This window comes from Leptospira ryugenii (assembly GCF_003114855.1).
GTDB classification, from domain to species: domain Bacteria; phylum Spirochaetota; class Leptospiria; order Leptospirales; family Leptospiraceae; genus Leptospira_A; species Leptospira_A ryugenii.
This window is the reverse complement of sequence record NZ_BFBB01000004.1, coordinates 1-115,343: the sequence shown is the minus strand read 5'-3', so window position 1 is coordinate 115,343 and position 115,343 is coordinate 1. Positions and strand designations below refer to the sequence as shown.

Sequence of the window (115,343 nt, the reverse complement as noted above, 5' to 3'; positions counted from 1 at the left end):
TCAAAAAGAAAAAGGAACTAGATCAATTTGTTTTGGCAAAGAAACAAGAGCTTGGTCTTTAAATTGACCTGGCAAACCTTTCCAAAAACTCTTCTTGTTCAATAGATTCAATTGCTCTTTCCCCTCTGGACTCACGTATGAGTTTGATGGCATTGTCTACCAACATTCCATGCTTCCAAATCAAATATGCTGCGGCCAAGGTTCCCGACCTACCCAATCCTCCTACACAATGTATCATTACGTTTTTCTTACTTGTTTTGAGTTTATCATCTATCCACTGTAAAACATTGATTGTTTGTTCGACGGTGGGTGCTCTTTGGTCAAGTATAGGCAAATATAAAGTTTGGAATCCTACATTTTCGTATTCTTTCTTTAAATCCGTAACTCCATAACTTTGGTATTCAGGTTCGGTAATCAAAGATATGATAGAACCGATATTTTGCGCTTTCATCTCAAGAATGTCTTCTTTTAGATTTCGTCCTCGGTCTTTTCTTCCTGGTAAGATCGTAAGCCCGATTCTTTTTATATCATTTTGTTCCGTTATTCCCTCGGACTTTATAAAATCAATCCGGAGAGTTTTGGATTTTCGAATGTACTGTTTTACTAAATCGATGAGTGTAGCACCAGAATGGAGTGCCCATTTTTTTTGAACTTCATTACATTCATCAAAGGATAATGTATGCATAGCATAGCGAAGGAGACCTACATGCATTTGGTATGGATCACGATCTAGTTTTACCAAAGAAGGATAGAATGATCTTAATTTTGCTATAGTGCGATAAGCTTTCCGTAATTTTGGATGAGAGATTTTGATGGTACTCTCCATTGGAAGTGGAATACCCAAATCCGCATGTGCAAATAAGTGTTGGCTGAGTTGGATTGCCTCCTGCCATTCTACTTCTGTTTCAATTTTCGTGAAAATGTAAAGGATATCATTTTCTAACTTTAACAGGTCTCGAATGATATGGCCACGGTGTGTATGAAAAAAATCGATCAGCCAAACATTGTTCTGAGAATCTAAAATGATGTTTGCTCCGTTGAGATCACCGTGGATATAGGCTAGATTATGGTTTACCGCATTGTATTCTTTGAGTTGCAGTAAATCATGTTCATAAAACTGGCATGGATTGTTTACTCTTGCTCCCGAGAAGATTTCAATAGTTGCTCCGTTTGTCTCTCCGATAACTAATTTTTCTACCCGTGATCGTACACCTTTAGCATATTTATGTTGAAAGTCATAATATTCTAAAAGGTTTAACTTTTCTGAATTGCCTGCTTCATAGAGTCTACCCAACTGTTGTAAAAAAACAATTTCTAAGGTTTTATCGATCAATACAAAATCATCTGTCTCTGCATACAATTTCTGGAAAGTTCGAATATTTCCATCCAACATGGCAGCATACCGGTATTTGATTGCTCCTCTATCTTCCAGCTCACAAAAATCAACGATAGCTGGTGCATTGTTACCTAAAACTTCTTGGATCCGCTCAAAGGAAGTTCTTTCCTTTGCTATCAAGTCACGATCACCAATTTTTACAACGCAAGGAACCTGGCTATGGCCAAGTACATCGATTGATTTAGATTTCAGAACTACATTCCCAGAAAAACCTCCATCCAATGTTTTGAATTCTGCTTCTTTGCAATCTCGGAAAAGATAGTTCAAGATACTTTGGTCGATCTGTGAGATTGGGTACTTTGGATCAAGTTTTAAGTGACCTGCGTCAATTCGGCTATGAGAAGGGATCTTTTTCCCTAGATCAGGTTGTGAGCCTGTTAAGAATTGGGTGAAGCTACCGATCGAAGGAAAAATCTGGACACCTAAGATTTGTTTCATTTGATCAAGTGCTATAAAATGCATTCCTAGAGAAGAACTGGCAGTCAATGCAGAACAAACTGCGATTTCAAAATTTGGGTATCTCGTTTTTAGGTCGTAGGCTAAAAAACTAACCTTTGCTTCTGTCCATACGCCAGTGATTCCAACTTTAATTTTTTCCTTTGCGTAAGGCTTCAAGATGGATTCAAGATTTGTATCTACAAAGTCATTAAGTCCAGAGGCATTTACAATATGGTGGCGTACCTCTTGTCCTTTGACCCAAGGTTCAAATACAAACTCTGCACCTTTTGTATTTTGAATGCAATGATTTCCAAACTGGCGTAAATGGTCCGCTTGGTCTGCTGCCTCTGAATTGTGCCAATCTCGAATGTGAATGATTTCAAGTTTTTCTTTGGGAGTATGATATGCCCAATCTACCAAAGAATACACAGGTCCATTTTCTACCATCTCACCTAACAAACGATTTGCTTCAGCGTAACCTATGTGAAGAGCATTTGGAAGTGGGTCATATTTGTCCAAAAGAGATGTAAAATCATTCTGAAGACATTGTGTAATGAGAATCGACGGCAATTGTGACATTCTATTTGTATAAACGGATTTATCAAAAAAATCTACTCAATCTTTAAAAATTAGTTGCGGAAAGATTTCTTTTCATTATATTCTTTGCCTCGAGGTTTTTATGAAACAATGGATAGCAGTATCTTTATTTTCTCTCTCTTTGCCTACCTTTGCAGGTCCGATCGGTTCGGATTGTACGTTCAAAGGCAAAAAAATGGCTGGGAAGGTGCAGTTTGTAAATTCATTCCCTGACTTCAAAGTCCAGATTGTAAACTCTTTTCCCGACCTAAAAGTGCAACAAGTCAGCTCTTTCCCCAGCGATTGTGGAAAATGGCAGGTGGTAGACTCCTTTCCTGATTTTAAAGTTCAAATCGTAAACTCCTTTCCTGACTTTAAAATTCAGTATGTAAATAGTTTTCCTGGTGTACCTTAGTCTTTTGCTGATTTTCGCAAGCCCAGTAATAGAGTCGTGATACTGGGCTCAGCTTCTAAGTCTTTCCTTGCAATATCATCAGACATTGCTCCGCTCATCGTAAAGCAGCTATCCTTCATCACTCTATCTTTGATCCACCATTGGTGGACAGCGGCGCTTCTTTTTTGGAACTCTTCTGAGTTTGGATTGTGAATTTCTTCATTCCATCTTTCGGGTATATGCCTTCTTTTTAACTCGTATCCCAATGCAGATACAAAATTATCAACTGCATAGAATAAGAGTTGGTCAATGCGAATGCAACCATGTTGTGAAAGTGGCCGGTATTCTCGAATCGCAATTTCAAGTGCTGGACGATTTAGTTTTTTCCCAACCAGGAAGTCATAGTTAACAATTGCACCTGGACAACTGGAAAAAGGAGTACGCCTTTCCTCAATTTCAAATTCAAGAATGACTTGCTTCGAGAGATCAACTTTGATTAGTAAACTGATATCATGGTAACGATCATAAAGTTTTGATTCTATGATGGCAATATTTGGTTTTTGATCAAATAACCACCAGAATGCGACGGTCATATTTCTTTCCAAACCGAGCGGAATATTTTGGATTTGTTTACGTAGAGACATTCAATTCTCCTGTGGAAATATTCGATTTTGGTTCATTAGCTCAATGGTAATATTAAAAATGGCATTACCTTTACGTAAGGATTCCTTACAGGGAAAGGGATCTTTTTTGCATGCTTCATGCTCTGTAAAAGGTTCTTTGGCTCTAAATTGAAGGCTTTTATCACCGTCAACCCATTGGTATAGAAACTGATCCCCTTCTATCCATCCGTAGGCTACACCGTACGCAAAGTACGCCCAACCAGAACCAATTCCTTTAGCCAATAGATTTCTACCTACTGCTGAAAAATTTGTTTCTTTTCCCACCAAACCAAGCATTGTCGGTAATACATCAATTTGAGATGATACTGTAGAATTGAGTTTTTTATCAATAAATCTTGGTCCATACAAAAGCAGAGGAACATTTCGATCTTCATAATAATTTAGTGTGCGGTGGTGAGTATGGTCTCCCACAAAGATAAAAATAGTATCTTTGAAGAATGGGTATTTCTTTGCTTTCTCTAAAAATGCACCCAATGCCCAATCTGCATAGTGATAGGTATTTAAATAATCATAATCATTTATTTCTTTGGAAAAAATTTCAAATTTTGGGTTTGGCACTTTATAGGGATAATGAGTCGTCATCGTTAAAGCAGATGCGAGAAATGGTGATCCATTTTTATGGGTTTTCTCCATTTCTTTCAATAACAAATCGTAGATGGTCTCATCATCATATCCCCATGCACCCAAAGTATACTTTCCAGTTTCTTGGATTTCCTTTTTCCCTATTCTTCTCTGAAATCCCCAATGAGGTAAAAGAGTTTCGAGATTATCAAATTGTAAATCGTCTCCAGTGATAAAGATAGTCTCATAACCCCATTTGGAAAAGATCCGACCCAAACTTGAAAAATTTCCCATGATCTGTGGAGAGCGTACAGCGGTTAAACCAGGTCTATCAGGAATACCAGTGATCACCGACATCAATCCATTGGAAGTTCGACCACCGTTTGCATAAAAATTTGTAAATAATTGTCCTTCCTTGGCTAATGCATTGAAATTAGGTGTGATTTCCTTTCCTGCAATTTCTCCTTGTCCGATAGGTTTGGTGAATTTCGCTGTCCATGATTCCAAAAAGATAAGGACTATATTTGGAACCTTACCTCTGTTAGTTTCCATCTGTTTTCGCAGAAGTGGAAAGTTTGCATCATTTAAAAATTCAGTATTCTCATATTTCGAGATTTTTTGGATGATTTGAATTGCTTCATTTGGATCCATCCGCAAATGGGTAGGTACTGATCTTCCTTTCAAGTCCATCACTGTTGTGAAGACAGGATTTAATGCAATATGATTGATCAGACCATCATCCGCAACAATTGCTGAGCTTGCACGCAGAGGAGATTCTTGGACACCGCCCCGAACTAGAATCATCGTAATTAGGATAGCAGAGAAAAGTTTTACCAGTTGTGGCCAAAAGTCCAATTTTATCGGATCTGCTGCTAACATTCTCTTTCTGCTTTCCCGTAACAAAAATACCGAAGCAAGTATGATCCCAATGATCAGTGAGATTAACAAAAATGGTTTTCCTAAAAAAACAGAGTGTATTAATTTGGGAAGGTCAGCTAAAAATACGAAGGCTTCGTAGCCTAAGTGTTTGTTGGCATTTTCAAAGTAAATCCAATCCGAGATACAAAGAGTCCATACCAAAGGTAAGATAAAGATCGGAATGTAAGTAAGAATTTTTTTGATGACAAAAACCTTGCTTATGTAAGGGATTTGGCTGATCACAAAGAAACATCCGAGAACGATTCCTGTGGAAGAAAGGTCAAAGCGAATGCCTAAGAGGAAGGTAAAGGCTAGAAGTAAAAAAGAATGATCTTGGATACGGTCCCAATAGATGGAGACAAAGATAATTCTTGCCAAAGAGAGGGAGAGAAGACAGATAAAGAAATAAAAAACATACAATCTGTCAGAGCTTACAAACCATTCTCTGATTCTAGCCATATGTTCCCATAGGATTCTGCTTGTATGGCTGGTCAAGCTCCTTCTAATCGGAGTTGATTTATTTGGACTATCCATTAATCTGCATAACTCATGGCAAAGATTCAAAAAATACTCATTGCAAATCGTGGAGAGATTGCCGTTAGAGTCATTCGAACTGCAAAAAAACTTGGCATCAAAACTGTAGCTGTCTATTCAGATGCTGATAAAGATAGTCTTTATACAAAGTTAGCGGATGAGTCGATTTACATTGGCAAGGCGGAGCCAAAGTTCTCATATTTAAATCAAGAAACAATTCTAAGAGCCATAAAAGAAACAAAGGCGGATGCTGTTCATCCTGGATATGGCTTTCTTTCCGAGAATGCTGACTTTGCAGAAGCATTGCACAAAATCGGAGTCACTTTTATTGGGCCAAGTCCAGAATCCATCAGAGCTATGGGTGATAAGATCGGATCACGTCTGTTAGTTGCCAAGCATTCTGTTCCAGTTGTTCCCGGTTACGAGGGAGAGGACCAAAGCATCGAACGGTTTCAAACAGAAGCAAGACGCATTGGATTCCCCTTAATGGCCAAGGCGAGTGCTGGTGGTGGTGGCAAAGGGATGCGAAGAATCAATTCAGAATCTGAATTAGAAGCAGGTATTGTATCGGCAAAACGTGAAGCACTTTCTTCCTTTGGCGATGATCGTCTGCTTTTAGAGAAATACATTTTAAATCCTAGACACGTAGAATTCCAAATTTTTGGGGATGGAAATGGGAATGTCATTCATTTGCACGAAAGGGATTGTTCCATGCAAAGAAGGCACCAAAAAGTTGTAGAAGAAACTCCTGCACCCAATTTTCCAAAAGACTTAAAAGCAAAAATGGCCAGTGCAGCCATCCAAGCAGCAAAGTCTGTCAATTATCGAGGAGCTGGCACCGTAGAATTTATATTAGGTGAAAAGGGAGAGTTCTATTTTTTAGAAATGAACACTCGCTTACAAGTGGAACATCCTGTCACGGAAATGACAACTGGCTTAGATCTTGTGGAACTTCAAATACGAATAGCTGAAGGTGGATCTCTACCCGAAACCCCCGAACAAAAAGGCCATTCGATTGAAGTCCGAATCTATGCCGAGGATCCAAAACAAGGTTTCCTTCCGTCCATTGGTAAGATCCATGCTCTCCAATTCCCAGAAGGTGAAGGAATCCGCATTGATGCAGGAGTCCAAACGGGATCTGAAATTAGTATCTATTATGATCCTATGATTGCAAAACTTATCTGCTATGCAGAAACTAGAGATCTCGCTATTGAAAAGACATTAGATGCTCTGAAAAGATGCATTGTGTTCGGCCCCACAACCAATCTAACCTTCTTACAAAGTTTAGTTGGTTTGACTGAATTCAGATCTGGTCACTTTTCTACCCATACGATTGCAGAAAAAGACACAATTTTACAGAGAGAAAAATTAGATCCAAAGTTCCAATTAGCTTACGCCGGCATGGTAGCTTCCATAAAATCAACAGTGGATCCTTGGAACCAAGAGGTGATATCATGAAAGTCTCCTTTCAATTCCTTGAAAACATAGTGAATGTATCCACATTTGAGAACTTTGTGCAGATACAATCGAATGGAAAAAATGAAACATTAGCATTACCAAAAATCAAATCTGTAAAAAAACTACCAGCTTTCAGTGGTCAGGTGGTCTTCGCTGATGATTCTGTTCTAACCTATCTATTGGAGAGGGAGAAGGTTTTCATACACTATGATGGTGAAACATGGACTTTTCTTCGAAAGGAAAGGGAGATTTCAGGCGAGGAGTCCCAAAACCCGGAAATCAGGAGCCCTATGCCAGGAAAGATCATCCAACTACAGGCGGAAATGGGCAAATCCTTTCAGAAAGGAGAGGTCCTGCTGGTCCTCGAAGCAATGAAGATGGAGAATGCAATTTTGGCTCCCTATGCCTGCCAGGTGAACCAGGTTCTCGTAGCTCTTGGGGAAATCGTAAAACAGGATGCATCTCTTGTCATTTTGGACAAAATCAGCCAAGAAAAAACATAATGTTCTGAATTTATTTGACAATTCTTAGGATTTTGGGAACCATATCACAGCTTACTGAAGCAATAGGTGGATAATGGTTTCAATTTTTTTGAGAATTGCCGTAGTTTTGTTTCTTTTTTCGAACATCGCATTGTTAGCTCAGGCACGCCCGCCCAGAACGGACCTTCCGTTTGAAATCGATGAGAAACGAAGGATGGCGGAAAAGGACCTAGTTAAGAAAAAAGAGGGGGGATACTTCACTGGTCTCCCTTTGATCAATTCCGATCCAAACGTTGGGATAGGCTACGGTGCAAGGGTACTTTACTTTTACAATGGGGACAGAAAAAACCCGCTTTTTGAATACACACCGTACCGTGTGCGGATATTTGCGCAGTACTTCAATACAACAAAAAATGCTCCATACCATTGGGCTAGCATTGATGCACCTTATATCTTCGATACGAAATGGAGATTACGTGGTGACTTGATCTACTCTAGAAACCCAAACTCTCTCTACTTTGGAATCGGTGAGGATACACTTCGTCCGCTTTCCTATATCGAAAGAAACGATCCTGCCGGTAGAGTCGTACGAAATGCACCATTTGCAGATTATGAAGAAAACTTAGCCTTCCGCCGACCAGGAGATGCAGGAGTTGGCGAAGCTCCTGTTGTTACTAATTCTCGTTACAACCGATATGATTTTGAATCACCTGAAGTAAGTGCGTCGGGCGAATACTCATTCTTAGGCGGAACTTTGCGAACGGTTGCGGGAGTTCGTCTATCAAAACAAACAATTAGAACTTTTGACGGCAAAAGTTATGATTCAAAATTTGGAGCTTATGACCAAATTGGTGGATTTCCTTTGGCACTTTGGGATACAGATAGAACGATTACCACTCCACAAGGCGAAACACGTTTGACACGTGACCAGAAGGATGGCAAAATCCTTGGATTTAATGGCGGTTTCACAAACAACGTGCGAGTTGGTATCGTTTACGATACACGTGACTTTGAGCCAGATCCTAATCGTGGGTTGTTTTTAGAAGCCACTCACGAGCGTTCTACGAGAGCCATTGGCTCCAATTATGAATTTAATAAAAACATGGTCTCAGGACGTATATTTATCAGTCCAGTTGACTATTTTACCAAGAAACCGCCTGAGCTTCTCGAAAAATTTGTATTAGCTGCGAGAGGTGCGATCGTCCAAACCAATGGAGATGCTCCTTTCTATGAATACAGAAACATGTGGGGAACTGAAACCAACCAATCAGGACTCGGTGGTAGAACTACCATCCGTGGTTACAAACAAGATCGATTTGTGGGGCAAACAATGGCCTATGCAAACTTTGAAATCCGATGGAAGTTTTGGTCAGTAGATGTTTGGGGGCAGCATTTTGATTTCCAGTTGGTTCCTTTTTACGATGTTGGACGAGTTTGGGACCGGACAGGAGATGTTAATCTCAAAAATTACAAACACTCTCGCGGGATTGGTTTACGAATTCCATGGAACCAGGCAACGGTAATATACTTTGACTACGCGCGTTCAGCGGAAGACTCACAGCTCTTCGTGAACTTTAGCCATATCTTTTAGGGAACAATCATGAGTTTAATCAAACTTTTCCAATCAGTTAGTATTCTCCTTCCGCTCCTTCTTTTGCTGAATTGTGAAGCAAAGCCAGTAGAGGACAATTTCGGTCTGAGCCCAGAAGATTTTAATGTCTTACTCTTGGGCCTTGCGTCCAATGTACAGTTAAGGGACACTGGAACTGGCACAATCATTGACACAGCTGCGGGTCTAGAATGGCGCAAATGCAGTGTAGGACAGGTCTTTCGCCAAGCCAACAATGACTGTCTCGGAGCGCCTGCAGGCTCGGCACTCAACCCACAAGACCCATTTAAGTATGGGGCTAGGCAGCTTGCCTTTTGTGACTCTCGGACACATGCCTGCAATCGCGTTGCGGCTCCGCAAACACTTGTAGCTACTTCTGAGATTGCAATCCAAGGAACAAGCGAACTCTATGCAGCTTGCGCTTCTCTAGGAAGTGGCTACCGAGTTCCCAATCCTTTTGAATTGCAAAGGCTTACCGCAGGTGGGCGAAACCTTTTACTAGTTAACTTCCCGAGCACAGTGGAAGGTGATTATTGGTCGGGTTGGTCTGAAGTCACTGACTTTGAAGGAACGACTGCCATTGCTGTTTCTTTTGACAGAGAATCCTTTGGTCAAGAGAAGAGAATAGTGAAGACAGATCGAAATTATGTCCGCTGTGTGAAAAATTATCCATAAATCCTGTTTCGTGCCTAGAACCTGATTCTCGGCACGATTTTTCCTTTCTTTTTTTCAAAAAATAATTATCTAATCCAAAGATAAGCCGAAGTACCCATCAGGATTTCGGAGTTTTCCTATGAACGTTTCAGCTGCGAACAATCTGCTCCACACTCAGGCCTATCAGGACCGAAGTGTAAGTTACATAGGCCATGGCCGTCGGGAAAGTGCTCCTGAGACCATGTCACCCTTACATGTAATCTCACATGAACTAGGACATGTGCAAGAATTTAAGCAAGAGGCCCTGCGTTCTGGCAGTGAAATCAGAGACATTCATGTCAAGATTAACTATGAGTTCAGAGATGGTCGAATGGTGGCCGTTAGTGGAGAAACCAGTGCGATTACTCAAAAAAGAGAAACCGAAGAGAGACGAGACCCAAAACTTGAACCTTATTCGGATGGCAAGTCGCTAAAGGATAGATTTGAACAATCCTTAGAAGAATCAAAGAAAAAAGACAAAAAGGATTCCGTCTCTTCTGCCGAGAAAAACGACCAACTTAAAAAAGAAGAGTTGGAAACTAAAATCAAGGATCTAGAACAAAAGTTAGGGTCTCAAAAATCAAAAGAAACCTCCTCTTTTAATAATTCGATCGATCCTACCTCAAAAAGCGAACGTGAGAAAGAAATGGAGTCTGAAAAAAGAAGGCTTGAGGAAGAAGTTCGTATTCTAAAAATGAAAGAAGCCTTAAAAGAATCATTTGATATGTTGACTGACATTAGAAAGCTCATGGTTTCAAACATATTCGGAATGATGCAGGTTGGGAATGAAACAAAAGCTGGTGGTGTATTTAACGCTCTTGTTTAACCTGGCTGATGCCCAGGGAATCAAATATAAACTTTCTTATCTCATTGATGCCTTTACCATTCGTGCTAGAACAAAGAAAATATGGAAAAGGAATACCAATGTGGTTCATAATCTCTTCCGCATCTCTAACGATATGAATTTTTTCACGTTGGTTTAACTTATCCGCTTTTGTTCTAACAACGACTGGCCTAATTTTCTTTTTTTGGCAAGTTTCTATCATCGATACTTCTTCTGCTGGAAATTCTCTCTGCGCATCGATTAATATAAACAAGACTTTTAAATTTTGTACTTGGTTTAAAAATCGATCCAATAATTCCATCATCGATTTATGTTCTCTGTGAGAAGCCTTTGAATACCCGAAGCCAGGTAGATCAACCAAATGGAATCCTTGTTTGGTGGTAAATAAATTGACAAGTTTTGTTTTGCCAGGTGATTTCGAAACTTTTGCTAAACCTTTTTGGTTGGTGATGGCATTGAGTAAAGATGATTTCCCTGAATTTGACCTTCCCACAAATCCGACCAAAGGTTCTTCTGGAATTTGAGAAAAATCATCTGCTGTGCCAATTGACAAAGAATACTTTGTGAACGGAAAGTGAATCTCCTCATGGTATTTCATGAGAACTCCGAGTGAATGTCTTTGAGTGATTTATCAAACATAGACAAAAAAACGATAAGGAGAGTATCCTCTGTTCTTAGGATGGGAATAAACCGACGAATCGGTTCAGGTATTTGTAATTCTCGCATGATTTCTGAAAGTTCTTTTTTCCCCCATCGATACTGTATCCTGTCACCTGCCTGGCAAGTGGAAATCGTATATTCGTTAGATAAGCTTGGAATTTCTCTGGTTTCGCGATTCCATTCAATATAATAACTTCCCTGATTCTGAAGGAGCTTTGGAGTTTGGAAGAGGCGAGAATCTTTTCTTAAGAGATAAAGATCCTTACCTTTCACCTTATAAATGATGAGTTTGGAAGACTCCCATCTAATCTTTGTATTGTTTTCTTGTGAAAGAATTTCATCCCATTGGTTGCGGTACAAAGGTGGAAGGTCCATCATTTTTAAATGTGAATCTATCCATATTTTACGTTTGGCTCGCGAAAGTTTGTTCCAGTTTGTATCAGAAAGTTTTAAATAATCTACTGATGGAGAGTTCCCATCGGCAAGATCTTTATCTGTAAATTCTTCCCATTCATGAAAGTTCCAGTAGGTTCTATATGCATTCATTCCTTCGCTAACAAGATTGGGTAATATTTGGGATCTGATCCGGTTCCTTTTGTAACTCTGGTCCACATTACTTTCATCCTCGAAAATAGGATAGAGATTTGTTAAGGATTGGTAAGCTTCATACAATTCATGGTCTTCTAAAAACACCAATGGCAAAAATCTATTTTTGGATAGAGGACCTAATGTTTCCAATGCACCCTTTCCTCCTCCTCTCGTTAGGTGAAGTAACATTGATTCCAAATAGTCAAAACAATGATGGCCGGTAACGAAGAACCCGGTTTGCGAAAGTCTTTCTAAACTTTTGTAACGAACAATACGCCCTGTTTCTTCGATCCCTTTTTTAAGGCGTGCTGCTAGTTTGGGAATATTTTTTTTTTTACAGTTACGTTTGTAAAATTTGCTTTTAAAAATGATTCAATGGCTTGTTCTTGAGCCTCGTTGTTTCTGATTTGGTGGTTTAGATGGAAAACATGAGGTTCAGGTAACTTATATTCTGTTTGAAGGTATGAAAAAAAGGCGAGGCAAAGTGTAGAATCCTTCCCTCCTGAATAGGAAATAACAATACGCTCTGTCTGGAAAAAGCGGAGGGCAATTGCTTTCCCCAACCTCTGCAGTAGAGTTTCAAAAATCTGATGTAAAGCGAATGTAGGACTCACTGTTTTCGAATCGCTACCATCGTGATATCATCATGTTGCTCTTTCGATTTCGTAAAGGCCTTTAGATTGGTATAAATGGATTCAAGTATCATTTTTGGTTCACTTTCTATAGAGGACAAAAATGAGTTTTGTAAAGCATCTTCGCCAAATTGTTCCTCGGATTCATTGTAAGCTTCCACAACACCATCTGTAAACATCAGAATGGTATCTTTGGGATGTACTGTCAGGATTTGTTCATTTTTGTAAGTATTGATGTCAGCACTGATTCCCAAAATGACACCTTTTGTATCGATTGACTCTATACTCTTGGACTCAGACCGGTAGATGAGAAAGTTACCGTGACCTGCGCCCGAATACACGACTTCATTGGTTTCAAAATTCCATCGGAGTAAAATTAGACTCATAAACCTAGGTGTCACAGCATCTCGATAACTCGAAAATAAGTAGTTATTGATATCGCTAATAATGTCCCAAGGAGAATCCTTTACTCTGACCAAGGAATGAAGGATGGTTCTCACCGTAGCCATAACAAGCCCAGCTGCCACTCCTTTGCCACTCACGTCACCAATACACAAATAAAGCTCATTTCCGTTAGGTGAAAGAATATAGTCATAATAATCACCACCAATTCCGCGTGCAGGCATCATAAATCCAGCAAATTTTAAAAATGAAATATCCGGAGTCTTTCTAGGAAGTAGAGTTGCTTGGATTTCTTTTGCAATTTCTATCTCTTTCTCCAATCTTTCTTTTTTGGAAAGGTTTTCATATAAATTGGCATTCTCCATGGTTATGCGAGCAAGTGATACGAATGCATTGAGTGCTTCTAATTCATCTTGAGGAAATCTTGTATCTGGTTTGGCCAAAACAAATAAAAATTCTGAGCCATTTTCTAGTGAGACTGGAATGACAACAATCTCCTTACCTTTGATTTCCATACTCTCAAAAATTGGGTATTCCTTTGGGTCTAGAGTAAAGCTATCTTTCTTATGGAATAAATGAGTTAGCGTTGCTACATTCACCGTACTCGTTTCGGTCTTAATATTAAAATTATCTAAATCTCGAAAAAGTGTAAAGACCTTAACATGCATTGTTGTCTTGGGTTTTTCGATCAAACAGGCTACGGTGGATTCGACGATTCCACAAAGCGTGAGGAGAATCATACGAATCATCTCATCATGTTTGTCTAGATATAGTTTACTTAAGGTAAGGGCTGCCGTATGCAAACTCTGAAAGTTCTTGGATTGGTTTTGAGATTTTGAATATAATAAAGAATTTCTAAGGGCAACAGCAAACTGACCCGTTACCAATTGTAACACTTCTTGGTCTTCAATATAGTCAGAATAGTCTTCTTCTTCATAATCAACGGCGAGCATGCCCACGGCCGTATTTGCATACAAGATTGGTATTACCAATTGTGATTTGGTGCCTGTGAGATTTGCATAAAATTGATAGAAGGGATGGTTTTGTTCATTAAGAGAATAGAACCGAGATTCTCTTTTTGCCATTGTTTCAATGAGCGCACCAAAACTTAAATCATAGTCTAAATTGATTCTTTTTATAGCCCTTTGTAAACTCTTTTGTTTTGCAGAATAATAGGCTAGCTTAATGTCACCTAATTCTAGATTTGCGATAAAAATGGCTATTTTTTCCCTTTTTAACCTTTCCTGTATCAGTTCACTGAAACGTGAAAGTAAATCCTCAAGACTGATCGATGAATTGAAGAGTGACAAACAATCCAGTAAAAATTCTGTTTTTTCTTCTGAGGTGAGAACCGTTTTTCCCAAGCGAGGGATCTTTCGTTTTTCTAAAATCCACTCCTTCTCACAAGTGTTACAGTAGAAGCGCCCCTGTTTGGTGACTCCGCTTGGAATCTGTGCTTCCTGGCATAACAGGCATAATCTTTCTTCTACTGGAGATATATCCATACTCTGGCTCATTCACTACGAAATTCAGGGTTTCTACAAGTATTTTCCGCAATCGGACAAAAACTGGTACGGTTTGTGCTTAATGTATAGGCAAATCTTGGTAAAATTGAGGGATCAGGAAATTTTTCCCTCTAAATGCACAAAAAATAGATGAAGTGCCCAAATAGTACGCTATATTGGGTAAAGGTGTGCATGTGGTTTTGCCAATAATTTGTACACGACGCAGTATTATAGAGCATAGATATGAGCACAAAGAAAATGAATCCCATCCAGTCCATTCATGATGTAGCAACGGCTATGAACTCGACCCAGGATCCCGATGGCCTATTGGAGCTGATCTTGGACCGTTGCATTCACATTTGTGCGGTGGAATCTGGCTCCTTGATGCTCATAGATGAAAAATTGGGCGTTTTAGATGCCGTCACTTCGAGAGGGCTCAACCAACAAATCCTCAAAGAGACCAAACTCAAAATTGGCCAAGGGATAACAGGAGTCGCGGCTTCGACAGGGAAAGCCAAACTGATCAATGATGTTTCCAAAGATCCAGATTACATCCAAATCAAAGAAGACATCAAATCTGAGTTAGTTGCTCCAATGATTGTGGATGATTCTGTGATCGGGATTATTTCCTTAGATTCTAATAGGCTCAATGCCTTTACTGCGGAAATGTTGGAGATTGTAAGCGTTCTGGCAAACCAAGCAGGCCAAGTGTTTAAAAACTTACAAACAATACGCAATTTGGAGCAAAAGACAAAAATCCAATCTACATTAATTGAAATCTCAAAGGTTGTTACAAATACTCTGGACCTCAATGAGATCTTTGATGCAATCATGTCGACGATAGAAAAATCGTTGCGATTGGAAAAAGGAAGCATCGTTCTCTATAAAAAAGAAGAGGGGCTTTTAAGGATAGTGGCAGCTTGTGGACTAAGCCAAGAAGAATTTGAAAAGGGCACTTACCAACCTGGTGAGGGCATTACTGGAAAGGTCTTTGAATCAGGTGATGCGATCATCGTTGAATCAGTAGCTTCCCATCCAGATTTTTTAAATAGAGTTGGATATTTATCTCATTTTAAACATGATCCGAATAACGTAAGTTTGCTTTGTGCTCCGATTTCAAGTGAACAAAACATCTTGGGCGTTGTAAATGCCTTTGTAGTCCAACACAAACATACAGACTTAAAATCTTATTTGGACTTTCTCCAGGTTGTTGCCTCTATCATTTCCCAAACAATCAAAATACAAAACCTTGTAGAAGAGGCTAAGAAAGAAATCTCGAGAGAAAACATACAATTAAAGAGAGAATTAAAAAATAAATATAAATTTGGTTCTTTGATTGGAAAAGCCTCTATCATGGAGAAGTTATTTGAAAAAATTCAATTGGTAGCTGATTCGAGAGCTTCTGTTTTGATCACGGGAGAATCTGGAACTGGGAAAGAAATGATTGCAAATGCGATCCACTATAACAGCACAAGAGCCGAGAACCCATTTATAAAAATCAATTGTGCCGCTATTCCGGAAAACCTTCTCGAAAGTGAATTATTCGGTCATAAAAAAGGATCTTTCACGGGAGCTGTGAGCGATAAAAAGGGAAAGTTTGAGCTAGCGGACACTGGAACTATCTTCTTAGACGAAATCGGCGAGATGGATTTAAATTTGCAATCCAAGCTACTTCGTGTTTTGCAAGAACGGGAGATAGAAGCGATTGGATCTACGAAAGCGAAAAAAGTAGATGTGCGCATCATCGCGGCAACAAATGCGGAACTTGAACAATTGGTAGCAGAGAAAAAGTTTAGAGCAGATCTTTTTTATCGTTTAAATGTTGTTAAAATCAATACACCGCCACTCAGGGAAAGAACGGAAGACATCCCATTACTCATCAACCACTTTGTTGAAAAGTATGCAAAGGATAATAATAAAAATATAAGAGGTGTTACTCGTGAAGCCAGTCGTATTCTTTTACGCTATCCTTGGCCAGGGAATGTTCGCGAGTTGGAAAACGTAATTGAGCGTGCTGTTGTATTGTCCCAAGATGAACTTTTATCAGAAGATGACTTCTCTGATTTGGTTAGTAGTTTGGAAGTCAATGGGGAACCATTGGTTGAAGTCAGCCAAATGCCGATTAGTGAGGGTGTTAGCCAACAAGATGCCCTAGATTTTACTTCGGGCAAATTGACACCCAACCAATTGGACAATCTAGACGGTCGAGCCATGGAGATCGTTGTGAACGAGGTCGAGTCCAGGTTGATCCAGTATGCAATGAAAAAGTTTCGTTATACCAAAACGCGAGTTGCAAAGTATTTGGGAATCAATCGAAACACATTAGACAAGAAGATCAAAGAGTTGAATATCGAGTACTAATCTTTAGCAAAATGAAATAGATGTTTTGTTTTGCCAGTGGTCACAGATGTCTCAAGTGCCCTGTGTAAGTACTCCTTTGCATTACCTACCGCTTCTGGTAATGAATCACCTTTTGCCAAAAATGTGGTGATTGCTGAGGAATATGTACAACCTGTACCATGTGTGTTTACCAAATCTAAAAATGGTTTTTGGTATGAATAGATAGCCTTACCATCGAAGAGAACATCAATTGCGGATTTGCTATCTTTTAAATGTCCACCTTTTAATAAAATTGGTACCTTGTAGATCTCATACAATTCCTTAGCTGCACTTTCCAAGGCGGAAGAACTAGGGATATCTTTTCCAAGCAATAATTTTGCCTCATCCAAATTGGGGGTAATCAATGAGGCAAGGGGGATACATTTTTCTTTGAGAGCTAGAATGGCATCGTCTTGCAGTAGTTTCGCGCCACTGGTCGCCACCATCACTGGATCAACGACTAGTTTGACAGGCTTTGAGCGCATATATTCTGAAACCAAGGATATAATTTCTTCAGAAAAGAGCATACCGGTTTTACAGGCAAGCACTGGGAAATACTGAAAAACTGCATCTAATTGTTGTTTTATGAAATCTAAAGAAACGGTATGGATTGCAGAAACCCCATCAGGATTTTGTGCAGTAAGGCAAGTGAATACTGTGGTTCCAAAAGCACCCAGTGAGGAGAAGGTTTTTAGGTCAGCTTGGACACCTGCACCACCGCCAGAATCAGAACCAGCAATTGTTAATACAATAGGAAGAGACTCAGTCATATTCATTCAGGAAACCAACCCTGTTTGTTTAAATCAATCTTTTCTGAGGCATCGAAAACCAAACCTTCAGAGAGTAAGATTTTTTTTTGGAGACTTGCTCTTAACAAATCGCCTCGGAAAGGAATCCGTCCGTCTTTTGCAATGACTCGTTGCCAGGGAACATGTTGTTCTTGGTCTTTTTTGAGCGCAGTCAAAGCATATCCTACAGCCCTCGCTGCTCTCGGTTTTCCTAAGAGCAAAGCTATGTGCCCATAATTTGTGACCTTCCCAAATGGGATTTGTTTTACAATTTCATAAACTTGTTGGTAAAAATTGAGTTTTTCCATCTAGAAAAATTCTTTTCGCACTTCGGTCAGATAATATCCTGAATTTAGACATCCTAAATTGTTCTTTCGATGAAATTTATATCAGACTACGCTAAACATTTGTTATTGTCCACCAGCTTGGAAGATAAACTATTGCCAGTTCCGCCCGATCTTTTCTCGGATGAAAATCAAGTCTCTCTGAGGATCACAAGCCCAGGTCGGCCAAGTCATTTACAGTTTTCGAAGAAGAAATCAAAGATTCCTAGGATCGAACATTTAAATCAACTTTCACAGCGTGGTTTGGCTTTGCACCATTTTGCAAACCATGAACTAATGGCCATTGAGCTTTTTTCCTGGGCTTTACTTGCGTTTCCTAATATCTCACATAAAACTAAATTGGGAATTTTACGCACAATCGAAGAAGAACAAACTCACCTAAAACTCTATTTGGATCGGATGAATGATTTTGGAGTCACATTTGGAGACATCCCTCTGAACTATCTGTTTTGGAAACAAACTGATCGCATGCATTCGATTGAAGAGTTTAGTGCCATCATGTCCTTAAGTTTCGAAGGCGCGAATTTAGATTTTTCGCAAATCTATGCTCAAGCGTTCTTACAGCATGGTGATGAGAAGACGGCCAAGATCATGGTGCAGGTCTTTGAAGATGAGATCAAACATGTAAAGAGAGGGGTGCAAATACTAAAAACTTCGGAAAGTTTCCAAACGGACGCCTGGGCTTATTACCAATCTCTTATCTCATTTCCATTCACTCCTAGGCGCGCAAAAGGCTTTGTATACTTCCCAGAGACACGAAAGATGGCGGGGTTGCCACTATCATTTATCGAGGCCCTTGGTGAGTATCAGGATGAGTATACGGGAAAAATAAATTGGAATGGACTTGGGAAAATTAATATCGAAAATAGAGTTCTTCGAAAATCGGACTTGCTTAGTCAGTCCTATGTTTGATATTAAAAATCCAAGAGAAAGGAGAAATAATATGCAACGTTATGTTTGTTTGATCGGGATACTTAGTTTACTATTTTGTTCAGTGGCTTTAGTCGCACAAAAAACAAACAAAAGTAAAACGGTGGAGATGACCTTACATGATTTTATGGAAGATTATACAAAGCCTGCAACAAAATTGTATGACAAAAAAGGAAATGTAGATTATCTCAATAAAATTCTAGAAAAAGTTCCTGATATGGCACCTGAATCAGACAAAGCTGATTGGAAGGAAATCATAGATAGCAAACTTGCACAAGGTAAGCCGGAAGATACTTGTAAATCCTGTCACACCAAGTTCAAAAAAGATTACAAAAAGAATTACCGAAAGAAACTCATTGTTGTTCCAGAAGACTTACTCAGCTTCCGAAAAGAAATGAAGGAACTCTTAAAAAAATAAAGGCAATTTGTCGGCCTGAATCATGAAAAGCAATGCTTGCACTTTTCGTATCAGGCATTTTTTCATTTTCTTTTTCTCTGCCTATTTGATAGGGATCCCCTTGTTTGCGGAAGAAGAAAAGGTTCTGGTCGATAAACAAAATGCGATCAACAACAAAGTAAAGTTTGGTGCATTTGTTGATACTTATTATTCTTATAATAACAACCGACCTAAGGCCAAAGAAAGGAACTACACAACCCAAGCTATCCGCAACCAAGAATTCAATATAAATCTTCTGCATATCGAAGCAAGTGTAGAAGAAGAAAGGTATAGGGGAAGGATAGCTATGCATTGGGGGACATCTGTCATTGCCAATACAGCCGCAGAAGTGCAAAAAGACAATAGCTCCAACCAAGTATCAACTCGAAATATCCAAGAAGCCTTCGTAGGTGTACGACTTTTCAAAAGAACATGGTTAGATGCGGGAGTTTTTTTTGGAAATATTGGGCACGAGTCTTGGATTTCACAAAACAATGTAAATTATACTCGAGCACTTGCACTCGATTACGTTCCGTATTATTCTTCGGGTGTTCGATTGCAACATAGTGTATCTGATAAATTGAGTTTTCAAGTACAGATTCTAAACGGTTGGCAGAATATCACTGATAATAATAAAGATAAGGCCTTTGGCTCACAGATCAAATATAAATTTACACCAACTCTAACTTTAACATTAAATCAATTTGTTGGAAATGAAGCAGCTAACTTCGAAAGAAAACAATATCGATTTTACAACAATACGATTTTAGAATGGAACTTTTTCGACCAATGGTCATTGGCTTTCCAATTTGATATTGGTGCACAAAAAGCAAAAGAGAGTCTTTCCTACGAGCCCTGGCTAAGCCAAATCAATCCAAGCTTGCCTATTTATAGATCAGAAGAGGCAAAAGCATATCGCCAATGGTATCAGGGAACCATTTGGCTCAGCTATCGAATCAATGAAGATTTACGAGTCGCTCTTCGTGCGGAAAGAATGTATGACCCTCTGCAAGTTGTTGCTAGCACAAATACTCGTAATGGATTTATCACAAATGGGTATACAGCTACGTTGGATATCCTGAGTTTCGATCCTGCAATGCTTAGAATTGAATATGTCTACAGAAGGTCGAGAGATGCGATTTTCGATTACCAGTCGAGATCTTCCCAAAAGGAAGATCTCGTGGTATTTGCTTTTTCAATGAAGTTTTAGTCCAATCTAACCGTCCAGGAAGGACTGTTTTGGCTTATTTGAATTATTATCTTTTTTCTTCTTTGTTTTCTGTTTCCCCTTGCGGTTCGTTGTTTCATCTTCCTCTGCATTCGTCTCAAAAAATCTAGTCGTGTTTTGTGATGGAGCATCGGATGGTGTAAACGATACCCCAGCCACTTTTCTTTCACCCACAACGACCAAATAGAGAGAAGGTAAAATAGTTAACACGAGTAACATTGCAGAAAATAAACCACCTACGATAACAGTAGCTAGAGGTCTCTGTATATCAGATCCCACTCCGGTACCCAATGTAGCTGGAATGAGTCCGAGAAGTGCAAGGAGCATGGTCATAAGCATCGGCCTTAACTGAATAACAGCGGCTTTACTAACTGCCTCTTTCGTGGACAGATTGGGTTCTTCGATGAGTAAAAAATTCGTTCTCGAAACAAATAATACCCCGGACATTGTGGCGATACCAAATAAGGAAATAAATCCAACACCACCGGAAACATTGAAGTAGTATCCTCGAAGTAGAAGAGCATAGATACCGCCCAATAAAGACAAGGGAATACATGCTAGAGCAACATAAACATACTTTAAGTTCCTATATAACATATATAAGATACCAAAGATGATGAGAATGGTAATTGGGATCACCAATGCTAGTTTTTTGCCCACACGAGCTAGATTTTCATACTGACCCCCGTACTTTATCTCATACCCTTCCGGAAGTTTGATTGTTTTTGCTACTTTTTTTTGTAATTCAGCAACAAATCCACCCTGGTCACGACCACGAATGTTTGTTCTAACTGTAACAACACGTCTTCCCTCTTGGCGAAAGATCATGGTTGGGCCATCAACTACTTGTATATCAGCTAACTCCGATAAGGGGATTCTCTCTCCTTTCGGTGAAATGATCGGCATATTTTCTATCGCTTGTTTTGAGGCTCTATAATCTTTGGAAAAACGTACTACGATACCAAACCTAGCAGGAGTTTTGGGGGGAGTGTCAGATGGACCCTCGTAGAGAGTGCTAATTCTTTGCATACCTATCGCCGCTTCAATCATCTGCTGGATATCTATTACATTGATCCCATACCTAGCAGCTTTTTCTCGATCAATTTGGATGGTAAGCTGAGGGCTATCCGCTTCCTGTTCAATTCCATATTCACTGGCCCCACGCATATCCTTTACAATCTCGAGTACTTCGGAAGCAATTTCACGCATGATCTTTAAATCGTTTCCAGAGACAAAGACGGCCAAATCCGCAATTGTTCCCATGATCGCCTCGGATAAATTGTCCATGATCGGCTGAGAAAAACTTACACGGGCACCTGGCAAGGTCGCCTCGAGATCATTTTTCATTCGAAGTAAGAGTTCTTGTTTTGTGATTTTCTCTTTCCAATCAGCGTAATCTTTTAATCCGATTAAGACTTCCAAACGGTTAGGCGGCAGTGGGTCGGTTCCATCATCATTTCGACCCAGCTGCGATATGACCACATTCACCTGCTCATTTTTATAAATCGTTTTTCTGATCGTAGGCATAAATTTTCTTGCCTCGGGAAGAGATATCCCAACGGGAAAAAAGATTCTTATATTAAAACCGCCCTCATCCATCTCAGGAAGAAATTCTGTTCCCAAAAGATACATCCCAAGGGCAAGGAGAGAGAATACAATGCTGAAGGTAACCTTCACTACCTTTTTTGAATGCGAAACGATTAAATGAATCAATCCTTCATACTTGTGTTCTAGCCAATGGTAATAGGGGTTGTGCCACTCGATAGGACCAGGATTTGTGGACACAAAGTACTTTCTATATATGATCGACATCAGCACCGGGATGACAGTCATTGCAAAGATCAATGCGCCAAGAATGGCAAAAGAAATCGTAAATGCCATCGGCTTAAACAATCTTCCTTCAATCCTTTCAAATGAGAAAATAGGCAAGTATGCTAATATGATGATCAAGATCGAGAACAAAATTTCTGTGCCAACTTCCGCAGATGCATCTCTCGTGAAGGCAATGATCCCTTTCTGTTTCTCTGCTGGACTTGCATCTCTATAACGGCGCATGATATTTTCTACCATAATGACTGCTCCATCAACAATGATGCCGAAGTCAATAGCACCTAAAGAGAGTAAGCTGGCAGGAATTCCAGTCAAGTTCATGAGTAAGAAAGCAAAAAGCATCGCAAAGGGTATGGTGGCTACAACAACCATCGAAGCTTTGACGCTTCCGATAAAGAAGATCAATACTAAGCTTACAACCATCACACCTTCGATGAGTGTTTTACCTATAGTGCGAAGAGTATAATTTACGAGATCCGTTCTATCATAAGTGTTTTTGAGTTGTACGCCCTCAGGCATATACTTTTCGTTGATTTCATTTACTTTTGCACGGATCTTTTCACCCATCTCGTTGGGATCTCCCCAGCGGCGCATTGCGACCAATCCCTGAACGGAAGAGTCAACATCAATCAATCCATCAATGTCATTTTGGAAGGTATAGCCTAAAACTCCACTTGGGATTGGATGGGAAATTTCCACGGAACCCAAATCTCGGATAAAAACTGGTACACCATTCACAGTTTTTACAACAATGTCTTCTATATGTTTAGGATCGCGGATCGCACCCAAAGAACGAATTGGAAATCCTTGCTCTCCCTGGAGTAAAAGATTTCCCCCTGTGTTCAAATTATTCTCTTGGATTGCTTCGATTACATCACGAATCGTTAATTTATATCTTATTAATTTGTCGGGCGAGGTCACTACATGGTATTGTTTTGGTAAACCACCAAAAGTTACCACGTCTGCGATTCCAGGGATTTGTAACATTTTAGGCATTACAATCCAATCTTGGATTGTCCGGAGTTCCATAGGTGTATGATTTCCTTTGGAATCTAAGACATAACGGTAGATTTCGCCTACAGGAGAGCTCATGGGTCCAAGTGCAGGTTGTACATCTTCAGGAATATCTGCATCCGCAACTCTCTCCATGAGTCGCATTCTTGCGAAATAATCATCCGTGCCATCTTGGAAAACAAATTGAAAAACGACTAGTCCATTGATTGTTCGAGATCGCCTAACGACAACATTTGGTATCGCATTTAATACACGTTCGATAGGTAAGGTAACTCTTTCTTCTACCTCTACGGCAGCTTTACCTGGGAATTTTGCAATCAACCTTACTTGTGTATCTGCAATATCAGAATATGCTTCTTTTCTGATATCAATCCATGCCCAAATTCCAAAAAGAACAGATACTAAAGCTGCTCCTAGTGTATAAATTCTATATTTAAGTGCTTGTTCTATAAAATTACCGATCATTGTTCTTACCTTGTATCGAAGAGATAACCCAGTTGAAGGAGGAGCTGTGGGTTTCTATAATCGCCTTGACCGATACCACCTCCCAATTGTAAGAAAAAATTACCTAAAAGGATATCATAGGTGAGACCTACATATCTTTGGCTGAGATAAACTTTTTGGTTATCTCGGCTTTGGTATTCGAAAAGAAGTGCTAAATTTGGGTCTACTGAATTTACATAGGATCGAATGATCAGATCTTCGTATGTTGGATTTCTATTTTGGTATCCAGGCACATCAAATCCTGTAGGATAGGAAGACTGTCCACCTCTTCCCACTTCGGGAGCATAAGGATTGACTTCAAATCCACCAATGACTGCAGAGATACTATGTGCTATGACAGGAGTTTTCCAAAATGTATATCCAAAATCTAATTGAGCACCATACCAATGTGGATTCCATCGCCCTCCGGATCCTCTTAGAACAAAATCTTTGAAATAATAACCTAACATAAAATTTATGCTAGCAGGAGATCCGATGCCCGCTCCGTAGACAAAGAAATCTGTACTTTTTGGTAGCTTTTTCTCCTGGAGAGTGCTTTGGTCTATTTTATCCTCATTTGAGCTTGGTTTTGCATCCCAGTTCGGTAGAATATCATTCCCATCTTTGTCTTTTGGATATGCTGTTTCCGCAGATAGTGAGAATAAAAAACTACAAATTATGTATAGTTTGAGTAAAGTTTTCATATTAGAATCCAAAACTCAATCCTTTGAGTAAAATCGAACCTTGGATCACGACTGATTCGCCAAGTTTTAATCCCTCAATAATATTCACACGTTCCTTCGTGGAGACTCCAAGGACCACCTCTCTACGGAAAAAAGTCAGCGGCTTTTCTTCCACAAACACATAATTTCTTCCTTCAACCGTTACAATTGCCGTGTAAGGCAAAACTACAGAGTCATCCTTTGTCTCTTCAGGAAATTTAACCGTTCCAAACATCCCTGGTTTGAGTTTATAACCAGTGTTTGTAATTGCGATCCTCATCTTGGCTGTCCTTGTCATGGGGTCTACGTTATCGCCCACAGCCTCTGCCCAACCGACAAAGTCTTCATCTGGAAATGAAGCAAAGTTAACTTTTACTTTTTTTCCTTTTTGCAAGGAAGAGATTTGTGATTCTGGTATGTCTGATATGATCCAAGCTTTATTGATACCTCCCGTGCTCAATTCACTTGGGTTAAGACCTTGTGCTCTTAACTTACCTTCAAATTCTGCTAGTTCTGCAACATCATTGCCAAGATCCGTTTCTGCTTCTACAAGATCCTTTTCAGTTGCAACACGGTGTTTAAACATATCTTGGATACGATTCAAATTTTTTCTAGAACGGTGGGCTTTGTTCTTGGAATGCACAAATCCTACATAAAGGTCGTTTAACTCTGATGATTCGAAGAGAACAATTCTATTTCCATTGCTCACGGATGGTGAAGCTACAGCAAGAATACGTGCCGGTGCCTCGAGGCTTACAAACTCACCACCACCACCTACTATAGCAGTTTTAATGATGCCGAGCCCTGGGCTATTTGCCTTGAACTCAATTCGTTTTCCTTGGTCGTAGGCGATTGCCTTTTCAGGATGGACGACTTTTTCTTTTGCTGGTTTGGAAAGTGCCCAAACTGTCAGTGAAATGAGTATCACCCCGATAGCAACAGAAAGGATGATTAAAGTTTTACGATTTAGAGATTTGATTAATTTTTTCATAGTTTAATCCTTGTTTGTCTTTTCGGAGCTACCATTTGAGGATTTTGTTGGTACATAAATTCTATAACCGACAGCATAGTTTACATTCTCGATAGCTTCCATTCGATCTGTTTGGAGTTTTAACATCTCCACTACACTTGATCGATATGTTTCAAAAAAATCGGCAAACTCCAGTATGGTGATGTATTTTTTTTCGTAACTCATGATCATATCAAGTGCAAGGTTTGCATAGTCCTTCAAATATGTATCAATAAACCTTCGGTACAATGCGTCTTTGATACGTGCGGATTGAAATGCAACCGAGACTTCATTTTCAACTTCAAGGATTCGATTTTTGAGTTCCTGTTTCCTTACGAGGATTGCTTTTTCTGCAGCTAAAATATTACCTTGGTTTCTATCAAAAATAGGTACATTCAACTGAGCTGTCACCCCCCAATAATTTTGGAAGGCTGTTCCACCTCTATTGTATGTGGGCCCGATCGCGAGGTCTGGAATTGCATTTGCATGTTGGAGTTCTAAATTTGCTTCTTCATATCTAAGGGTTTGTAAGGCAATTTTTAGGTCTGGTCTATGGTCTCTTGCGTAGTTTACTAAATCATCCAACTTACTATCATTGGGTTTTATTAAATCTAAATCTCTTTCATCTACCTTTGGTATAAAGGTGATATAGGCAGGTTTATATTTATCTTCGTTTAAAAGAACTTTCAATTCTGATTCTTTTTCATAGGTACGAATCGCGAGATCTTCTCTTTCTTTTTTGAGAAAGAAAAGGAGAGCCCTTAGCCTTAAGAGTTCTGCCTGTAAAATAGCACGACGCTTATAGGCTAACTCTGATGAGGATACTGTTTTTTCGATGGAAGCAATACTTTGGTCATAAAAGTTCAATGCCTTACGCATGAAATGAATTGTATAAAATGTTCTTCTTAACTTTGTAATCAGTGCACGAGACAGATCAAAGAACTCTTGTTCACTGATCTTTGCGTTTAATTCTGCTACCTTTACTCTTTTATCTATCTTTCCTCCGAGTAAAAATACCTGCTGGATTTGGAAGACGGACTGACCAGATCTTGTGGTATCAAAGTATCTTTGGGTAGGTTCTGCATAGATACTCTGGTCTATAAAGATGTTGGGATTTGCATATAATCCTGCCTGAACAACTCCTGCTTTCTTTGCATCCACCTGGAACTTGGCTGCGATCAAAAGGAGGTTGTTTTTCCAAAGCAATGTTTCTGCAGTTTCCATATCCAAGGATTGGTCTACATATCTGTCATTGGGAAATAAGGGAGAGCCCAATTGACCAGTGCCTTGGATGCTCAATTGTCGTTCCAAGGAATCAACCGCCCTTTCTGTAGGACTTTCCTCTTGGGCATAGGCAAGCTGATAGCCCAGAAAGAATATAAATAGTATAAATCGACGTAAATGCACGTAATCACCTAATGTTGTTTAGGTACGACGATAGAATCGTAATACCTTTTCATTCACCTGTCTCACAGGTGTTCATCAAAGCTAAGAATATAGTTTAGGTAAGATCGGGTGGGGGGAGATTTAAAAGTAAAAAGGAAAGTAAACTGATATGAATATGATCTTTTCTGTCATCAAAACTTGCGACATTGTAAATCGTTTCGAATTGTTCTTTTGGGCTGTCCCCCAAAACCAAATCGAGAAAGTCGCAACGGCTCCTAGCGAAGTTTGCAAAGTCTTCTCCGTCGATGGAAAAGGATGCATCAATTTGTGAGTTCGCCGCTTGTGAAGGACTGAAAAGAAATACCGAATCAAAGCCTCCATCCGCTTCAGTCGGAAGGAAAAGCATAAGGCTCAACAAAAAGGCCAAAGCTTTTGCGCTCGATTTTAGGTTCACGAGGTCACTCTCAGAAATAAATGTATAGAATCAATCTATTTTAAAAAAGGGACCGCCTTCGCGTTTGTACGCAAAGACGGTCAAAGGGTTATTGGCAAATGAGAAACAGACTGTACAAAAGTGATGATAAAAACTTCCTGTGTTCTAAATTGAAAGTAATTTAGAACACAGGTTAAATGGAGAGAGGAGTTAAACTGGTGGGGGCAGACTCAAATAGGAGTCTTGCAAGAGATAAGAACGATTCGAAGCAGTTTTGGGATCTAAAGCCGCCGTTTCCATTTCATGTGGAAATGCGAACTTTGCTTCGTTTTTAACTAGGGAATCGGAAATTTCTTTGTCTTTGGACTCTTCTTGGTCAACAGAGCCATATGACAGGCTGACCACTTGGCTAAGGCCTTGCCGATTCCCGATGGATCGTTTATAAGCGCCTGCCTTTAAGCGAACAAGCGTTTGGTCATTGGAAAGAAAGGAGGAACTTAGGCAAAGCGCTAAGAACGTTATCCCGAATCCTTGTATCCAAATCCGAACCATAGTTGTAGAATACCATGGTTTCGATTAAAATCTAGCATTTTTAGAGAGACTTGCTCAAAAATTAAGCAAAAATTGGGCATTCCGTCCTTCGGATCGCCGCCTACAGTACTTTCCCTGGGTTCATAATGCCTTTGGGGTCAAATACCGCCTTTATGCCCCTCATCGCTAGGATTTCTGCCTCAGAGCGGGAGAATTGCAGATAGTCTTTCTTGAGGAGCCCTATGCCATGCTCCGCTGAAATAGAACCCTTGTGCTTTTGAATGAGGGAAAACATTTCAGGGTCCACTGATTTGCATCTCTCGAAGAAGTCAGCATCGGAAAGTTCCTTCGGTTTTACAATATTGAGGTGCAAATTCCCATCCCCAATGTGTCCGAAGAGAGCGACTTCAAAGCCTTGGTACTTTGTTGCTAATAAAGCTTCCATATCAGCTAGGAAGGCTTCCATGTTACGCAAAGGTAAGGAGATGTCATTTTTGTGAACGGTATGGGCAAGGGAAAGGGACTCAGAGATTCCTTCTCGGTATTTCCAAAATGTTTCATTCTGCCTGGAGTTTTGGGCAATGGAACCATCTGTAATCAGTTCTTTTTCAGTAATGGTCTCTAGGATTCCAAAGAGTTTTTCTTCATCTGCCTCATCTTGGACTTCATATTCCATCAGCACATAATATTTGCTAGATTCAGGAAAAGGATCAGAAACAGATAAATGTTCCTTTACTTTTTTGAGGCAATAGTCCGTCAAAAACTCAAATGCAAGTAATGGCAAACTAAAGTTATGTGTTTCTTTGAAGATATCTAGAATGTTTTTGTATTCTGGAACAGCTAAAAAAATGACTCGAATGTCTTTGGGAGGTTTTGTTAATTTTACTACGCACTCAGTTATGATGCCGAGAGTCCCTTCTGAACCTATGAAAAGATGCTTTAAATCGTAGCCAGTATTATTTTTTAAGATTTCGCCATTAAAACGAAATATCTCACCTTTACCCGTAACAACTGTTAAACCAAGAATCCAATCTCTAATTAATCCATACTGAACAACTCGTACACCACCTGCATTGGTAGCTATATTTCCGCCTATATGGCTTGAACCTGTCGCAGCAAAATCTACTGGAAAATAAAATCCTCTCTCTTCTGCCTCTTTGTGTAGATTTTTTGTAATCATACCTGCTTGTACTTGTAAGGTGCCCAAAAATGGATCAAAGTCCAAAACCTTGTTCATCTTTGCAAGGGAAATCACAATCTCACCACTCTTTGCTACTGCACCTCCAGCATACCCAGTTCTTCCACCGGAAGGAACAATAGCAATGCCATTCTCATAGGCGTACTTTACAATCTTTTGAACGTCCTCGGTGTTTTCAGGGAAGAGTAAGATTTGGTATTTGGGGCTGTACACTTTGGTACGGTCTAGTCCGTAAGAATCAAAGGTATTTTGGTCAAGTTTACCATCTTCTCTGAAGAAAACCTTTTCTGAACCTATGAGTTTGGAGAGTTGGTCTGATGTTTCTTTTGCAATCATGTACTTGCCTATATTTCTACTAAATCAATTTGAGAGTTTACAGCCGGGTCATCATCGCCTGGACTCAGTCTTTGGTAAGAGCCGTCCGGCAATAATACACGTGCTTGTGTGTTATCTCTTAACAGTAACTCAAATATTTTATTGATTCTTTTTTTGTGTTTTTCTGCCAAGATTGGGAACATAACTTCGATTCTGCGCTGGAAATTCCTAGGCATACAATCTGCGGAAGCTAAGAAAACTTCAGAATTCCCTGCATTGTGAAAGTGGTATATCCTTGAATGTTCTAGGTAACGGCCTATGATAGAGCGGACTTCGATGTTCTCCGAAATTTTTGGAATCCCAGGTCGCAAACAACAAATTCCCCGGATAATGAGATCTATTTTAACACCGGCTTGCGAGGCCTCATACAACTTCAGAATGATATCTGGATCGACCAAGGAATTCATTTTGAAGATAATCCTCGCCTCCTTCTTTGCTTTTGCATTGTCCAGTTCCCTCTGGATCAATCGAATAAACTCTTCCTTTAAAAACTTAGGAGCCGCATAGATCCTTGTTAGTTTTGGCATTTTTCCTGAGCTTGTGATTGTATTGAATAAAATTGCCACATCTTCCGTGATTTCTTGGTTGGCAGTGAAAAGACTTAGATCCGTATAAAATCTGGCCGTGGTTGAGTTGTAATTTCCAGTGCCCAAATGTACATATCGATTTAACTTGTCGTCTTCTCTGCGTACGATGAGTAACATTTTACAGTGGATTTTCAATCCTACTACTCCATACACAACGTGGACACCAGAGTCTTCTAACTTTTTTGCCCAACGAATATTCCTTTCTTCGTCAAATCTAGCTTTAAGTTCAACGAGTACGGTGACCTGTTTGCCATTTTCGGCAGCCTCACCTAAATATTGTATAATGGGAGAATCACCCGATGTGCGGTATAGAGTCATTTTGATCGCTAATACCTTTGGGTCTTGGCTCGCGATCTTTAACATATCCTCGATTGATTTGAAACTTTCATAAGGATGGTGGAGTAGATGGTCAGCCTTTCTAATTTCTGAAAAGATTGATTCACTCTTTTTTAAAGCAAATCCTGCCTTCGGAGGTGGGAAGTTAAACTTTAGGTGACCAGTTTTACGTAATGATTGAAAGAACATTAAATCATTTAGGTTAAGCAAAGTTGGAATTTCCATCACTTGGAAATCATCGAGTTCGAGAAGATTTCTGAGCATATCCTTAATGTGACCTGCTCCACTATGCACATCCAAACGAATCGCATCACCCCACATACGATTCTTCAATTCATTCTTCATCGTTGTAAGCAAATCACCTATGTTTTGTTCTTCATTGATTGAGATATCAGCATCACGAACGATTTTGAATGTGTGGATTTGTTTTACATTCATACCATAAAAAAGATCGCTCAAATGAAGTTTAATGATTTCTTCTAGAGGAAAGTATCTACGTTCTTCGTTCTCATCTTTCTGCGGGAGTTGTAAGAAGCGAGGCAGTACGCTTGGAACTTGCACGATAGCAAATAGTTCTTTAACTTTATTTTTGTCATCGTCTGAATAAAGAGTGATACCTAAATTAAGAGTTCTATTTAAGATATGCGGGAAAGGATGTGATGGATCAATTGCTAGTGGGGTGAGAATGGATGATACTTCTCGTTTGTAATAATCTTTTACAAAGGATATATCCTCTCCTCGTAAATCAGTAGGATCTTGGACAATTACGATATGATTTTTTTTGAGCTCGGAAAGGATGTCATTTAAGCAAGCGTATTGTTCTTTGACAAGGTCTGCCACTTTTGCATATAGCTCAGTGATGATTTCAGAAGTCCGTTTTCCGTTTAAGCTTTGTTCTTCGATACCAGCTCGTTTTAAATTGAGAAGCCCAGCTACCCTGACCATAAAAAACTCATCTAAATTTGACTCTGTGATGCACAAAAATTTAAGCCTTTCCAGGAGAGGGTTTTTTTGGTCCTGAGCTTCTTCCAAAACGCGGAGATTGAAATCCAACCAGGAGAGTTCCCGATCAAAAAATAGATTTGGGTTGCCGATTTCAATTTTTTCAGGGGCCTTAGCTGTCATAATTCTAGAATTCGGGAAGGAAAAATTCTGTAAATTCCTAATCCTTTATGGAAATGCGACGACAATAGAGGGGGAAGAAAGGTAAGAAGATGCCAGCATACACAATGCCAGGTCTCATGACCGGCCAAAATACAAACGAAATCATCAAAAAATTGGTCGAGTTGGAGCGTCGCCCGGTTAAACGCTGGGAGACAGAAAATGAGTATGCAAAGGCCCAAGTCCAAGTCTGGAATGAAGTCAAAAACCTGACGGCAAACCTCCAGACAAAAACACGTGCTATTACTTCCTTCACCGCTCCTTTCGCGACGAAATCAGTTCTATCTTCCACAGAAGGTGTCATCACGGGAGAGGCATCGCGAGCTGCTAAATCGGCCGAAAGACCCATAGAGATTTTAGAATTGGCTTCAAAACACCAAATCTCAGGAGTTGAAGTTGACTCGGATGTAAGATTACCTGCAGGAAGTTTTTCGATTTTTTCGGGCAAACATTCGGAAACCATACAGTTTGCTGGTGGTTCACTCTCGGATTTAACAACAAGCATACGTAATGCGGCAAGTAGCATCGCAGATGCGACAGTTATCAAGGTCGATAAAGATTCTTCGCTACTTACCGTTTTAGCGGTGAAAACAGGTAAATTGAATGCCTTACAATTTTCAGACCCGAACGGTATCCTTCATCTTGCAGGGCTTGTAGGAGAGAACTCAAAAGAAGGGGAGATAGAAAGACGATCCCTTGTTTTGTCACAGGAAAAGGCACTTCCCTTTGAACCTACAAAATTCAAAGCTTCTTCTCAGGAAGGGAGTGCACCAAAGAAAAGTCCGGAGGGATTTAGTTTTGCCCCAGACTCAGCTTTTAGTTTTGAAACAGAAGCTATTGAAATCAAATCACGTTCCTACATTGAATTTAATCCGGTGGGGGAGACAAACCAGGTTTTAGAATTGGGCTTTGTCTTTGAAAGGGAAGGCAATTTGAGGACAAAGTTGTTCCCGATTGCCTTAAAAGATGGCAAGTACCAACTCCAAATTGGAGAGCTTGCAGAAGGTAAAACCTTAAAACGAATTATCATTGCCAACAGCGGTGCTTCCGATGTTCAAATCTCTCAGATAGAAATGGTCATTCCGCCTAAACCAGGTACAGCGGAGCCAAAAAAGACCTTACAAGAAGCGAAAGATGCGCGCTTTAAAATTGATGGAGTGGAACTAAGCCGTGAATCCAATGAAGGCATAACAGATGTGTTAGAGGGCATTTCATTCAATATGCATAAGGTAACTACTGAACCTGTTACCTTAAAAATCGCAGTTGACCATCAAAAAGGAATGGCATTGGTGAAAGAATGGGTCCAGGCATATAACGACTTAATGAAATTTACGAAAGAAGTAACGAGTGTTGATAAAAACTCGAAACTATCGGATTCCAAACCATCTGATAACAGTAAAGATTTAGATATCTCAAAGGAATTTTGGGACAATAAGGTTAAGTCTGGTATTTTAGCTGGAGAAAATGCTTTGATTCGATTGATTGCAAGCATGAAGACAGTTGCGAACTCTTATTACCCTGCTACCAAATCAGGTGGGTATCGTGTCTTGACGGATATTGGTATTTCGACAGGCGAAGTTGGTTCCAACTGGGAAAAAATCCAAGATGGGGTTCTTGTTATCAATGAAGAGAGACTTACTCAGGCACTCTCAGAAAACCCAGATGGACTTAGAGAGTTATTTGCATCTGATATGAATAATGATGCAAAGATGGAAGATGGAGTAGGGATTCGGCTTCTGGAAACCTTGAGACCGTACACACAGTACTCATCAGGAATCATTAGTAGTAAAATCAAATTGATTGAAGAGAATGTTGCTAGTAACAATAAAAAAATCAAAGAATTTGAATCGCATTTGGTTGGATATGAAGCGAAATTAAAGCAGAGATTCCTATATATGGAACAAGGCGTTGGAAAAAATAAATCCGTAGGAAATTATTTACAAAATAACATGTTTAGAGGGAACGGGCAGGAATAAAATGAATATCTTTATCAATGATCAAAAATTAGAAACTACGCTGAATGGGGAAACTAACATTGCTCAGGTTCTCGATGAAATCCAAACTTGGATTGAAGCAAATGGAAAGTATTTACGCTATTTTACGGTAAATGGTAGGGAACACAACCGAAAAGAATTGGAATCAATGGGTGTAGAAAACGCAGAGAGACTTGATTTTATCGTCGGTGAAGAATTAGATATTCTCGAAGACGGTCTTATAGAACTAGACATTTACGTAGACAAAGTCGGGTCTACATTAGTAGGTCGTGATTCTCTGACGGAAAAAGAGTCCAGAGACTTACAAGAAGGCGTACCTTGGATAGAATCCATGCTGCTTTCTACTAAAAACTTGCTTCATCTCAATTTTGCATCGATTCGACCTATGGGTAAGGGCAAAAACGTAGAAGAGATTTTGGAATCTTTGAAAGAGAAAGTTCAAAATCTAGAATCTGCACATCAAATTGAGCTTTTTTTAGAAGACCTACGTGATTTGAAATTATTCCTAATGGACCTTAGCTCAAGGTTGGCAGTTTTTCGATTGGAAGAAGAGGAATTGATTGGCATCATACAAAAGTTTATTGAAGATAAAGATAAAATCACAAAAGATTTTATGCTGGTGAATGAAAGTTTTCAGTCGGGAAAGGACTTCCTAGCAACGGAAATCATGACAGATGCTATGGGTAGACTGAATGCACTCATCTCAGCTTTGTTATCTCTCCAAGTTAAACATACGGAGATCGAATGGTCTTTGATCAAAGCTGGTGACAAAACTCTTTCGGAAGTCAGCAATGCATTAAACGATGGTTTGAACTCTGTGGCTGCAGCTATGGAAAAAAATGACATCGTTTACGCGGGTGATGTTTTGGAATACGAACTCCCTGATCTTTTGCAAAACTTGGTACCTTTATTGTCGCAAATCCTCACAAGGCTTTCCGGCAATCAGAAGGCTTAGTTTTTCTCAAAGCGGGAGCCTAGCCAAAAGAAAAAGCTGACTCCCCAAAGAACAGTCCCCCAGAGAAGGTTTATGTTCCAGCCAAAGGAGCGGGCATACATAGGGTCGCCCTGGGTAAGCAATCCATAGACGGCTAGTATGCTTCCAAGGGAAGAGAACAATACAAATAGTATATGAGAAAAGCGAAGCATTCGTAGATTTGAATCTCATATTTACACTTTTGACAAGTGGATTTTTTCTTTTTGTCCGAAAGGAATCGGCTGAACTGAGACAAATGGCATTATTTTTAGATCTTGATAATACTCTCATTCCCTCAAAAGAAGCTTATACTGAGGCTATACAATCTTTGAGTAAGGATTGGGAAGAACATCAATATGGGAAAAAAGAACAATTTATAGAACTCTATGACTTGGCAAGGTCAGAAATTAAGGGACGATTAAAGGAGCATTCTTCCAATCGTTTGCGCTTGTTATGCTTCCAAAATCTAATAGAATCTTTGTATGGATATTTCAACGCAAGCAACCTAGAATTATGCCTTTGGTTAGATGAAAGGTATTTTTTTCATTTTCTCAATGCACTTAAAAAGCAAATCCAGGAAAAACAAACATTTTCTTCCTTGTTTCATACAGTAGGAGAAATCTCCAAATCTGTACCGATTGTTCTATTGACAAATGAGACTTTGATGACTCAGTTAAAAAAAATAAAGGCAACATTCCCAAAAGATTTACGTTATACACTGGTTTGTTCAGAGTCGGTCGGTGTAGAAAAGCCTAGTCCCTATTTCTTTACCTACGCAATCACAAAGTCCAAAGCAAAACTCGCAGACTCTGTGATGATAGGCGATAATTTGAAAGACGACATTCTCGGTGCGGAAGCAGTGGGCTTGAGAGCTATACACATCAAATCTATATTGGGAGTGCCTGAAGGCAATTCCCAAAGCAAAGTCCAAAACAAAGAAGGATTGGTCTACGAATGTGAGTCTAGCCTATCTGCCCTTTCTCAGTTATTGGAAAACTTGAAAACAAAAGGATCACTTCTCTAGAGTCACAAAAAGTGTGTTGTTCCAATTGAGCTTACCAAAGCTCAAAAAGAAAATATATTTTGTGATATAATAATATGCTAACTTGATGTAGACTGCCATCTTACTTTTGAAGCCAGCAACTGACAAAATTGGTTTAAGCACGGAAAATTTTGGATTTTTAAACCCACATTGTTCGCCTAATTTTGCCAAAGTGTGCATCTTATAATTGTTTACATGGTCTTTTGCTTCAAGATAGTTTACCCCTTCTTTCATCCCTTTCCATTTAACTTTTAGGTTTGCCTTAAACAATTGAATCGGAAAGTTAGGGGTTTGTAAGAATAAAACTCCACCAGGTTTAAGGAGTGTATAGAGATATTTTAACAAATCATGAGGTTTTGGAATATGTTCTATGACATCCCACAGAGTGATTACGTCAAAAGTCTCCTTGCCAAGGCCTGAATTTTGGACGAGGCCTGCATGGACGGTTTCCATCTTGTTTATTTTGCGTGCATATTGTACGGCAGATTCGGATATTTCATATCCCACTGCTTTCCAACCTGGTTTTGCCTCGAGAACAGATTTTACAAAAAATCCCAGTCCGCAGCCAACATCCAGTAGACTGCCCTCCTTTTTGGTAAGAAATTTCTGAATAAAATCCTGATATACAGGTCTATGTGCATGGTCCCACCATTGGAGATCATATTCTTGGGATTCTTCTCCCCAGTAACCGTCGTAATGTTCTGCTTGTTCGTAGCTGGAATAAACATGTCCACAATTTTGGCATTGCCAGATAGGAACGCCATGTTCTACAAATACTTCTTTTGTTTGAGTGGAGCCACAGAGAATGCAATTTTTCATATAAAACCCTTATGTACGATTCTTTCTTCAATCCTAGGGTCAAATCAAATTTCTGGGGCATACTTACTTGCAGGAATCAGAGTCTAAAAAACATTAGTAGCATAGAGGCTTGGGTGAGAATGGCAAAAAGGCTGCAGTTTACCAAAATGGAAGGAATCGGTAACGATTACCTATATATTGATGCGACCAAAAATGATCTTCGACTGAGTACAGAAGAGATCCAAAAACTCTCTGATCGGAACTTTGGGGTTGGGGGAGACGGTGTTATTTTCATTCGCAAGTCGAATGTTGGTGAATTCCAAATGGATATGTACAATGCCGATGGTAGTTCCTCTGAGATGTGTGGGAATGGGATTCGTTGTGTAGGTAAGTACATCTATGACCATGGCCTCACCAAGAACCAGAAGCCGACCATTGAAACAGGCAAAGGCGTCCTTACTCTCAATTTGGAAACTGATTCGCAAGGCAAGGTGCAAATGGTCTCCGTAGACATGGGAGAGCCTATCCTCAAACCAGAACTCATCCCCCTTCGTTGGGAGGGTGATGGCCCCGTGGTCAGCCAAACTCTAGAAGTTGCGGGCAAACAATATCAATTTACGGCTGTTAGTATGGGAAATCCACACTGCATTATCTATGTCGACAATGCCGAAACCTTTCCTGTTCGAGAGATAGGCCCCCTCATTGAAAACCACCCTCTCTTCCCTAAGCGGGTGAATGTAGAATTCGTTCATCTCATCGGTGAGAACCATCTTTACCAAAGGACATGGGAAAGGGGTACAGGCGAAACTCTAGCCTGCGGAACAGGAGCCTGTGCCGTCATGGTAGCCTCCGTATTAAACCACAAAACGGGAAGAAAGGTGAAGATCGACCTTCGAGGAGGCCAATTAGAGGTGGAATGGAAAGAATCTGGAAGTGTCATAATGACGGGTCCAGCAAAAGAAGTTTTCCAAGGAGAGATTGAACTCTAGAACTTTTTCAGAAAGTCTGCTTTTTGTAAGTCTCCCATGCGCCGTTTGGTTTCCATAGAAACGGCTTTCATACCTTCTTCTAAAGGTAGGTGGATATAGTCTTGGTGTTTGATTACCTCACCAAACACCAAATTCACTTTTTTGTAAACGACTCTCTTTTTGATTTCGCAGACTTCCTTTGGCATACCCATAAATGCACGCACTAGCGGTGGGATGGGGTAGTCGGAAATGGTCTCTTCTTCAGGGATAAGCACGGAAGGAAGGATATCCACTTTGTTTCTGAGGCTAAAGGCAGCGAAGCCGTGGTGGAAATCCGCCAAAGGTGCGCTGAAATCATTTTTCACCATGTAATCATGGCCTTCAGGAAAGATGCCTAGCACATCTCCATTCTTAAACACCTGCTGTACCTTTTTGATACTTGCGATAGAGATATTGCCATCGATGGCCATGGGTATAGTGCCAGTCTTTTCTACTAGGTCTCGGAAGAGTGGGATCCGTGTTGTATATTCCGCCGCGATCCAAGAAATAAAGCGAGGGAAGGCATTCCCGATTACAAAGGGATCCATGTCACTTCTGTGGTTGCAGGTGAGGATGAGCTTACCCGAGGGGACAATATTGTGGTAACCATAGACATTGGTCGTGACCGCTAAATTGAAAAACGGAGTTACGAATTTTTTGATGGTTTCTACGTTTTTCTTTGCTTGGTCTACGATTTGTCCTTCCATCTCATTCCCCTATGATTTTCTTCCACCAAGACTTGGTTTCTTGGCTACCCGTTGGACCAAGGTTTGCTTTTTTGGGAGCTTCCTCCTCACGGCCTTCCGACACATCAAAAGGGGAAGAGGAGTCTTTTTTTCGTTTCACATTAGAATGTTGGGTTGGTAAACTGCGTTTGATTTCTTCCAATTCCCTTTGGGCTGCGGCGCTAGATTTTAAATAAGCTCGGATTTCGTCCCATTGTGGGTCATAGTCGTTGCCGTAAATTGCGTAATTCATAAGATCAATGCGATCAAAATCGGGCATGTTTTTTGGAATCCTTCCCTTCTTTCCGTAAATCTCAGACTACGCCAGCCTTTAATTCAATCTTATTTTTCTTTCTTTAGTTTGTTCTGCAGAGTAATTTTAGAGAGCGGACTTGAGATTGGGCTATCTGGATTCCGATGATCATAATGTGAAAGATAGAATCGAGTCCAAGAGACATAAGATCAAAAATAGAAACCAGAATCCTAGCCAATTCCCTGACAACGTAGTCCCGTTTCCCAGAATCCCGCTTCCCAATCCCTTGAAAATTTCAGGTCTGTATGAAGATTTGTTTTGCTCCCCGGAGGCAGAAGAGGAAGGCTAATCTAGAATGATCCGTAAATTGCTTTTGCTTCTCTTTTGTTTTGCCTTTTTCTCAAATACCCTTTGTTTACGTCTTTGGATCGTTTCTTCCAAGCACCGAAAGACCGAGGAAACTCGCGAAGTGAAAACATACCAAAGAACCAAGTCCTTTGCTAAGGCAAAACAATGGTTAGAATATAAATTAATCCCTGAAGGTTCAAAAATAGAAAAAGAAGACCTAGAAGCTGGGAGTTTATCAGGTGTGGGTCTCATTCGATGTTACGTTCCCTATGGGATAGGGGAAATAGATGCCAACGAACACGAGTTTAACTATAAAATTTACTTAAGAGAAGGGAGTGCTACCTTCACTGTAGAGAGAATTTTTTCTTTCATCAAAGATCCAAACGATATTGTATTAAACTATGGGCCAAAGAATGAGAGAGTGGCAAAGATAACAATCCGATCCTGTTTCAAACCACTCTTTGATGATTTTTTTGATTATATCAAATAACTAACGTCCGACGGGAGTGGCAGTTGCTGTGCCCGTGGAACCGAATGTAGTAGTGCCTGTGGAATAAGGGCTCAGGCCATATGTATCAAGGCTTTGTGTGTTGTTGGAATTCGTATTTTGGGAAGCATTTGTCGATTGAGAAGAGGAGGAGCCAGGGGCACCGCCTTCTTGTTCTAAGAGGTCTGTGATGTCCTTAGGATTTAGCAATTTGTCGGAACATTGCCCTAAGCAAAAAGCTAGAGCCAAAACCAAAATGGACTGATAGAATGCCTTCACAGCCAAAGCCTAGCTTTCTTCGCTTTCTTTGGCAAGCAATTAACCGTAGATATTCTCTTTTGTTAAACGGCCCTTGAGTTCGAATTCCCCGAGAAAGGCAACCTGCTTTCTTTCCCCTTCGGGAAGGCATTGGTACATCGCTTCAGTCAGGAGTAGCTGCTTGTTAAGACCTTTGCAAAGACCTTCCACGCGGGAGGCGGTGTTCACTGTATCTCCGATCACTGTAAACTCCATACGGTTTTGAGCTCCAATATTTCCGATCAAAACAGAACCTCGATGGATACCAATCCCCATTTTTAGAGAGGGAAGACCATCCCTCTCTAGTTCTTTGTTCAAAGATTCTAGATTGGATTGCATTTTCTTTGCGGTTCGGAAGGCAACGAGTTCTGGCTCATGTAAGGGGATGGGTGTACCAAATACAGCGAGTATAGCATCACCGATGAATTTATTGATGAATCCACCTTCCGATTCTATGGCGTCACTCATGGCTTGGAAGTATCGATTCAATAAATTGAGAACTGCTTCTGGGGAACGATTTTCAGACAATTGAGTAAAGTCCCTTAAATCTGAAAATAGAATGGTGGCATCCACAGTTTTTCCACCTAGTTCATGTTTGTTGTTGAGAAGATAGTCGCGAACCCTTGGGTCAACGATTCTACCAAAAGTATCTTTGATCCTTTCCTTTTCTTCTAAACCACGCACCATATCATTAAATGAGTCTGCTAGGATTGCTAACTCGTCTGTACTATTGACAATCACTTTTGTTTCAAACAATTGGTCTTTGATTTTGTAAGTAGCCTCTTCTAAAATTTTCAAAGGCTCTTGGATGCTTCGGGCATGCACCAAAACGATCCAAAAGGAAAAAAACAATAAAACAAAACAGAGTTGGAATAGTCGATCGGATTGCAATACGAACAAAATATCAGACAGTCTCTGGGAAGACCGATTCAGTAAACTGAAGAGCATGAGTGTAATGGGGAAAAAGGAGATGGAAAACCAAATGATTACAGATTTGGAAACCAATGAGAATCGACTTGTTTCCACATACTTACCTAAACCTCCTTCTGGGAAAAAACAAGGGATGAGAAATTTTTTTCCAAGATAGTCAACCGTGAAGAAAGTAAATGCAAAAACAAAAAATCCCCAAAATGCAAACACCAAAAAGGTCCGGTACACTGGGTCCATGTCGGGTACAGGTAAAAGCTGCATAGATCGGAAGACAGACAGTGTGGTGGCAGTCTCCCATCCTATAAGACCCAGCAAACTGATCATAAAAGGAGTGTTGATCAATCGTCTCCTAGCCACCTCTATTTCGCTAGGTGACAGTTCTTTCCCAAGTATATACCGCACCAGCGGATAACTATAGATCGAAATGAGTATACTCACTATCGGAAATGGACCCCAATTGATCATGACCATTAAAAGATCACGTGAAGACATGATAAAATTAAAAAGTGTTAAGTCAGCTTTAGGTAAAAAAGTGGACGAAGTGTAATCTCCAAAGAGTAGAGCGAAAAAATTTGCAGAAATAGGCACAAGAAAGTAAACGAGAATTGCACCTACCAAAATCTGATTTTGTTTCTCTTTTTCTATCATTAGATTGATTTGATTTCCTTTCTTCGGCGAAGGATCCGTCTTTGGATAGCCAAATGTTTTTTATCGCTTAGTGGATACAGTAAGAAAAGAAGTGCACCTAATACAAAAAAGAGTCCCACCAGTGGGCCAAAGATCAGTGAGAGACGAAACCCCAATTCTGGTATTTGTTCATTTGCTTCTGGCAAAAAGCCAATAAAATCCAATAAAAATCCCGAGATGGCGATACCGAAGGCTTGTGAGAATTTAACACCCATCTTCCAAAAGCCAAAATAGATGCCTTCTCTCTTTTCTTTGGATTTCCATTCGTCATAGTCTACAACATCAGTTAGGATAGAATCCATGATCAAAATAGAGCCTGCAAACACACCACCAAAGAATGCAACTATCAAGGGAGGTCTTAATTCTCCATAAGGAAACAGCGGATAGGCGATCATCGTCAATACACCTAAAAGAAAGATTCCCCAAAACGCGGGTATTTTTTTACCAACTTTTTTGGAGATCCAAACCCAAAAGGGAATGGATAGCATCAAGACTAGAAAAAATGGCAAAAGGATATTTAAAACCACATCTGACTCTTTTAGGCCGAGCCTGTATTGATAATAATAAAGAGCAATGGCGGTATTGAATGTCCTACCGATCGTTGCAATGATAAAGGCAATCAAAAGAGGTAGAAATACTTTATTTGACCATACCGATCTCATTGATTGAAAGAAATGAGATTTTTCTGTAGCTTGTATCAGAGATTCATCTCGTCCACGAGTTACCAAAAATGTTATGATAGAACTAAATGCAATCACAAGGGCAATGATCTCACTTGCGATTGCTCTCGAATATTTAACATTCTCAATATTGTTTTCATTTGACAGTGTCTGTAAAACAATTGCGGGAACTAACATACCGACTAACATACCAATGTTGCTAAAAAATAGTCGCCAGCCAAAGATTGAAGTTCTTTCATTCCTTTCAAATGTAAGCTCTCCACCTAATGCAATGTGAGGTACGGAGATGATGGTCATTGCTGTATTTACTAAAAGATAAGAGCAGAGTAAATAAGTAAATTTCCCAAATTGGGAACTAAGTGTTGTAGGTGAAAATAGGATTAAAATGGAAAGGGAAAGTAACAATCCACCAACTAGGATAAATGGCCGTCTACGCCCCCATCGGGAGGAAGTTCTATCAGAAAGATTTCCCATGAGAGGATCGCTGATTGCGTCCCAAATAACTGAGATAGATAATGCTATCCCTGCTAGGCTCGGACTGAGTCCAATTACATCGGTATAGAATTTTAGTAAATAAATTTGAGTGACAAATTGTACGGCTGTGATGCCGGTCTCAGCAAATGCATAGCCAGCTTTAGTTCTAAGAGGTAGGGTGTTTTTGTTCATTTTAAGGTAAGTACATATTGGACTTCCAAATCGATCGGTTCAGTAGAATTTATTGGAGGAGGGAGGCAAGTGCTTCCCAATCTTCCAAAGGCAGTCCGATGATTTTTAAGTCTTTGAGAATCGCTGCGGCCCTTTCGTTTTTTGCATTTTTTACGTAAAGATGAAATAAATGGACTAAGTATTTGCTTTTTTTGGGAGCTCGGTTTCTGATCGACTCTGCCAGTAAAAGTGCTTCAGAAAGTTTCCCGACTTTTTTGTAGACTTTGGATAGAAAATAACCAAACTCAAGGTCATCACGGTATACTTTCAAATAATCTTCGCCATACGATGCGGCAGAGCTAAGATCACCATACACATAAAAGAGTTTTGCCAGTTCCTTTTTGAGCCTTGGGCCTGCGTTTGACTCAGCCTCTACTAAGTTTTGTAAAATTCGGATCGAGTCATATGTTTTGCCTCGGTGGTAAAGTCGTTTTGCCTCTTTGTACAATTGTTTCCCATCCTTAGAAAACAATTCTTGTTTCCGAGTGACACCCATATATTCTAATCGGATCAAGGAAAAGTCATCAATGATGGTACCTACTTCAGATAGACCTTTGAATATTTGAGAAAGGTTGGCCCCTTTTGATTCTACTTCTCGTAAAAATAATTTATCATCTAAATTGATTTCATTTTCTCCATCTGGCATGGCAATCAGGAGGTCGTCTTTTCCATCAGATCCCAAAAGGATGATGTCACCAGGATTGAGTTGGATTTTTGTCGCCTCAATTCTAGGGAGACTTCCCAAAGTTCCAAGTTTGAAGTACTGATTTTTTTGTTCTAAATAGCAAGCTTTGGCATCGCGGTAAAGAACTGGATACGGATGTTCAGCATTTAAGAAGTATAAGGTGCCAGTTTCTTCTTCTAGTAAGCCAATCACTGTAGAAACTAACATGGTGCCATCAAACGCCTCGAAAACTCTTTGCATCTCTTCAAATGAAGTGCTTAGCCATTGGTTTGGCGTAAGTTGTGAGAATGCTTCATTGATTCGAGTCCTTTGGACTAAAGATTGGAATACTGCACCGAAAACTAAGGCGCCACCAGCACCTTGCATTGATTTGCCCATAGCATCTGCATTGGCGACTAGGAGGTATTTTTTATCCTTTAAGAGGATGGAATGAGCAATGTTGATGTCACCACCTATATCATACTGATTGGACTTAAATTCAAATTGCTTTTTCTGTCGCAGGAAAAAATCGACTGTAACCTTCTCGCTTTGGACATCTTGGAATCCTAGGGGGTTTAGCAATTGGTAGGTTAAGTAGTAGTCCCCATCTTGCTGGAATTTTAATTTTCGAAGTTCTTGGAGGGATTGGTCTAATTCGAATGTTCTTAATTTAACTTTCTCTTCTAAACTTTCGTTTAAACCGATTATTTCGGCATACATCTCTCGAAGTTTTTGGATAACATCATTTAACACAAATGCCTGTTGGCCAAACTCATCGCCTGAGTTAGGTGTGATCACGATATCAAAATTTCCTTTTGCAACTTCATTCAAGGAACGATTTGTTTCATTTAATCCTTGTCTTACGGTATCTGCTACTACGTAAGAACAGACAATTAGAGGGATGATAAAGATGGAGGAAACAATCACGATTGGCACGAGTGGCTGCTCAACTCGAACTTCGCCACTTGAAACGGAATAGAGAATATATGATAAAACTGATACTGGTAATGCGGCCAATGAAAAAAACGAAATCAGTATTCTCTTAAAATAATCAAATCGAGGAATCTCATCCGGTTTTATTTCTATGTTTTTGATTTGGGGAAGAGTGAATAATGGCCTGAGAGAGTTTTCACTAATGAAATAATAGGTGACAAAAGATATGGGAGGAATCATCGCCAAGGTAAAAAAACCTGAGCGAATGACGGAAGGTGTGTACTCTACGATATATGTATAAAGACTGATGATCGGAATGACACCCGAAAACCAACGGATGACAATGATGAAGGCTTCGACAAGAGGGTATTTAAAAAGGTACAGTTTGACCGATTTTGCATAGTCCCGATCTCGGTAAGTATAGTCGATATTCGAACCTTTTTCTGGAACTTTGATTTTTTCGATTTTTGCAAAGAGGTTTTTGATGAGAAAATAACGAAGTACAGTTCCGAGTAGTCCAATACCAGTGGCAAAACCAATGCAGAGTCCGACAAAAATCATCCATTTTTCGGTCTCCATTTTTTGCGTAATGATCGCATAGTAGACGGCAAAGGGGACTGGAACCGTATGAGTAAAGGCTTCTAGTTTTAGAGTCAATTCCCAGAATAAGGAGTTACGATTCACAAATGCATCCAAGCCTTAGGTTTCTTATCGGCATTCAGTGATACCGAACTTAGAAGCCAAAAGCAAGAAGATTTCTTGTTTTTGACAAATTCATTTTTTTCGCTAGGGGATTGAAAAAGACCTCATTTCGGTTAAGATTAGGGTGCCATATTCTTTTCGAGGTCTTACGTGAAAAATCCAAAATTTTACTTTGTTTCTCTTTGTATCTTGTTGTTTTGTTCGTCCACGCTAGTCGCTACACCCGTTGACCTTTTTGAGGCAATGTCTTGGGAAAAGGTAGAGGATCTGAATGCAGGAATCAAAAAAGGAGGCAATGTAAATCAAATTGATCCTGATTATGAAATCTCGATACTGATGAAAGCAATCGAAACCACCAAACCAGAATTAGTGAAAGCACTCTTGGACGCAAAAGCGAACGTCAATCTCAAGATTCCTAAAACGCAAAAAACAGCGCTGATGCACTTCATGGAAAAGTACACAATGGTCTTAGAGAATGGTACTGGCGAAAACAGTGAGTATGTAGATGATGAAAATATGCTCTCAATATTCAAAATGTTAATTAAGGCTGGGGCGAGGGCAACGGATAAAGACGCTGATGGTAAATCTGTGTTGAGTTATGCGATCGACTCAACATATGTTCCTCAAAGTACATATATCATGAAACAGATCATTGCATTAAAAGCAGATCCCAACGAGATGTTCAGCAATGATATCAAAAAGTCTATCTGCTATTATGTTGCGGAAGATTCGACAGGGTATAAGTCCAATGCCTTTCGGATCTTTTTAGAGCAAAAATTATGTGATCCAAATAAAGTATACAAGGAAAAAAACCAGAGAACCAATACCTTATTGTACATCGCCGTCTCCAAGAATGATGTAGAGCTCGTAAAACTTCTCTTGGATGCAGGTGCCAATCCAAATATTGGTGCCTCCGATACAATGATGGATTACCTTCCCCTATTTTCAGCGATTTCGAATCGCGAAATTTTTACGACCCTCCTGAAGAAAAAAGCAAATCCAAATTCGGTAGAGAATGATATTCATATTATGGAACATGCTGCGAGAAATCTTCCCGATGATGAAGAAGGCGAAGCCCTCATTGATTTGTTGTTACAAATGGGGAGTGATATTAACCATCCTAAGTTGTTTGATGCCTACACAAATGATAACAAGGCAGTCTATGCAAGTCAAGTAGTGGGTAAAGAGAGGTTGGAAACGTATTTAGTTCGGAAAGGTGCTTTGGACAAAGAGAGATTGAAACTGAAAAAAGGGAAGAAGTAAAGGTGAGATTGGACTCCCACCTTTACGAGCGAGCTTAGTCTTCTTGCCAACCTATAGAATAGATGGAGCTGACCGTTATGGAAAAAAGAGTTTGGAACGCAACCCACACCCACCAAACATAATTGGCTGTTAGGTTAGTCAAATTGGTAAGCAAAAGAACCGGACCTACGTAGGCTGTAATTGCAAAAAGGAATCCAAACAAAATTCCCCCGACTAAACCTTCTGGGAGTTGTTGTTTGGAAAACACAAAGAGCAAAGCAAGAAAGAAACATTGGATCAAATCTCCAGCAATAGGACCGATCCAATATACTTCATGCATAGGTACGAAAACCGCTTTAAAATTTGGGTCAAAGTAAAACTTCGAAAAGAATAACATCCTCAGAGGAATTGCTACTACTTCCCAAAAGGCAAAGGCAAGTAGGAACCGAACTAAGATTCGGTTCCAAGTCTCGGTTTTTTGTACCTCTTTCATTTTACTTTCCTACGATGAACACGTAATTGGTGGTTGCCGATCCACCGATGTTCAACATCAATCCGTTTTTCGCTCCCTTTACTTGGTAGTCACCTGCAGTACCCGTGACTTGTTTGTAAAGGTCTAACATCATCCGAACGCCAGAGGCACCAACTGGGTGTCCAACTCCAATCAAACCTCCCGAAGGGTTTATTGGTTTTTTCCCTTTCAGGTCAATCGTACCTTCTTGGATAGCGATGTGTTCTTTTCCTGGTTCGGAAATTCCGAATGCTGAGATCGCAGCATATTCTGAGGAAGTGAAACAATCATGTGTTTCGAAGACATCAATGTCTTTCACATCCATGTCTGCTCTTTTGTATGCATCTTTCACAGTTTGGCGAGTCCAAGGGAGGATGTACTTTTCACCTACAGACTCATTCTTTTTTGCTTCAAAGGTAATAGGAGCAACTCTATGACCCCAACCTTTGATTCTTGGAATATCATCTATGTCTTTTCCATGCTTTTTAGCGTATTCTTTGGCATAACTCTTAGAGGCTAGTAAAGTAACCGCAGCACCATCTGTTACTTGTGAACAATCCGTAATGCATAAACGACCTCCTACTGCCATATTATTGGCGCCTCCGCGCGCAAGTGCATGTTCTTTGTTCATAAACCAAGAACGTGTTTGGGATTTTGGATTCAATTTGGCATTGGCATAATTGATTCTTGAAATTTCTGCCAGAGCGTCCATAAATACTTCCTCTTTTAGGTTGTATCTTTCCAGGATAACATCTGCTAGCTTTCCAAAAAGCTTTGGAAAGGGAAACTGAACACCTTTTGCTTCTTTTTCGTAATAAGCGGCTGTTCCTAAAAAGTCGCCACCAACGGAAGAGGAAACGGTTTTCATTACTTCGATACCTAAAACGATAGCTAAATCATAATCTTCAGCACGGATGTGAGTGACGGCGGCATCTAGAGCAACAGAACCAGATGCGCAAGCAGCTTCATACCTCGCTCCTGGGACTCCATAAAACGCAGGATCTACTTCTGTTAAAAATGCACCTAGGTGACCTTGGTTGGTATACTGTTCTGCATCAAAGTTTCCTACGAATACTGCCACTCGGTTTTCTTTGTTGAGAAGTTTGATCTCTTCATAGTCGATACCAGTTTTGTCCAATGCATCTTGCATGACCTCTCTCATCATCGAAAGGAAGGATTTTCCTTCTTTTGACCAGTTTCTCTGAAAGTCTGTTTGTTCTCCACCGAGAACGAATACTTTTTCACTCATAGAATTCTCCTACCTTAACCTTTGAAAAGAGACCTTGCGTCTAGTTTGTCACCTAACTCATAAAATCTTTTGTTAGGCTTTGCATCTGAAAGAAGTTTTGGAACAGGCAATTTTGCCGCTTCGATCAACTTAATTGTATCTTTTGGACCACCTAAAAAGTCTACAAATGCAGATGCTGGGACCCAATTAAATCCAAACCCCATTGCACCATCTGTATTCTCTTTTGTTTCTACTACTTCTCCAACTAAACTTAAGGAGTAGCTGATGTAGCGACTAATGAAGTAACGAGCAAGATCTGCCTCAAAACCAGTTGCTGTTTTGACAACTTCCATTGCACCTTTGTAGTTTGATTCTTTGATCATCGCTCTCGCTTGTTTGATAAATGCAATATCAAATTTTGGATAGGGGTCATAAGAACCAGTTTTGATGTTGTAAACGAATTTCTCTTTTTTGCCATCAGCAGTTTTGGTGACCTTTGTCAATCCACCACCGGATTTCATTCCTAGTTTGCCTTCATCAATTAACTTTTGCATATAAGAAGGGAGTTTGAATGTTGAATGGGCAGCATCTTTTGTATTATCATAGATATTGTCCACAATCGCTTTGTGCACATCCAAGCCGACGAAGTCTGCCGTTGCTAATGGTGCCATTGCTCTACCTGTGTAACCTGACATGATTTCATCTAAGAGGGCAATGCCTCCTTTGTCGGAATAGGTTTCTGCAAATTGTGCACACTCATTCATCAATTGGAATCCTATACGATTACCAGCGAATGCAGGAGTGTCATTTGTGTAGACGACAGCTCGTCCTAAAACCTTATCTAGATACTCACCTAGTTCTTTCGTGATTTTTTTATCATTTCCCGCATGTGTGACAAGTTCACAGAGAATCATTTTATATGGTGGGTTAAAGAAGTGGGTTCCATAGTAATACTTCTGGCCATCCTCATCAAAAGCTTTCGCCAATCGAGCAATGGAAAGACCTGATGAAACTGTGGAAACGATAGTCCCCGGACGTCTAGCTTTTGCTATACGGGCATTGATAGGTTCCTTGACCTCGTAACTTTCTGCAACTAATTCAAAAACCCAATCGGATTCCGAGACTGCCTTTTCTAAGTCGGCATCATAGGAACCGGGGATCATTCGGGAACGAATTGTATCTGTTTTGACCGAACCTACGGCAGCTTCGATACCTTGTTTGGCCTTTTCGACGTCTCTTGCGAGCATATGAACTTTGGCACTTCCAAATGCGGCGATAACACCAGCACTCCCAGCGCCCATTGCGCCATTTGCACCCAAAATCGTGACTGTTTTGATTTCTCTCATGAAATGATTTCCGAATCTAATTTTTACTTACCTTTCTAGAAAGGCAAGGTGACAGGAAAATCGTTTTTTTTGACAGTTTTGTTACAAAAGTGCCTCTCCCCACCCTGATTGGGTGGGGAGCTGGACCCGCCACCCAATGCGGCCTATCTACCACAGCTTCCCCTCATTGGCTAGCCTCTATCCTCAGTTCATCTTTTTTTTTGCATTTTGTTCGCGGTTTTACAGTTTGATAAAACCTTCTCTAAGACTTTTGCAATTTGTGGTGGTAGTAAACAAGCTGTAAATCGGGGCAAACTAGTAGTGTCTCGTCTTCCCGAATCCTGAACAAATTGTTAGGTAAGTAGCCCTGCTATAATTCCGATAGAACTTTGCTTAAAAAATCAAAGAATAGGATCGGGGCATACCTTTCTTAATAAACAGCTAACACAATATTTCCCAGAAAAAATGGAGTTAAAATAGCTTTCGATTTCACGAATGATTTTTGGGTCATCGCTGATAATTCCCGCTTCAAAATTTCTCTTATGTTCGCTTTTGGCTCCCATACCAGCACCTGTTAGGTTGGCAGAGCCGATATATGCAATTTTTCTATCAAGGATAATTGTTTTCAGATGCACCCTAGGACAAAGGGCTCTTTTGAATGATTTGCTCTTTAATAGGAGAGGGAAACGATCAAACTCAGCACGGAAGCGTTGGCCTGGTTCTTTAGCGTGTAATAGTTTAACTTCCACTCCACGTTCCAATGCCTCAGACAGAATAGAGAGAAAAGGAACAAATGAGGAGCCTTTCTTAATATGCAAATTTTTTATATCCGCTGTCGCAATCCATATGGAAGTTTGGGAAAGAGGAATACGTTTTGTTAAGAAATCCTCATAAAAATCACTTCCTAGAGATAAGCGCATATTATTTATGATCGGACGAGAAGTTCCCTTTCATCTTTTTTTTTGAATCGATTTTGAATCGGAAACGATGAATTCTGGAATATAGAAATAGTTCATATACAGAGGTGAACGTTTATGAATCTCACAATGCTTTTATTTGATGATGTAACGATCCTTGACTTCATCGGACCGTATCAAGTATTTTCAAAAATCAAGAACTGGAAACTTTCTTTTGTTTCTTGGAACCAGGAGAGCATTGTCTGCGAAGGAGGCTTACAGATTTCTGGACTTAGATCCATCAAGGAAATCAAAGAATCCGATTTACTGTTTGTACCGGGAGGCACCGGTATCAATGCAATTCTAACAAATCCTGACTATTTAAAAGAAATCAAACGTGTCGGAGAGAATTCAAAGTATATAACATCCGTTTGTACAGGCTCTCTTGTCTTGGGTGCAGCTGGTTTATTGACTGGGTATAAGGCAAGTTCCCATTGGCGGTCCTTGCATTTTTTGGAACGATTTGGTGCTATCCCATGTGAAGATCGAGTCGTGATTGATCGCAATCGGATCACGGGAGGCGGTATAACGGCAGGAATTGATTTTGGTTTGAAGTTAGTGCAATGGACCTTGGGAGATGAACGAGCAAAAGAACTAGAATTATGGCTAGAATATAATCCAGAACCTCCCTTTGGAACTGGGCACCCGCGCCTTGCTGAGACCAAACTCTTAGAAAAAACATTGGAAGATACGCAAGCAGCCATCAATCTCCGAGAGGAGATCATCCAAAAGATAGTGCCTTGGAAAAAGGAGTGAATGTTCTTTCTTTCTTTGTGCTGCAAAACTAATTGCAACTTGAGTTGGGTTCATATGCGCCGTAGGCTCTGTTTCCAGAAGGGCGGCTAGCTCCTGTAAAGTCGACTGTAACAAGATTTGTTGGTGAACCTGTTGAGATGGTAGCCGGAGTCGAGGAAGAAAGACAGTACTTACCATTTGCACTATCAAAGAATTGAGGATTTACAGGATTTGGGAGAGCCGTACCAATTGGTGAGGCGATTTGGTTTGTACAACCTGCATTGGAAAAAGTTCCTCCCATAGCAGCGCACCATTCCGTCTTCGCATTGTTAGCGCTATCTTGGTCAAAGTAAAAAGAGCTAGGACAATCAAATAGAGCATTCGAAGCAAAACTCTGTGGGCCAAAACCAGCCGCATCTTCGTATACACAATGTCGATTGGTGGCACCACTTTCTGTGATAATAAGGTTATAGCCCACGTCCACTGAATTGGATCCTGAAAACTGAATTCCATAGGTATTGGATCCATTCCCTCGACCGATGATGGTATTGTGGTAAAATTGGGTAGAACCGCCCGAAATTTTAATCGCTGCACTCGGTCCCGTTTGCTCTCTTCCTGCTATTACGACATTAGAGAGAAAACGATTTCCTAAATTGATGTCAACGGTTGCATTGCCCGATGAATTTGAATTTCCGCCCTCAAACCGATTGCGTTGGATCAGAATGTTAGATGATGGTGCGCCCCATAGAGCAAACACAAGGTTACCGCTACCACCAACGATGGTATTTCCTATGATCCCTGCGCCTCCCGTCGCACCTATCCGAAGTCCAACAGAGATGCCAAATCCTGATTGTGAGGAGCCTGTATTCACTTTGTTATTTTGAAAATTGATAAAGGAACTGATTCCCGTATTTACCTTCAGTCCAAAGTTGCTACCATTTGCTGTCGCCGAAGTATCGCCTCCAGAGATGGTATTTGATAAAATATCAACATCTGTTGTATTATTGCCTGTGATGTATATACCTCTAGTCTCACAAGTACCGACAGTACATGTGCCAGGATTTAATTCGTTCCCTGTAATGGAAAATTTACTATTTAGACCTGGGACATTTAGGTGGACTGCAGAGACTAGACAGGCATTTCCCGTGCAAGTTGTACCTCTTACCGTATTATTGGAAAAGGTCATATCAGGTGAAGTGTTGGAAGCTGTTGGAAAAAAGCCATTGATCGACGCATTTGCTCCAGTACCATTGCCTAGTGTAATGTTATTTTTATGAATTGAGCTTGCGCCTCCTGTTGAGCCCGTACCAATCGCATTCGCAATGCATGATACTCCAGCGCATGTTCCCATCGTAATTGTGTTCGATTCTATTTTTGAAAAAGCTATCCCTGTAGAATTGATGTAGATTCCATTCCATGAAGTTCCTGAATAGGTACCGGTTTGTATAATTTGATTTGATAAAAACTCTCCGCTATTCACAGAATCAGAAAAAGCACCGTAAGGAAAACCTGGATTTTGGATTTCTATACGATTGGATCGAAAGACGATTCCTGTCCCAGTGATAGAAGTATAAAAAATTGCAGATGAAAAACCACTACCTGTTGTTGGAGGTTTGATATGAAATCCATTGATTTCCGTTGCCTCCTTTTCAAGATTTCCGGAGATTGTGAAGGTAGAAATGGGAGTGGATATACCTCCCCCCGTTGAGCTCCGGGAGTCAGCGAGGATTGTTGGATCATATTGATTTGAAAGAGGATCAGCATTTCGTGTTAAAAAATCATTCGAATAACTCCCAAATAATGAAATGCGATTGGCAACTGTTATACTTGTTGATATGGAATAGTTTCCTTTCGAAACAAGGACAATGCACGTACTCCCCGAATTGGAACAATCGCCGGAGCCTGTTAAACGAGAAATTCCTGTTTGGATCGATGCCAATGGCTCACTTTCTGTTAATCCTGAATTTGAGTCATTTCCATTGTTTGCGACGAATCGAAAGCCATCAGCAAAACTATAACGTACGAGAAATGGATTTTCCGTCGCATTTCCATTGTCTGCTCTGCAAAAGATTCCAAGTTCTTTTTCAATGCCTCCAGTCCACTTGGAAACAGGTGTTAACACAATTTTGGTAGAAGTTTCCGATAACCGTTCATATTGTATTCTATACGCATCATTAGATAGTTGAGAGCTAAAGGAACATCTGCCCGGGCTGATGTATTGATCAAAACCAAACTCTAGTCGACTATCTCGTTTCAACATTTTCCCCGCGGGAAAGAGGGGAAAGACGTTTACAGTCGCGCTTCGAGTATAGGACAAACAGGAGTTGGCACTTACCCCAATATTGAGAGCTAGGAGCAAAAATTTGGTTTGTTGGTTATTTGTAGAATTTGGGTCGCAGAAGTTCCCAAGATCTGGTTTTGCACATTGAACGATCAAGGGGAAAGCGCAAACCAGGAATAGGGTATTTAGAATTTTTCGCATAAGAACTCTGGAACAAATTGGAATATTCTTTACATGAGAAAATTAAAATCTTTTGAATCGGGATATTATGGTCCTGTTTGCTTAAAAAAAATCAATGAGATTTTTTGAGTAAATAGAAAAAGGATATTAGGATAGTCTAATCGTAAAGGTCCCATTTCCGATCTTAGGAATCCTTTACGATGAACCTGTATCCACTTTTTCGTTCAATCATTAAACTTCTATTTCTTATAGTAATATTTTCCCTCCCTTCACAACTCCAGCTGAAAGCATCAACGTCTGCTTTCCAAACAAAACAATGGCTAGTTGAGCTTCAGGGTGGTTCCTTAGTAAGTAAAGTTTCTGATGATGCCTCACCTGAAAGATTTACAAATCTTTTTTTCTTATATGATGTGGTCCCACTGCTCAATTCACCGAATATCGAACGAAAAAATTTAGGTCTAAGCAAATCCATTGATTACCAGGAATCACAAATTCAGAATTTCAATGCAAGATTAGGCGTAGAGTACGCCATTTTACCTTGGTTAGGTTTAGGGGGGAGTCTCACTAGATCCAATACTGTTGTGACAAATGTTTTACCGGGAGATTATCTGATCCTTGCATCCTTCGGTATTCCCATTCCAAATCCCAGAGATGACTCTCCGGAACTCAGTAACTATGCGACATTCATTTCTAGAACTTTAAATGCTAGCATTACGTCGAAGGAGCTAGAGCTGAGTTTACACCTTCCTTTAGGCAATTTTGATTTCTATACTCGAGGAGGGCTTGGCCAAATCTGGGAAGGTGGAAGAGGACGGAAGGAATCTGTATCAATCGGAACAAGATATGTATATGAGCAAATTTTGGTTTCTCTAGAAGTTTATCGGTCTTCTCTTTTTTCGGATTTGGGTAGAACAGATTTTTTAAAAGAAGAGGGCATTCGCATTGGATTGGGGTTTCGGATTTTGCCCCATTGAACCGAGAGTTTCGAACAAAGCCCATAAGAACTCTAGCATGTTTTTTGATATGGACGAAAAATAGAGCGAAGCCAAATCTTTTTAACCTAAATCTATTAATTTGCTGCTTGAAATCCTATAACAGCAGGCGAGGAAATAAATTGCACAAAACCTATGAAATTGTTTGTGGATAATTTGAAAATTACGTAGTTATCCTAAACAAAATTCCTTGATTTCTCTTTCATTCAGGATTTTTTTCATATATGCGAAGTTTAATCATAAATCATTTTCACATCTTCATATTACCTTTCCTTTTCTCTTTTGCAATGAACTGCACATTAGATTTGGATAATCCTGGGGATCCTAATTCCCGCTCATTTTGGTCTACTGTCTTGTTGAACTGCGCCTCGGGACGATGCGAAGTTCCATTCGCTACCTTGTCTTGGCAAGAAGTACATCGAAAGCCTACTGGAAACTTTAAGAATGGTGGTCTATTTTTAACTGACCAAATTGGATTTATCATTGGCCAAAGTGGTTTAGTAATGCGAACTGCAGACGGCGGTGCAAATTGGAGGAGGCTTGTTGCAGGAGATCGTGACCATAATATAAATACGATCGAGAGCCATCCGTTTACCCGGAATTTATTTATTGGTGGAGGAAACGAAACCTATACCTCAAGTTACTTTCAATTCTCCGAGGACTCTGGCAGAACTTGGAAGCAAATCCCATTGGATACTACAGTAGGTGCCATAACTGCTTTACAGTTTTTAAAAAATTCAGGTCAGGGATTTTTGGCATTTGCAGTCGCAGATCCAGCAAGATCCTTCTTTTATGCTTCTGATGAGCAAGGAAAAAATTGGCAAAGATATTCGGAGGTTAATTTTTTAGTTTCAGGTTTTAAAGGATTTGAAAATGGACAGTTTTATGCTTGGGGTACAAATAATACGCAAACTCAATCCTATTTTGTATATAGTAATGATTTTGGGAAGACTTGGACAAGTAGACCATTTAACACTGGTATGGATGCCTCAAGGTTAATTGTATCTTTTGTGTCAACGGAAATCGGTTTTATCTCCGGAATTGTCTCCTCCTCACCTGTCGTTCGCAAAACTACCGATGGCGGACAAACCTATGCAACAGTAAATCTTCCCAGTGACATAGACTCAGCTTCTCAGCCGATCATAGATTTTTTAGACGATCAAACTGGATTTATGATTTCATCTGGAATAGCTCCAAACTACTATCCCTTTATAGATAAAACCACCGACGGTGGAAATAGTTGGCGCAGGACATATTCACCTAATATACCCTCTGTAAATGTATCTAACGCGGGTTTTATCAAGAAGAATAGAAATGATCTAGTGTGTTATATAGATTCTAGTTTTGGTCCAAATTTAATCCAATCTTCCGATGGAGGGGAGTCCTGGTCAGCAAGAGGAGAGGGTGAAAATTCTCAATTTGGGCGAGTTACTATGGTATCAGACACTGTCGGTTATACAAGCGGTGGATTTACGAATGCACCTAGAATCGTATTGAAAACAACTGATGGTGGAAATTCGTGGCAGACTGTTTTTCGATCAGTAACAGGTCTATTTCGCTCAATATATGCAAATCCGAATGGTCTTGTCTGGTCGGTCGGCAATCAACGAATGGCTGTCTATTCAACAAATGGAGGTTTAGATTGGAATGTTCCAGCAAGCTTTGGTTCAATAGCGGCAAGTAGCGAGTTTCGGGGAGTCGCGGCAAACCAATCAGGAGTCGTACTATTAGCTGTTCGAGTCGGCTCTACTGGAAATATATCTAGATCAACGGATTCTGGAGTTACTTGGAATATCGCTTTCCCAATCAATGCAAACATGACGGATGTAAAATTCATAGATGAAACAACTGCGATCGCTGTGTCTGGTTTAACCTCTGCGACGAATTTTTCAGCGCACGGCGTATACTTATCTACTGATTCCGGTGCCAATTGGACACAAGTCCCATCTATGGCTGGAGTCAATTTGTATGACATCCATGTACTAAATGCGAATACTATTTTTGTTGGATCAGGTGCTTCAAACTCCACATCACCAGTCGATTCAGCTTACATCTCAACTGATAGAGGACAATCTTGGAGAAAGATTTTTGAGAAAAATGCAAAATCTACTTTTAATACATCGGTTTTATTTCTGGACGAAAGGAACGGTATAGTTTCAGGAACTTCCGGGACTTGGCGTACATCGGATCAAGGTCAAAATTGGATCCGCGAGCTTCCCATGTCGGATAACTCATTCATAGGATTAACAAGCAACCCATCTAAAAATAAGATCATTGGAGTTGGTGGTTCAGGGACCATACAAATGAGGAATTGGCCATGATTCCGAATAGAGTTCAACAATTATAACAATGTCTTTAAACGATTGTTGAAATCTTTTTTATTCGATCCGAGGGAGGCAAAGAACTCATGATCGAAAGTTTCAACCTCGCGAACGGCCTGTTTTGCAATTTTTTCACCATCAATGCTTAAGAGGATAGATTTTGCTCTCGTATCAGTACTATGTTCACTTCGTTGGATATATCCTTTTTTTTCTAATGTTCGCAATACGGAAGAAGTTGTCATAGGATCTATTTTTGTATGTTCAGAAATCAGGACTTGAGTGACCTCTTCATTTTGAGAATTTAGCCAAAGTAAACTTGCGAGCAAAACAAACTGCGAATGTGTTAAACCAAGTGGCTCTAATCGATGCCTGATTTCTCTTTGCCAGATACTAATTACTTGCCAGAGTAAAAAGCCAGTACTGTCCTCTGCCTTTTTTACTCGGAAAGTACGATCGGCACTAGCTTGATTTGATTTTCTTTGCTTCAATGATCTGTGCCTCGATGTCTTCAGGTAAATGGGAAACAATATCTTTCATAACGATATGGTTCCAAAACGAACTTAAAATGCCTGAAATACTCATGGTTATTGTTATCTTGAGTCCTTCCTTCGTTTGTTCATAAAAATGCTCCCCATACATCTTTGCAAAGGGAAAACGAGTTAAATCTTTAAAATATTCTGATGGTTTTACATCCACCAATAGAATTTTTACCTTTGGCCCATTTGTAGGCTGAATGGTAAAAAAATTTCCTGCTTTAAATTCGCCGTCGATTTTGGCAAACTTCAAAGTTTTATCCCATTCAGTCCATTTGTTTATATTACTCACAACTTTCCAAATCTCTTCTGCGCCAATTTCCTTTGTGATGTAAGAATATGATTTTGATATCATTTGCTTCCTCTTGATTATAGTATGTACACATATTATCATTATACATACTATAATCAAGTAAAAATTTTCCTAAAGCTCGAGATGTTTTCTTTTTTTAAGCCGAACAACGATCAGGAGAGTCGGTAAAAGAATATTCAAATCCCTCGATTTTAAGGCTGTTTTGTTTCCAGGTTGCCTTTATTCTTTTTGTTTGTTTGGGAAAACTTTTTGGGACTTTCTGGAAATCTAGCTCTATCACTTGGTCTGAAATCCATACATAAGTCCCTGCGAATTTTGGCCTTTCTAGGGCACCATCATTTTCTCTAAATTGAACCATGGAAAATGTAAAGCGCCCATTTGCCTCAAACACGATGGAAGAAACTGGTCCGTAGGCTCCTGGACTCGGACCATACCAATGGATCTTTGTAAAGATTTCTTGTTTGGGCAAACCGGCAATGGTATTGAATCTATATGTCGAACGGAGTAAGGAAAGATCTTTATCCTTTAGCATTAAGCTACGATATGATGGTTTAGCTTCCACAGCCGTTTGCAATAGCGTATAAATTGTATCTTCATTGCTAAGCTCTTCACATTCATTTAATCGTATGGAATATAGGCAGGCCAAATTATAGTTAGCATAGGGATCTTTGGGATTTATTTTTAAACTCTCCAAAAACCATTTTTCTGCTTCAGCCCAATCTTTTTTATAAAAGGCCTCAATTGCTTTCTGGTTTTGAGGTGTAAGCGTTTCTGAATAGAGGAAGGGGAAACCCAACGAAAAAAAGGCGGAAGTCCATATTAGGAATAGTAAGTTTTTAAAAGTATTACTCATCATTTGGATACAATGAATAAATTTTGAAAGCAGTGGAAATCAAATTTTTCAATTGAATATTAAACGGCGATAGAGAGAATTTTTCTGAATGAAAATGTTTAGATTCTATATCTGTAGCCTACTTTTAATTTACCTTTGGGTGCCACAAGGATTGTTTGCCATGGATGTGAAGCCAAATTTTAAATGGTATGAAAAGGTTTTACTCTATCCCATTTTGATTCCTTTTTTTGCGGTGAAGGACTTTGTTTCAAAAATTGAAAATGATTCTTTCCGTACAAGGCTGCACCAAGTTGTGATAGGGAAGGGCAATGAGGAGAAAATAAAGTCCATATTGAAGTCGGGGGCAAATCCCAATGCAAAGGATCGGGATGGTAGAACTGCCTTACACCTGGCTGCACTGAACCATCGTTTTGAATACATCCCACTCTTGGTATCTTTAGGTGTGGACCCAAGGCAAAAAGATGATGAGAAAGCTACGGTTTTACATTATATGTCTGAGGTAAAGGATTCAGAAATCCTAAACTCAGTTTTGACTTCAGCCATTAATCTAAATGATAAAACAGATTTAACCGAACAAACGGTTCTGCATCTATTTGTCAAAAATGGAGATCCAAAGATGGTGAAAATTCTTTTGGCAAAAGGAGCAAAACAATCGATAGATGTAAAAGATTATTTGGGCAATACTGCTCTCCATTATTCAATGTCAAGCATGCACCCTCAAAAACTTGAAGTCACCAAATTACTGATTGCTGCAGGTGCAAATACCCTTTCCCAGAATCGAAAAAGCCAAACTGCTTACGATTTGGGATTAGAGTTACAAAAAGATCCCTTGATTGACCAAAATATTCTCAAACAACAATTAAGACTCTTTTAGCTTATGAAATCGTTTCGATTTATTTATTTGCTCCATGGTATTGTTGTGATCTTAGTTTCTTTATTTGCGGTATTTTTGATCGGCAAGTTGCAATGGGAATCTTCAGAAAAAGACTTTTCACCCAAAGCCATGCAACTTGATTCCAAATCTTTGGAAAAGATATCCTTATCAATTGAATATGCGATTCGCGTTCAAAATTATAAATCTCTCGAAAGAGTTTTGCGGCAATATGAAAATTCAATTGGAGTTATTGTTGTTTCACTTTCCAATTCTAATAGTTTCGAGAGCCACCAGGATTTCAAGACTGCAAAATATGCCAAAAGGTTATGGGAGGCTTCTATCCAGTTGGACGCAGCCATCTACGATTATTCTATCTATCAAATGGAAAGAAAAGCATGGAAGAGGGAATATCTTTCCTGGTTAAAGTATATGTTTGATACCTTAAAAAGAAAAAATCACCATAGGTTTTATCTAACATACTATTTTCTCTTGAGTTTGATCACCTTAGCAGGTCTTGATTTTCTGATTTTTAAATTCAAGCTTGTCAAGTGAGCTAGTCCTGTCATCCCTAGCCTATGTCTTCTGCTCTCAAGGATATCTATTCAAAGGAGATGATTACCTTTATCACTGAATCATTGAAAGAAACATATCCGAAATTAGATGCCAAATCTATGGTCTCTTTCATCACAAAAAATGGATGGCAAGGCCTAGAACTAAAGGATAGAATCCATAGGATTTGTTTAGCATTCATAGAATTTCTTCCAAAGGCATTTGAGAAAAGAAATCTGCTCCTTATCCAGTACATAGAAAAACTCCGCCAAAAAGGAGTCCCAGACTTTAACTTTCCACATATCTATTTACCAGAGATTGTATCAGAGACAGGAGTATCCGAATTTGAATCTAGTATGAAAATTTTAGAAGAGATCACGGTATTCACATCTGCTGAGTTTGCGATCCGCCGTTTCTACCAAGAAGATTTTTTAGGAACTGTTCAGCAAATGAAAGAATGGGCGAAGCATAAAAATCCATACGTGCGAAGGCTTGCAAGTGAAGGTTCTAGACCCTTTCTTCCCTGGGGAATCGGGATCCAAAAGATCAAAGCAAATCCAGAAATCCATCTACCCATTCTAGAAAGAAATTGGAACGACTCAGATGAAACTGTTAGGCGAAGTGTTGCCAATCACTTAAATGATATATCCAAACTTCAGCCTGACCTCACCAAAGACTTTTGTCTGTCTCGCTTAGGAATCTCAGAGGAAGGAGATAAAATATTGAGGCATGCACTGAGGACCCTACTCAAGAGAGGTGATAGAGAAGTGCTTTCCAGGTTTTTATTTAACACTTCCTGGAAACCTAAAGACCTTTATTTTCAGTTTAAACAAAAATCAATCCATATCGGTGAATCCATTTCTTTTCTCATTCGCTTTCAAAATACTTCCAAACAAAAAGAAAAAATCAGGATCGAATACAAAATCAAATTCCTTTTAGCAAATGGTAAGTATGGCGAGAAGGTATTCCAAATCGGGGAAACGACTCTGGACCCAAATAATTCGCTTGAGAAAACCAAGAGCCATTCCTTTCGTCCCATCACCACCCGAGTTTATTACCCAGGAAAACATAGCATTCACATCATTCTGAATGGAAATCAAGTAGCCACTGGAGAGTTTTATTTGAAAGCAAAAGCCAAAAAAAAGGGAAATTCATGATAAAAAATGCAATAGTAACGGGTGCTAGCGGAGGTCTTGGTTCTGCAATTGTGAAACTTCTTTTAGGCCAAGGTTACCAAGTGTACGGTTGTGGTCGCTCTCAGATACAAGGCTTTTCACATCCTTCCTTTCATTTCCAAATTTTGGACTTAACTGACCAAAAAAAGGTAATGGATTGGGTAAACTTTTTGAAAAGTCTGGGTGGCATTGATGTTTTGGTCCACAATGCGGGTACTGCACATTTTTCACCATTGGAAGAAATCCCTGATGTTCAACTAAAAGAGATGATCGCTGTAAACTTTCAGGCTCCCATTGCCATTACACAGCAGTTAACACGTTCTTTGAAAGAAAAGAAAGGCCATATAATTTTTGTATCCTCGATTGCAGCAGTGCAAGTATCACCTTGGGGTTCCATATATGCAGCTACAAAGGCAGGGCTATTGCACTTTGCACGAGAAATTTTTGCTGAACTTAGAAAGTATGATGTAAAGGTGAGTAGCATCCTTCCGGAAATGATCGATACAAAGTTTTACGAAACAAAGAACTTTGGTATCGAGGACTCTGATCCTATCTCATATTTGAGCACAGAAGACGTCTGTAAGGCGATTGGATTTTTGCTTTCTCAAAGTGAAGCCTCTGTGGTTTCAGAGATCACCTTGCAATCGCAGCACCTTAAAATCAAAAGAAAAAAAAGATCATTCTGAGTTCGGTATCACATCGTCCACAGAGATCATTGGTATGGAATCAGGGTCTACTGCGGGGGAATCCTTCATAGGATTTTCGGTGACTTTTCCAGATTTAGCGTCGTCTTTAGCCCGTTTGATGGCTCTGATCTTAGAATCAGTTTCATAAAGTCGCTCAATGACGCGTTTCAAAAGCAAAAAAAGAAATTCCGGAGCTTCCTGGCTCATTTTAACAAAGGAGTTGCGGTTGATCACACCAATCTTTGCCGAATCCGAAACAGTGACAATAGATGCTGCGCGTGGGCTGTTGTTGATAATCGCCATTTCTCCAAAAAACTCACCCGGCAAAATACTCCGTAGTTTGGTATGTTTCCCTTCTATATGTTTATAGATATCCAACTGTCCTTCAAATAAAAAGAACATTGCTCCATTTGAGGGGACTCCTTCTTTAAATAGAACTTCACCCCGTTTCAGGGTGACCATGGAAAGTTTTGCGAGTGATTCTTTAAGTCCCATCTAGTAAATCTTTTAACTTTTGTTCGGCTTCTAAAAGCCTTTCTACATATGTTTGCAATAATGCATACACAAACATGGGATTGGTGGTCGCTATTTTAATGAGGTTTTGTTTGTCTAGAATACCCAATTGGGCGCGGTCTGACTCGATAAAGACTGTCATGGACCTCGGGTGAGCGGAAATCAATGCGATTTCACCGAAAAACTCTCCGGTGCTCAGTTTTCTCACTTCATGGAAATTTCCTTGGTCGGGAGCTCCCATACCTACGGACAAGACACCGTTCAAAATGAAGTACATCTTTTCATTGGAGGCATCACCTTCTCGAACGATGATCTCCCCTTTTTTGTACAGTTTGGTCGGAACCGTATTTACAAAATCGAAAATGTTGATCGTGTTTTCTTTTTTTACAGCCATCGAATCTAACAAGGATAAAGCACAAACAGAAAGAGAACCAAAAGGATAAACTAACCGCTTGTTTCTAGTATACTCTGAGAATCCACCTTACGATTGAAACCTTTTTCTCAGAGAAACCAAGCTTTTCCTGGGGGCTGTGTGTCTTTTTTTGCTCGTAACCTTATGGGGATAGCTCGATCTCCTCATTTAGGGAAAGTACTCATTCGCATTCTGGCCTGCGATTTAATCCTCTTCCTCTGGTAACAGAGGCGTTAAAAAATATGAAATAAATTCTAGTTTGCCTCGCATCGAAGACTTCTCATAGATAGCCGCCGTTTGGTTCTCAATGGTCCTTAGGCTCTTTTGTCTGACCCCAGCAATCTGTTGGTGGGAGAATCCGCGTAGGAGTAGTACTGCGATTTCCTTTTCAGCATCAGTAAGTTTCCATTTCTCTAATTGGACTTTTACCTCTTGCCAAAAACTATTCTCAGGATTATGGAGGATGCGATTTGTACGCTTGAGATCTTCGATCAAATTTTGAGCTTGTTCATTCTCTTGTGCTTCGGTTTTCAACTCACGATAGAGAATGGAGATGGCAAGGAAAGATGAAACCGCTATAAAGGATTCAAATGTAGCAATCAGAATGCGGTATCTGTCAAAAATATCGGGTGGGTTGGTCAGTGTGTAAATCTCTTCGATGATCCAAAGAACCAAAGTGATAAAGTAAAGCCATATGAAGAGAATGCGAAGAGTTCTAGTGTCCATTTTCCCTCCTCCAACTTATAATTTTCTCACATAAGTTCAAGGAGAATATAGTAGTTTCCCACAATTGTGGTTCACCTCTATGGAAGCTTGCCAATTTTCCTGCGATGATGGTGGCATGAGCGCACAGAAATACAGCATTTTCTTCCTTCTCTTCTTTCTGGCGAATTGCCAGTCAGCCTACGTGTATAAGAACGAAAGAACACAGAATCTCTACTACCAGGTAGCGATCAATAACCAATCGATGGTACGAGAACTCCTCCAACAAGGCTATGATGTGAATCGGCCTGAAGACACATTTGAGAGGCTTACTCCCTTGATGATCGCGGCAAAAGAGGGATACGCTGATATGGCCTACCTTTTGATTTCCTATAACGCAAATGTGAACGCAAAGACGAGAAATGGCCACACAGCACTCATGATGGCGTCTTATAATCGCTATCCGAAAGTTGTGAAAGTTTTACTAGAAGCTGGTGCTGATCCGAATATTAGCTCGGATGAAGGCCATACTGCTCTCACCGAGGTCACCCACGCCGAGAGCCATGAAATCATTGAGCTATTGAAAGCAAAGGGGGCAAGGTGATGAAACTTAAATTACTATTTCTATTTTTTGTATGGCTGGCGTTTGAGAATTGTTCAAATACAGGATCGAGGTCGGAATCAAGATGCAATAACCAATGTTTAGCGGACCAGGCACTCTGTGTTTTACTTACGAATCAATCCAATCAAAGCACAAAAGTCAGTCCTTCCTACTCACCCGTATGTGCCTTCTTTTATATGACCTGCACCAATTCTTGTAAAAAGAGCTATGTATCGAGTGGCTCTCGCGGAGGAAGATCGTCGGGTGGTAGTTCTGGCGGCGGTGGCCGTAGGGGTTCTTCCGGTGGGGGAGGTGGGGGTCGAGGTTCCTCTGGTGGTGGCGGTGGTGGATCTTCTGGAGGCGGCGGTGGACATGGTGGAGGTGGCCATTAAGCTAAGATGGTTTTGGTTTCGGAATTGACTTCCTACCGAGTCTCATTAGTTTCCTTTCAACTGAGAGAATTATGGAAGTCAAAAACTTTATCTCGTATGACCTAGATTATCCGTTTTTGTGGGGAGTGGATCTTACACTACCTCTGGTCTTAAGGATGGCGCTCAACATAGAAGGTGTTGATATCTCAAAAGAGGACCGCGAAACCTTACGAAGCCTTTCTCAAGAAAGGCTTTTGTATTTCAGTAACCATCCGAGTACAATCGAGCCACCTGTTGCGTATTATGTGGCCAATGCAATGGGATCGAGATTTTTTTATATGGCTTCTCGAAACGTATTCAATTGGGGCTTTGGGCTAGTGGGAGCCATTATCAAAAAAGTAGGTGCCTTTTCTGTTTTGTCCGGTGGTGCTGATAAAGAATCGGTAAAAACAGCAAGAAGTGTATTGGCAAAGCCGGCAGGAAAACTTGTAATTTACCCCGAGGGGATGTGTTCGGGTGAAAACGATACATTACTTCCCTTCATGTCTGGTATTGCACAGATCGGATTTTGGGGTTTGGAAGATGCACTCAAAAAGGATCCCAAGGCTGATATAAAAATCCTTCCTGCCTTTGTGAAATATATTTACTCAGGTACACAAAATGAATTGAGAAAAGAGATTCACACCTCTCTTTCTCGTATCGAACGCACACTTAGCATTGAACCGGGAAATAAAAATCTTCTAAGAAGATTTTTAACCATTGGGCGTGTGCTCATGGAAGATGCCGAAAGAGAGTACGGATTGTCCAAAAATGTAGATAAAGACTATAGCTTTCGAGTCGGTGCCATTCGCCATGCCGCTTTGAACCGAGCAGCAAAGGCTTTGGGAATGCCTGTATCTGAAGAAAAAGATGCCATTGCAAAAATCCGCGAGGTATTCACTGTATTGGATGCTCTGCATTCCGGATTTGGAAAGGCACCTAAACAAGTGAGCAAAGCCGAATTGGTCTTTATCCAAAAGGATGTAGACCGCGCTTATCTTTTCCTTGTAATTAAACCAGAAAATTTGCTCATGTATCCAAGCGCGGAACGGATGATCGAGTGGTTGTATCGATTTGAAAACCTGATCTACGGTATGACGAGCCCGAGGCTTAGAAGAGCTAGAGTCTTATTTGCAAAACCATTTGGCTTAAAAGAATATTATGAATCATATAAGAACCAAAAAAAACAAACGGTGGATGAGATTACGCAGCGATTGAGGAAAGATTTGGAATCACTATTGGAACAAGGCATCCCTCTCAGCCCAGCATTGGTAGAGCCGTTTGACGTGGGAGAGGAAGTTTCCCTCGACCCTTTTTCTTCTTAAGCACTTTGTTTGAAGATTATCTTTGCTCCAATTTGAAGGTTTTTGTATAGATTTAAGAATGTTTCATTGGGAGTGATGCCTTCTTTGTCCAAAGAAAACTCTGGTCGAAGGCGCTTTAAGAAATACATTCCCATCTCACCTTTGTTCTTTGCAGTGACCTGTCCACGGTATTCACATTCAAAAAAACGTTTTACTTTTTCGTAGGTAACTTCTGAAAGATTGATCTCGCCTGCCAATGAGGAACTTTCCATTCTGCTGGCAATGTTTACGGTATCACCCCAAACATCATAAGCAAATTTTGTTTTGCCCACAACGCCTGCTACGATCGGACCGGTATGGATGCCAATACGGATTTCCCAAAAATCCTTACCTTGTAATTGTTTTCCCATTTTGACAAAGTTCATAAATGATCGAACTTCCAGGGCAAAGAGACAAGCGTCTACAGGATGTGTGAAATTGCCTTGTGGGATTCCACCTGCAGCCATATAAGAATCGCCAATGGTCTTTAATTTTTCAAAAGTATGCCGAATCGCAATCTCATCAAATTGAGAGAAAATCGTATCTAGTTGTTGGATCAATTCTTCGGGTGTCAGCTTCTCTGCGGACTGAGTAAAATTTTTGAAGTCTGTAAAGACGATCGTAGCGGAATCATATTCCATCGGAACCACAACACCTGTTTCCAAAAGTTCACTCGCAAGCTCTGTTGGTAAAATATTCCGTAACATCAGCTCTGATTTTTTTTGTTCTTGTTCCAAGTCATGGATGAGATTGGCATTATGAATCGCACCAGAGATTTGTTCCGCAAAGGAACACAAATCTTTGAACTCTTCCCTTGTCCAATCTAGTTCTCGTGTAAGTCTCGTTATACATAGAATGCCAATGCAATGATTTTGAATTACAAGTGGGATTTGAGCAAAAGACTCGAGGTGAAATGTTTCGATGATTGTGCGGTCATACTCTCCAAGTTTACTCAGATCTTTTTGCGGATTTTTGATGAAGATTGGCTTCTTTTTGAGGAAGGTACGGTGTAAAGTTCCATAGGATTTATTTAGATTAACTTCAAAGTTTTTGAAGAAATTGTTGACCAATAAACCTTTGTTAAATACCTCTTTTGAGGGCAATAGCGGTTTGAGGTAGTGATTTTTTTTATCATAAATCAAAAGAAATGCTAACTCGACTCTATGTGAATTTTTTAAAAATTGCAAAACTTCGATTAGGATATCATCTAAATTTGAGAAGGAATTGATTTTCCGTATAAATCGATTTAAGGAATCTAACTTTTCCCTATTTTGTTCGATCAATGATTTTTCGTATTCAATTCTCCGATTCTTTTCTTGTAATTCATCCATCAAAAATGCGGTATCGATCGAACCTGCAATATAGTCTCCTATGATCTTTAGCTGGTTGATTTCTTGGTCGCTTAATTTTAGGTTCCCAGAATAGTCTAACAAATCTAATGTACCAATAAACTTCTGACGAATGAATAAGGGTATGATTAAAAGAGATCTTAAGTTGACAGAGATTTTATTTTCTAACTCTACTCCCGTAGTTTTGTATTTATCTAAGTCAGGAATAAAGAAAGGTCTTTTCCGTTTCCATGAATAAGTATGCGCATAAGTAGTTGTATATTCGTTTCGAATTGGAATTGTGCGTGATCGAATTTCCTCTTTCGCTATGTCGGACAAATTGTTCGGAAAATTGCTTGCATAAAAATGGAGCTCTTCTTCTTTTTCTGAAAGAATGTAGAGAACATAATGTGGTATTTTGTATTTTTCTAAAAAGTAAGTCTCTAGAACTTTCAGCATAGCCAAGGTATCTTTTTGAGAATTCACTTCTCGTAGAAGAGAGTCCAAATCTGTGATTTGAGAATAAGACTTATAGAGTTTATCCGAGAAATCTTGTGCTTTTTTTGCCTCCTCTTTTAGTAAATGTTCTTTTTGGTCTATTGAGTTTTTGATTGCAAAAAGATGTTCTTCTAATGTCTTCTTCTCTCTTTCTAATGATTTCGAGCGCCAAACAAAATAGCCCAAGACTATTAAAACGAGTAGGATAAGGGAAACCGTGCAGATTAAAAAAAGTAGCTCGTTCATCTATTTGGAAAGGATCCTTGCTCCTCGTTTTTGCTGCGTATAGAATTTGTCGAATTGTTCATTTGGCAAAGATGTACTAGGATCTACTAATTCATCTTTTAATGATATCAATTCGTATACGCGAATGGTTTCTCCTTCATATGTAATGATCTCCGACAGCTCTTCAAAACGAAAAAATGATTTTGCTTTCTCCATAGTTGCTTCTGAAACATGGATTCTTGGTATTGATGCAGCCCTACGGATTGCTTGTGTTTGGGTAACAGTTTTTCCCCAAACATCATAACTAAATTTCGATTTTCCAATCACACCTGCGACGACTGGCCCAGTATGAATGGCAATCATAACACCAGAGGGTTGGAAAGAAATTTCAGTATTGTTTTTGATCAATTCTTCAACGGCCTCTCTGATGGATAATGCCGCCAAACATACATCAATCGGGTGAGTGAAATTGCCAACAGGAAGTCCTCCTGCTGCCACAAACATATCCCCTGTCATTTTTAACTTTTCTAAATTGTATTTGTAGATCACTTCGTCGAAGCGGGAAAAGTAAAGATCCAATCCTTCGATCAATTCTTCTGGAGTCAGGACCCCTGTCATTTGGGAGAAACCAGGAAACCCTGTAATCAACATACTTACATTTTCATATTCAACTGGATTGACTTTTCCTTTTTCGTGCAATTCGTTCGCTACATTTTTGGGAAGAATATTGAGTAGTAGGGATTCCGAACGTTTTCTTTCTTCTTCGATTTTATTTAATAAAAACGAATTATTGATGGCACTGGCAATGTGTTCTGAAACCCCGATGATGGAATCAATTTCTTCTTTGTTGAGGACTTTGTTTTCATCCATGATACCAAAAATAGCCATGGCAACGACAGCATCATTGTTGATCAATGGTGAGATAAGGAGCGACTTTGTTTTTGATCTTTCTATCACTTCTTTGTCGATAGCAAATGGTATAGACTTCGGAACATGTCTCATATAAAAGTATTTCTTGCGAAGGTAACATTGGTAAACAAAGCCACCTTCTTTTTCCAACGGGAAGGTGAGTTGTTTAAAAAACTCAACCGTAGAATCGTCGATCAAAGTGAAACCTGAGTGATTTAAATAACGAAACTGCGAATCGTTTTGATCCAAATAAAATAATACACAATTTTCGATTTCATAATTTTGTTTTATGAAGCCAAAAATTTCCGCAAGGATTCCTTCTAAGTGTGTGAGCGAGTTGATCCTCTTTGCAAATTCATTTAATTTTTGGATTTCGGCTTTCGCGCGATCTGACTTTCGTTTTGCTAAATTTGCACTTTGTAATAGGATGGAGTTTAAGACTGCGCCTGCGATCTGGTCGCAAAATCCTACGATACGCTTTTGTAAATCGGATTGGAGTTTGTTTTCCTTTTGGAAAGAAGTGAAATACACCATGCCAATCACTTGGTTTTGGACAACAAGGGGCACAATAAAGAAAGGATTGTTTGGGAACACTCTATACACATCTCTTTCCAAGCGCGAGGTTGGTTTACCTCTTTTTGTACTGACCAAATAAGCCCTCTGCTTTTGGAAGATGCGGTAAACGATTCCACTTTCTTTGTTTAAGACAAGCCGAAGTTCTTTTGCAAACTTGATTTGCTCCTCGCTAACATCCCTTGGTTCTTTGATCTTGTATGAGTACAATTCCTTTTTTGTTTCGTCAACTAACTGTAGCAATACGCCAGCTATTTTAAAATTCTTTTCAATATAATCAAACATCTCTTCGATGACGTGGGAAAGGTCAGATTTTGTATTTATCGTTTTTGTAAAATCATTGAGTATGGAGATTTCATTTTTTGCATCTTCCATTTGTATTTTTGTGATTTCGGCAAAATTTCGCTCTCGGTTTAAATTCTCAATTAGGATGGAATTCCCAACGGAAGTCGCAATGGCTTCTGCAATGCTCTTGGTAATTTCTAAATTTTCATTGGAGAAAATGTCCTTCTCCTCATGTTTGAAGATTGCTAATAGAGCAATCACTCTACCTTGGGAGAGTAGTGGAAGAAGGATCCCTGGTTTTTTTCCAACGATGGACAAAATCCTTTCATTAGAATCAAAAAATTGAGCTTCCTTCACTCGTTTGAAGACAAATGGCCTCTTCCTCTGGTAGACAGAAAACAATATACCTGCCCTATCATCTAAAGGAAGAGGAACAGATTGTATCTTCTCTAACATTGACTCGTTGGAATCTGAATCTAATACCGCTTTCTGCAAAACAAAACGCTTTTGAATCGGATCTACCAAAAAAAGGAGTAATGTACTCGAATCTATTTCAGCACGTAAGTAGTGATGGGCTTTTTCCAAGATTGCTTCCAATCGTATAGTCGAGTTGATAGTCCTTGCAAATTCATTTAGTTGTTCAATTTTGGAGCGAGAGGATTCTAGTTCTTTGGTTCTTTCTACAATCAAATCCTCCAATCCTCCTTTCAAAGAGTTCAATTGTTGGTTGGAAATCTCCAGATTGCTTTTGAGTCCTTCAATATCTCGATAGGCTCTGGTAAAATCATAGGACAGAATGTAACCTTGGAATAAAATGAACCCTAAAAAGCCAAAAGGGATAAGATTCATAGTATTGATAATGTTATTTTGATAGAAAGTATCATTTAACACAGTTGTGAAAATGAATAAAAATCCGATTAATGATAAAACGGACTTTGTCTTACTATATGGAAATGCCTGGAAAATCGCAATCATAGTCCGAAGGCAAATAGTTATCAAAAGGACCTGATAATAGAGTGCTAGGCTTGAAAAGGAAGCTACATCGCCAACCAATGAAGCAATAAATGGTGTTAGAGTAAAAATGAAAAAATAAGTGCTACGTTTGCCCATACTCATGGGAAAGACCAAATGGTAAAAATAAGCGAAGACTCCAGTAGCAATATAGGCTGTTGAAAATTCCAAACGGATGAGAAGGTCCATGGAGATATTGGGAAGGATGGCCGTAAGAAAACGCTCCCCAGTTGTCAAAAGCCGTAAGACTAGAAAGAAGCTGAAGAGAGAGATGAGTAAACTTGGTTTGTCTTCTCGTCGCATCAAGTAAAGTCCCAAATGATACAGTGCCCAAAGAAAAATACTTCCTGCAACGAACGAAATGATCTGGTACTTTTTATTGAGTTTCGCGGAGATTTGGCTTTGCTCTCCAATCTCAGAGCTTTCCCAGAAGCCTCCTTTGGAATAATGGAAATTGGATATCTCGACGATAAACTCGGCCTGTTCGCCTAATTTTGGCAAGTCCCCCGTATATGGTTTGTAAGATGGTTCGGCCTGGGCTGGTTCAGGAGAAAAACGACCTTCCTCATGTAAGAGTTTACCATCCAACCAAAATCGATAAGAAGAAGACAAGTCCAAGTTGTGCACCGCAAGTTGTGGGAGTTTTGGCGGCAGAAGCACTTTTAACTTGTATGTAGCATAGCCAAATCCTGGAAGAGGTTTGCCTTGGTACATTTGCCCCTTCCAGGCTCCGGGAACCGGAAGAAACACTTTGGGTAAGGATTGTTGCAGGTCCTCACTAAATTGAACTCCATCTTTTGTTTCTTGCCAATAAAATTGCCAATCTCCATCTAGAAGTACATTTCCATCTCTTTCAAAGTCCCAATCACGCAAATCCAAAACTCCATTTTTTGCGGTGGGCATGTCTCTTCTTGTATCCATGATTCCACAACTGATAGCTGTTACAATGAGTAGGAAATATGGAAGAAACGTTTTGGATTTCATGGATGCATCAAAAAAATACAATTCATTCAAAATTGAAAAGTCGAAAAAAGACTAGGTCAAAAAATTGGTGTATGTTCCTTCCCGCCTCCTTTCAAAGTAAAGATCCGAACTTTCCCTGGAAGCTCATCCAGGAGAATCCCTTTGGGACATTGGTCAATTTTGATGGCAATTCCTTGCTTGGGACACATATTCCCTTCCTGATATCTCCCGATCGTCGTTATTTATACGCCCACCTAGCAAAAGCAAACCCACAATGGCAGACACTTTCTGAGAGAGAAGGAATGGCCATTTTTTTAGGACCGCACCATTACATTTCTCCCACATGGTATGAAACTCCGCAAACCGTACCCACTTGGAACTACATGGCAGTTCATGTGTACGGTCACCTTACGCTTGTTTCTGATCTCAAGGAGGTACTCCAAAGTTTGTTAGATTTAGTAGATGAGTTTGAGGGAAAGAACTCTTCGTATCATCTCTCAAATCTAGAAGATTCAACCCTTCAGAAATTGACTATGGGCATTGTTGCCATCCGAATGGAAATTACTAAAGTTGATGCAAAAGCAAAACTTAGCCAAAACCACCCCGAAGAAAGGAAAAGACGTGTAATCGAAGCTTTGCAATCGATCGGAACCGAGAATGCCGTACACATTGCAAAAGCTATGGAATCTGCCTTACTTGGTTTGATTTGAAAGATTTTTGGATTTTTGTTTATGAAAGATCAATAGATAAAGACCGCCAATAATCAAAAAAGTACCAAAAAATTTCTGGACCGAGACTGCCTCTCCTAGGAATAAAATTCCAATAAACAATAAAACTACCGGTTCGATCAGTAGAATCGCATTGAGTTTGCTAATCGGAAGATGGTTATGTGCTTCAAAGAAAAATGCTCTTCCCAAAAAAAATCCAAAAAGGGAAAAGAGACCCAAAGATAGAGCCACTGGGATGGGAATCTCATGCCAGGAATTTTGCGATATGATATAACAAGCAAAAATCAAAGTCAATATTCCCAAACGCAGATAGGCAAAACAAATCCCATCTATTTTTGGGATGTATCTTTTGATCAAATAGCTTTGCGATGCAAAGAAAAATGCCGAAATTAACATAATGACAGCAGAGGAAAATTGAATCTGCCCTTGTAGCGAGGAAATGACAACGATACCAATAATCGCGAGTAAGATACCAAATACCTCGAAAGATCTTAACCTATCACCTAATAGAAGTACTCCGAGGAGAACATTGTACAAAACGGTCATCTTTATGAGTAGAGCGGAAGGCCCTAAGTCGGATATCCTAAGTCCATAATAATATAGTAAAATACCAATAGAATTCAGGGAAGTTCCGATCAACAAAATCAATCCATCTGACTGTATAGTGCGCAGTAAGCGAGCACGATTGACTTTTTTTGCAAGGAAAAAAGGACTTACAAAATGAAAAGAAATCGAAACCCCATAGAAAGCAGCGATCTCAGGAGCCAAATGGTACAAACGAAAGACTTGTTTGAAACCTATGACTTCAATCGAGAAGAATAAACCAGTAAGGAATATATACAAATAACCTTTTTTATGGTCACCAGTCAATGTCTGAGATTCCTTTTGTTCTTAAGTATTCATTTGTTTTACTAAAGTGTCGATTCCCAAAAAATCCTCTATGCGCCGAGAGAGGAGAGGGGTGGGGGGACTTCAGAATCAAATGTTGTTTTGTATCAATGAGTGCTTCTTTTTTTTGTGCAAAGCTTCCCCAAAGAATAAAGACAAGATTTTGCCTTTCACTTGAGAGCTTTTGGATAACAGCATCTGTAAAAATTTCCCATCCTTTGTTTTGGTGGGAACCTGCCTGGTTCTCCACAACAGTTAAACTAGCATTCAAAAGCAGAACACCTTGTCTTGCCCATCTACTTAGATCACCAGATTTTGGTATGGGTTTTCCCAGATCGCTCTCAATTTCTTTGAATATATTTTGGAGAGATGGAGGGAAAATAATTCCATCGTTTACGGAAAAACACAGACCATGTGCCTGTCCTTTCCCATGATAAGGGTCTTGGCCAAGAATTACAACTTTGACAGCTTTGACAGGGCAAAGATCAAATGCAGCAAATATTTGTTTGGCGGGAGGAAAAATAACTTTGGCTCTATACTCTGATCGGATAAATTCTCGGAGTTCCATAAAATAAGATTTTGTAAACTCTTCTTGTAAAAATTCCTTCCAAGAGGATTCGATTTGAACTTCTTTTTCACTCATCTTTTACTACAGATTGGAAAAATAAGACTCTAAGGTCAATGCCACCATGAGTCACATGGATGGTTTTTAAGTTCCAATCCTTCCATTCCCGCATTAGTTTGGACCACTGCTCTTCGCTCGCACATAATATAAAACCAAGAATTTCTATCTTTGCGTTAAGATGCAAATTTTGGCATTCTTTTTGTAGCAACTTTACTTGTTTGCCTATCATTTCATAGATCTGGCTATTCGGTGCTCCTACTCCTTGCTTTCGGAGACCATACGGAGGATTTAGTGGAAGTAAAATTCTAATTTCAGTTTGCTCCAAATCTTTACGAAGTAGAGGGACAAGGCTCTCGAAAGAAAGTTTGAAAAAATCTTTTGTCTCTATGTGCCAGGGTATTGAGGTGGCCCAATGCTTTTCCCAATTTTTCTTTTCTTTTTTTAAATAGGTCAAAATCGCTGGGTCAGTGTCATACCATATCTGCGTACTCAAAGTAGATGAGAGATGATTTCTTTTTTTTAGGATGAAATCTTTTGTTTTGGCAGGATATATGCTCATCTCGGGAAATAAAAATTTTTTAGGTAATTCTGAACGAATTGTCTGTCTTTCCCTTAAGAAAAATTCAGTACCAAATGTCCCAGTACCTATAAATGGTACTAACAAGGAACTCGGTAATTGGGTTTTAGTTGGAAAGGTATGGTCTAAAAATTCAAAAAAAGAACAGGCAAAATCTTCTGATATAGGTGCAGAGCTAGAAAAACTTTCCTTCAGTCCTCTTAGGTAAGAAGGATCACCAAACAATGATAAACCAACAGTAGCCTCTTTTTCAAAGTAATAGATAGACAGTTTAGACTTTATATCAGAATAAAATTTTTGGTTTCTTTTGGGAAAAAGGGATTCTATCATCGGACTCACTAAACCAGGAATCCTTTCATTTGCCGTCTCCCATTGAAAATCCGGGTCATCGGAAAAGTCTAATTTAGCGAGAATTAGTCGAATATCGCGAATCCAAAAACAAGTCTCATACAAAAATGTAATGTAATGAGCGCTAGTCTGTTCTAGTTTTACTTTTTCTTTAAAAATACGAATGTTAGGTTTTATTTGGTTTGGAAGAAAAAATTGTGACAGTTTTTCTGTGAGAAGTTGTGAGCCAAATGTATGTAATCCTGGTGGAAAGTATATTTCCCAACTAAGACTCGTACCGGACTCTGGTTTTTTGATCTTATACTTCCAAATCATGTTTTCCTTGTCTTCTCTGTTCCAGAAAAAAGATTGATCTAAAGAGGAATCTCATTGCCAGCAGAGTTTTTTTTAATCCTAGCCGCTCTATTCTGGGGAGGCACCTTTGTCGCTATAAAACTTGCGCTGGTATCCGTGCCGCCTTTTTTGTTTATTTCCATTCGATTTTGGTTTGCTGGTATGGCAATCCTTCTCTTGTACCGAAAGGTTCTCTTTCGAAAAGACATTTGGAAAAGATCAAACATTCTGCCTGCTTTGATGACGGGAACTTCCGCCTTGCTTGGTTATGCCTTTCAAACCATAGGACTCTTGGACACAACAGCTACCCAATCAGGTTTTATTACCGGAGCTTATGTGATCTTTGTGCCCATCTTACAGATGGTTTGGGAACGGCAATTCCCATCGCTTAGAATTTGGTCTGCCGTTTTCATCGTCTTTCTTGGCTTGTTTTTGATTTCTCAAAACCACCAAGAGAATTCTCTTAGTTTGGTAAATTACACTTTGTCTAGAGGTGATCTTTACACTTTAATCGCTGCATTTTTCTTTGCTGTCTATATCATCTTGATCGATATCTATAGCCCTAAGGTGCCTGGACCCATCCTTGTGTCTATGGAGATCTTTCTAATTGCGATATTGTCGAGTTTTGCATTGCCATTTGAGCAAAACATCGGAAAGTCTTGGGAGAAAACAAATTTGGATCTCTATTTTTGGGTAGGAGTTGTGTATACTTCTCTTTTTGCAACTATCTTTACTTTGCAGATCCAAGTGAAGTTCCAGAAAGCCGTGTCACCTACCAAGGCAAGTATTCTCTTTGCCTTAGAACCAGTCTTTTCGTTTATGTACGCTTATCTGCTATTAGGTGAAACTTTGGGCATCTATGGAATTTTAGGAAGTGTGATGATCTTTTTAGGTATTATCATCACAGCATTTAAATAACCTGATTTTCCTTAAGCGATTCATATAAGATACCTATCGTAACTTTTAAGATTGAAATGACAGGTATCGCAAGCAGCATTCCAAAGATCCCAAAAAAGTTACCACCAACTGCGATACCGATTAAGATTGCTAAGGGGTGTAAGGATACTGCATTTGCGATCACAACTGGTTGCACGATAGCATTGTCAACAAGTTGGGCAAAACCCACAACGCCAACTATGGATCCTAAACCTGGGCTGGCCTCTGGAAAGAGGATGGCGAACAAGAGTGGAGGGATCATTCCAAGGAGCGGTCCTATATAGGGTATGGAGTTCGCTATACCTAAGAAAAATCCAAAGAGAAAGAAGTGGTCAAAGCCTATAAGATAAAATCCCGTGGAGGCAACGACAGCCATGATTCCACACTGGATGGCCAAACTTTTTAGGTAGCTTGTGATTTGTTGGTTGGTTTTATAAAAAACCATTAGAAACATTTCAAAGAAACGGTTGGGGATTAAACTTATGATAGATTTATAAATGAGATTTGCATCTAAGAGCAGAAAAAAACTAATTATAGGAATGATGATGATCCAACTGATAAAGGTGGGTATCATGACAACCAATTCCTGTAAAAATATTTCTAGTTTTGCAGTCGCAAGTTTTGCAATGTCCTCAGGTTTTATGATCTTTTTCCAAAGCTCTGGATTTTTTGAAAGGATGGGTAATTTATCAAAGTCAATCAATTGGAAGTTTGGGTCATCCATCTTCTGAGACCATTCGGCGATGATGGGTTGCGATGCTTCAAAGAGATCTGGTAGATAATATCCAACAAACCAATACGCAAATCCAATTAACACCGAGAAGATGCTAAGAATGGTCATCCAACGCGGAATGCCTCTTGATTCTAAATGGTCTACGATGGGATGAAACAGATAAAAGTGAATCCCTGATATCAAGATCGGTATCGCTAGGAATTTGATTCCGATGATTCCTATAAGGATAGTGATGATCACTAAAGCAAAGAAGGCAAAGCGTAAGATGAGCTCAGAGATTTGTGAGGTTTTCATTTAGCCATCTTCTCTTTTTTATTTTTGAAGTAGGCAGCTTCCAATGTATCATTTGTCTTTCGCAATCGATCTGCAATGATACTTGCGAAACTCAAAAGAAGCTCGTTCCCAACTCTTGGTTTTGTCTCTAAAAGTGTCTTCAACTCTGGTTGGAAAAAACCCAATAAAATGCTATCTGTGCTCGCAACCGCTGTGGCAGACCTTGGGATGTCCTGGAAGAGAGCAAGTTCTCCAAAGAAAGCACCCTTTTCTAATTCTGCTAATTTTAAGGTGATGCCTTCTCTTTGTGAGAAGATCTCTACCTTTCCACTCACAATGAGATAAACTCCAGTACCGGCTTGGCTTTGGAAAAAAATAGTTTCGCCCGCATAGTACTTTCGTTTGTGGATGAGCCTTGCCACTTCGCGTAAGGTCCTTCTTGACATGCCTTGAAAGATGGCAGTCTCTCGCAAAAAAGCAGAGATTTCTGTGATGGGATTGTCATCCCGTTTTAAAATTGATTTCCAAAGTGGCAGTTGCATAAGGCCTCTTCTATATAAATCGGATAGACGGGTGCGAGAATTAATAAAACTTGAGCTTGTGAATCCAGCTTTCTTCGTCACTGGCACCGGAACGGATGTAGGGAAGACCTTTTTTTCCTCTTTATTTATGGCAAAGTATGGCATCTCCCATGACTACCGCTATTGGAAACCAATCCAGACAGGTAGCTCGGGCTCCCGCGACAGAGATTTGGTCCAAACTGCAAGTTTATTGCCAGAGGAAAGGTTTCTCCCCTCTCTATACGAATTCGAACACCCTTCGAGCCCGCACTTTGCCTCTGCGAAAGAAGGAAGAAAGATTGAGATAGCTTCCCTCACTCAGAAAATCCTGGTGCAGGTGAAAGAGGCGGTACTACTGGAAGGTGCGGGAGGGATCTTTGTGCCGATCACAGAGGAAGTTTTATTTTGGGATCTCATCCGAAGGATCAATGTTCCCGTTGTCCTCGTCAATTCTTCCCAATTGGGCACAATCAACCATACCCTATTGAGCTTGGAAGCGCTTTTGCAAAGATTTATACCAGTGGTTGGTTTTTATACAGTTGGTACTAAAAATGAGCTTTTAGAAGACAACATTAGGATCATACAAAAGTTTGGTGGTGTTCCTAATCTTGGATTTACAGAGTATCCTAAAGAGTATTTAATGGGAAAGCATTTTGTTGAATACGCAAACACACATTTTGATCCAAACTATGAATTAATCCATTCCTTGTTATCAATGGGAGACGTCTCTGAAACCTTCTGAATCAGCGACTTGGATACCCCTAACATTACAGGGTTCAGAGGAGGATTTATTTTATGTTAAGCGGGCAAAAGATGAATTTTTATATGACAAGGAAGATACAGCATTTATAGACGCAATCTCCTCCTGGTGGACATCGATACATGGTCATTGCCATCCTCAGATCCAGGCTGCCATAGAAAAGCAAATACAGCACCTTGATCATGTTATGTTGGCGGGTTTTTTGCATGATCCCGTAGAAAAACTCTCTGAGAGTCTACTTTCTCTAACAAACCATTCTTTTCAAAAAGTTTTTTATTCTGACAACGGTTCCAATGCCGTAGAGATTGCTTTAAAACTTGCGATCCAATACTTTAAGAATGCAGATCAAAATTCTCAAAAGAATGGATTTTTTATTTTTTCTAGTGCCTACCATGGAGATAGCATTGGAGCAATGAATGTCTCTGGACTCAACTATTTCAATCGGATTTTTTCTTCTCTACGATTTCCGACAAAAGAGTTCCAGGCACCCAATTGTATAAACTGCCCATTGCAAAAAACGCCTAATTCTTGCAATGTGGAATGCTTGGACCCTTTTGCTGAATTTCTCCCAACAAACTCTGAATCATTCGCCGCTGTCATCATTGAACCTTTGGTTTTTGGTGCGAACGGAATGATTTTTTATGAGCCAAAGTTTTTAGAACGCTTACAAACACTTTGCAAAACCCACGATATCCTTTTGATTTATGATGAAGTATTTACGGGAATGGGCAGATTGGGGAATGGTTTTGCTTACCAAGAGACCCAAACTTGTCCAGATCTTTTGGTCACCGCCAAAGGGCTGACAGGTGGTGCACTTCCCTTGGCAGCAACATTGGTTAGCCATTCCATCTACCAAAGGTTTCTCAATAAAGACCCGTATTTAAGTTTCTTTCATGCACATACAATGACGGGAAATCCAATATCATGTAGCGCCAGTTTGGCGAGTGTTGGGCTTTGGAAAGACGGTGGAAAGAAGAGGGTGAAACAATTGGAGTCCAATCTGAAGGAGATCAAGTCCGAATTGGTGAGTCTCTTCCCAGACCTAGTCCTCCATGCTCGTGTGAAAGGGAGTTTGTTTGCTTTTGATCTCCCTATGGAAATAGGCGAGGATGAATACCTAAATCCTGTTGGGAAACGATTCAAAGAGAAGGCCTTCCAAAAACAAGTACTCCTTAGGCCCTTAGGCAATACGATTTATGTATGTCCACCTTATACAACCAGTAAGCAGTCTCTTCTCCAAATCCAGGAGGCTTTGGCATTTGCCTTAAAATCTCTTTGATTTCTTCATTTACAATTCTTTCCGTTTCGGAAGCCTAGCTATCATGATCGCTTCCGAGACCACTTCTACTAGCTCAACAGTTCCTTCTTGCATCAATCCTGCTGAGGCTTTGGCTTTGCTGACTGACAAAAGCCCCATTTTAGGCTTAGTGAATCGTGCAAGTGAAGAACGGTTTCGTTACTTTGGGAATGCAGTTCGCATCCATATCCTAGACAATATCAAAAATGGCTACTGCCCCGAGGATTGCGGTTATTGTGCCCAAAGAAAAGGCGGGGATTCTGGTATTCAGGAGTATTCTTTAAAATCCGAAGAGGAAATTTGGGAAGATGCCAAAAAGGCAAAGGAAAATGGAGCCTATCGTTTTTGTATGGTAACTTCTGGCAGGGGGCCCACAGATAAGGCTGTAGATCGTTTGGCTTCTACCATCCAAAAAATAAACTCAGAGTTGGGGCTAAAGGTCTGCCTTTCTGCAGGGATTCTGGACGAAAAAAAAGCAAGGGTCTTGAAAGATGCCGGCCTTGATCGTTACAACCACAACCTAAATACATCAGAAGCCAATTACAATGAGATCTGTTCTACACATACATTTCGCGACCGACTAACAACTTTAGAAGCGGCATCGAGTGCAAATATTGGACTCTGTTCTGGTTTGATCGTGGGAATGGGGGAGACTGCCTCAGACATAGTCTCTGTTGCCTTTGAATTGAAACGACTCGGAGTCATTTCAATTCCTGTTAATTTCTTTATCCCTATCAAAGGCCATGCGGTAACAGCTTCGCCTCTGACACCAGAGTACTGCCTTCGCATACTGTCTGTTTTTCGTTTGGTGAACCCAGACTCTGAGATTCGGATTGGAGCTGGAAGAGAAGGCCACCTTGGAAATCTCCAGGCCATGGCCTTATATGTTGCCAATTCCCTATTTGCGGAAGGATATCTAAATGTAAAGGGGAGTGAAGCATGGCAAACGCTACAACTCATCAAAGACTGTGGTATGGTTCCAGAGTTTTCAGAAGGCATACCAGAAGGATGGGATGTTTCTTCTGGTAGTTTCTTATATGAGGAAAAAAACTTTCCAGAGCTGTACAAATTCAAAAAGTAGTTTGCTTTTTTCATACGATCGGTAGATTTCTCCTACTTCCTTGTAGCGAGAACTCATGCAAAAGCCATCTCTTCCCTTTTCCAAACAAGTTGCCTACGCTGTAGGCCAATTGGGTTGGTCGACTTTGATCAACATCATCGGACTCCACCAGGTATATTTTTATCTGCCACCAGCTCCAAAAGCGGGAGAAGATTGTTTCCCTGATCTCATAGCGAAAGTCGCCTTTTTTGGGCTCTCTACAATTGGTGTTGTGGCGGCAGTAGGACGATTATGGGATGGGATCACGGATCCTTTGGTCGCCAATAGTTCCGATCGATTCTCTTCTCGATTTGGCCGAAGAATCCCGTTCCTAGCCTTGGGTGGAGTGCCTGCGGCAGTCTTCTGCTGGTTGATCTTTGTCCCTCCACACCATTATGTGTCTTCGGGTAACTTGATCTGGATGACATGCTTCATGCTCCTATTTTACCTCTTCCTCACTGTATATGTAACTCCTTACTTTGCCTTAATTCCTGAGTTAGGACACAACCCAAATGAAAGGCTCAACCTCTCAACATACATTTCCGTAACCTATGCTCTTGGTATCATCGTTGCCTCCACTGAGCCTATCATAGGAAATATTCTGAAAGCAAACTTCGTCTTTGACCAAGACCCCGCCTTACAGATGCTCATTGCACGTCAATATGCTCTCGGGATACTTTGTGCATTTGCTGCGATTTGTATGTATTTCCCTGTCTTTGCTATCTCTGAGAAGACATACTGCGAATCGGAACCATCTAGCGTACCGTTTCGTGAAGCAATCGTCCTTACCTTTAAAAATAAAAACTTTCGTTACTTTGCACTTTCCGATCTTTGTTATTTCCTTGCTCTCACTGTACTCACAACAGGCATTTCCTATTACGTGACTGTATTGTTGCAATTGGAGAGGGACTTTGTTACCCAACTACTCACCATTATGCTTTTGGTTTCCTTTGCCTTTTACCCTGTTGTCAATTTAGTGGCAAAGCGCATTGGTAAAAAGAAGACTGTATTGATTGGATTTTATATTTTCTTAGGATTGTTTCTTTCCATCTATTTCATAGGTAAAAACACTTTGCCCATTTCCCCATATATCCAAGGTTATATGATTGTTGGGATAGCGGCAGTTCCTATTGCAATTTTGGGTATTCTTCCTAATGCTATTCTTGCAGACATTGCAGAATTAGATGCCCTAAAAACAGGCTCGAAACGTGAAGGTTTGTTTTACGCAGGTAGAACCTTTATGCAAAAGCTAGGACAAACACTAGCAGTATTGATTTTCTCCTCTTTGATTCTCATAGGTTTGGACCAAGAAGGCAAAAAAAATGTGTCACCTAACGTAACTGGAATCTTAGCTCCCTCGGTTGCAGAAAATGTTGAGAAACAAAATAAAACTGAATCCGATTCAGGCAAGAACCAAGGTTCAAGCCAAGAAAATGAGCAGAAAAAAACGTCTAGTATGATACCATGTAAGGTAGAACAAGAAGAAAGTGGTGGTGAACTTGGGGTTCGTTTGACGGGACCACTGGCTTCTCTTTTCTGTCTCTTGGCCATTTTCCTCTTTGGCAAATACAAAGAGGAAGAGACCTTAGAAGAGATTGCCAAGATAAGGGCTCAGTAAAACCTGGTAAGGGGAGATACCAATGCGATACCGCATAGAGACAACCAAGCTAAAAAATGGCTACATTGAGGCCAAACTCATCGAGACTACGACAAACAATCCGATCGAGTTTCGAATTTGTGACACGGAAGAGTATGCCCAATCTCAGATTAAAGATTGGCAAAAACGCTTCCGCATGAATGAGCCGGATGATAAAGAATAGCAGACCAGTTTTTTCTAAAACATCTCTATTTTTATTCATCCTTTCTCTTCTCTTTAGTTCTTGCCGAACTCTTAGAGTCAAAGACTACTTCCATCCTGACTTCACCTGCTTACGAGAGGCAGGTTGGGCCAACCAAAAAGACTTCAAAAAATACAAAGAGCTTTGGACCTTAAAGCGCATAGCATTCCAAGCTGACAACCAACAGACCAAACAAAGCCGTGTCGTGATCGTGGGAAATAGTCTAGTGTTTGGTTTTTCACCTGATCTCATGAAACAAGAGTTACCTGGTGTAAATATCGTCAACCGAGGAATAGGCGGCGATATGACAGAAACACTATTAGAAAGAATCGAAGAAGATGTACTTTCTCTTTCGCCCGAAGTCGTCATCATTGAAATTGGTGGCAATGACCTCATTTATGGGAAGTGCCTATCCTATTCGCAGGACAACACTTTGGCTATCCTAGACAGGATTGAACGCAAAAACCCAAAAACGAAAGTAATCCTAATCGCCGTTCCACCAACGCTAGTGCCTGAACTAAACCGCATTGTTCCAGTGTTCAATCTGTTCCTTTCAGAAACAGCAAGGAACCGTAAAAATGTCACCTACATAGAAGTATGGAATGAGATGCGTCAAAAAGATGCACCAGTTATCGATGCAGACTTTGTCCGTCCGAATGGAGACCCGATACACTTCAATGAAAGAGGATACCAAGTTTGGGGGAAAAAGCTTAGGCCTCTCTTGTAAATTCTATGCCCTTTTCTTTGCTTATTTCATCTTCTGAGCTCCCTAAACCTAGATTTTTGGAAATCGCTTCTGCTATCTCTCCTGCCACGCATGTACATTTTGATTTTCAAAACGTACATGGACAAAGTGCAATCCGTTGGGAATGGAATGGCTCAAGCAACAGAAGTGAATTGCTTAAGTTACGGGAAGTAGCCGCAAAACAAAAATTAGATTATCTCGAAGTGGACAATCTGATTAGTCCCAATGAAAGTTCAGTCTTTTGTTTTGATATGGACTCAACCGTGATCCAAGAAGAAGTCATAGATGAGTTGGCAAGACGCCATGGTGTCTTTGAAGAAGTGGCAAGAGTTACCAAAGAGGCGATGGAAGGTGGGATCTCATTTGATGAAGCATTGCGCAAACGCGTAAAACTATTGCAAGGATTGTCGAGGCAAAGTTTCCAGGAAGTTTATGAAAGTTTGCATTTAAACCCTGGTATGGACGTTTTGTTCGAAGAATTGCCAAAACATAAGTCAAAGATTATCATTCTGAGTGGTGGATTTCAGCCCATTTTGACTTTGTTTGCTAAAAAATATCCGATTTCCTTTTTCAAAGCAAATGAATTGCAAGAAGAGAATGGACACTTTACCGGTGAAATTTTGGGTGAGATCATCAACAAAGAGAAAAAAGCTTTTTATCTCAAGGAGTATGTGGAGTCACACAAAATACCTACCACACAAACAGTAGGAGTTGGTGATGGTGCCAATGATGGTCTGATGTTGCGGGAGACCGCAATAGGGATAGGGTTTCACGCAAAACAAGGATTAAAGGATCAGATAAAGAATTGGATACAATTTTCGGATATGCGAGCTTTATTATTTTTGTTTAGCTCTTTGTGAGAGTTCCTCCAAGATGCGCAATGCTTCCATCGGAGGTATCAGATTGATATCAATTTTTTTCAATTCGGTGATGATCTCTTTCATGTTTGATTGAGATCCTTCGTCCAGATTTGAGATCTCATTCAAATTTGGAAACAAGCTTGGTTCTTCTCGTTTGATTCTAATCTCTTTTTTCTTTGATTCCAAACCAGTTAATAATTCCTTGGCTCTGTTTGTAACTGATTCTGGAAGACCAGCCAGTTTCGCAACATAGATACCAAAGGATTGTTTGGATTTCCCTTTTTTCACTTTTTTTAAAAAAAGAATCTTATCTTCTTTTTCGTAAGTATCTAAAAACAAATTAAAGATCCCATTCTCTTTGGAAAGTTCTGTCAATTCATGGTAATGAGTTGCAAAAATCACTTTGGGTTTCGGAAATTTTTCGCATAAAAATTCTAAGATCGACCAAGCAATGGATAAACCATCATAGGTTGAAGTTCCTCTTCCTACTTCATCAAATAGTATCAAACTATTTTCAGTAAATTGATTTAGTATATAAGCCGTTTCTTTCATTTCTACAAAGAAAGTAGACTCACCGGATGTTAGGTTGTCCCCAGATCCAATTCGAGTGAAGATCCTATCTACAAGGGACAATGAGGCCGACTTTGCAGGCAAAAAGGAACCCATTTGGAACAATATTTGAATCAATGCCACCTGTCGCATGAAGGTAGACTTACCAGCCATATTTGGTCCCGTTAAGACTGCAATGGCTTCACCTTTGGGGTCTAAATCTAGAGAATTGGGTACAAAACGTTCGCCAATAGGCAAAAAAGCTTCCACGACTGGATGTTTACCTTCATTTAAAAGAAGACGACCATCCTCTCGTATTTCTGGTTGTACCCATCCATTTTCCTCTTTACATATGGTTAGAGAGATATGGTAATCTAGACTAGCTACTTCTTCTGCCATTCCAAGAAACTCATTTGACAATTGTAAGGTGTTTTTGACCAATTCTTCGAATTCAGTTTTTTCAATTCCCTCAATGATTTGGTCTGCTTCTAAAATCATTCTTTCTTTGTCTTCTAGTTCAGGAGTCGTAAATCGTTCACCAGTCACCAAAGTTTGTTTCTTTAAGAAATGGGCTGGTGCTTCTTTTGCTTGGACCCGAGAGATTTCAATGAAGTAACCTAAAATTTTATTGTAGCGAATTTTGAGACTAGATAGCCCAGACTTTTGTTTTTCTCTCTCTTCTAGCTCTATGATCCAGTCCTTTCCCTTTTCCTTCGCTTCGTGAGCCTTATCATACTCACTTGAATACCCAAGCTTTAAAAAAGGAGAGTTGCCCAAAAAAACTGGCAATTCGCCTTCATAGAGTCTTTCTTTTAAACGCAAACGATAGGCTTCTATTTGATTGGATAATGAGGAAAATCCATATCCTACACCATCTAATAGTTGTTTTATGGATAAGTAGGACTCAATACTTTTTTCTATACCTCGGAAGTCGCGTGGGCTTGCTTTGCCTCCTCGGAAGCGTGTGAGAACTCTTTCTATATCTATAAATTCTTCTAAGGCTTCTGCGATTTTTATACGTTCTTTTTTGAATTGCGAAAGAAGCAGAATCCTTTCCCAGTGATGTCGGAGTTTTTCAGGGTTTCGGGAGGGATAGAGGATTCTTTGTCTGAGGAATCTTTTTCCTGTGGCTGTACGACAATGGTTTAAGAGAGAAAACAAAGTATGTTGTTTGTTGTTTGGGTTTTCCAAAAGCTCTAAATGTTCGATTGTTTTCTCATCTAAACCTAAAAAATCTGTCTCATCTATGAGTTTGGGAGCTTTGAACTTGAACTCTTGTTTTCGGTAATTGTACTTTAGATAGGCATCTAAGACATGTACGACGACTTCAAGTCCCCCCACTTTTTTATCTGGTAAAAACTCCGGCCGAAGCGGCGTTAAAGATATTTTTTTCTTTAACTCTTCCTCTGGAATGAAAGAGAGGGTATTTTCTTCATAGATGACCTCTCTTGGCGAAAACCTTTGGATTGTATCTTTGATTTTTTCTGTTTCTTCTTTTGCTATATAAAAATAGAGAAGATCAGCGGTGCTGACATCAGCAAAGGCGAGAAAGATATGATTCTTTTCCAAATGAAGGAAAGATAAATAGTTATTTTGATAACTACCTAAAAGATTATCTTCAATCACGGTACCTGGGCTTATGATCCGTACAACTTCACGGCTCATAATTTTGGCTTTCGGATCTTCTGATTTTGTTTGTTCGCAAACGACTACCTTTTTGCCTGCCTGTATCAACCGAGCAATGTAACCTTCTGCAGCGTGGTACGGTATGCCTGCCATTGGGATTTGGTTTTGGCGTTTGGTGAGCGTAATGTCTAAAATGAGTGCAGCTTCTTTTGCATCTTCCATAAACATTTCATAAAAATCGCCCATTCTAAAAAATAAAATAGAATCAGGGAAGGAATCTTTGATCTCGGTGAATTGCCGCATAACCGGTGTATTGAGAGCTTCATATGTTTCGGACATTGTTTACCAGCTCTTTGATTTTAGATGCATCCTTTTTACCGTCTGTTTCGACACCGCTGGCAACATCAATGCCATATGGTTTTAAAAACCGAATCGCATCCTCTACGTTTTGAGGATTTATCCCACCTGCCAAAAGATATGGTCTTTTTACTTCTTTTGCATACTCCCAAGGAAAGGTGTGCCCTGAGCCGCCGCCCAAATCCTTTTTATAACTATCTAGAATCACAAAAGGCAATTCTGGACAAAGGAGAGATTCATCTCCCACTTTGCTCTGTAAACGAAATGCAGGTAGTAGTGTTTTGCTTTGTAGATGAGTATTCCAAACAGGAGTTATATCAATAGGATCTCCAGCGATCAGCTGGACTAAGTCAGGAGCATAAGTTTTTACAAGATTTTCGATTTCCAAGACTTCATTTTCGAAAAATAAAAATACAATTTTAGGTGATCCTGTTCTTTCTCTTTCGCGAAGGATGGCTTCCGCTTCGGTTCTTTGGATTCTTCGTGGGGATTTGGGAGAAAAATTTAAGCCAACAAAATCAACCGATAGCTCTCTACATAAGGAGAACGTTTCGACATCCTTGATTCCGCAGATTTTAATTTTGGTTCCCATAGACTTTGGAACCAAAATGCATCAGCTCAGATCAGAGGCAATCGATCCTTTATAGCCAAAGTGGATAAATTTCAAAATACTATCTTCGTACAAAAGCATGTCTGATTTCGCAATATTTTGGCGGATCATCTGAACAAAAATATTTAGAAAGAAGGATAGTATATTTCGTGCAACAAATTCGTTGATCTCGCCTTTAAAATTGGGATGTCCTACTTTAAACTGACGGTATTGCTCCACATTCAAATTTGTAAGTCGACTGAGTAATTTTTCGGGAAATTCTTCTAGGGAAGACCCTTGTGATTTTAACAAGAGTAATGTGAAGTCATCTCTATTGTTGTCCACATAGTCCAAGGCAACGTTGAATCGTTCCTTCCAGGTTTCGTAAGAATCATTTAATCTTTTTTCAAAGTAATTGGGTTGAGAGATGTATTGGAATGCCTTTTCCATTCCGCCTAAAATAGGATTTAAGATTTCAACGAGCAAATGTTCTTTATTCTCAAAGTAATTGTAGATATTGCTCGTGGAAACTTTTGCCTTTTTGGCAATCGTTCTCATGGAGGCTTTTTCAAATCCCATCTGAATGAATTCTTCACGGGCGGCGGCCAAGATTTCTTTTCGGGTGTGTTCTTTTGGAGTTTGCATAACTGAACGTCGTTTCCTAAATGAACTCTTTCCGAATTGTTCACTTTTGTAAAGCCATTTTTACATTTTGCCATCTTTCTGGAATAATCTTGTTAAAATTGGGTACAAACGAAACGAACCTATGGCAAGAGTCGGCAAATCCGTGTTCTCAAAAAGAGAACCAAGCTCTCTTTCGCTTTGGATGTGGTAAATGGACTGTGCGTGTGGGAAATTCGGGAATTGAGTAAAGCCAGTCCCTTCGAAGAAGACCACTTCTTCCCATACACCAAAGGACTTGATTTCCTCGAGGATGGCTGCTTGGTCTTTGTCTGGGAGGCTTGCAAGGAGAATGCGGCTTCTTTGGGTATACTCGTCTCTGAATTGTGAGAGGGTACAACGAACGGCAGGTGGGTTGTGGGCTGGGTCAAATACGAGAGTAGGATCTTTACGTATGAGCTCCATACGGCCTTTGGGCTTTGGAATGGAGGGAAAACTTTGGGTACTGTTTAGTCCGAGAGAGGAAAGGACTGACTTTGCAAAGTGGAAGTTTTGCTCTAGATAATCTGGTCTTCTTTTCCCCTCTACCCAATGTATGGGAATGCCCAAGTCCTTAGCGAGAGGATCGAGTAGCGACCGTTTCTCTTCAGAATCCAAGACTGAGAAGATTCTTTTGGTGTTAGGACCACAAATGTTGATTTTTTCTTTTGCAATCTTTTCAATTGTATCTCCTAAAATCTCACAATGGTCTAGTCCAATTTGTGTGATTAGAACATAATCAGCTTGTACGAGTTTGGTGGCGTCTAACCTTCCACCAAGACCTGCCTCCCAAACTTCATATTTGCATTGTTTTTCTGCAAAGTAATACAAACATACGAGAGTTAAGAATTCAAAATAGGTGAAGGGAAGTTCCCCTTGCGGGTATAATTCTAAAATAGATTCAGTGATTTTATCAGCTGCAAAGTCCGAAATCATCTGACCACTGCAAGAGATTCGCTCTAGAGGAGTGAGCAAATGAGGGGAGGTATATAGACCTACTTCTCCTATTTGTAAAGAAAATAAGAGTTCACTGAGATAATGGGAAGTGCTGCCCTTCCCATTGGTTCCCACTACACTAAATCGAATCGGCTTGTAGGAAGGATGTTTTGATATCTTTTCTTTATGTTTTTCTAATTCTCTCCTAAATCCTTCCAAAAGATAGTCAGAGAACACATTGAACTTTCGAGTCTTTTCTGGGTTGTGTAAAGTTTGTAAGATATGAAAAAACAGGCTCATCTCAGTTTCAACTGTTTGAGTAAAATTTTATCTATGTGTTTGATCCACTTTTGTTTTGGAACTATAGAGCTGAATAATTCAAATTGTTTGATGCCTTGGTAGAGTAACATTTTGTAACCTGGAATGATCTCTGCATTTTTCTTTTTTGCCAAATGCACAAGTTCGGTCTCAAGAGGGTTATATACAATGTCAAAGAGAGCCATATCATGATGGAAAAAATCTTTCGGAAGGAGTGGATCTCCGTCTATACCCTTCATCCCTACTGGAGTTGTGTGGATCACAAGGGAAAATTCTTTGGGGTTTGCCAATAGTTCTTCTCTTTGGATCAAACGAATGGTTTCCGGGTGCCCGATGCTCTGTATCATTTCTTCAGAGGCTTTTGTATTTCTTGCATAGATGTAGATTTTTTTTGCAATGGCTTTGTCATTTTTTCTCTGATTCCGTAGATAATTATGAAGCGCATATAAAATACCTTTTGCAGATCCACCACTTCCGAGGATCAAAATAGAAGAATCATCAGAAGGGTCTAAAAGATGTTTGTCGGTCTCCAGAATCGAACGAAGTGCACCTTCACCATCGGTATTGTGTGCTAAAATTTGATCTTCACGAAATAGAAGGGTATTGGAAGATTTCATTGTTTGCGATGTTTCGCAACTTTGAGTGGACACTTGGAAGGCCCACTCTTTGTAAGGGATGGTCACTGAAATGCCTGAAACGGAAAGGGTTCTCAAAGCAGAAAGGCCTATCTGAGCCCAATCCGGTCTTTCCCAAACCAAATACACAGCATCAAAACCAGAAAGGCGAAACAATTCGTTATGGATCCAGGGAGAGAGGGTATGGCCTAAGGGATATCCGATAATTCCGAATATTTTTGTGTTTTTCGAATGCATTTATCTTCCTTTTTGAATGGTTTTTTTTTATCTAATGGACTTCCTACTGAACTTCCGAAAATGGGTATAGACAGGAAAGAGAATTATGTTATTTACACCGCTTGCTGCTCCTTCTGAGCCATGGACCATACTCGTTGACATTTTATTCTTTTTTCTCGCCTCTGCTGCTTGTGCCTATTACTTTTATTACTACAAACGAAGGGACCTACTGGGAAAATTTTGGGGCTCTACCCTTGTTGCTGGCATTGGGGCGCTCATTGTATTTGCCACCTTACAAACTTATATACGAGATATCATTATGTGGCTCATGAGCCCAAAGATTGGCTCCACTCAGCTCTCAAATGTGAATTTGGTTGCCATCTTCCTTGGCGGTTTCATCGCCCTCTACATTATGAACCGGATCAATCATAACAAAGAAAGACGAGATTGAAGGGTCTTTCCCTTTTTCATACAGTTTTAAATATTTTAAAAAATTATAATAAAAGCCTAAGGTTGCAAGGACAAAACCCTCTTTGCCATCCAAGATACCCAATCGTATCCAATACATATAGAATGCTTTGAAGAATCCTTTCCCAAAAGCCCAAAGGATTCCACTGCGTTTTCCTTTTCGAAATTCTTCTTCTGCAAACAGACTGGAATATCGATCAATGAATCGCAAATGATCTGAAATATTTTTGTATGAATAGTGGTGTAAAGGGTGGCTTAATTTTTGGGGAGTTCTTTCCAATTGAACCCTTTCATGCACGAGACCACCACCAAACTTGCCTTTGTCCTTTTGAAACAATCGCAATTGATAATTGGGATAAAATCCACTATAACGAATCCAGGTACCCATATAGTTGGTAAGTCTGGGAATTAAAAATCCAGCACTATCCTCTAGTTTGTGGGAAGAAGAAAAAAGCTGAATGATCTCTTCTCGTAAACCGTCTGATACAACTTCATCCGCATCCAGAGCAAGGACCCACTCGTATTTTGTATGAGCCAAAGCATAATTTTTCTGGTTGGCATAGGTATCAAATTTACGATGCAAAATCTTAGCGGGAAATGAGGATGCAATATGTAAGGTCTTATCCGTTGAGCCAGAATCGACTATAACAATGTCTTCAATAAAGGAGAGTGCTTTTAGAGTCCGTTCTAAATTATCTTCTTCATTGAGAGTTATGATCGTCGCGGAGAGAGGAAGGAGCATCTAATTTATAATTTTTTTTCCCTTACGGAAGTAAAGCTTTTTGAGAGTGGGATTTCCAGTCGAGCAATGGTAGAATCTTCACCTATGATAATACGAAAGTAATTGGGGTCTATACCCTCACCCTTTAACATAATTAAGATGAGCGCAAGTCCAAGTCCCGCACCTTCTGTATTGTCTGCATTGTCTAAATAGAATTGAGCAATGTCATCATAGGACATTCCTTTTTCCAATCTTTCTCGTATTGCCTTCTCTTCTTGTTTGGCAATGGGAGTATTGTTGATAACTTCTATTGTGATGCCATGTTCATTAAACTTAAAGTTGATTAAACAATAGTATCCCTTACGTCTAGCCTTTGCCCCAAACTCAGAAGACATGACTTCAGAAAACATTTGTCTATACTCGTTTACTCCTTTGGAATACTCTTCTGGGTTTTGGAAGGAATAACCACGTTCTTCGAAAAAAACTCTTTTTTGGTTCGCCTTGCAGGCATTAATGGCAAGTTCTTTGATGATGGTATACAGGGTAGGCACTAGGGTAGGGTATGTCAGCCGATCTAAAATCAACTCCACTGCTTGTTTAATGTGGTCTTCTACCGATTTGGAAATGCGATGGGTTTTTAAGGAAAGAATCTTCCCGTTTTCCACATGGAGCTTAATGTGGTCAGAAATCTCGCTTGTTTCCTTTCCCATACCATAAATCATTTAAATTCTGGTCTCATTGTCAAGGTACAATGACCTATTCATTATGAAAAACAGAGCTTTCTTCCTTTTGTTATTCTCCCTTTATATATCGGTTGGAGGTAGTACGGTTCTTCTCTCTCAATCATTGAAAATGAAATCAGTAAGAGTCTGGAGTTCCGAAACAAAAAGTTTTGGTTCAATAAGCGACATAGAAGTGCAAGAAGGGAGAATCAAAGTGATTTCGCAGGCCAAACAAAGCCAAGGAGAGAGCATTCGTTATCTCCTGCCTGGGTTTTGCGATGCCTCTGTTTCCCTCGCGAACAATGCACGTGGTGGAGAATCAAACCGAGAAACAATCGCCGTCCAATTGACCTCTCACTTAAGTTCAGGTTTTAGCCATATTCTCTCCGTAGGGGACCCCAATCTCAAACGGCTCCAAGAGGAGATCCAGAAAGGTAGAATGTTTGGTCCCTACCTCATCCAAAGCCAAAGGCCTCTTCTCTTGGGATCGCATATCCCAAATGAAAAAAAAGAAACCAAATTGTACAGAGAGTTTTCCGAAAGAGAGGAATCCAAATGGAGCCAATGGATTGAACCGGACAGGGCAAATTTTTTTCCCATTTTCCTAAAAAGGCATCGTGAGGATTCCTTTCCCAAACGCGATCTCTACCGGATCCGAGTCTGGGCGGAACGGAAGGGACTTGTTCCCATTGTATACTCCTTTGTTGATCCCTTGGCCTGGCAGGATGCTTTGGACAGTGGCTACCCAGTTGTCTTCCATGCAATGACAAGAGAGACAGACCTCCCAGAACTCCAAACTAGGAATTACCTTTGGGCTCCTTTGTTTGCCTTGAGCCGAGCCCAATCATGGAAAGAAAATCCAAAGGCCATCCGCCAAACTCTCCAATCCTTTTCTGAGCTCCAAACGCAGAGCCATCAAAAATTGGTAGAGCCATTTCTTTTGGGTCTCAGCTCGGATGATACGTCCAGCGAAAGCGAAGCCGATCCTTTTATGGGTTTGGGAGTGCCCTTCCAAGGCTTTCCTGAGGAGAGGCTTCTCTTTGCCAGTGGCACGGGGAACTATGCACTCTTTCCGGGAACAGCTGCCCTTTGGGAAGCAGACATCTGGCTCCGCTGGAAAGAGGAAAGGAGAAGAGAGGATGAGCTAGATCCGCCAGAGGAAAGTTCCCATTTCTTTGACCGCATATTCTTTTGGTCTTCTCCCAAGAGGATCCGAAAAACCCATCGAGATCCTAACAGCCGTCAGGAGGAGAGAATCCAACTCCTCGAAACTCTTAGCAAAAGGACCTGTCGTTTTTTAAAAGCAGACCATGGCGGAGAAATTAAGGTAGGAGGTCCTGCCCATTTTTCTGTGCATACAGAGAATCCTTTGAAGAGCCGAATGGGAATATTTAAAATTGAATCCATGGTATTGGCTGGAAAGCTGGTTTATACACCCAAAACAAAATCCTCAAAAAAGTAGGTAAGACGAATGAAAGCGAATCAAAAACCGGCGAATGAATTTGACCGACTTTTAGAAGAGAGTTTTAAAAAACGAAAGTCGATCGAACCCGGCTCCCTCCATGAGGCAAAGGTAAGCTCTGTCAAAAGTGATTATATTTTTATAAAAACGATCCACTCCAATGTTTTAGGAAATGTGTCAGCAGAAGAATGGAAAGAGGAGACACCTCCTAAACCGGGGGATACACTTTCCGTATACTTTTTAGAAGAAGATTCTGGGGATTATTATTTTACCACTTGTTTGGTTGGAGAGGCCTTAACAGAAAAAAACCTCCAAATTGCCGAAAGATCAGAAATACCAGTTCTTGGGCAGGTAGCACAAGAGGTGAACGGCGGTTATGAGGTAAAGTTAGGTTCTTACTTAGCCTTTGTTCCATTTTCGCAGATTGACATTGAATGGAAAGGAAAAGATCTCTCTGGTAAACGATTCAAATTTATCATCACTGAAATCAACCAAAAGTCTTCCAAGGTCATTCTATCTCAAAAAAAGATCAGTGACAAAGACAGAGATGCCAAAAAACGGATATTAGTTGGAGAGCTCAAAGTAGGGAGCTTTGTTACGGTCAAAGTCAAATCAATACATAAATTTGGATTGATTGTGGACATGGATGGTTTTGATGCATTGGTACCTTCAAGTGAAGCAAGCTTTCGCAAAAATGTTGATTTAGAAAAAGAATTCAAAGTGGGAGAAAGTCTACGGGCTAAGGTGCTGTCTTTACAATGGGAAGAGGGTAAATTCTCATTGAGTGTGAAAGACTTCTTACAAGATCCTTGGTCACAAAAAGTGCCTTTTCGGGAAACAGATATTGTTTCTGGTACGGTAGAATCGATTAAACCATTCGGTATGTTTGTAAAATTAAACGAAGACTTTGTGGGACTAGTTCCCAATAAAGAAACAGGGGTTCCTCAGCGAACTCCCGTTAATACGGTGTTTAGTCCTGGACAAAAAGTGGAGGTCTTCGTGCTTGAAATCAATCCAGAAAAGAAGCAAATTGCTCTATCCATTTCTAAAGCCAAGGAAACACAAGATAGAATGGAGTACCAACAGTATCTTAAAGAGGAACCAAGTTCTAGTTCCGTTTCAAGCTTCGGACTTTTGTTGAAACAATCCTTGGAAAAAAAGAACCAAAAATCTGGGAAGTGATTTGGAAGTCGCACTTTTCGAACCAGAAATCCCTCCCAATACTGGAAATATCGCGAGGCTTTGTGTCAATGCTGGCGTTCCCATGTCCATTATTGGTGAACCTGCTTTCGACCTTTCCGAAAAAGCGGTGAGACGGGCCGGTCTCGACTATTGGGACCAATTGCAACTCTCTCGGTATTCTGGTTTTTCCGAGTTCTTCGAAAGCAAAAAGAACCAAGAGAAGCGCATCTTTCTCATTTCCAAATTTGGAACCAAGACATATTGGGATGTAAACTTCCAAAAGGGGGATGTTTTGGTATTTGGAAAGGAGACGAGTGGACTGCCCGTTGCGGTCCGCGAGGCTCACCCAGCGGAACAAGTTCTTTCCATTCCAATGGCGGCTGGCTCTCGGTCGATCAACCTCTCCAACTCAGTTGCCATAGTGCTTTATGAAGCGCTGCGCCAAACGTTTCGGTCTTCTTAAAGCATCCATATAAAACAATTTACAAGTCTTTCATTCTCGTTGGAATGGGAATAATATGCCATTCCCTCTTTCCCAGAATGAGTTAGAAAAGGAAATCAAATCTCTTTTTTCTTGTGGCCTCGCTGGGAACGCCAAAGATTTTCTCTCTTGGGTTCAAATGGAAGTCCAAAGAAAGTTCAAAGAACTCCCAGACACCAAGTTAGAAGCCATCCAAAGCTATCTTGACCATTTAGAAAAGGCCGGGGAAATCCAAACAAACCCTCTCGACCCACGTGAATACCTTTTAGCCGAGAAATCAACGCTCACCAAAAAGGTTGGGAATTCAGAAACCTTTGTTCTTTTGGGTGCCTTGCACTTTAACCCTATGCAATATGTGCGAGCACGTTTGGATTACTTTCTCAAAATGAACAAAATTGACGAAGATATGCGTATGGATCTCTGTATTGCTACCGTAGAAGCAGTAGAAAACGCAGCTAAGTATGGTGATGGAATGAATGTTGAAGTCATATTCCAAATTGACAAAAACAAAGTATTCTCCCTAGAAATGATCAATACAGTAAAAGACTTCAATCTGGAGGATGATATCCAAAGAGGAAAGTTTTCATCAACTGCTACTTTGATGCGTGGAATGATGGTGATGCAAAAGCTCTTTGACACTGTTGATTTAGATATCATTGACAATCGGAAACAAGCTCACTTACGAGCAACTCGCAAACTCTAAGCTATATGGCAAAGTTCAAAATGGTTTCGCCTTTCCAAGCGGCAGGAGACCAAGTCCAGGCGATTGAACAGATTGCCTCCGCCTACCAATCAGGAAAAAACAAAGTTACACTCGTAGGAGTCACCGGATCAGGAAAGACTTTCACTATGGGACAAGTCATAGAAAGAGTTGGCAAACCAACTTTGATTCTTTCACACAACAAGACATTGGCAGCACAGCTCTTCAGAGAATTTAAAGAGTTTTTCCCTGAAAACGCTGTTGAATACTTTGTTTCTTATTACGATTACTACCAACCAGAAGCGTACGTTCCGTCCTCGGATACCTTTATCGAGAAAGACATGTCTATGAATGAGGAGATTGACAAACTTCGTTTACGTGCAACGTCCAGCCTTCTAGAGAGGGATGATGTCATCATCGTAAGTTCAGTATCCTGCATTTATGGTTTAGGATCACCAGAAGATTACATGAATTCTGTGGTGATGCTCAAAGTAGGCGAAAAAATAGACAGAGACCAAATTGTTCGTAAGTTTCTCCAGATACAATACAATCGAAACGATATAGACTTCAGTAGAGGGAATTTTCGGGTGAGAGGGGATTCCATTGAGATCATGCCATCTTACCAAGAAGAGGGGATTCGGATTGAACTATTTGGTGATGATGTAGAAAGTCTCGCAAAAATCGATCCTATTACGGGAAAGGTAAAGCTAAAATTAGATAGAGCTGTCATTTATCCCGCCAAACACTTTATTACCTCTGGGCCAAAAGTCAAAGATGCCATCGTTAAAATCAAAGAAGAGATGGCAGCACAAAAAGCCAAATTTTTAGAGATGGGAAAACACCTGGAAGCCGAGAGGATAGAATCAAGAACCAATTATGATATGGAAATGTTGGCAGAACTTGGTTATTGTTCAGGCATAGAAAACTATTCACGCCATTTAACAGGGAGAAACGAAGGAGATCGGCCAGCTTGTTTAATCGATTATTTTCGTGAACAAGATTTTTTACTCATTGTTGACGAGTCTCATGTTACGCTTCCACAAGTAGGTGGTATGTATGCAGGAGATAGATCTAGAAAACAAACTCTTGTTGATTTTGGATTTCGACTTCCCAGTGCTCTCGACAATCGACCTTTAAATTTTACAGAATTTGAAAGTATGACGCCACGTACTCTATACGTATCTGCAACACCCGATGATACGGAAATCCAAAAGAGTGAAATGGTAGTCGAACAAATCATTCGTCCGACAGGTTTATTGGATCCCGAAGTTGAAGTACGCCCAACCACCAACCAAATTGAAGACCTCTTACAAGAAATCCATTTGAGGATTGAAAAAAAAGAAAGAGTTTTGATCACCACTCTTACAAAAAAGATGTCGGAGGATCTGACCGATTATTACAAAGAAGTGGGTCTAAAAATCGCGTATTTGCATTCTGAAATAGATACCATTGAAAGGGTCGAAATTATCCGAGATCTGAGAAAGGGAGTTTATGACTGTTTGGTGGGGATCAATCTTTTAAGAGAAGGTTTGGATATACCTGAAGTTTCTCTTGTTGCTATTTTGGATGCAGATAAGGAAGGATTCCTTCGAAATTTCAAGTCCTTAATCCAAACCATTGGACGAGCTGCAAGAAACGTTCATGGTAAGGCCATTCTATATGCGGATCGAATGACCGATTCTATGAAACGAGCCATCTTCGAAACCGAGCGTAGGCGCCAGATCCAAGAAGAACACAACAATAAATTTGGCATTACACCAACGACGGTATTAAAAGAGATTCATGATATTCTTCCTCGAGAGATGGCCGAGGAAAATGAACAAGAAGAAGCCTTGGTTCTCATTGAAAAAGAATTCACTTTAAAAAAATATAAAACCAAAGACCGACTACGAGAAGCCTTAAAAAAGGAAATGTTACGATTTGCTTCGAACATGGATTTTGAAAAGGCAGCTTTATTTAGAGACAAGATGTTATCTCTCGGTCCAGAAAGTATTGAAAATAAAAAGTAAAGTGTTTGCCATTCGGATTTTCTATTTTATTCTAAATTGAAATCTTTGAGGAGTTAGCATTGGATCAAAATGATTCTTGGGAAAGTCCCACCAAATTGGCACGAATTGAAGATGCCCTACCTAAACAAATTTTCCTTTTACCTATCAAGGTAAGACCTGTTTTCCCTGGTATCATTACACCTTTAATTGTCCCTCCGGGTAGATTTATATCCTCTATCGAGGAAACAAGTAAAGGTGCTGGCTTTATAGGTCTCATTTTATTAAAAAAAGATGATTCTGATGAGCCCTCAGAAACTAACATCTATCAGGTTGGGATAGTTGCTAGGATATTGAAAAAGGTTAACCTACCGGATGGCGGAATCAATATCTTAGTCAATACTATCCAAAGATTTAAAATTGAATCAATAACGCAGACTGAACCATGGTTGATTGCGGACGTTTCGTATCCTGAAGAAGAATTAGGAACTTCCAAAAATAATATAAAGGCTTTGATGAGAACTCTTGTGATCCTCACTAAAGAACTCTCTCAAAACAACCCATTGTTTACAGAAGATATGAAACTCACCATGTTGAATGTAAATGAACCGGGTAAAATGTCTGATTTTGTTTGCTCTATATTAAATCTTGAAAAAGAAGACTACCAAAGTGTTATTGAAGCTCTCACTTTAAATGATCGCCTTGAAAAGGTCCTCTTGTTTCTCAAAAAAGAAATCGATCTAGTTTTGTTGCAGAAAAAAATCCAAGACCAGATCAACGATAAAATCGATAACCAACAAAGACAATTTTTTCTTAGAGAACAGTTAAAAGCTATCCAACAAGAATTAGGCTTAGGCGAAGAGAAGCAAGAAGCCAAGTATGACAAGTTATTAGATCGATTGAAGGCTATTCCTGTCTCTTCCGAAGTTTTAAAAGAAGTAGAGCGAGAGGTAGAGAAGATTAAAAATACGGATCCCATGAGTAGCGATTACAATGTGATCCGCAATTATTTGGATCTTATCGAGGCACTTCCCTGGGAAGCACCGAAGCCAAAAGAAATCAACCTCCTCCATGCAAAAAAAATCTTAAACCGCGATCATTATAAATTAGAGGATGTAAAGGAAAGGATTTTAGAATACTTAGCTGTGAGAAAACTCAATCCCAAGTCCAGAGGATCTATCTTATGTTTGGTGGGGCCACCAGGTGTTGGCAAAACATCCATAGCGAAATCTGTTGCTGAGGCACTTGGGAAAAAGTATTATCGATTTTCTGTGGGTGGAATGCGGGACGAGGCAGAGATCAAAGGCCATAGACGAACCTATATTGGTGCTATGCCAGGCAAATTGATAAACGCATTAAAAATCACAAAAGAGAGGGATCCTGTCATTCTATTGGACGAGATTGACAAAATGTCGCAAGGGTTCCAAGGGGACCCACAAGCTGCTCTACTTGAAGTTCTTGATCCAGAACAGAATGCAAGTTTTAGGGATCACTATTTGGACCTACCGTTCGATTTGTCCGATGTTTTCTTTTTGGCAACTGCCAATACCTATGAACCGATACCAAGAGTTTTATTAGATCGAATGGAAGTCATCCAGCTATCAGGTTACATCGCGGAAGAGAAAGTACAAATTTTTGAAAAGTATCTCTGGAAAAAAACCTTTGAAAAAAATGGTCTGAATCCAAATCAATTTTCCATGAAGAAAGAAACCATCTTACATTTGATCAATTCCTACTCAAGGGAATCTGGTTTACGTGGTTTAGAAAAGCAATTTGATAAACTTGTAAGAAAAATAGCCCTCAAACAGGTATTAAAAGAGAAGTACGCAAAGGAAATCAAAGAAAAAGATATATTAGAACTTTTGGGCGCACCAATTTTTACAGACGACCGTATGGTGACTCCAAAAGTTCCGGGCACAGCACTAGGATTGGCTTGGACAAGTGCTGGTGGGTCTACCCTTTTGATAGAAGCTGTATTTGTCACTGGTAAAGGTGGGATATTGTTGACTGGGCAGATGGGCAAGATGATGGAAGAATCAGCAAATATTGCTCTCTCTTTTATTAAAAATTATTTAGCAGATGATAAAATTTTTGAAAATAAATCTATCCACTTACACGTGCCAGATGGTGCCACTCCAAAGGATGGCCCAAGTGCAGGTATAACAATGGCAACAGCTCTACTTTCTTTAGCGAGAGGACAAGTTGTTCGGCCTGGATTTGGTATGACCGGAGAGTTGACGCTCACGGGAGAAGTTTTGCCGATAGGTGGGCTCCGCGAAAAAATCGTCGCTGCAAAACGAGTCGGTGTAAAGCAAATCATCTATCCCAAAGACAATGAGAAAGCTTTTTTAGAGATTCCTGATTATGTGAAAAAAGGTGTAAAATTTTTTCCAGTCTCACACTTCTCTGAAGTTGCTGCCTTGGTATTACCAAAAGAGAAAAAAGGAAAAGGTAAAAAACGATGATCAGAAATGACCATACTGCTTTCTTAGTATTGAAAGCCATTGCAGACCATCTTCGAGATTTTCTCATTATTCTCTGGAACAAAAGACAAACAATCCTACTCTTCTCTATCTTCTTCTTTATCTTTCTTCTGCTCTTTTTTACTGGAGGAGCCTATGTTGTGTGGTCTGGTGAGAGAGCAAGGGTGGAAAAGTCACTGGAAAAGTATAGATCGGAAGTCTCAAATTTTTATGATAGCTTTCAACCTAAATCGATCAAAATTTTAGATAGAAGTGGAACAGTTATCGGTGAATTCTATCGTCGCAATTTCCGCCCAATTCGTACGGATAATTTGAGTAAAAACAACATCATCATTTGGTCTCTCCTTTCCTCTGAAGATAGAGAGTTTTTTAATCATTCAGGTGTAAACTATTCCGCTATCATTAGAGCAGTCCTCACCAATTTGGTCCAATTTAGGCTATCGCAAGGTGGATCCACAATCACCCAGCAGCTATCAAAGCTTACATTAAATTTAGGTCGGCGCAATTTATTCAACAAGATCACGGAACTTTACTGCACCTTCTACATCGAAAGCCAATTTTCTAAAGAAGAAATTTTGGCAATGTATTTGAATCAAATATTTCTTGGAGAAGGCAATACTGGCGTAGAGGAAGCGGCAAGGTATTATTTTAGAAAACCAGCTTCTGAACTTACAGCAGAGGAAGCCGCTATGTTAGTGGGTATCATACCTGCTCCTTCCGTCTATAATCCAATTCGGAATTTAGGTATCGCATTGAATCGCCAAAAACGTGTTCTGTATGATATGGCAAGAAATCCAGAGCTCCATCCAGCACCGAAAGAAATTCCAAAAAAATTCAATGACCAGATCGAAGTTAACATAAAAAAATTCCGCAGCATTTATAAGGTGAAGGAATTTAAAGATGATGATGGAAATCCTCGTTATACGAGTGAAATAGGTAAATATGGTGCTGACAAAGATTTCCGAATCAACCTTGCGCCTGACTTTAATACCGAAATACGGCGTTTTGTTTTAGACACCTTTTCTGAAGAGGATTTAGAGGAGAGAGGTCTAGTAGTATATTCTACTCTAGATCTAGAAAAACAGAGAATGGCAGAAGATGCCTTACGAATTGGGATTGATGGCGTACGTTCTGAACTAAGTAAGGAAGAGAGAGAGTATTCCTCCAAAGGTAAATCAGATCTTTCGGAGCTAACTAAAACTATTCTTCCTCAGATGACCGGATCCTTTATCTCTTTAGATCCTGAAACGGGTGATATTGAGGCTCTAGTAGGAGGTTATAAGATTTCAAATAGCTTTCGTTTCAATAGAGCAGAGGAAGCTAGGCGCCAGCCCGGAAGTACGATCAAGGCATTGGTCTATGCCTTGGCTTTTGAGAAACGAATTGTAAATCCTTCCTCCAAAATCAAAGATGAAAAGTTGGATATATCTGGATATTCTCCCAAGAATTGGTACAAAGGATATCGCGGAGATATGACCGTACGAACTGCACTTGCGCAATCTGTAAATACAGTCTCAGTTAAACTATTGGATCAAATAGGTATCAACTATTTCCTATCAAAATTATCTTCTATCCTATTTTTGCCAGAAGATGAAGTGAAGTCAAGGTTCCAAAAGAACCTTTCGCTTGCTTTAGGATCGGGAGAGCTGTCGCCTATGGAGCTTGCTACGATTTATGCTACCTTATTGAATGGGGGAAGGAGAGTTGTTCCGCGAAAGATTATCAAAATTACGGATCTAGACGGAAATGAATTTTACCAATCGCCGACCAATGAAGCCACCGAACAGATATTAGATCCGGTTGCCTGCGCTATGGCAGTCAACACCCTAGAATCTGTTTTAACCGAGGAAGGGACAATGAATGTAAAAAAGATATCAGGCGAACCAAATCTTTTTGCCGGCAAAACAGGAACTGTCCAAAGTCCAAAAGTAAAGAAGAGTCGTTGGGCTGGCTTAAAAGGTGTGCGGGATGTTTGGTTTGCTGGTTTTGCCCCACGGAACGTAACAGTCGTTTGGGTAGGGCATGATGAAGGTGCTCCTTTTCCTGGATCTGGATCAGGTGTGGCTGGCGGTATTTGGATCAAATTCATTCAAAATGTGAAAACTCGCTTTGGTTTTGGAAATCGATTGATTACTCCCTTTGTGGGAGATTTCGTAAAAGTGGATGTGTGTGCCGATGATGGTACACTCTTAGAAAACACCCCAACGTATATTTGTAAGATGCCTCTTTATCAACAATATTACTATATAGGAGATTTACCTCCTAAGCGAGATGGATTTTCTAAAGTAGAAACCATCCAGCCTCCTACAGCAAACGAAGGTCAATCCGAGAATACGGAATACAATGAATCAGGGGAACGTGTCAGTCCTGTGACACCTGATGCTGTGGAGTTGGAACCACCCATTATAGATAATCCGAAAGCATTGGGAACTGAATAAATTTGTCTGAGATGAGATAGTTTTCTTGTAAAGACCAAAGAAAGATCCAAGGCGCTTCATTTTCGATGATGCCAATGATTTGTTTTGCCATCTTGAGATCTTTTTTTTCATCCAATAGTTTTGTAAGCGCCGCATTTTTGTAGTGTGCTCGGTTTCCAGAATTCCCCAATTTTTGATCATGAAACAAAGGGTCCAAAAAATTCCAAATCGAGGGATAGTCAGAATACCATGTGAGGAGTGTGAGATCTCCTTTGCCCTCCCCATTTTCTTTGTAGAGGGGAGCTTTTTCCATTCCCTTAATTTGTACATTCAATCCTAGTGATTTGAGTGCCTCTACGATTGCCCGACCTTTTGTTTGGTTTTCATCATCCGCTCTCATTCTAAATTCTATTTTCTGGTCCAAAATATTTGGGTAACACTTTGAACTCTTTAAATATGCATTTGCTTTCTCGGTATCAAAGAAATAGACCGAGGTTCTTTTTTCTTTGAATACTTCTTCATAAAAAGGCAAAGGGATAGATGACACAATGGGATCAGCTTTATTATATAATAATTTTTCTATGATAAATTCTCTAGGTATGGCATAGTTGAGTGCCTTTCTAAAGGCTAGATCAAAACAAGGATTGTTATGATTGATGGCAACATATTGTATGGATCGGCCTCGCTTTGAGAGGCTATGTTTTTCATCTGCAATCTCAAGATTTAGCATAAAGTCAGACAGCTTAAACGCATCTAACATTTGTTTTTTGTAAAGAAATAAGGACGTAGTCGATTGAGGTAGTATTTGTAGTCTCACACTTTCTGGTAGTGAATTGTTTTCTTCCTTACGTTTGAGATCTAAATATTCATTTTTTTTCCACTCAGTCACTTCATAGTCACCAAAAGAAGAGAAAAGAGAAGAGCCGAGCGCATTTTCTTTAAGAATGGCTGCAAAAGGGAGAGCTAATTTTTCTTTTACCTCCCACTCCTTGGCTTGGGAGTCGATGTACAAGGAAACCTCTCTTTCGCCTTTTACGATTACGGAATGCAAAAACTTATAGTCTGCAACGCGAGGAGAATTAGAAGAAAGTAGCCTTTCCAAACTGTATTGAACATCTTTCGCTCGCAAACCATGTTTTTCTTGCAAACGTAAATGCCAAACTTGCTCGCCTTTCGTAACGTAAACTCTCTCTTCCTCTACTAAATCCTTGTTTACCTTGGCTCCCTGGAACTTGTACAGATGGGAATAAAGAAACCGTGAAATCTTTTGGCTAGAAAGATCGGTTGCCAAAAGGGGATCGAGGCTTGGAGGGTCCGTAGGGAGTGCAATCATCAGCTGCTTAGGATTGGGCTCTTTTTGGCAAAAAGTGAGGGACAAGAGAAGCAAAACTAAGGAAATAGTACCCATCCGTGAAGATTTATAAAAAACTCTGGCCATACTTAGTCCGATACAAATACAGACTTACCATCGGAGTTTTTCTCTCTATTTTTGTCTCTATCTTTAATGGTGTTTCGCTCACTTCTCTCATTCCTATTTTTGATTCCTTGGGCTCGAGTGAGAATTATAAATTCCAATTGGCCTTAACCAAAGCAGACCAAGAATTTCTAAAAAAACAAGAATCGGAAGTAGTTCCCTATACTTTGGAATGGGGAAAGTTTTATTTCGCCAGAACCAAATCCTATATCAACCAAGAGCTCGCCAAACGAACACCTGATGAGCTGGTCTATCTTTTTTGTTTGATCATCATACCTATCTATCTTTTGAAGATGATCTGTTTGGCGGGCACTATCTATTTCGTAAATTCTGCAGGCTTGCTTTCCGTTAGAGACCTTCGGATGGCTTTGTATCTTAAGCTCCAAGACCTTCCTTTAAATGACTTTCTCAGAGAAAAGACAGGAATCTTAATGAGTAGGATCATCAACGATGTGGATACAGTAGGAAAGGTTGTTTCCAATGATTTGAAAGATGCGATCAATGATTTTTTTTCCATCCTCATCCATCTAGCGATTCTTTTGATCCTAAGTTGGGAATTGTTTTTTTTGATTTTCATCGTCATTCCCTTTATATTAGGTCCAGTGAATACACTTGCGGAGAGAATTCGCAAATCGACAAAGAGCCAACAAGATCGGTTGTCCGCATTGAATGGTGATTTACAAGAAGTGATCAGTGGCATTCGGGTCATACGGGCTTTCTCTATGGAAGCACACGAGTCACAAAGATTCTTTGATGTTAATCATGACCTTTCTGAAAAAACTTTTAAGAATCATTTCTATCACCAGGTAGGACCCGCGATGGTAGAACTCTCTGGATCGATTGTGACGATGATTTTTTTAGGTATTGGAGCCTATCTCTTGGAAGACCCAGGTTTTTCTCGCGGAAAGTTTTTGGTTTTCTTTATCACACTCATTTTTCTAATGCGTCCTCTCAAACAAATGGGTATTCTCAATAATTTGGTGCAGGCATCTGCTTCTGCGGGAGAGCGTGTCTTTGAGATACTGAACCGTGAAAGTGATATCAAAGAAGCACCTAATAGTGTCTCACTTGGCCCACTTGGCAAAGAAATCCTCTACCAAAATGTATCGTATGTATACCCAGGGACAGAAAAGTATGCTTTACGCTCACTCAATCTTAGGATCCCGAAAGGTGGTACCATCGCCATTGTGGGTTCGTCTGGTGCCGGAAAATCAACTCTCATTGATCTATTGCCACGACTTATAGACCCGACGGAAGGAGCGATTCTTTGGGATGGAGTTGATGCACGCCAATTAAAAATTGGAAATCTCAGGAGAAGAATTGGCGTAGTTAGTCAAAATATATTTCTTTTTAATGGAACGATTCGAGAGAACATTTCGTACGGAAAACCTGAGGCAAGTGAAGAAGAAATTCGTAAGGCAGCAGACGATGCTTTTGCCACAGAGTTTATAGAATCATTTGAAGAAGGGTTTGATACAATTGTGGGCGAAAGGGGAGTGATGCTCAGTGGTGGCCAAAGACAAAGGATTTCCATCGCAAGAACTCTTTTGGCAGATCCTGAGGTTTTAGTCTTGGATGAAGCAACGAGTGCACTCGATACCGAATCGGAAAGATTGATCCAACAAGCATTTGTTAGGCTCTATCACAACAAAACTGTCATCATCATCGCACATAGACTTTCTACAGTCAAAATTGCTGATACTATCTATTATATAGAGGATGGAGAAATCAAAGAATCGGGTAGCCACCAAGATTTATTGGCGATTCCCGATTCAAAATACAAACGATTGTATGATTTACAATTCCAAGTAACGAATTCTACCTAAGCGTATCGAGAGGCTCCGCACTCTGGGCAAAATTTTGCATTGGGTAGTTTTGTGTAGGCACCACATTGTTGGCATTGCCATCCTTCGATGATCTTTACAGGAACGGTTTCTAAAGTGCTGTTTACCATTTGCTCTTTACTAGTTTCCAATGACTCAAGCTCACCTAACAAAGGTAATGAATTTGACTTAAACTCTTCCTCTGTTATTTTACCGGAGGAAAAATCACTCCTTAGGTCTTTTAAACTATCGAGTAGATTTTCGCGCTTTTGGAGATAGGGTTGGAGGTATTCGGATTCATCTTTTCTGAAAGGAGAACCTTCACCTTGCCCTCGCAAATAGAATACCAAAAACGGTAGGATCAGAATCATTCCAAAAAGCAAAAAATAAAAATAGAGAAGAAAATCCATATGCTCAAGGATTTTCGACTTTTTCATTTCATGCAATCTATTTCTCTATACTCAGAGGAAACCAAATGCCCGTTACGAATCCTTTCATTGAATCAAAATTAAAAACAGCCGATGAAATTGCCCTTCTTCTGCCCCGCGAAGTGACCATCGGAGCCTCAGGCTTTACTCCGGCTGGATACCCCAAAGTGATTCCGAAAGCATTTGCAAAACGGATAGAATCAGAGTCGAGTAAGACCTTTTCCATCAATCTATATGCTGGTGCCTCGACAGGTGAAGAGTTGGACGGAGTGCTCGCAAAAACAGGAGCTTTACGATTAAGAATCCCTTATCAATCCAACTCATATCTAAGAAATCTCATCAACACGGGTAAGACGGATTTCATCGACATGCACCTTTCCCATGTCGTAAAGTACATTGAGCACGGTTTGTTGCCTGAAATTGATGTGGCCATTGTTGAGGCAATTGATGTGAGCTCGGATGGAAAGATCTATTTAACAACCTCTTCCGGAATGAGTGCTACGTACCTTAAGGCTGCAAAAGAAATCTATATAGAACTAACAGATATCCATCCAATTGAACTCAAAGGGTATCATGATATTTATTTGCCTGACCACCATAGCAAAGGATTGGCGATACCTATCCATAACGTTGAGGATAGGGTAGGACTTCCGTACATCCAAGTGCCCTTAGAAAAAATCAAAGGGATTGTCCGCACTTCGGTTCCAGATGCTGCTGTAGAATTCAAAGCGCCGGACTCCGATTGTTTGCAAATAGCTGAACATGTTCTTTCATTTTTGCAACATGAAATCAAAAAAGGAAGGATTCCTAAAGAATACCTACCTTTCCAAAATGGAGTTGGAAACATTGCCAATGCTGTTCTTGGAAGTATGGCTAAGGATTCCTCCTTCCATGAAATCCAAATGTATACAGAAGTTTTGCAAGACTCCGTATTTGATTTGATTGATGCAGGTAAACTCACAGTTGCTTCCACATCTGCCTTAACCTTCTCTCAAAAAGGACTCAAACGATTCCATGAGAATATTGGTGAGTGGAAATCAAAATTTATTATACGACCTCAAGAGATCAGTAACCACCCAGAGGTAATTAGGCGCTTGGGTCTCATCGCGATGAATACGGCACTGGAAGTCGATATCTATGGCAATGTGAATTCTACTCATGTGATGGGCACATCGATGATGAATGGGATTGGAGGGTCTGGAGACTTTACTAGAAATTCCCATCTTTCCATATTTATGACTCCTTCACTTGCCAAGAAGGGAGATATTTCTGCCATCGTTCCCTTTGTATCCCATGTAGACCACAATGAACATTCCACTATGATCATTGTAACAGAACAAGGATTAGCTGACCTTAGAGCTTGCCCTCCCAAAAAGAGAGCCGAACTCATCATCCAAAAATGTGCGCACCCAAGTTACAGACCTTTATTGATGGAATATTTCGAAGATGCAGTCCAGAATTCCCCTGGCAAACATAGCCCCCATATTCTCTCAAAAGCCTTTAGCTTCCATGAACGGTTTATTGCTACCGGAAGTATGAAACCCCGGGCTTAAAAACACTTGACTAGAGAAATACCCCAGTGGGTATTTGCTTATGGTCACTTTAGAAGAAAAAACAAAACTCATCCACCGCCTCAATCGGATCCAAGGCCAGGTCGAGGCGATCAAACGTTCTATTCTGGAGGAGGAGAAAGACTGCGAAAAGGCCATCCTTCTTTTAAAAGCTGCAAACCAAGCAATGAAAAAGTTTGGTGAAGCCTATATCCAGGAGTATATGGCTTCTTGTTTCCAAGAAAAGAAAAACCAGGCCTCCATTGAATCCGATATCAAAAAAGCCATCAAAGCTGCCTTCTCACTCTAAGCCCTTAGCAATCAGAAAAATTTAGTTTACAAATATACCCCAAGGGGTATATTTGTTTTTGTTGTATATACTATAGGGGGTATGGTAATGTATTTGGCATCAACAAAAACATGGTATTTGGAGCGAGTGTTGTATCTCATCGCAGGGATTATGAGTCTTTTGGGAGTGAGCCTTGGTTTCTTTTTGAGCCCATGGGGCTTTCTTTTGAACGTACTCGTCGGGCTTAACTTAATCATATTTGCAAGTACAGGATTTTGTATCATGTCGGTCCTCTTGGCTCGATTGGGAATCCAAGCAAAATGTAGCAAGGAATGAGTATGAATCGGATCCTCTTTTTTAGTTTTTTCCTCTCCGCAGGAGTTTCACTTTCCGCTGAGGGGATATCATTTGCGGAAATTTGGAAAATGGTAGAAACACATTCCTACCAAAGAAAAGCAAAAACATTGGAAGCAAAGGCAGGCGAGCTGGCAAAAGAAAGAAGTGATCGACACTGGTTGCCCAGGATTTACACGGATGTGCGAACCTATCATACCAATGACCCAGCCTTAAACTTGTTGGGGAAACTTGGACAAAGACAGGCAAATGATGCAGATTTTTCAACCTCTTCCTCTCGTTTGCGACCCGGTAACTATCTAGATTCTTCTAACCAGCCTTATACGAATCTAAATTCAGATACCGCAAATATTTTTGCAAAGGATACTCTTAATTATCCTGGGTACAATACGTATTCAAGGGGGAGTCTGGGATTGGAATTTTCTCTCTATGAGGGGGGATCTTCAGAAGCCTATTCTAAACTCCAAGAAAAAAGATCGATAGGTTTACGTTGGGAAGTAGAGGCAATTAAGGATAGGGAGTTCGCCAACACAGCCCGCTATTACAGGGGGATACAATCCATCCAAGAGTTTTTGGCTCGCATAGATCAGATCAAAAAAACGGAAGCTCGTTTCCAATCTAGTTACCAATTGGCTAATCGAGGAAATCCTGTTGGATATTCAGGTTACTTAGCATTAAAATCATTAAAGAACCGTCTTCTGACAATGGAAAAGGAAAGCGCTGCACTTCTCTTGGAGTTTAAAGATAGCCTTTCTGTTTTGTCAGGATTATCAGCTCAAGAAATAAGTCCTATTCCTTCAGATCTATTTCCCTTTCTGGAGTCTGAGTTTCCTTACCTTCCTAACGAAGCTCAAACCAATGTTTCAAAAGCGATGGGGGCCTACACCGAGGGCGAAATCTTAAAATCAGATTTAGAGATGGCAAAGTTTCTTCCCAAAGTTGGTTTGTATTCTGAAGCGAATGCGTATAGCGGCGCAAGGAGTACCCAAACTGCATACAATGCTGGCGTATATGTTCAAATGAATTTATATAGCCCAAAGGAACTTGGTTCGGTGGAGGAGGCAAAATTAAATGCCGAAGCCGCAAAACAAAAATTTGCTGATCTCAAAGAGAAGGAGTTACATCTTCTAAAAATATTAAGAGCAAGGGAATCGAGTTTACGTGAATCATATGCTTTGGTAAAGGAATCCCTAAAAAACCAAGAAGAGCAAGTTTCCTACATGCAAAGGTTATTCCAATCAGGGGCAATCACTGCGATTCAGTTCGCTGAAGTGTTAAATCGGTCCGCAGATTTGGCAAAGGCACTATTAGATATCGAACTTAACTATTTATCAGTTCGAACAGAATTTCATCTGTTCCAAGAAGGAAAGTCCAATGAATCACTCACCAGAAATTAATCCAGGCTTTGCTGGGAAACTAGCCGATCTCTTTCTTTTCCATAAACTAACACCTTTGATTATTGTAGGTAGTTTGTTTTTAGGATTATTCTCTGTTTATTTAACACCAAAAGAAGAAGAGCCTCAAATCAGTGTGCCAATGATTGATATCCAGGTGGCTGCACCAGGATTTTCTCCGGAGGAGACAGAGAGGAAAGTAATTGAAGTGATCGAGAGAGCAGTGTGGGGATTGGAAGGAGTGGAATATGTTTACTCAACAAGTAAGTGGCATGGGGGACTCATCACAGTACGTTTTAAAGTAGGAGAACCCATTGAACCATCACTTGTGAAAATCCATCATAAACTAATGGAAACAAAGTCTGAGTTACCGAAGAACGTACAGGCGACAAATGTGCGATCTTTTTCCATTGATGATGTACCATTTTTGACATTAACATTTAGTTCAGACTCTTTAGATGATTATACTTTGCGGACACAGGTTGCGCCACTCGCAAGAGAACTATCTTCAACACCTGATTTAGCAAAGGTAGAAATGTTAGGTGGTAGAAAGAAAGTTGTCCGGGTGATTGTGAATCCAAAACAGATGAGCGCATTGGGAGTCACGCTACCCGAAATCGCTCAATCTTTGCAAACAAATGACTCTCTTTTGCCTGCGGGAAAGAACTGGTCTAAAGACACTGTCTATGATGTGGAAGTCGGGGGACAATTGAGGACTGTATCAGATGTTACAAAATTGCCAGTGGTCCAAAGGGGGGGAAGGGTCATCCGGATTTTGGATCTGGCTCAAGTGATTGAGGGTCCAGAAGAAAGGATGAGACAATCCTATTTGTTTGACAAAGAATTAGGAGGGAAGGCTCGCAACGCAGTGTCGATCGTCTTTGCAAAACGCAAAGGAACGAATGTCGTCCGTTTGGCGGATGATCTCTTGGAACGAGGCAATACATTTTTAAAACAATTACCACCTGGCATCAAAATGTCAGTAGTTAGAAATTATGGAAGTACTGCCGCAGATAAATCACATGAACTCATCGAACATTTGCTTATAGCTACTATCTCCGTAACCGTACTCATTGCACTTTGGATGGGTTGGCGTTCTGCCTTGGTTGTCGCGATCGCGATTCCAGTTACTTTGGCTCTGACTCTAGCCATTTATTACTTTATGGGCTACACTTTGAACAGGGTGACACTATTTGCCTTAATCTTTTCCATTGGGATCTTGGTTGATGATGCAATTGTCGTAGTCGAAAATATCGAAAGACACTTAAAAGAAAGCCCACATGTCGGAATCGTAAAAGCTACTCTTATGGGAGTATCGGAGGTTGGGAATCCCACAATACTTGCTACTTTTACAGTGATCGCCGCCATTTTACCTATGGCCTTTGTCCGTGGGCTTATGGGGCCCTATATGAAGCCAATACCAGTTGGTGCTAGTTTGGCGATGATCCTTTCCTTATTTGTTGCATTTATCATAACGCCATGGGCATCCGTAAAATTGCTCAAACATGAACATCCAAAAGAAGACACAGATACAAAGTCGTTGTCTCGACTAGACCAAACCTACATTCGCTTCATTACATGGCTATTAGGTGCAAAGAAAAATGCACTCTCATTTGGTCTTCTCATTCTAGTGTTACTTTTGTTTGGAATGGCCTTTGTCGCATTTAAAGCAGTGAAGGTAAAGATGCTTCCCTTTGATAACAAAGAGGAGTTTCAAGTTTTATTGGATTATCCCACAATGACGAGCAGAGAAAAAAGTTTGGATTTATCCCAAAGATTGATAGCCGACTTATTAAAGGAAGACGACATCATAAAGATACAACTCTTTGTTGGAGACCCTGCTCCTTTTTCCTTTTCGGGAATGGTCAAACATACCTTTTTACGGAAAGAAGAGTATCAGAATGATTTACAAATTGTTTTGAAACACAAAGCAGATCGAAAACGGTCAAGCCATGAAGTGATCGAATCTCTCCGTCCATTGCTTCACTCATTTAGTAAGGAACACAAGGTAGTGACAAAAGTTTTAGAAATTCCACCCGGGCCTCCAGTTCTTGCAACGATGGTTGCAGAAATCTATGGTCCAAGCGCAAAGGAAAGAGAAAAGGTCACTCGAGAGATCTTTGAGATCTTCCAAAAAGAACCGAGTGTTGTAGATCTAGATAGTTCACTTCGGAATGGCAGAAAAAAGATCATCTATCCTATCGATTCTGATAAGGCTGGTCTCTTTGGCATTCGGAGCCAGAGTGTATCGGTAACAGGACGGTATCTCTTCTCTGAATCTCCTCTAGTCAGTTTGAGCACAGCAGTGGAACCAGAAGAGGAAACGATAAATCTCTCGGTTTTGGATTCATTTCGTTCTTCCGAAACACCTTTCCAATACCAGAATTTACAGTCCATGGAAACTGGTGTAGTGTCAGCTAGTTCCGTGATGGGTAAAGAAAGAACCGAAGAAGACCGCGCTTTATTTCGAAAGAATTTAAAACCGGTGTCCTATGTTTTCAGTGAATTGTCTGGTTCTGAGGAGGCTCCTGTCTATGGCATGTTAAAACTTTCTCCTAAGATACAATATGAAACTCAAACAGCAGAAGTACCTTGGAATACACAATCTTCGATTGTTAAATGGGATGGCGAGTGGTTCATCACCTATGAAGTTTTCCGCGATCTAGGAGGAGCTTTTGCCGTTGTGATGGTATTTATTTATATTTTGGTCTTAGCTTGGTTCCGCAGTTATACGGTTCCGCTTGTAATCATGGCACCTATCCCCATCTCCCTTATCGGCATTTTGCCTGGGCATTGGATCTCTGGTGCTTACTTTACTGCTACTAGTATGATTGGTTTTATCGCAGGAGCTGGCATCATAGTTCGAAACTCTATCATTCTGGTGGATTTCATTGAAGCAGAAATTCAGAAAGGTCTACCCTTACATGAAGCCGTTATCCAAGCAGGACTCGTGCGATTTCGTCCGATGCTACTAACTGCCTCTGCGGTGGTGGTCGGTTCCTCCATTATGTTATTTGATCCCATCTTTCAGGGTTTAGCAGTCTCTTTGATCTTTGGTGAGCTTGCTGCTACCGTACTCAGTCGATTTGCAGTACCTGTGCTCTACTATTGGTTTGTAGGAAAGTCGAGAAAGAAGGAGCTTTACAGAGAGAATACAATCGCTGTCTAGGCATAAAAAAACCCGAACAAAGTGTTCGGGTTTTTTCGCAGAGAAAAAGAAATCTTATCGGTATCCTTCCGATTTGATTTGACCGTGGTCTAGGTAGAGTCCAGTAGATGATACGGAAGATGCTCTGAAGTGACCAGTGAACTGTGTGTAAGTTACATTGGAGTTGAATGGCCAGATGCCTTCACTTTGCGTGAGGGTAGTTTGGCATTTGTTCAAACCACCAGCTCTATTGTAGCCACAAGAAGAGTGGTAGGCAACAGCATAGTCGTCTTCACCTGGAAGGATGGCAGAAGCTCCAATGAGACCTTTGTAACCAGGGACGTGGAAGATACTAATGGATGCTGTGTTGTTGTGGTTGTAAGCACCTCTAGCAGTCCCTACGATCAAAGACTTGTCCATAGCGTTTCCACCAAATCCGAAGCTGATTCCATTAAGAGCAGAAGCAAGCTCAGAACCACCAGAAGCAGCCGCAAGTGCCGTCACGCGAGTGAGGTTAAATCCACGAGAGGATGCAGTGCCACCTAAATTAGCTAACCAGAACTCGATTGCGTAACAACCAGCGGAGTGGCAGACGATTTTGCAGGAGTTGGCTCCTTTGCAATAGGTAGTAAGACCAGTTGTGATGTTGGTTTGGGCGCGAGCAGAACCGTAGGTTCTTGGGTCTGTGGTTCCATCGTATCCGATGAAGATTCTAGAGCCAGATACAGTGTTGACTGAGGATCCCCAGTAGTTGTTCACGTCTGTTGTTCCGATTCCGTTGTGGTTGGAACCAGATTTTCCGTGGATGAATATGGTGTGAGTTTGCGCACTCAAGCTTGCCGAAACAAACAGTGCCGCAAGGGTAATAAGGATAGTTCGCATTTTCTTCTCCCGCTTTAGGTATATGCCTAAAGAAGACAAAAATGGCACAAATATGGCAAGAAATAAATTTTCTGAGGCAAAGATATTTTTTTAGTATAAGTACTAGAATTTACTTTAGGGAAATGGGAGGAGTTCCCTTTGGGATTTCCCTAAATTCCACCGAATTTTCTTGTTAGAGGCCCAAAGGAAGGCCTGGTCACCTTACCTTGAGATGGGGGTGGTCTTTTTATGTCTGTTAAGTGGTCTTATCGAACGCTATGTCTTTCATACGTACTTTCCTTCTTTGCGATCTGCATTTCCGTCCAGTCCCTCCTTTCCCAGGCCACCATCCCCACACTTTCCCTTCCAGATTACGAGAGTTTGCAGATGGCCGATGTCTATGGGCAAGCTTACTTTTCCCAGTCGTTAGCTTCTTGGTCTGCCCAAGTGGAGCACTACAAGGGCATCTTGCGAGCCAATTGGGAAGCAGCGGCCGACAATGCAATCTTTACCTATGTGGACTCGATCACCATCTCGGATAGCTTTAACGATGTAGATGCTTACAAAGACTATGTGGCACGAGAGCTCAGCTCACAGAAGTTAGAGGCTATGGGAACTTGGGAGGACCAGGCCAATTTAGATTTTTTAGAAAATTACAATGAGTTTGTTAGCCGCCTGCAAACAGGGAGACTCAATGAAAGTTACCTAAGCCGACTCATTTCTCAAAGTGAACTGAACTCACAAAATGCCCTCGCCCAAGACCAGAACGTACTCCTCAATTCCATCAACAATGCCAGGTCCCAGTGGGAGCAAATGATGTCAGAACAATACTACCAAGGCCAGTATGAGTTTATGACAGCCAAAAATGAGATAGAAGGGAAGTACCAAGACGTCTTATCCCAATTGGATGCGCAAGAGGCGATCTTCAATGACAATCTCCAGGAGATCAATAAATACAAAAAGGTTGTGGAAGGTGCCATCTCTTCCATGCTCACAGACTTTGAAGGCCAACTGGCAGAGGCCTGCACTCGGAGCCAAGACTGTGCCTACCGAACAGCCAACAACGGTGGTTTGAACAATGCGGGTGAAAAATTACAAGAATTCATAAACAAAATCCGAGCTAAGTTGAATGCGCCTGTGACTACGACAGAGTTTTATCTCACAGACCTTTCCGATGCTTTGAATACTTTTCTAAAAGGGGAATCCTCTCTTGCGGATTCAAACTTTATTAGACATAGAAATTTAACATACACTTACCAAAACACCTTGGATGCTTCCTCAAAGACGACTTCAGCCTATACATTTGATATTGGTAGTATGATTGCTGAGGTAAATTCTGGCAGCTTTGAGTTTTGGAGGGATAAACTCGGTCATGTCCGTTGGTATTCAGACAATAATTATGGAACACCGCAAGGTGGTTTTTCTACAGAACTGATAAGCTATATCTTTGGCAGAAACGAAACTGGAATCCGAGAATTTCTGAACCGAACACTTCGTCCGCAAGGCAGAGAGGTTGAGGGGAATGTATATTATAATGTGTATGCTAGGGATCTTGGAATGGCAAACAAAATCGATCCCTTTACTTGGACGGGGATACGTCACAATGACATAGACTGCGAC

Annotated in this window: 103 protein-coding genes (1 of these 103 running past the window's edge); 51 read left to right on the top strand and 52 right to left on the bottom strand. The window is 40.1% G+C overall.

Features of this window, described 5'->3' with window-relative positions:
• A protein-coding gene (locus tag DI060_RS08910) for a lysophospholipid acyltransferase family protein (RefSeq protein WP_209452023.1) crosses the window boundary here: on the top strand, positions 1 to 62 show its end. 661 nt of this gene lie to the left of the window's left edge; only the last 62 of its 723 coding nucleotides appear in the window; its start codon lies beyond the left edge, outside the window; its stop codon occupies positions 60 to 62.
• Here the strand turns inward: DI060_RS08910 and DI060_RS08905 are convergent.
• Positions 59 to 2,413, bottom strand: coding sequence for an isochorismatase family protein (locus tag DI060_RS08905; protein WP_108975965.1), 2,355 nt, complete (start codon positions 2,411 to 2,413; stop codon positions 59 to 61). The two genes, DI060_RS08910 and DI060_RS08905, sit on opposite strands and share 4 nt — an antisense overlap.
• A 100-nt stretch (positions 2,414 to 2,513) precedes the next feature.
• Here DI060_RS08905 and DI060_RS08900 point away from each other — a divergent pair, with 100 nt between their 5' ends.
• On the top strand, positions 2,514 to 2,825 hold the full coding sequence (locus DI060_RS08900) for a 7(1) septoil knot domain-containing protein (protein ID WP_108975963.1): 312 nt from the start codon (positions 2,514 to 2,516) through the stop codon (positions 2,823 to 2,825).
• On the opposite strand, the gene DI060_RS08895 is transcribed toward DI060_RS08900, so the two are convergent.
• Both DI060_RS08895 and DI060_RS08890 read right to left on the bottom strand, forming a co-directional pair.
• A complete protein-coding gene (locus DI060_RS08895) occupies positions 2,822 to 3,448 on the bottom strand; it encodes a DUF2889 domain-containing protein (RefSeq protein ID WP_108975961.1) in 627 nt (208 codons plus the stop codon). The two genes, DI060_RS08900 and DI060_RS08895, sit on opposite strands and share 4 nt — an antisense overlap.
• Entirely contained in the window at positions 3,449 to 5,425 is a 1,977-nt protein-coding gene (locus DI060_RS08890; RefSeq protein ID WP_167836952.1) for an LTA synthase family protein, read from the bottom strand.
• A gap of 90 nt (positions 5,426 to 5,515) precedes the next feature.
• On the opposite strand from DI060_RS08890, the gene DI060_RS08885 reads away from it, so the two are divergent.
• From DI060_RS08885 to DI060_RS08865, 5 genes are all read left to right on the top strand, one after another.
• The gene (locus DI060_RS08885) at positions 5,516 to 6,958 is read left to right on the top strand and encodes an acetyl-CoA carboxylase biotin carboxylase subunit (protein ID WP_108975956.1); all 1,443 of its coding nucleotides are present in this window, start codon (positions 5,516 to 5,518) and stop codon (positions 6,956 to 6,958) included.
• Entirely contained in the window at positions 6,955 to 7,461 is a 507-nt protein-coding gene (locus DI060_RS08880; RefSeq protein WP_108975954.1) for an acyl-CoA carboxylase biotin carboxyl carrier protein subunit, read from the top strand. The genes DI060_RS08885 and DI060_RS08880 overlap by 4 nt, the downstream gene beginning before the upstream one ends.
• Before the next feature lie 73 nt (positions 7,462 to 7,534).
• On the top strand, positions 7,535 to 9,031 hold the full coding sequence (gene omp85 / locus DI060_RS08875; protein WP_108975952.1) for an Omp85 family outer membrane protein: 1,497 nt from the start codon (positions 7,535 to 7,537) through the stop codon (positions 9,029 to 9,031).
• A gap of 9 nt (positions 9,032 to 9,040) precedes the next feature.
• On the top strand, positions 9,041 to 9,724 hold the full coding sequence (gene lsa25, locus DI060_RS08870; RefSeq protein ID WP_108975950.1) for a surface adhesin Lsa25: 684 nt from the start codon (positions 9,041 to 9,043) through the stop codon (positions 9,722 to 9,724).
• A gap of 118 nt (positions 9,725 to 9,842) precedes the next feature.
• A complete protein-coding gene (locus tag DI060_RS08865; RefSeq protein WP_108975948.1) occupies positions 9,843 to 10,568 on the top strand; it encodes a hypothetical protein in 726 nt (241 codons plus the stop codon).
• Here DI060_RS08865 and yihA read toward each other — a convergent pair.
• From yihA to DI060_RS08845, 4 genes are read right to left on the bottom strand one after another with little or no spacing between them, the layout of a single operon-like run.
• Entirely contained in the window at positions 10,552 to 11,184 is a 633-nt protein-coding gene (yihA, locus tag DI060_RS08860; protein WP_108975946.1) for a ribosome biogenesis GTP-binding protein YihA/YsxC, read from the bottom strand. The genes DI060_RS08865 and yihA overlap by 17 nt on opposite strands.
• On the bottom strand, positions 11,181 to 12,125 hold the full coding sequence (tilS, locus tag DI060_RS19265; protein ID WP_282097146.1) for a tRNA lysidine(34) synthetase TilS: 945 nt from the start codon (positions 12,123 to 12,125) through the stop codon (positions 11,181 to 11,183). Before tilS ends, yihA begins: the two co-directional genes overlap by 4 nt.
• Positions 12,126 to 12,145: 20 nt before the next feature.
• A complete protein-coding gene (locus DI060_RS19260; protein WP_108975942.1) occupies positions 12,146 to 12,448 on the bottom strand; it encodes a PP-loop family protein in 303 nt (100 codons plus the stop codon).
• The gene (locus DI060_RS08845) at positions 12,445 to 14,373 is read right to left on the bottom strand and encodes a GAF domain-containing SpoIIE family protein phosphatase (RefSeq protein WP_108975940.1); all 1,929 of its coding nucleotides are present in this window, start codon (positions 14,371 to 14,373) and stop codon (positions 12,445 to 12,447) included. Before DI060_RS08845 ends, DI060_RS19260 begins: the two co-directional genes overlap by 4 nt.
• Before the next feature lie 297 nt (positions 14,374 to 14,670).
• Between DI060_RS08845 and DI060_RS08840 the strand changes: the two genes are divergently transcribed.
• On the top strand, positions 14,671 to 16,734 hold the full coding sequence (locus DI060_RS08840) for a sigma-54-dependent Fis family transcriptional regulator (RefSeq protein WP_167836969.1): 2,064 nt from the start codon (positions 14,671 to 14,673) through the stop codon (positions 16,732 to 16,734).
• On the opposite strand, the gene thiD is transcribed toward DI060_RS08840, so the two are convergent.
• Positions 16,731 to 17,522, bottom strand: coding sequence for a bifunctional hydroxymethylpyrimidine kinase/phosphomethylpyrimidine kinase (thiD, locus tag DI060_RS08835; protein WP_108976332.1), 792 nt, complete (start codon positions 17,520 to 17,522; stop codon positions 16,731 to 16,733). The two genes, DI060_RS08840 and thiD, sit on opposite strands and share 4 nt — an antisense overlap.
• 2 nt (positions 17,523 to 17,524) lie before the next feature.
• Entirely contained in the window at positions 17,525 to 17,848 is a 324-nt protein-coding gene (locus tag DI060_RS08830; RefSeq protein WP_108975936.1) for an MGMT family protein, read from the bottom strand.
• A gap of 69 nt (positions 17,849 to 17,917) precedes the next feature.
• On the opposite strand from DI060_RS08830, the gene DI060_RS08825 reads away from it, so the two are divergent.
• From DI060_RS08825 to DI060_RS08815, 3 genes are read left to right on the top strand one after another with little or no spacing between them, the layout of a single operon-like run.
• Positions 17,918 to 18,796 (top strand): DUF455 family protein, encoded by an 879-nt coding sequence (locus DI060_RS08825; RefSeq protein ID WP_108975934.1) that lies wholly within the window; start codon positions 17,918 to 17,920, stop codon positions 18,794 to 18,796.
• 31 nt (positions 18,797 to 18,827) lie between these two features.
• Positions 18,828 to 19,232, top strand: coding sequence for a hypothetical protein (locus DI060_RS08820; RefSeq protein ID WP_108976331.1), 405 nt, complete (start codon positions 18,828 to 18,830; stop codon positions 19,230 to 19,232).
• 22 nt (positions 19,233 to 19,254) lie between these two features.
• On the top strand, positions 19,255 to 20,460 hold the full coding sequence (locus DI060_RS08815) for a porin (RefSeq protein ID WP_108975932.1): 1,206 nt from the start codon (positions 19,255 to 19,257) through the stop codon (positions 20,458 to 20,460).
• 6 nt (positions 20,461 to 20,466) lie between these two features.
• Here the strand turns inward: DI060_RS08815 and DI060_RS08810 are convergent, their stop codons facing one another.
• The 8 genes from DI060_RS08810 to ppk1 form a co-directional block, all read right to left on the bottom strand.
• Complete coding sequence (locus DI060_RS08810; RefSeq protein ID WP_108975930.1) at positions 20,467 to 23,787, bottom strand: efflux RND transporter permease subunit; 3,321 nt, start codon at positions 23,785 to 23,787, stop codon at positions 20,467 to 20,469.
• A 5-nt stretch (positions 23,788 to 23,792) separates the two neighbouring features.
• On the bottom strand, positions 23,793 to 24,509 hold the full coding sequence (locus DI060_RS08805; RefSeq protein ID WP_108975928.1) for a hypothetical protein: 717 nt from the start codon (positions 24,507 to 24,509) through the stop codon (positions 23,793 to 23,795).
• Position 24,510: 1 nt separating this feature from the next.
• Positions 24,511 to 25,518 carry an efflux RND transporter periplasmic adaptor subunit gene (locus DI060_RS08800; RefSeq protein ID WP_108975926.1) on the bottom strand — a complete coding sequence of 336 codons (1,008 nt, stop codon included), beginning with the start codon at positions 25,516 to 25,518 and terminating at the stop codon, positions 24,511 to 24,513.
• A 3-nt stretch (positions 25,519 to 25,521) separates the two neighbouring features.
• On the bottom strand, positions 25,522 to 26,943 hold the full coding sequence (locus DI060_RS08795; protein WP_108975924.1) for a TolC family protein: 1,422 nt from the start codon (positions 26,941 to 26,943) through the stop codon (positions 25,522 to 25,524).
• 94 nt (positions 26,944 to 27,037) lie between these two features.
• Positions 27,038 to 27,376 (bottom strand): hypothetical protein, encoded by a 339-nt coding sequence (locus DI060_RS08790; RefSeq protein ID WP_108975922.1) that lies wholly within the window; start codon positions 27,374 to 27,376, stop codon positions 27,038 to 27,040.
• A 189-nt stretch (positions 27,377 to 27,565) separates the two neighbouring features.
• Positions 27,566 to 27,907: a hypothetical protein gene (locus DI060_RS08785; RefSeq protein ID WP_108975920.1), complete on the bottom strand. Its 342-nt coding sequence runs from the start codon at positions 27,905 to 27,907 to the stop codon at positions 27,566 to 27,568.
• 100 nt (positions 27,908 to 28,007) lie between these two features.
• Complete coding sequence (locus DI060_RS08780; RefSeq protein WP_108975918.1) at positions 28,008 to 29,420, bottom strand: FAD-binding oxidoreductase; 1,413 nt, start codon at positions 29,418 to 29,420, stop codon at positions 28,008 to 28,010.
• A gap of 8 nt (positions 29,421 to 29,428) precedes the next feature.
• Complete coding sequence (ppk1, locus tag DI060_RS08775; protein ID WP_108975916.1) at positions 29,429 to 31,507, bottom strand: polyphosphate kinase 1; 2,079 nt, start codon at positions 31,505 to 31,507, stop codon at positions 29,429 to 29,431.
• Positions 31,508 to 31,596: 89 nt separating this feature from the next.
• Between ppk1 and fliD the strand changes: the two genes are divergently transcribed.
• The 3 genes from fliD to DI060_RS08755 all read left to right on the top strand — a co-directional run bounded on the left by fliD (position 31,597) and on the right by DI060_RS08755 (position 35,534).
• Positions 31,597 to 33,519 (top strand): flagellar filament capping protein FliD, encoded by a 1,923-nt coding sequence (fliD, locus tag DI060_RS08770; protein WP_108975914.1) that lies wholly within the window; start codon positions 31,597 to 31,599, stop codon positions 33,517 to 33,519.
• Between the two features lies 1 nt (position 33,520).
• Entirely contained in the window at positions 33,521 to 34,492 is a 972-nt protein-coding gene (locus DI060_RS08765; RefSeq protein ID WP_108975911.1) for a hypothetical protein, read from the top strand.
• A gap of 199 nt (positions 34,493 to 34,691) precedes the next feature.
• Positions 34,692 to 35,534 (top strand): HAD family hydrolase, encoded by an 843-nt coding sequence (locus tag DI060_RS08755; RefSeq protein ID WP_108975907.1) that lies wholly within the window; start codon positions 34,692 to 34,694, stop codon positions 35,532 to 35,534.
• Here DI060_RS08755 and DI060_RS08750 read toward each other — a convergent pair.
• The gene (locus DI060_RS08750) at positions 35,523 to 36,371 is read right to left on the bottom strand and encodes a methyltransferase domain-containing protein (RefSeq protein ID WP_108975905.1); all 849 of its coding nucleotides are present in this window, start codon (positions 36,369 to 36,371) and stop codon (positions 35,523 to 35,525) included. The two genes, DI060_RS08755 and DI060_RS08750, sit on opposite strands and share 12 nt — an antisense overlap.
• A gap of 119 nt (positions 36,372 to 36,490) precedes the next feature.
• Here DI060_RS08750 and dapF point away from each other — a divergent pair, with 119 nt between their 5' ends.
• Positions 36,491 to 37,339, top strand: a complete 849-nt coding sequence (gene dapF / locus DI060_RS08745; protein WP_108975903.1) for a diaminopimelate epimerase — start codon at positions 36,491 to 36,493, stop codon at positions 37,337 to 37,339.
• Here the strand turns inward: dapF and DI060_RS08740 are convergent.
• A complete protein-coding gene (locus DI060_RS08740; protein WP_108975901.1) occupies positions 37,336 to 38,064 on the bottom strand; it encodes a lysophospholipid acyltransferase family protein in 729 nt (242 codons plus the stop codon). The two genes, dapF and DI060_RS08740, sit on opposite strands and share 4 nt — an antisense overlap.
• A gap of 1 nt (position 38,065) precedes the next feature.
• Positions 38,066 to 38,362, bottom strand: coding sequence for a hypothetical protein (locus DI060_RS08735; RefSeq protein ID WP_108975899.1), 297 nt, complete (start codon positions 38,360 to 38,362; stop codon positions 38,066 to 38,068).
• A gap of 328 nt (positions 38,363 to 38,690) precedes the next feature.
• Between DI060_RS08735 and DI060_RS08725 the strand changes: the two genes are divergently transcribed.
• Positions 38,691 to 39,173, top strand: coding sequence for a DUF4468 domain-containing protein (locus DI060_RS08725; RefSeq protein WP_108975895.1), 483 nt, complete (start codon positions 38,691 to 38,693; stop codon positions 39,171 to 39,173).
• Here DI060_RS08725 and DI060_RS08720 read toward each other — a convergent pair whose 3' ends face one another.
• From DI060_RS08720 to DI060_RS08705, 4 genes are read right to left on the bottom strand one after another with little or no spacing between them, the layout of a single operon-like run.
• Entirely contained in the window at positions 39,174 to 39,449 is a 276-nt protein-coding gene (locus DI060_RS08720; protein WP_135355024.1) for a hypothetical protein, read from the bottom strand.
• A 39-nt stretch (positions 39,450 to 39,488) separates the two neighbouring features.
• On the bottom strand, positions 39,489 to 41,045 hold the full coding sequence (locus tag DI060_RS08715) for an adenylate/guanylate cyclase domain-containing protein (protein ID WP_108975891.1): 1,557 nt from the start codon (positions 41,043 to 41,045) through the stop codon (positions 39,489 to 39,491).
• On the bottom strand, positions 41,045 to 42,430 hold the full coding sequence (locus DI060_RS08710) for an MFS transporter (protein WP_108975889.1): 1,386 nt from the start codon (positions 42,428 to 42,430) through the stop codon (positions 41,045 to 41,047). Before DI060_RS08710 ends, DI060_RS08715 begins: the two co-directional genes overlap by 1 nt.
• A gap of 49 nt (positions 42,431 to 42,479) precedes the next feature.
• Positions 42,480 to 44,750 carry a SpoIIE family protein phosphatase gene (locus DI060_RS08705; RefSeq protein WP_108976330.1) on the bottom strand — a complete coding sequence of 757 codons (2,271 nt, stop codon included), beginning with the start codon at positions 44,748 to 44,750 and terminating at the stop codon, positions 42,480 to 42,482.
• Positions 44,751 to 44,918: 168 nt separating this feature from the next.
• On the opposite strand from DI060_RS08705, the gene DI060_RS08700 reads away from it, so the two are divergent.
• Positions 44,919 to 46,031, top strand: a complete 1,113-nt coding sequence (locus DI060_RS08700; protein ID WP_108975887.1) for an ankyrin repeat domain-containing protein — start codon at positions 44,919 to 44,921, stop codon at positions 46,029 to 46,031.
• Positions 46,032 to 46,065: 34 nt separating this feature from the next.
• Here the strand turns inward: DI060_RS08700 and DI060_RS08695 are convergent, their stop codons facing one another.
• The 4 genes from DI060_RS08695 to DI060_RS08680 all read right to left on the bottom strand — a co-directional run bounded on the left by DI060_RS08695 (position 46,066) and on the right by DI060_RS08680 (position 49,994).
• Complete coding sequence (locus tag DI060_RS08695) at positions 46,066 to 46,503, bottom strand: hypothetical protein (RefSeq protein WP_108975884.1); 438 nt, start codon at positions 46,501 to 46,503, stop codon at positions 46,066 to 46,068.
• A 1-nt stretch (position 46,504) separates the two neighbouring features.
• Positions 46,505 to 47,770, bottom strand: coding sequence for an acetyl-CoA acetyltransferase (locus DI060_RS08690; protein WP_108975882.1), 1,266 nt, complete (start codon positions 47,768 to 47,770; stop codon positions 46,505 to 46,507).
• Positions 47,771 to 47,784: 14 nt separating this feature from the next.
• A complete protein-coding gene (locus tag DI060_RS08685) occupies positions 47,785 to 49,095 on the bottom strand; it encodes a 3-hydroxyacyl-CoA dehydrogenase family protein (RefSeq protein WP_108975880.1) in 1,311 nt (436 codons plus the stop codon).
• Positions 49,096 to 49,475: 380 nt separating this feature from the next.
• On the bottom strand, positions 49,476 to 49,994 hold the full coding sequence (locus DI060_RS08680) for a phospholipase D family protein (protein ID WP_108975878.1): 519 nt from the start codon (positions 49,992 to 49,994) through the stop codon (positions 49,476 to 49,478).
• A gap of 114 nt (positions 49,995 to 50,108) precedes the next feature.
• On the opposite strand from DI060_RS08680, the gene DI060_RS08675 reads away from it, so the two are divergent.
• Positions 50,109 to 50,786: a DJ-1/PfpI family protein gene (locus DI060_RS08675; protein WP_108975876.1), complete on the top strand. Its 678-nt coding sequence runs from the start codon at positions 50,109 to 50,111 to the stop codon at positions 50,784 to 50,786.
• Positions 50,787 to 50,814: 28 nt separating this feature from the next.
• Here DI060_RS08675 and DI060_RS08670 read toward each other — a convergent pair whose 3' ends face one another.
• Positions 50,815 to 53,025, bottom strand: a complete 2,211-nt coding sequence (locus DI060_RS08670) for a hypothetical protein (protein WP_135355023.1) — start codon at positions 53,023 to 53,025, stop codon at positions 50,815 to 50,817.
• 401 nt (positions 53,026 to 53,426) lie between these two features.
• Between DI060_RS08670 and DI060_RS08665 the strand changes: the two genes are divergently transcribed.
• Positions 53,427 to 54,200 carry a hypothetical protein gene (locus DI060_RS08665; protein WP_108975872.1) on the top strand — a complete coding sequence of 258 codons (774 nt, stop codon included), beginning with the start codon at positions 53,427 to 53,429 and terminating at the stop codon, positions 54,198 to 54,200.
• A 416-nt stretch (positions 54,201 to 54,616) separates the two neighbouring features.
• Positions 54,617 to 56,539 (top strand): WD40/YVTN/BNR-like repeat-containing protein, encoded by a 1,923-nt coding sequence (locus DI060_RS08660; RefSeq protein WP_167836950.1) that lies wholly within the window; start codon positions 54,617 to 54,619, stop codon positions 56,537 to 56,539.
• A 20-nt stretch (positions 56,540 to 56,559) separates the two neighbouring features.
• Here the strand turns inward: DI060_RS08660 and DI060_RS08655 are convergent, their stop codons facing one another.
• From DI060_RS08655 to DI060_RS08645, 3 genes are all read right to left on the bottom strand, one after another.
• A complete protein-coding gene (locus DI060_RS08655) occupies positions 56,560 to 57,027 on the bottom strand; it encodes a MarR family winged helix-turn-helix transcriptional regulator (protein ID WP_244594332.1) in 468 nt (155 codons plus the stop codon).
• Positions 56,999 to 57,427, bottom strand: coding sequence for an SRPBCC family protein (locus DI060_RS08650; RefSeq protein WP_108975868.1), 429 nt, complete (start codon positions 57,425 to 57,427; stop codon positions 56,999 to 57,001). Before DI060_RS08650 ends, DI060_RS08655 begins: the two co-directional genes overlap by 29 nt.
• A 94-nt stretch (positions 57,428 to 57,521) precedes the next feature.
• Positions 57,522 to 58,181, bottom strand: a complete 660-nt coding sequence (locus DI060_RS08645; protein WP_244594331.1) for a tetratricopeptide repeat protein — start codon at positions 58,179 to 58,181, stop codon at positions 57,522 to 57,524.
• A gap of 145 nt (positions 58,182 to 58,326) precedes the next feature.
• On the opposite strand from DI060_RS08645, the gene DI060_RS08640 reads away from it, so the two are divergent.
• Genes DI060_RS08640 through DI060_RS08625 form a run of 4 tightly spaced genes read left to right on the top strand, consistent with a single transcriptional unit; the run spans position 58,327 to position 61,522 of the window.
• Entirely contained in the window at positions 58,327 to 59,112 is a 786-nt protein-coding gene (locus DI060_RS08640; protein ID WP_108975866.1) for an ankyrin repeat domain-containing protein, read from the top strand.
• Positions 59,113 to 59,115: 3 nt separating this feature from the next.
• A complete protein-coding gene (locus DI060_RS08635; RefSeq protein WP_108975864.1) occupies positions 59,116 to 59,664 on the top strand; it encodes a hypothetical protein in 549 nt (182 codons plus the stop codon).
• A gap of 59 nt (positions 59,665 to 59,723) precedes the next feature.
• Positions 59,724 to 60,818, top strand: coding sequence for a DNA alkylation repair protein (locus DI060_RS08630; protein ID WP_244594330.1), 1,095 nt, complete (start codon positions 59,724 to 59,726; stop codon positions 60,816 to 60,818).
• Positions 60,815 to 61,522 (top strand): SDR family oxidoreductase, encoded by a 708-nt coding sequence (locus tag DI060_RS08625; RefSeq protein WP_108975860.1) that lies wholly within the window; start codon positions 60,815 to 60,817, stop codon positions 61,520 to 61,522. Before DI060_RS08630 ends, DI060_RS08625 begins: the two co-directional genes overlap by 4 nt.
• On the opposite strand, the gene DI060_RS08620 is transcribed toward DI060_RS08625, so the two are convergent.
• From DI060_RS08620 to DI060_RS08610, 3 genes are all read right to left on the bottom strand, one after another.
• Positions 61,514 to 62,017: a Crp/Fnr family transcriptional regulator gene (locus tag DI060_RS08620; protein ID WP_108975858.1), complete on the bottom strand. Its 504-nt coding sequence runs from the start codon at positions 62,015 to 62,017 to the stop codon at positions 61,514 to 61,516. The genes DI060_RS08625 and DI060_RS08620 overlap by 9 nt on opposite strands.
• The gene (locus DI060_RS08615) at positions 62,007 to 62,429 is read right to left on the bottom strand and encodes a Crp/Fnr family transcriptional regulator (RefSeq protein WP_108975856.1); all 423 of its coding nucleotides are present in this window, start codon (positions 62,427 to 62,429) and stop codon (positions 62,007 to 62,009) included. Before DI060_RS08615 ends, DI060_RS08620 begins: the two co-directional genes overlap by 11 nt.
• A gap of 222 nt (positions 62,430 to 62,651) precedes the next feature.
• Entirely contained in the window at positions 62,652 to 63,173 is a 522-nt protein-coding gene (locus DI060_RS08610; RefSeq protein WP_108975854.1) for a helix-turn-helix transcriptional regulator, read from the bottom strand.
• Between the two features lie 79 nt (positions 63,174 to 63,252).
• Between DI060_RS08610 and DI060_RS08605 the strand changes: the two genes are divergently transcribed.
• The 3 genes from DI060_RS08605 (at position 63,253) to DI060_RS08595 (ending at position 65,485) form a co-directional block, all read left to right on the top strand.
• Complete coding sequence (locus tag DI060_RS08605) at positions 63,253 to 63,753, top strand: ankyrin repeat domain-containing protein (RefSeq protein ID WP_244594329.1); 501 nt, start codon at positions 63,253 to 63,255, stop codon at positions 63,751 to 63,753.
• Entirely contained in the window at positions 63,753 to 64,142 is a 390-nt protein-coding gene (locus DI060_RS08600; protein WP_108975852.1) for a hypothetical protein, read from the top strand. The genes DI060_RS08605 and DI060_RS08600 overlap by 1 nt, the downstream gene beginning before the upstream one ends.
• Positions 64,143 to 64,213: 71 nt before the next feature.
• Positions 64,214 to 65,485 (top strand): lysophospholipid acyltransferase family protein, encoded by a 1,272-nt coding sequence (locus DI060_RS08595; protein WP_108975850.1) that lies wholly within the window; start codon positions 64,214 to 64,216, stop codon positions 65,483 to 65,485.
• Here DI060_RS08595 and DI060_RS08590 read toward each other — a convergent pair.
• Both DI060_RS08590 and DI060_RS08585 read right to left on the bottom strand, forming a co-directional pair.
• Positions 65,482 to 67,575 (bottom strand): adenylate/guanylate cyclase domain-containing protein, encoded by a 2,094-nt coding sequence (locus tag DI060_RS08590; protein ID WP_108975848.1) that lies wholly within the window; start codon positions 67,573 to 67,575, stop codon positions 65,482 to 65,484. The genes DI060_RS08595 and DI060_RS08590 overlap by 4 nt on opposite strands.
• Positions 67,576 to 71,316, bottom strand: coding sequence for an adenylate/guanylate cyclase domain-containing protein (locus DI060_RS08585; protein ID WP_108975846.1), 3,741 nt, complete (start codon positions 71,314 to 71,316; stop codon positions 67,576 to 67,578). It abuts the gene before it with no gap.
• Positions 71,317 to 71,387: 71 nt separating this feature from the next.
• On the opposite strand from DI060_RS08585, the gene DI060_RS08580 reads away from it, so the two are divergent.
• The gene (locus tag DI060_RS08580) at positions 71,388 to 72,005 is read left to right on the top strand and encodes an FMN-binding negative transcriptional regulator (RefSeq protein WP_167836948.1); all 618 of its coding nucleotides are present in this window, start codon (positions 71,388 to 71,390) and stop codon (positions 72,003 to 72,005) included.
• Here DI060_RS08580 and DI060_RS08575 read toward each other — a convergent pair.
• From DI060_RS08575 to DI060_RS08565, 3 genes are read right to left on the bottom strand one after another with little or no spacing between them, the layout of a single operon-like run.
• Positions 71,988 to 72,893, bottom strand: coding sequence for a DMT family transporter (locus DI060_RS08575; RefSeq protein ID WP_108975842.1), 906 nt, complete (start codon positions 72,891 to 72,893; stop codon positions 71,988 to 71,990). The two genes, DI060_RS08580 and DI060_RS08575, sit on opposite strands and share 18 nt — an antisense overlap.
• Positions 72,883 to 73,554 (bottom strand): uracil-DNA glycosylase, encoded by a 672-nt coding sequence (gene ung / locus DI060_RS08570; RefSeq protein ID WP_108975840.1) that lies wholly within the window; start codon positions 73,552 to 73,554, stop codon positions 72,883 to 72,885. The genes DI060_RS08575 and ung overlap by 11 nt, the downstream gene beginning before the upstream one ends.
• Complete coding sequence (locus DI060_RS08565; protein ID WP_108975838.1) at positions 73,547 to 74,776, bottom strand: hypothetical protein; 1,230 nt, start codon at positions 74,774 to 74,776, stop codon at positions 73,547 to 73,549. The genes ung and DI060_RS08565 overlap by 8 nt, the downstream gene beginning before the upstream one ends.
• Positions 74,777 to 74,830: 54 nt before the next feature.
• On the opposite strand from DI060_RS08565, the gene DI060_RS08560 reads away from it, so the two are divergent.
• Entirely contained in the window at positions 74,831 to 75,712 is an 882-nt protein-coding gene (locus DI060_RS08560) for a DMT family transporter (RefSeq protein ID WP_244594328.1), read from the top strand.
• Here the strand turns inward: DI060_RS08560 and DI060_RS08555 are convergent.
• Both DI060_RS08555 and DI060_RS08550 read right to left on the bottom strand, forming a co-directional pair.
• On the bottom strand, positions 75,705 to 76,757 hold the full coding sequence (locus DI060_RS08555) for an AI-2E family transporter (RefSeq protein WP_108975834.1): 1,053 nt from the start codon (positions 76,755 to 76,757) through the stop codon (positions 75,705 to 75,707). The two genes, DI060_RS08560 and DI060_RS08555, sit on opposite strands and share 8 nt — an antisense overlap.
• Positions 76,754 to 77,278: a cyclic nucleotide-binding domain-containing protein gene (locus DI060_RS08550; protein WP_108975832.1), complete on the bottom strand. Its 525-nt coding sequence runs from the start codon at positions 77,276 to 77,278 to the stop codon at positions 76,754 to 76,756. Before DI060_RS08550 ends, DI060_RS08555 begins: the two co-directional genes overlap by 4 nt.
• Before the next feature lie 31 nt (positions 77,279 to 77,309).
• On the opposite strand from DI060_RS08550, the gene bioD reads away from it, so the two are divergent.
• Genes bioD through serB form a run of 7 tightly spaced genes read left to right on the top strand, consistent with a single transcriptional unit; the run spans position 77,310 to position 83,895 of the window.
• The gene (bioD, locus tag DI060_RS08545; RefSeq protein ID WP_244594327.1) at positions 77,310 to 78,038 is read left to right on the top strand and encodes a dethiobiotin synthase; all 729 of its coding nucleotides are present in this window, start codon (positions 77,310 to 77,312) and stop codon (positions 78,036 to 78,038) included.
• Positions 77,998 to 79,335 carry an adenosylmethionine--8-amino-7-oxononanoate transaminase gene (bioA, locus tag DI060_RS08540; RefSeq protein WP_369689618.1) on the top strand — a complete coding sequence of 446 codons (1,338 nt, stop codon included), beginning with the start codon at positions 77,998 to 78,000 and terminating at the stop codon, positions 79,333 to 79,335. Before bioD ends, bioA begins: the two co-directional genes overlap by 41 nt.
• A gap of 43 nt (positions 79,336 to 79,378) precedes the next feature.
• Positions 79,379 to 80,434, top strand: a complete 1,056-nt coding sequence (gene bioB, locus DI060_RS08535; RefSeq protein WP_108975827.1) for a biotin synthase BioB — start codon at positions 79,379 to 79,381, stop codon at positions 80,432 to 80,434.
• Positions 80,435 to 80,489: 55 nt separating this feature from the next.
• Positions 80,490 to 82,070, top strand: coding sequence for an MFS transporter (locus DI060_RS08530; RefSeq protein ID WP_108975825.1), 1,581 nt, complete (start codon positions 80,490 to 80,492; stop codon positions 82,068 to 82,070).
• 22 nt (positions 82,071 to 82,092) lie between these two features.
• Positions 82,093 to 82,272 (top strand): hypothetical protein, encoded by a 180-nt coding sequence (locus tag DI060_RS08525; RefSeq protein WP_108975823.1) that lies wholly within the window; start codon positions 82,093 to 82,095, stop codon positions 82,270 to 82,272.
• Positions 82,259 to 83,017, top strand: a complete 759-nt coding sequence (locus tag DI060_RS08520) for an SGNH/GDSL hydrolase family protein (RefSeq protein WP_108975821.1) — start codon at positions 82,259 to 82,261, stop codon at positions 83,015 to 83,017. The genes DI060_RS08525 and DI060_RS08520 overlap by 14 nt, the downstream gene beginning before the upstream one ends.
• Positions 83,018 to 83,022: 5 nt before the next feature.
• Entirely contained in the window at positions 83,023 to 83,895 is an 873-nt protein-coding gene (gene serB / locus DI060_RS08515; RefSeq protein WP_108975819.1) for a phosphoserine phosphatase SerB, read from the top strand.
• Here serB and mutS read toward each other — a convergent pair.
• From mutS to DI060_RS08490, 5 genes are read right to left on the bottom strand one after another with little or no spacing between them, the layout of a single operon-like run.
• On the bottom strand, positions 83,872 to 86,409 hold the full coding sequence (gene mutS, locus DI060_RS08510; RefSeq protein WP_108975817.1) for a DNA mismatch repair protein MutS: 2,538 nt from the start codon (positions 86,407 to 86,409) through the stop codon (positions 83,872 to 83,874). The two genes, serB and mutS, sit on opposite strands and share 24 nt — an antisense overlap.
• Positions 86,393 to 87,019 carry a phosphoribosylanthranilate isomerase gene (locus DI060_RS08505; protein WP_108975815.1) on the bottom strand — a complete coding sequence of 209 codons (627 nt, stop codon included), beginning with the start codon at positions 87,017 to 87,019 and terminating at the stop codon, positions 86,393 to 86,395. Before DI060_RS08505 ends, mutS begins: the two co-directional genes overlap by 17 nt.
• Positions 87,020 to 87,040: 21 nt before the next feature.
• Positions 87,041 to 87,661 (bottom strand): TetR/AcrR family transcriptional regulator, encoded by a 621-nt coding sequence (locus DI060_RS08500; RefSeq protein ID WP_108975813.1) that lies wholly within the window; start codon positions 87,659 to 87,661, stop codon positions 87,041 to 87,043.
• A 60-nt stretch (positions 87,662 to 87,721) separates the two neighbouring features.
• Positions 87,722 to 88,912: a Mur ligase family protein gene (locus DI060_RS08495; protein WP_108975811.1), complete on the bottom strand. Its 1,191-nt coding sequence runs from the start codon at positions 88,910 to 88,912 to the stop codon at positions 87,722 to 87,724.
• Positions 88,909 to 89,802 carry a shikimate dehydrogenase family protein gene (locus DI060_RS08490; RefSeq protein WP_108975809.1) on the bottom strand — a complete coding sequence of 298 codons (894 nt, stop codon included), beginning with the start codon at positions 89,800 to 89,802 and terminating at the stop codon, positions 88,909 to 88,911. The genes DI060_RS08495 and DI060_RS08490 overlap by 4 nt, the downstream gene beginning before the upstream one ends.
• Positions 89,803 to 89,887: 85 nt before the next feature.
• On the opposite strand from DI060_RS08490, the gene DI060_RS08485 reads away from it, so the two are divergent.
• A complete protein-coding gene (locus tag DI060_RS08485; RefSeq protein ID WP_108975807.1) occupies positions 89,888 to 90,232 on the top strand; it encodes a hypothetical protein in 345 nt (114 codons plus the stop codon).
• Here DI060_RS08485 and DI060_RS08480 read toward each other — a convergent pair.
• Positions 90,140 to 90,991: a glycosyltransferase family 2 protein gene (locus tag DI060_RS08480; protein WP_108975805.1), complete on the bottom strand. Its 852-nt coding sequence runs from the start codon at positions 90,989 to 90,991 to the stop codon at positions 90,140 to 90,142. The genes DI060_RS08485 and DI060_RS08480 overlap by 93 nt on opposite strands.
• 5 nt (positions 90,992 to 90,996) lie before the next feature.
• On the bottom strand, positions 90,997 to 91,692 hold the full coding sequence (locus DI060_RS08475) for a histidine kinase (protein WP_209452012.1): 696 nt from the start codon (positions 91,690 to 91,692) through the stop codon (positions 90,997 to 90,999).
• Between the two features lie 130 nt (positions 91,693 to 91,822).
• On the opposite strand from DI060_RS08475, the gene DI060_RS08470 reads away from it, so the two are divergent.
• Genes DI060_RS08470 through DI060_RS08440 form a run of 7 tightly spaced genes read left to right on the top strand, consistent with a single transcriptional unit; the run spans position 91,823 to position 102,423 of the window.
• Positions 91,823 to 93,154, top strand: a complete 1,332-nt coding sequence (locus tag DI060_RS08470; protein WP_108975803.1) for a hypothetical protein — start codon at positions 91,823 to 91,825, stop codon at positions 93,152 to 93,154.
• A gap of 9 nt (positions 93,155 to 93,163) precedes the next feature.
• Positions 93,164 to 94,336, top strand: a complete 1,173-nt coding sequence (locus DI060_RS08465; RefSeq protein WP_108975801.1) for a S1 RNA-binding domain-containing protein — start codon at positions 93,164 to 93,166, stop codon at positions 94,334 to 94,336.
• A 1-nt stretch (position 94,337) separates the two neighbouring features.
• Positions 94,338 to 94,799, top strand: a complete 462-nt coding sequence (locus DI060_RS08460) for a tRNA (cytidine(34)-2'-O)-methyltransferase (protein ID WP_108975799.1) — start codon at positions 94,338 to 94,340, stop codon at positions 94,797 to 94,799.
• Between the two features lie 55 nt (positions 94,800 to 94,854).
• Positions 94,855 to 95,520 (top strand): ATP-binding protein, encoded by a 666-nt coding sequence (locus tag DI060_RS08455; RefSeq protein ID WP_108975797.1) that lies wholly within the window; start codon positions 94,855 to 94,857, stop codon positions 95,518 to 95,520.
• A 5-nt stretch (positions 95,521 to 95,525) separates the two neighbouring features.
• A complete protein-coding gene (gene uvrB / locus DI060_RS08450; protein ID WP_108975794.1) occupies positions 95,526 to 97,526 on the top strand; it encodes an excinuclease ABC subunit UvrB in 2,001 nt (666 codons plus the stop codon).
• Between the two features lie 59 nt (positions 97,527 to 97,585).
• Positions 97,586 to 99,967 (top strand): endopeptidase La, encoded by a 2,382-nt coding sequence (gene lon, locus DI060_RS08445; RefSeq protein ID WP_108975792.1) that lies wholly within the window; start codon positions 97,586 to 97,588, stop codon positions 99,965 to 99,967.
• Positions 99,964 to 102,423, top strand: a complete 2,460-nt coding sequence (locus DI060_RS08440) for a transglycosylase domain-containing protein (RefSeq protein WP_108975790.1) — start codon at positions 99,964 to 99,966, stop codon at positions 102,421 to 102,423. Before lon ends, DI060_RS08440 begins: the two co-directional genes overlap by 4 nt.
• Here DI060_RS08440 and DI060_RS08435 read toward each other — a convergent pair.
• Positions 102,389 to 103,840, bottom strand: a complete 1,452-nt coding sequence (locus DI060_RS08435; RefSeq protein ID WP_244594326.1) for an ABC transporter substrate-binding protein — start codon at positions 103,838 to 103,840, stop codon at positions 102,389 to 102,391. The genes DI060_RS08440 and DI060_RS08435 overlap by 35 nt on opposite strands.
• On the opposite strand from DI060_RS08435, the gene DI060_RS08430 reads away from it, so the two are divergent.
• On the top strand, positions 103,813 to 105,702 hold the full coding sequence (locus DI060_RS08430; RefSeq protein ID WP_108975786.1) for an ABC transporter ATP-binding protein: 1,890 nt from the start codon (positions 103,813 to 103,815) through the stop codon (positions 105,700 to 105,702). The two genes, DI060_RS08435 and DI060_RS08430, sit on opposite strands and share 28 nt — an antisense overlap.
• On the opposite strand, the gene DI060_RS08425 is transcribed toward DI060_RS08430, so the two are convergent.
• Positions 105,699 to 106,136: a zinc ribbon domain-containing protein gene (locus tag DI060_RS08425; protein WP_244594325.1), complete on the bottom strand. Its 438-nt coding sequence runs from the start codon at positions 106,134 to 106,136 to the stop codon at positions 105,699 to 105,701. The genes DI060_RS08430 and DI060_RS08425 overlap by 4 nt on opposite strands.
• A gap of 38 nt (positions 106,137 to 106,174) precedes the next feature.
• Here DI060_RS08425 and DI060_RS08420 point away from each other — a divergent pair, with 38 nt between their 5' ends.
• The 5 genes from DI060_RS08420 (at position 106,175) to DI060_RS08400 (ending at position 112,883) form a co-directional block, all read left to right on the top strand.
• Positions 106,175 to 107,680 carry a succinate CoA transferase gene (locus tag DI060_RS08420; protein ID WP_108975784.1) on the top strand — a complete coding sequence of 502 codons (1,506 nt, stop codon included), beginning with the start codon at positions 106,175 to 106,177 and terminating at the stop codon, positions 107,678 to 107,680.
• Between the two features lie 40 nt (positions 107,681 to 107,720).
• Positions 107,721 to 107,987, top strand: a complete 267-nt coding sequence (locus tag DI060_RS08415) for a metal-sensitive transcriptional regulator (protein WP_108975782.1) — start codon at positions 107,721 to 107,723, stop codon at positions 107,985 to 107,987.
• A gap of 87 nt (positions 107,988 to 108,074) precedes the next feature.
• Entirely contained in the window at positions 108,075 to 108,302 is a 228-nt protein-coding gene (locus DI060_RS08410) for a YgaP-like transmembrane domain (protein WP_108975780.1), read from the top strand.
• Positions 108,303 to 108,304: 2 nt separating this feature from the next.
• Complete coding sequence (locus DI060_RS08405; protein ID WP_108975778.1) at positions 108,305 to 109,717, top strand: TolC family protein; 1,413 nt, start codon at positions 108,305 to 108,307, stop codon at positions 109,715 to 109,717.
• The gene (locus DI060_RS08400; protein WP_108975776.1) at positions 109,695 to 112,883 is read left to right on the top strand and encodes an efflux RND transporter permease subunit; all 3,189 of its coding nucleotides are present in this window, start codon (positions 109,695 to 109,697) and stop codon (positions 112,881 to 112,883) included. Before DI060_RS08405 ends, DI060_RS08400 begins: the two co-directional genes overlap by 23 nt.
• Positions 112,884 to 112,937: 54 nt before the next feature.
• On the opposite strand, the gene DI060_RS08395 is transcribed toward DI060_RS08400, so the two are convergent.
• Positions 112,938 to 113,744, bottom strand: coding sequence for a hypothetical protein (locus tag DI060_RS08395; protein WP_108975774.1), 807 nt, complete (start codon positions 113,742 to 113,744; stop codon positions 112,938 to 112,940).
• A gap of 228 nt (positions 113,745 to 113,972) precedes the next feature.
• On the opposite strand from DI060_RS08395, the gene DI060_RS08390 reads away from it, so the two are divergent.
• The coding region (locus DI060_RS08390; RefSeq protein WP_135355022.1) for a TIGR04388 family protein at positions 113,973 to 115,343 on the top strand (1,371 nt) is incomplete at its 3' end.

Excerpts from the sequence above, each read along its gene's own strand:
- DI060_RS08555 (WP_108975834.1), bottom strand. The coding sequence starts at position 76,757 with ATGAAAACCTCACAAATCTCTGAGCTCATCTTACGCTTTGCCTTCTTT.
- dapF (WP_108975903.1), top strand. The coding sequence starts at position 36,491 with ATGGCAAAAAGGCTGCAGTTTACCAAAATGGAAGGAATCGGTAACGAT.
- ung (WP_108975840.1), bottom strand. The coding sequence starts at position 73,554 with ATGAGTGAAAAAGAAGTTCAAATCGAATCCTCTTGGAAGGAATTTTTA.
- DI060_RS08485 (WP_108975807.1), top strand. The coding sequence starts at position 89,888 with ATGTTATTTACACCGCTTGCTGCTCCTTCTGAGCCATGGACCATACTC.
- DI060_RS08865 (WP_108975948.1), top strand. The coding sequence starts at position 9,843 with ATGAACGTTTCAGCTGCGAACAATCTGCTCCACACTCAGGCCTATCAG.
- DI060_RS08670 (WP_135355023.1), bottom strand. The coding sequence starts at position 53,025 with ATGTTGAAACGAGATAGTCGACTAGAGTTTGGTTTTGATCAATACATC.
- DI060_RS08585 (WP_108975846.1), bottom strand. The coding sequence starts at position 71,316 with ATGAAATCCAAAACGTTTCTTCCATATTTCCTACTCATTGTAACAGCT.
- DI060_RS08895 (WP_108975961.1), bottom strand. The coding sequence starts at position 3,448 with ATGTCTCTACGTAAACAAATCCAAAATATTCCGCTCGGTTTGGAAAGA.
- DI060_RS08750 (WP_108975905.1), bottom strand. The coding sequence starts at position 36,371 with ATGAAAAATTGCATTCTCTGTGGCTCCACTCAAACAAAAGAAGTATTT.
- DI060_RS08635 (WP_108975864.1), top strand. The coding sequence starts at position 59,116 with ATGAAATCGTTTCGATTTATTTATTTGCTCCATGGTATTGTTGTGATC.
- DI060_RS08725 (WP_108975895.1), top strand. The coding sequence starts at position 38,691 with ATGATCCGTAAATTGCTTTTGCTTCTCTTTTGTTTTGCCTTTTTCTCA.
- DI060_RS08600 (WP_108975852.1), top strand. The coding sequence starts at position 63,753 with ATGAAACTTAAATTACTATTTCTATTTTTTGTATGGCTGGCGTTTGAG.
- lsa25 (WP_108975950.1), top strand. The coding sequence starts at position 9,041 with ATGAGTTTAATCAAACTTTTCCAATCAGTTAGTATTCTCCTTCCGCTC.
- DI060_RS08435 (WP_244594326.1), bottom strand. The coding sequence starts at position 103,840 with ATGGCCAGAGTTTTTTATAAATCTTCACGGATGGGTACTATTTCCTTA.
- DI060_RS08690 (WP_108975882.1), bottom strand. The coding sequence starts at position 47,770 with ATGAGTGAAAAAGTATTCGTTCTCGGTGGAGAACAAACAGACTTTCAG.
- bioB (WP_108975827.1), top strand. The coding sequence starts at position 79,379 with ATGATCGCTTCCGAGACCACTTCTACTAGCTCAACAGTTCCTTCTTGC.
- DI060_RS08825 (WP_108975934.1), top strand. The coding sequence starts at position 17,918 with ATGAAATTTATATCAGACTACGCTAAACATTTGTTATTGTCCACCAGC.
- DI060_RS08520 (WP_108975821.1), top strand. The coding sequence starts at position 82,259 with ATGATAAAGAATAGCAGACCAGTTTTTTCTAAAACATCTCTATTTTTA.
- ppk1 (WP_108975916.1), bottom strand. The coding sequence starts at position 31,507 with ATGACAGCTAAGGCCCCTGAAAAAATTGAAATCGGCAACCCAAATCTA.
- DI060_RS08605 (WP_244594329.1), top strand. The coding sequence starts at position 63,253 with ATGGAAGCTTGCCAATTTTCCTGCGATGATGGTGGCATGAGCGCACAG.
- DI060_RS08695 (WP_108975884.1), bottom strand. The coding sequence starts at position 46,503 with ATGAAAGAGGTACAAAAAACCGAGACTTGGAACCGAATCTTAGTTCGG.
- DI060_RS08840 (WP_167836969.1), top strand. The coding sequence starts at position 14,671 with ATGAACTCGACCCAGGATCCCGATGGCCTATTGGAGCTGATCTTGGAC.
- DI060_RS08810 (WP_108975930.1), bottom strand. The coding sequence starts at position 23,787 with ATGATCGGTAATTTTATAGAACAAGCACTTAAATATAGAATTTATACA.
- DI060_RS08885 (WP_108975956.1), top strand. The coding sequence starts at position 5,516 with ATGGCAAAGATTCAAAAAATACTCATTGCAAATCGTGGAGAGATTGCC.
- DI060_RS08675 (WP_108975876.1), top strand. The coding sequence starts at position 50,109 with ATGAATCTCACAATGCTTTTATTTGATGATGTAACGATCCTTGACTTC.
- DI060_RS08830 (WP_108975936.1), bottom strand. The coding sequence starts at position 17,848 with ATGGAAAAACTCAATTTTTACCAACAAGTTTATGAAATTGTAAAACAA.
- fliD (WP_108975914.1), top strand. The coding sequence starts at position 31,597 with ATGCCAGCATACACAATGCCAGGTCTCATGACCGGCCAAAATACAAAC.
- DI060_RS08505 (WP_108975815.1), bottom strand. The coding sequence starts at position 87,019 with ATGGGAACCAAAATTAAAATCTGCGGAATCAAGGATGTCGAAACGTTC.
- thiD (WP_108976332.1), bottom strand. The coding sequence starts at position 17,522 with ATGACTGAGTCTCTTCCTATTGTATTAACAATTGCTGGTTCTGATTCT.
- DI060_RS08785 (WP_108975920.1), bottom strand. The coding sequence starts at position 27,907 with ATGGTTCGGATTTGGATACAAGGATTCGGGATAACGTTCTTAGCGCTT.
- DI060_RS08470 (WP_108975803.1), top strand. The coding sequence starts at position 91,823 with ATGAAATCAGTAAGAGTCTGGAGTTCCGAAACAAAAAGTTTTGGTTCA.
- DI060_RS08580 (WP_167836948.1), top strand. The coding sequence starts at position 71,388 with ATGTTCCTTCCCGCCTCCTTTCAAAGTAAAGATCCGAACTTTCCCTGG.
- DI060_RS08405 (WP_108975778.1), top strand. The coding sequence starts at position 108,305 with ATGAATCGGATCCTCTTTTTTAGTTTTTTCCTCTCCGCAGGAGTTTCA.
- DI060_RS08680 (WP_108975878.1), bottom strand. The coding sequence starts at position 49,994 with ATGCGCTTATCTCTAGGAAGTGATTTTTATGAGGATTTCTTAACAAAA.
- DI060_RS08475 (WP_209452012.1), bottom strand. The coding sequence starts at position 91,692 with ATGATTTATGGTATGGGAAAGGAAACAAGCGAGATTTCTGACCACATT.
- DI060_RS08400 (WP_108975776.1), top strand. The coding sequence starts at position 109,695 with ATGAATCACTCACCAGAAATTAATCCAGGCTTTGCTGGGAAACTAGCC.
- DI060_RS08640 (WP_108975866.1), top strand. The coding sequence starts at position 58,327 with ATGAAAATGTTTAGATTCTATATCTGTAGCCTACTTTTAATTTACCTT.
- DI060_RS08415 (WP_108975782.1), top strand. The coding sequence starts at position 107,721 with ATGGTCACTTTAGAAGAAAAAACAAAACTCATCCACCGCCTCAATCGG.
- DI060_RS08590 (WP_108975848.1), bottom strand. The coding sequence starts at position 67,575 with ATGAACGAGCTACTTTTTTTAATCTGCACGGTTTCCCTTATCCTACTC.
- DI060_RS08610 (WP_108975854.1), bottom strand. The coding sequence starts at position 63,173 with ATGGACACTAGAACTCTTCGCATTCTCTTCATATGGCTTTACTTTATC.
- DI060_RS08710 (WP_108975889.1), bottom strand. The coding sequence starts at position 42,430 with ATGAACAAAAACACCCTACCTCTTAGAACTAAAGCTGGCTATGCATTT.
- DI060_RS08480 (WP_108975805.1), bottom strand. The coding sequence starts at position 90,991 with ATGCTCCTTCCTCTCTCCGCGACGATCATAACTCTCAATGAAGAAGAT.
- DI060_RS08625 (WP_108975860.1), top strand. The coding sequence starts at position 60,815 with ATGATAAAAAATGCAATAGTAACGGGTGCTAGCGGAGGTCTTGGTTCT.
- DI060_RS08815 (WP_108975932.1), top strand. The coding sequence starts at position 19,255 with ATGAAAAGCAATGCTTGCACTTTTCGTATCAGGCATTTTTTCATTTTC.
- DI060_RS08650 (WP_108975868.1), bottom strand. The coding sequence starts at position 57,427 with ATGATATCAAAATCATATTCTTACATCACAAAGGAAATTGGCGCAGAA.
- DI060_RS08565 (WP_108975838.1), bottom strand. The coding sequence starts at position 74,776 with ATGATTTGGAAGTATAAGATCAAAAAACCAGAGTCCGGTACGAGTCTT.
- DI060_RS08620 (WP_108975858.1), bottom strand. The coding sequence starts at position 62,017 with ATGGGACTTAAAGAATCACTCGCAAAACTTTCCATGGTCACCCTGAAA.
- DI060_RS08455 (WP_108975797.1), top strand. The coding sequence starts at position 94,855 with ATGCCATTCCCTCTTTCCCAGAATGAGTTAGAAAAGGAAATCAAATCT.
- DI060_RS08395 (WP_108975774.1), bottom strand. The coding sequence starts at position 113,744 with ATGCGAACTATCCTTATTACCCTTGCGGCACTGTTTGTTTCGGCAAGC.
- DI060_RS08525 (WP_108975823.1), top strand. The coding sequence starts at position 82,093 with ATGCGATACCGCATAGAGACAACCAAGCTAAAAAATGGCTACATTGAG.
- DI060_RS08685 (WP_108975880.1), bottom strand. The coding sequence starts at position 49,095 with ATGAGAGAAATCAAAACAGTCACGATTTTGGGTGCAAATGGCGCAATG.
- DI060_RS08735 (WP_108975899.1), bottom strand. The coding sequence starts at position 38,362 with ATGCCCGATTTTGATCGCATTGATCTTATGAATTACGCAATTTACGGC.
- DI060_RS08740 (WP_108975901.1), bottom strand. The coding sequence starts at position 38,064 with ATGGAAGGACAAATCGTAGACCAAGCAAAGAAAAACGTAGAAACCATC.
- DI060_RS08425 (WP_244594325.1), bottom strand. The coding sequence starts at position 106,136 with ATGAAAAAGTCGAAAATCCTTGAGCATATGGATTTTCTTCTCTATTTT.
- DI060_RS08805 (WP_108975928.1), bottom strand. The coding sequence starts at position 24,509 with ATGAAAACTTTACTCAAACTATACATAATTTGTAGTTTTTTATTCTCA.
- DI060_RS08550 (WP_108975832.1), bottom strand. The coding sequence starts at position 77,278 with ATGCAACTGCCACTTTGGAAATCAATTTTAAAACGGGATGACAATCCC.
- DI060_RS08490 (WP_108975809.1), bottom strand. The coding sequence starts at position 89,802 with ATGCATTCGAAAAACACAAAAATATTCGGAATTATCGGATATCCCTTA.
- DI060_RS08715 (WP_108975891.1), bottom strand. The coding sequence starts at position 41,045 with ATGATAGAAAAAGAGAAACAAAATCAGATTTTGGTAGGTGCAATTCTC.
- DI060_RS08420 (WP_108975784.1), top strand. The coding sequence starts at position 106,175 with ATGCCCGTTACGAATCCTTTCATTGAATCAAAATTAAAAACAGCCGAT.
- DI060_RS08615 (WP_108975856.1), bottom strand. The coding sequence starts at position 62,429 with ATGGCTGTAAAAAAAGAAAACACGATCAACATTTTCGATTTTGTAAAT.
- DI060_RS08665 (WP_108975872.1), top strand. The coding sequence starts at position 53,427 with ATGAACCTGTATCCACTTTTTCGTTCAATCATTAAACTTCTATTTCTT.
- DI060_RS08765 (WP_108975911.1), top strand. The coding sequence starts at position 33,521 with ATGAATATCTTTATCAATGATCAAAAATTAGAAACTACGCTGAATGGG.
- DI060_RS08440 (WP_108975790.1), top strand. The coding sequence starts at position 99,964 with ATGATCAGAAATGACCATACTGCTTTCTTAGTATTGAAAGCCATTGCA.
- DI060_RS08465 (WP_108975801.1), top strand. The coding sequence starts at position 93,164 with ATGAAAGCGAATCAAAAACCGGCGAATGAATTTGACCGACTTTTAGAA.
- serB (WP_108975819.1), top strand. The coding sequence starts at position 83,023 with ATGCCCTTTTCTTTGCTTATTTCATCTTCTGAGCTCCCTAAACCTAGA.
- omp85 (WP_108975952.1), top strand. The coding sequence starts at position 7,535 with ATGGTTTCAATTTTTTTGAGAATTGCCGTAGTTTTGTTTCTTTTTTCG.
- DI060_RS08905 (WP_108975965.1), bottom strand. The coding sequence starts at position 2,413 with ATGTCACAATTGCCGTCGATTCTCATTACACAATGTCTTCAGAATGAT.
- DI060_RS08595 (WP_108975850.1), top strand. The coding sequence starts at position 64,214 with ATGGAAGTCAAAAACTTTATCTCGTATGACCTAGATTATCCGTTTTTG.
- mutS (WP_108975817.1), bottom strand. The coding sequence starts at position 86,409 with ATGTCCGAAACATATGAAGCTCTCAATACACCGGTTATGCGGCAATTC.
- DI060_RS08780 (WP_108975918.1), bottom strand. The coding sequence starts at position 29,420 with ATGATTGCAAAAGAAACATCAGACCAACTCTCCAAACTCATAGGTTCA.
- DI060_RS08900 (WP_108975963.1), top strand. The coding sequence starts at position 2,514 with ATGAAACAATGGATAGCAGTATCTTTATTTTCTCTCTCTTTGCCTACC.
- DI060_RS08630 (WP_244594330.1), top strand. The coding sequence starts at position 59,724 with ATGATTACCTTTATCACTGAATCATTGAAAGAAACATATCCGAAATTA.
- uvrB (WP_108975794.1), top strand. The coding sequence starts at position 95,526 with ATGGCAAAGTTCAAAATGGTTTCGCCTTTCCAAGCGGCAGGAGACCAA.
- DI060_RS08500 (WP_108975813.1), bottom strand. The coding sequence starts at position 87,661 with ATGCAAACTCCAAAAGAACACACCCGAAAAGAAATCTTGGCCGCCGCC.
- DI060_RS08845 (WP_108975940.1), bottom strand. The coding sequence starts at position 14,373 with ATGGATATATCTCCAGTAGAAGAAAGATTATGCCTGTTATGCCAGGAA.
- DI060_RS08410 (WP_108975780.1), top strand. The coding sequence starts at position 108,075 with ATGTATTTGGCATCAACAAAAACATGGTATTTGGAGCGAGTGTTGTAT.
- DI060_RS08820 (WP_108976331.1), top strand. The coding sequence starts at position 18,828 with ATGCAACGTTATGTTTGTTTGATCGGGATACTTAGTTTACTATTTTGT.
- DI060_RS08530 (WP_108975825.1), top strand. The coding sequence starts at position 80,490 with ATGCAAAAGCCATCTCTTCCCTTTTCCAAACAAGTTGCCTACGCTGTA.
- DI060_RS08890 (WP_167836952.1), bottom strand. The coding sequence starts at position 5,425 with ATGGCTAGAATCAGAGAATGGTTTGTAAGCTCTGACAGATTGTATGTT.
- yihA (WP_108975946.1), bottom strand. The coding sequence starts at position 11,184 with ATGAAATACCATGAGGAGATTCACTTTCCGTTCACAAAGTATTCTTTG.
- DI060_RS08495 (WP_108975811.1), bottom strand. The coding sequence starts at position 88,912 with ATGAGCCTGTTTTTTCATATCTTACAAACTTTACACAACCCAGAAAAG.
- DI060_RS08880 (WP_108975954.1), top strand. The coding sequence starts at position 6,955 with ATGAAAGTCTCCTTTCAATTCCTTGAAAACATAGTGAATGTATCCACA.
- DI060_RS08800 (WP_108975926.1), bottom strand. The coding sequence starts at position 25,518 with ATGAAAAAATTAATCAAATCTCTAAATCGTAAAACTTTAATCATCCTT.